Source organism: Pseudomonas sp. 008 (genome assembly GCF_016861935.1).
Taxonomy (GTDB): Bacteria; Pseudomonadota; Gammaproteobacteria; order Pseudomonadales; family Pseudomonadaceae; genus Aquipseudomonas.
This window is the reverse complement of sequence record NZ_BOMA01000014.1, coordinates 57,672-173,014: the sequence shown is the minus strand read 5'-3', so window position 1 is coordinate 173,014 and position 115,343 is coordinate 57,672. Positions and strand designations below refer to the sequence as shown.

General features: G+C 57.8%; 90 protein-coding genes, 3 tRNA genes, 1 other RNA gene and 2 pseudogenes (2 of these 96 cut by a window edge). 66 read left to right on the top strand and 30 right to left on the bottom strand.

The window, feature by feature from the left end; all coding sequences use genetic code 11:
- Together recB and recD are read left to right on the top strand one after the other, a co-directional pair.
- Positions 1 to 3,372, top strand: the 3' portion of a protein-coding gene (gene recB, locus JUI81_RS25195) for an exodeoxyribonuclease V subunit beta (RefSeq protein ID WP_204125271.1). 303 nt of this gene lie to the left of the window's left edge; the window shows 3,372 of its 3,675 coding nt (coding positions 304–3,675); its start codon lies beyond the left edge, outside the window; it ends in the stop codon at positions 3,370 to 3,372.
- Positions 3,369 to 5,462 (top strand): exodeoxyribonuclease V subunit alpha, encoded by a 2,094-nt coding sequence (gene recD / locus JUI81_RS25190; protein ID WP_204125270.1) that lies wholly within the window; start codon positions 3,369 to 3,371, stop codon positions 5,460 to 5,462. The genes recB and recD overlap by 4 nt, the downstream gene beginning before the upstream one ends.
- Here recD and JUI81_RS25185 read toward each other — a convergent pair.
- From JUI81_RS25185 to JUI81_RS25175, 3 genes are all read right to left on the bottom strand, one after another.
- The gene (locus JUI81_RS25185) at positions 5,450 to 5,614 is read right to left on the bottom strand and encodes a hypothetical protein (protein ID WP_175456232.1); all 165 of its coding nucleotides are present in this window, start codon (positions 5,612 to 5,614) and stop codon (positions 5,450 to 5,452) included. The two genes, recD and JUI81_RS25185, sit on opposite strands and share 13 nt — an antisense overlap.
- Before the next feature lie 26 nt (positions 5,615 to 5,640).
- On the bottom strand, positions 5,641 to 6,318 hold the full coding sequence (locus tag JUI81_RS25180; RefSeq protein ID WP_204125269.1) for a hypothetical protein: 678 nt from the start codon (positions 6,316 to 6,318) through the stop codon (positions 5,641 to 5,643).
- A gap of 144 nt (positions 6,319 to 6,462) precedes the next feature.
- Complete coding sequence (locus JUI81_RS25175) at positions 6,463 to 7,338, bottom strand: YafY family protein (RefSeq protein ID WP_204125268.1); 876 nt, start codon at positions 7,336 to 7,338, stop codon at positions 6,463 to 6,465.
- 117 nt (positions 7,339 to 7,455) lie between these two features.
- On the opposite strand from JUI81_RS25175, the gene JUI81_RS25170 reads away from it, so the two are divergent.
- The 5 genes from JUI81_RS25170 (at position 7,456) to JUI81_RS25150 (ending at position 10,627) form a co-directional block, all read left to right on the top strand.
- A complete protein-coding gene (locus JUI81_RS25170; RefSeq protein ID WP_026067334.1) occupies positions 7,456 to 7,716 on the top strand; it encodes a hypothetical protein in 261 nt (86 codons plus the stop codon).
- Positions 7,717 to 7,790: 74 nt separating this feature from the next.
- Positions 7,791 to 8,621, top strand: a complete 831-nt coding sequence (locus JUI81_RS25165; RefSeq protein ID WP_204125267.1) for an HNH endonuclease — start codon at positions 7,791 to 7,793, stop codon at positions 8,619 to 8,621.
- Between the two features lie 170 nt (positions 8,622 to 8,791).
- Positions 8,792 to 9,307 (top strand): hypothetical protein, encoded by a 516-nt coding sequence (locus JUI81_RS25160; protein WP_204125266.1) that lies wholly within the window; start codon positions 8,792 to 8,794, stop codon positions 9,305 to 9,307.
- The gene (locus JUI81_RS25155; protein WP_153425691.1) at positions 9,304 to 9,864 is read left to right on the top strand and encodes a hypothetical protein; all 561 of its coding nucleotides are present in this window, start codon (positions 9,304 to 9,306) and stop codon (positions 9,862 to 9,864) included. The genes JUI81_RS25160 and JUI81_RS25155 overlap by 4 nt, the downstream gene beginning before the upstream one ends.
- Before the next feature lie 553 nt (positions 9,865 to 10,417).
- Positions 10,418 to 10,627, top strand: coding sequence for a hypothetical protein (locus JUI81_RS25150; RefSeq protein ID WP_204125265.1), 210 nt, complete (start codon positions 10,418 to 10,420; stop codon positions 10,625 to 10,627).
- On the opposite strand, the gene JUI81_RS25145 is transcribed toward JUI81_RS25150, so the two are convergent.
- The 3 genes from JUI81_RS25145 to JUI81_RS25135 form a co-directional block, all read right to left on the bottom strand.
- Positions 10,624 to 11,301, bottom strand: a complete 678-nt coding sequence (locus tag JUI81_RS25145) for a hypothetical protein (protein WP_204125264.1) — start codon at positions 11,299 to 11,301, stop codon at positions 10,624 to 10,626. The genes JUI81_RS25150 and JUI81_RS25145 overlap by 4 nt on opposite strands.
- A 90-nt stretch (positions 11,302 to 11,391) precedes the next feature.
- Positions 11,392 to 12,042, bottom strand: coding sequence for a HEPN domain-containing protein (locus JUI81_RS25140; RefSeq protein WP_204125263.1), 651 nt, complete (start codon positions 12,040 to 12,042; stop codon positions 11,392 to 11,394).
- A gap of 36 nt (positions 12,043 to 12,078) precedes the next feature.
- Positions 12,079 to 12,987, bottom strand: coding sequence for a WYL domain-containing protein (locus JUI81_RS25135; protein ID WP_308442607.1), 909 nt, complete (start codon positions 12,985 to 12,987; stop codon positions 12,079 to 12,081).
- Positions 12,988 to 13,668: 681 nt separating this feature from the next.
- Here JUI81_RS25135 and JUI81_RS25130 point away from each other — a divergent pair.
- From JUI81_RS25130 to JUI81_RS25120, 3 genes are read left to right on the top strand one after another with little or no spacing between them, the layout of a single operon-like run.
- On the top strand, positions 13,669 to 16,098 hold the full coding sequence (locus JUI81_RS25130) for a dynamin family protein (protein ID WP_204125261.1): 2,430 nt from the start codon (positions 13,669 to 13,671) through the stop codon (positions 16,096 to 16,098).
- Positions 16,095 to 17,003: a diguanylate cyclase regulator RdcB family protein gene (locus JUI81_RS25125; RefSeq protein WP_204125260.1), complete on the top strand. Its 909-nt coding sequence runs from the start codon at positions 16,095 to 16,097 to the stop codon at positions 17,001 to 17,003. Before JUI81_RS25130 ends, JUI81_RS25125 begins: the two co-directional genes overlap by 4 nt.
- The gene (locus JUI81_RS25120) at positions 17,000 to 18,079 is read left to right on the top strand and encodes a patatin-like phospholipase family protein (protein WP_204125259.1); all 1,080 of its coding nucleotides are present in this window, start codon (positions 17,000 to 17,002) and stop codon (positions 18,077 to 18,079) included. Before JUI81_RS25125 ends, JUI81_RS25120 begins: the two co-directional genes overlap by 4 nt.
- Before the next feature lie 362 nt (positions 18,080 to 18,441).
- Here the strand turns inward: JUI81_RS25120 and JUI81_RS25115 are convergent.
- A pseudogene (locus JUI81_RS25115) lies at positions 18,442 to 18,849 on the bottom strand (tyrosine-type recombinase/integrase); the annotation flags it as partial.
- A 640-nt stretch (positions 18,850 to 19,489) separates the two neighbouring features.
- Here JUI81_RS25115 and JUI81_RS25110 point away from each other — a divergent pair.
- The 5 genes from JUI81_RS25110 to JUI81_RS31885 all read left to right on the top strand — a co-directional run bounded on the left by JUI81_RS25110 (position 19,490) and on the right by JUI81_RS31885 (position 24,055).
- Positions 19,490 to 20,026, top strand: a complete 537-nt coding sequence (locus JUI81_RS25110; RefSeq protein ID WP_204125258.1) for a LasR-specific antiactivator QslA — start codon at positions 19,490 to 19,492, stop codon at positions 20,024 to 20,026.
- A gap of 1,052 nt (positions 20,027 to 21,078) precedes the next feature.
- Positions 21,079 to 22,485: a YfjI family protein gene (locus tag JUI81_RS25105; protein ID WP_204125257.1), complete on the top strand. Its 1,407-nt coding sequence runs from the start codon at positions 21,079 to 21,081 to the stop codon at positions 22,483 to 22,485.
- On the top strand, positions 22,472 to 22,825 hold the full coding sequence (locus JUI81_RS25100; protein ID WP_063323001.1) for a hypothetical protein: 354 nt from the start codon (positions 22,472 to 22,474) through the stop codon (positions 22,823 to 22,825). Before JUI81_RS25105 ends, JUI81_RS25100 begins: the two co-directional genes overlap by 14 nt.
- Positions 22,809 to 23,789: an integrase domain-containing protein gene (locus JUI81_RS25095; RefSeq protein WP_204125256.1), complete on the top strand. Its 981-nt coding sequence runs from the start codon at positions 22,809 to 22,811 to the stop codon at positions 23,787 to 23,789. Before JUI81_RS25100 ends, JUI81_RS25095 begins: the two co-directional genes overlap by 17 nt.
- Entirely contained in the window at positions 23,786 to 24,055 is a 270-nt protein-coding gene (locus tag JUI81_RS31885) for a hypothetical protein (protein WP_008029818.1), read from the top strand. The genes JUI81_RS25095 and JUI81_RS31885 overlap by 4 nt, the downstream gene beginning before the upstream one ends.
- A gap of 161 nt (positions 24,056 to 24,216) precedes the next feature.
- On the opposite strand, the gene JUI81_RS25090 is transcribed toward JUI81_RS31885, so the two are convergent.
- The 8 genes from JUI81_RS25090 to JUI81_RS25055 form a co-directional block, all read right to left on the bottom strand.
- Positions 24,217 to 25,473, bottom strand: coding sequence for an integrase domain-containing protein (locus tag JUI81_RS25090; protein WP_204125255.1), 1,257 nt, complete (start codon positions 25,471 to 25,473; stop codon positions 24,217 to 24,219).
- Positions 25,474 to 25,660: 187 nt separating this feature from the next.
- Positions 25,661 to 26,054: a transfer-messenger RNA gene (ssrA, locus tag JUI81_RS25085) on the bottom strand.
- Between the two features lie 97 nt (positions 26,055 to 26,151).
- Positions 26,152 to 26,427, bottom strand: a complete 276-nt coding sequence (locus tag JUI81_RS25080) for a hypothetical protein (RefSeq protein ID WP_019582464.1) — start codon at positions 26,425 to 26,427, stop codon at positions 26,152 to 26,154.
- 218 nt (positions 26,428 to 26,645) lie between these two features.
- A complete protein-coding gene (locus JUI81_RS25075) occupies positions 26,646 to 29,456 on the bottom strand; it encodes an FAD-binding and (Fe-S)-binding domain-containing protein (RefSeq protein WP_204125254.1) in 2,811 nt (936 codons plus the stop codon).
- A complete protein-coding gene (locus tag JUI81_RS25070) occupies positions 29,453 to 30,124 on the bottom strand; it encodes a lactate utilization protein (protein ID WP_018929465.1) in 672 nt (223 codons plus the stop codon). Before JUI81_RS25070 ends, JUI81_RS25075 begins: the two co-directional genes overlap by 4 nt.
- Positions 30,124 to 31,578, bottom strand: a complete 1,455-nt coding sequence (locus tag JUI81_RS25065; protein ID WP_204125253.1) for a LutB/LldF family L-lactate oxidation iron-sulfur protein — start codon at positions 31,576 to 31,578, stop codon at positions 30,124 to 30,126. The genes JUI81_RS25070 and JUI81_RS25065 overlap by 1 nt, the downstream gene beginning before the upstream one ends.
- Positions 31,575 to 32,399, bottom strand: coding sequence for a (Fe-S)-binding protein (locus JUI81_RS25060; protein WP_018929467.1), 825 nt, complete (start codon positions 32,397 to 32,399; stop codon positions 31,575 to 31,577). The genes JUI81_RS25065 and JUI81_RS25060 overlap by 4 nt, the downstream gene beginning before the upstream one ends.
- Positions 32,400 to 32,550: 151 nt before the next feature.
- Positions 32,551 to 34,242 (bottom strand): lactate permease LctP family transporter, encoded by a 1,692-nt coding sequence (locus JUI81_RS25055; RefSeq protein WP_064616135.1) that lies wholly within the window; start codon positions 34,240 to 34,242, stop codon positions 32,551 to 32,553.
- 262 nt (positions 34,243 to 34,504) lie between these two features.
- On the opposite strand from JUI81_RS25055, the gene JUI81_RS25050 reads away from it, so the two are divergent.
- Positions 34,505 to 35,272 (top strand): FCD domain-containing protein, encoded by a 768-nt coding sequence (locus JUI81_RS25050; protein ID WP_204125252.1) that lies wholly within the window; start codon positions 34,505 to 34,507, stop codon positions 35,270 to 35,272.
- Positions 35,273 to 35,419: 147 nt separating this feature from the next.
- On the opposite strand, the gene smpB is transcribed toward JUI81_RS25050, so the two are convergent.
- Positions 35,420 to 35,902, bottom strand: coding sequence for an SsrA-binding protein SmpB (smpB, locus tag JUI81_RS25045; RefSeq protein ID WP_008029800.1), 483 nt, complete (start codon positions 35,900 to 35,902; stop codon positions 35,420 to 35,422).
- A gap of 118 nt (positions 35,903 to 36,020) precedes the next feature.
- On the opposite strand from smpB, the gene JUI81_RS25040 reads away from it, so the two are divergent.
- From JUI81_RS25040 to JUI81_RS25030, 3 genes are read left to right on the top strand one after another with little or no spacing between them, the layout of a single operon-like run.
- Entirely contained in the window at positions 36,021 to 37,424 is a 1,404-nt protein-coding gene (locus JUI81_RS25040) for a sodium-dependent transporter (RefSeq protein ID WP_019582460.1), read from the top strand.
- 7 nt (positions 37,425 to 37,431) lie between these two features.
- A complete protein-coding gene (locus JUI81_RS25035) occupies positions 37,432 to 37,866 on the top strand; it encodes a type II toxin-antitoxin system RatA family toxin (RefSeq protein ID WP_007933502.1) in 435 nt (144 codons plus the stop codon).
- Entirely contained in the window at positions 37,859 to 38,173 is a 315-nt protein-coding gene (locus JUI81_RS25030; protein WP_019582459.1) for an RnfH family protein, read from the top strand. The genes JUI81_RS25035 and JUI81_RS25030 overlap by 8 nt, the downstream gene beginning before the upstream one ends.
- A gap of 61 nt (positions 38,174 to 38,234) precedes the next feature.
- Here JUI81_RS25030 and JUI81_RS25025 read toward each other — a convergent pair whose 3' ends face one another.
- Positions 38,235 to 38,762, bottom strand: coding sequence for an outer membrane protein assembly factor BamE (locus JUI81_RS25025; protein ID WP_018929473.1), 528 nt, complete (start codon positions 38,760 to 38,762; stop codon positions 38,235 to 38,237).
- A 97-nt stretch (positions 38,763 to 38,859) separates the two neighbouring features.
- Between JUI81_RS25025 and fur the strand changes: the two genes are divergently transcribed.
- The gene (gene fur / locus JUI81_RS25020) at positions 38,860 to 39,264 is read left to right on the top strand and encodes a ferric iron uptake transcriptional regulator (protein ID WP_003197684.1); all 405 of its coding nucleotides are present in this window, start codon (positions 38,860 to 38,862) and stop codon (positions 39,262 to 39,264) included.
- A gap of 75 nt (positions 39,265 to 39,339) precedes the next feature.
- Here the strand turns inward: fur and recN are convergent, their stop codons facing one another.
- On the bottom strand, positions 39,340 to 41,013 hold the full coding sequence (gene recN / locus JUI81_RS25015) for a DNA repair protein RecN (RefSeq protein WP_018929474.1): 1,674 nt from the start codon (positions 41,011 to 41,013) through the stop codon (positions 39,340 to 39,342).
- Between the two features lie 241 nt (positions 41,014 to 41,254).
- Between recN and grpE the strand changes: the two genes are divergently transcribed.
- The 8 genes from grpE (at position 41,255) to JUI81_RS24975 (ending at position 51,719) form a co-directional block, all read left to right on the top strand.
- Positions 41,255 to 41,821 (top strand): nucleotide exchange factor GrpE, encoded by a 567-nt coding sequence (gene grpE / locus JUI81_RS25010; RefSeq protein WP_018929475.1) that lies wholly within the window; start codon positions 41,255 to 41,257, stop codon positions 41,819 to 41,821.
- 102 nt (positions 41,822 to 41,923) lie between these two features.
- Positions 41,924 to 43,840, top strand: coding sequence for a molecular chaperone DnaK (gene dnaK, locus JUI81_RS25005; protein ID WP_204125251.1), 1,917 nt, complete (start codon positions 41,924 to 41,926; stop codon positions 43,838 to 43,840).
- A 297-nt stretch (positions 43,841 to 44,137) separates the two neighbouring features.
- Positions 44,138 to 45,262 carry a molecular chaperone DnaJ gene (dnaJ, locus tag JUI81_RS25000; protein ID WP_018929477.1) on the top strand — a complete coding sequence of 375 codons (1,125 nt, stop codon included), beginning with the start codon at positions 44,138 to 44,140 and terminating at the stop codon, positions 45,260 to 45,262.
- Positions 45,263 to 45,271: 9 nt separating this feature from the next.
- Complete coding sequence (gene dapB / locus JUI81_RS24995; protein WP_028939916.1) at positions 45,272 to 46,078, top strand: 4-hydroxy-tetrahydrodipicolinate reductase; 807 nt, start codon at positions 45,272 to 45,274, stop codon at positions 46,076 to 46,078.
- Between the two features lie 259 nt (positions 46,079 to 46,337).
- The gene (gene carA, locus JUI81_RS24990; protein ID WP_018929479.1) at positions 46,338 to 47,474 is read left to right on the top strand and encodes a glutamine-hydrolyzing carbamoyl-phosphate synthase small subunit; all 1,137 of its coding nucleotides are present in this window, start codon (positions 46,338 to 46,340) and stop codon (positions 47,472 to 47,474) included.
- Positions 47,475 to 47,591: 117 nt separating this feature from the next.
- Positions 47,592 to 50,813 carry a carbamoyl-phosphate synthase large subunit gene (carB, locus tag JUI81_RS24985; RefSeq protein WP_018929480.1) on the top strand — a complete coding sequence of 1,074 codons (3,222 nt, stop codon included), beginning with the start codon at positions 47,592 to 47,594 and terminating at the stop codon, positions 50,811 to 50,813.
- Positions 50,810 to 51,286, top strand: a complete 477-nt coding sequence (greA, locus tag JUI81_RS24980; RefSeq protein ID WP_018929481.1) for a transcription elongation factor GreA — start codon at positions 50,810 to 50,812, stop codon at positions 51,284 to 51,286. Before carB ends, greA begins: the two co-directional genes overlap by 4 nt.
- 28 nt (positions 51,287 to 51,314) lie before the next feature.
- On the top strand, positions 51,315 to 51,719 hold the full coding sequence (locus JUI81_RS24975; RefSeq protein WP_007933533.1) for a hypothetical protein: 405 nt from the start codon (positions 51,315 to 51,317) through the stop codon (positions 51,717 to 51,719).
- A gap of 9 nt (positions 51,720 to 51,728) precedes the next feature.
- Here JUI81_RS24975 and JUI81_RS24970 read toward each other — a convergent pair whose 3' ends face one another.
- On the bottom strand, positions 51,729 to 52,037 hold the full coding sequence (locus tag JUI81_RS24970; RefSeq protein ID WP_007900503.1) for a YhbY family RNA-binding protein: 309 nt from the start codon (positions 52,035 to 52,037) through the stop codon (positions 51,729 to 51,731).
- 101 nt (positions 52,038 to 52,138) lie between these two features.
- Between JUI81_RS24970 and rlmE the strand changes: the two genes are divergently transcribed.
- From rlmE to JUI81_RS24890, 16 genes are all read left to right on the top strand, one after another.
- Entirely contained in the window at positions 52,139 to 52,768 is a 630-nt protein-coding gene (rlmE, locus tag JUI81_RS24965; RefSeq protein ID WP_007933535.1) for a 23S rRNA (uridine(2552)-2'-O)-methyltransferase RlmE, read from the top strand.
- A gap of 202 nt (positions 52,769 to 52,970) precedes the next feature.
- Complete coding sequence (gene ftsH / locus JUI81_RS24960) at positions 52,971 to 54,881, top strand: ATP-dependent zinc metalloprotease FtsH (protein ID WP_018929483.1); 1,911 nt, start codon at positions 52,971 to 52,973, stop codon at positions 54,879 to 54,881.
- Positions 54,882 to 54,889: 8 nt separating this feature from the next.
- Complete coding sequence (gene folP, locus JUI81_RS24955; RefSeq protein ID WP_204125250.1) at positions 54,890 to 55,741, top strand: dihydropteroate synthase; 852 nt, start codon at positions 54,890 to 54,892, stop codon at positions 55,739 to 55,741.
- Positions 55,742 to 55,757: 16 nt separating this feature from the next.
- Positions 55,758 to 57,095, top strand: coding sequence for a phosphoglucosamine mutase (gene glmM, locus JUI81_RS24950; protein ID WP_019582453.1), 1,338 nt, complete (start codon positions 55,758 to 55,760; stop codon positions 57,093 to 57,095).
- Between the two features lie 66 nt (positions 57,096 to 57,161).
- Entirely contained in the window at positions 57,162 to 57,917 is a 756-nt protein-coding gene (gene tpiA, locus JUI81_RS24945) for a triose-phosphate isomerase (RefSeq protein ID WP_007933541.1), read from the top strand.
- Positions 57,918 to 57,921: 4 nt separating this feature from the next.
- Positions 57,922 to 58,305, top strand: coding sequence for a preprotein translocase subunit SecG (gene secG, locus JUI81_RS24940; RefSeq protein WP_018929487.1), 384 nt, complete (start codon positions 57,922 to 57,924; stop codon positions 58,303 to 58,305).
- 22 nt (positions 58,306 to 58,327) lie between these two features.
- Positions 58,328 to 58,413 (top strand) — tRNA-Leu (locus JUI81_RS24935).
- A gap of 96 nt (positions 58,414 to 58,509) precedes the next feature.
- A tRNA-Met gene (locus JUI81_RS24930) sits at positions 58,510 to 58,586 on the top strand.
- Between the two features lie 138 nt (positions 58,587 to 58,724).
- The gene (gene rimP, locus JUI81_RS24925; protein ID WP_007973115.1) at positions 58,725 to 59,183 is read left to right on the top strand and encodes a ribosome maturation factor RimP; all 459 of its coding nucleotides are present in this window, start codon (positions 58,725 to 58,727) and stop codon (positions 59,181 to 59,183) included.
- 47 nt (positions 59,184 to 59,230) lie between these two features.
- Positions 59,231 to 60,712 (top strand): transcription termination factor NusA, encoded by a 1,482-nt coding sequence (nusA, locus tag JUI81_RS24920; RefSeq protein WP_204125249.1) that lies wholly within the window; start codon positions 59,231 to 59,233, stop codon positions 60,710 to 60,712.
- A 27-nt stretch (positions 60,713 to 60,739) separates the two neighbouring features.
- Complete coding sequence (infB, locus tag JUI81_RS24915) at positions 60,740 to 63,259, top strand: translation initiation factor IF-2 (RefSeq protein WP_019582451.1); 2,520 nt, start codon at positions 60,740 to 60,742, stop codon at positions 63,257 to 63,259.
- A 159-nt stretch (positions 63,260 to 63,418) separates the two neighbouring features.
- Entirely contained in the window at positions 63,419 to 63,820 is a 402-nt protein-coding gene (gene rbfA, locus JUI81_RS24910) for a 30S ribosome-binding factor RbfA (RefSeq protein WP_028939914.1), read from the top strand.
- A gap of 3 nt (positions 63,821 to 63,823) precedes the next feature.
- Positions 63,824 to 64,741 carry a tRNA pseudouridine(55) synthase TruB gene (truB, locus tag JUI81_RS24905; protein WP_007933551.1) on the top strand — a complete coding sequence of 306 codons (918 nt, stop codon included), beginning with the start codon at positions 63,824 to 63,826 and terminating at the stop codon, positions 64,739 to 64,741.
- Between the two features lie 117 nt (positions 64,742 to 64,858).
- Positions 64,859 to 65,128 carry a 30S ribosomal protein S15 gene (rpsO, locus tag JUI81_RS24900; protein ID WP_011332409.1) on the top strand — a complete coding sequence of 90 codons (270 nt, stop codon included), beginning with the start codon at positions 64,859 to 64,861 and terminating at the stop codon, positions 65,126 to 65,128.
- Positions 65,129 to 65,326: 198 nt separating this feature from the next.
- On the top strand, positions 65,327 to 67,432 hold the full coding sequence (gene pnp / locus JUI81_RS24895; RefSeq protein ID WP_018929489.1) for a polyribonucleotide nucleotidyltransferase: 2,106 nt from the start codon (positions 65,327 to 65,329) through the stop codon (positions 67,430 to 67,432).
- 144 nt (positions 67,433 to 67,576) lie between these two features.
- Positions 67,577 to 67,652: transfer RNA gene (locus tag JUI81_RS24890), tRNA-Thr, on the top strand.
- A 13-nt stretch (positions 67,653 to 67,665) separates the two neighbouring features.
- Here the strand turns inward: JUI81_RS24890 and JUI81_RS24885 are convergent.
- A complete protein-coding gene (locus JUI81_RS24885) occupies positions 67,666 to 68,211 on the bottom strand; it encodes a hypothetical protein (protein ID WP_204125295.1) in 546 nt (181 codons plus the stop codon).
- A gap of 304 nt (positions 68,212 to 68,515) precedes the next feature.
- Here JUI81_RS24885 and JUI81_RS24880 point away from each other — a divergent pair, with 304 nt between their 5' ends.
- A complete protein-coding gene (locus tag JUI81_RS24880; RefSeq protein ID WP_019582449.1) occupies positions 68,516 to 68,821 on the top strand; it encodes a DUF6388 family protein in 306 nt (101 codons plus the stop codon).
- 51 nt (positions 68,822 to 68,872) lie between these two features.
- Here the strand turns inward: JUI81_RS24880 and nadC are convergent, their stop codons facing one another.
- On the bottom strand, positions 68,873 to 69,721 hold the full coding sequence (nadC, locus tag JUI81_RS24875; RefSeq protein ID WP_019582448.1) for a carboxylating nicotinate-nucleotide diphosphorylase: 849 nt from the start codon (positions 69,719 to 69,721) through the stop codon (positions 68,873 to 68,875).
- 360 nt (positions 69,722 to 70,081) lie between these two features.
- On the opposite strand from nadC, the gene JUI81_RS24870 reads away from it, so the two are divergent.
- The 5 genes and pseudogenes from JUI81_RS24870 to JUI81_RS32295 all read left to right on the top strand — a co-directional run bounded on the left by JUI81_RS24870 (position 70,082) and on the right by JUI81_RS32295 (position 76,112).
- On the top strand, positions 70,082 to 72,289 hold the full coding sequence (locus JUI81_RS24870; RefSeq protein ID WP_204125248.1) for a DUF1631 domain-containing protein: 2,208 nt from the start codon (positions 70,082 to 70,084) through the stop codon (positions 72,287 to 72,289).
- Positions 72,290 to 72,353: 64 nt separating this feature from the next.
- Positions 72,354 to 72,929, top strand: a complete 576-nt coding sequence (ampD, locus tag JUI81_RS24865; protein ID WP_019582446.1) for a 1,6-anhydro-N-acetylmuramyl-L-alanine amidase AmpD — start codon at positions 72,354 to 72,356, stop codon at positions 72,927 to 72,929.
- Positions 72,926 to 73,762 carry a regulatory signaling modulator protein AmpE gene (gene ampE / locus JUI81_RS24860; RefSeq protein ID WP_204125247.1) on the top strand — a complete coding sequence of 279 codons (837 nt, stop codon included), beginning with the start codon at positions 72,926 to 72,928 and terminating at the stop codon, positions 73,760 to 73,762. The genes ampD and ampE overlap by 4 nt, the downstream gene beginning before the upstream one ends.
- A 352-nt stretch (positions 73,763 to 74,114) precedes the next feature.
- Positions 74,115 to 75,206, top strand: a pseudogene (locus JUI81_RS32300) (methyl-accepting chemotaxis protein); the annotation flags it as partial.
- On the top strand, positions 75,183 to 76,112 hold the full coding sequence (locus JUI81_RS32295) for a methyl-accepting chemotaxis protein (RefSeq protein ID WP_374707274.1): 930 nt from the start codon (positions 75,183 to 75,185) through the stop codon (positions 76,110 to 76,112). The pseudogene JUI81_RS32300 and the gene JUI81_RS32295, both read left to right, overlap by 24 nt.
- Positions 76,113 to 76,147: 35 nt before the next feature.
- Here the strand turns inward: JUI81_RS32295 and JUI81_RS24850 are convergent, their stop codons facing one another.
- Entirely contained in the window at positions 76,148 to 76,924 is a 777-nt protein-coding gene (locus tag JUI81_RS24850; RefSeq protein ID WP_204125245.1) for a TatD family hydrolase, read from the bottom strand.
- A 3-nt stretch (positions 76,925 to 76,927) separates the two neighbouring features.
- Positions 76,928 to 77,923 carry a catabolite repressor/activator gene (cra, locus tag JUI81_RS24845; protein WP_064616145.1) on the bottom strand — a complete coding sequence of 332 codons (996 nt, stop codon included), beginning with the start codon at positions 77,921 to 77,923 and terminating at the stop codon, positions 76,928 to 76,930.
- Between the two features lie 301 nt (positions 77,924 to 78,224).
- On the opposite strand from cra, the gene ptsP reads away from it, so the two are divergent.
- The 4 genes from ptsP to JUI81_RS24825 all read left to right on the top strand — a co-directional run bounded on the left by ptsP (position 78,225) and on the right by JUI81_RS24825 (position 85,501).
- The gene (gene ptsP, locus JUI81_RS24840; RefSeq protein WP_204125244.1) at positions 78,225 to 81,092 is read left to right on the top strand and encodes a phosphoenolpyruvate--protein phosphotransferase; all 2,868 of its coding nucleotides are present in this window, start codon (positions 78,225 to 78,227) and stop codon (positions 81,090 to 81,092) included.
- Positions 81,092 to 82,033, top strand: coding sequence for a 1-phosphofructokinase (gene pfkB / locus JUI81_RS24835; protein WP_019582440.1), 942 nt, complete (start codon positions 81,092 to 81,094; stop codon positions 82,031 to 82,033). Before ptsP ends, pfkB begins: the two co-directional genes overlap by 1 nt.
- A gap of 11 nt (positions 82,034 to 82,044) precedes the next feature.
- A complete protein-coding gene (locus JUI81_RS24830) occupies positions 82,045 to 83,784 on the top strand; it encodes a PTS fructose-like transporter subunit IIB (protein WP_019582439.1) in 1,740 nt (579 codons plus the stop codon).
- Positions 83,785 to 83,959: 175 nt separating this feature from the next.
- Positions 83,960 to 85,501: an alkaline phosphatase gene (locus JUI81_RS24825; protein ID WP_019582438.1), complete on the top strand. Its 1,542-nt coding sequence runs from the start codon at positions 83,960 to 83,962 to the stop codon at positions 85,499 to 85,501.
- A 184-nt stretch (positions 85,502 to 85,685) separates the two neighbouring features.
- On the opposite strand, the gene JUI81_RS24820 is transcribed toward JUI81_RS24825, so the two are convergent.
- A complete protein-coding gene (locus JUI81_RS24820; protein ID WP_019582437.1) occupies positions 85,686 to 88,214 on the bottom strand; it encodes a sulfite reductase flavoprotein subunit alpha in 2,529 nt (842 codons plus the stop codon).
- Between the two features lie 149 nt (positions 88,215 to 88,363).
- On the bottom strand, positions 88,364 to 90,622 hold the full coding sequence (locus tag JUI81_RS24815) for a TonB-dependent siderophore receptor (RefSeq protein WP_204125243.1): 2,259 nt from the start codon (positions 90,620 to 90,622) through the stop codon (positions 88,364 to 88,366).
- Between the two features lie 206 nt (positions 90,623 to 90,828).
- Here JUI81_RS24815 and JUI81_RS24810 point away from each other — a divergent pair, with 206 nt between their 5' ends.
- The 4 genes from JUI81_RS24810 (at position 90,829) to JUI81_RS24795 (ending at position 95,830) form a co-directional block, all read left to right on the top strand.
- Positions 90,829 to 91,509 carry a Fe2+-dependent dioxygenase gene (locus tag JUI81_RS24810; protein WP_204125242.1) on the top strand — a complete coding sequence of 227 codons (681 nt, stop codon included), beginning with the start codon at positions 90,829 to 90,831 and terminating at the stop codon, positions 91,507 to 91,509.
- Positions 91,506 to 92,255, top strand: coding sequence for a tetratricopeptide repeat protein (locus tag JUI81_RS24805; protein ID WP_028939902.1), 750 nt, complete (start codon positions 91,506 to 91,508; stop codon positions 92,253 to 92,255). The genes JUI81_RS24810 and JUI81_RS24805 overlap by 4 nt, the downstream gene beginning before the upstream one ends.
- A 280-nt stretch (positions 92,256 to 92,535) precedes the next feature.
- The gene (locus JUI81_RS24800; protein ID WP_204125241.1) at positions 92,536 to 94,815 is read left to right on the top strand and encodes an alpha-xenorhabdolysin family binary toxin subunit A; all 2,280 of its coding nucleotides are present in this window, start codon (positions 92,536 to 92,538) and stop codon (positions 94,813 to 94,815) included.
- A gap of 115 nt (positions 94,816 to 94,930) precedes the next feature.
- Positions 94,931 to 95,830 (top strand): hypothetical protein, encoded by a 900-nt coding sequence (locus JUI81_RS24795; protein WP_019582432.1) that lies wholly within the window; start codon positions 94,931 to 94,933, stop codon positions 95,828 to 95,830.
- Positions 95,831 to 95,897: 67 nt separating this feature from the next.
- Here JUI81_RS24795 and JUI81_RS24790 read toward each other — a convergent pair whose 3' ends face one another.
- The 5 genes from JUI81_RS24790 to JUI81_RS24770 form a co-directional block, all read right to left on the bottom strand.
- Entirely contained in the window at positions 95,898 to 97,061 is a 1,164-nt protein-coding gene (locus JUI81_RS24790) for a type III PLP-dependent enzyme (RefSeq protein WP_019582431.1), read from the bottom strand.
- Positions 97,062 to 97,556: 495 nt separating this feature from the next.
- Positions 97,557 to 98,714, bottom strand: a complete 1,158-nt coding sequence (locus JUI81_RS24785; RefSeq protein ID WP_204125240.1) for a betaine/proline/choline family ABC transporter ATP-binding protein — start codon at positions 98,712 to 98,714, stop codon at positions 97,557 to 97,559.
- A complete protein-coding gene (locus JUI81_RS24780; protein ID WP_018929509.1) occupies positions 98,711 to 99,364 on the bottom strand; it encodes an ABC transporter permease in 654 nt (217 codons plus the stop codon). Before JUI81_RS24780 ends, JUI81_RS24785 begins: the two co-directional genes overlap by 4 nt.
- 18 nt (positions 99,365 to 99,382) lie before the next feature.
- Complete coding sequence (locus JUI81_RS24775; RefSeq protein ID WP_204125239.1) at positions 99,383 to 100,300, bottom strand: glycine betaine ABC transporter substrate-binding protein; 918 nt, start codon at positions 100,298 to 100,300, stop codon at positions 99,383 to 99,385.
- A gap of 18 nt (positions 100,301 to 100,318) precedes the next feature.
- Positions 100,319 to 101,035, bottom strand: a complete 717-nt coding sequence (locus JUI81_RS24770) for an ABC transporter permease (protein ID WP_086946000.1) — start codon at positions 101,033 to 101,035, stop codon at positions 100,319 to 100,321.
- 486 nt (positions 101,036 to 101,521) lie between these two features.
- Between JUI81_RS24770 and JUI81_RS24765 the strand changes: the two genes are divergently transcribed.
- From JUI81_RS24765 to JUI81_RS24730, 8 genes are all read left to right on the top strand, one after another.
- The gene (locus JUI81_RS24765) at positions 101,522 to 103,105 is read left to right on the top strand and encodes a peptide chain release factor 3 (protein WP_018929512.1); all 1,584 of its coding nucleotides are present in this window, start codon (positions 101,522 to 101,524) and stop codon (positions 103,103 to 103,105) included.
- A gap of 293 nt (positions 103,106 to 103,398) precedes the next feature.
- Positions 103,399 to 103,632, top strand: coding sequence for a hypothetical protein (locus JUI81_RS24760; RefSeq protein WP_028939897.1), 234 nt, complete (start codon positions 103,399 to 103,401; stop codon positions 103,630 to 103,632).
- 482 nt (positions 103,633 to 104,114) lie between these two features.
- Positions 104,115 to 105,116 (top strand): ATP-binding cassette domain-containing protein, encoded by a 1,002-nt coding sequence (locus JUI81_RS24755; protein ID WP_231508968.1) that lies wholly within the window; start codon positions 104,115 to 104,117, stop codon positions 105,114 to 105,116.
- Positions 105,113 to 105,904 (top strand): ABC-2 family transporter protein, encoded by a 792-nt coding sequence (locus tag JUI81_RS24750; RefSeq protein ID WP_204125238.1) that lies wholly within the window; start codon positions 105,113 to 105,115, stop codon positions 105,902 to 105,904. The genes JUI81_RS24755 and JUI81_RS24750 overlap by 4 nt, the downstream gene beginning before the upstream one ends.
- Entirely contained in the window at positions 105,904 to 106,686 is a 783-nt protein-coding gene (locus JUI81_RS24745) for an ABC transporter permease (protein WP_204125237.1), read from the top strand. The genes JUI81_RS24750 and JUI81_RS24745 overlap by 1 nt, the downstream gene beginning before the upstream one ends.
- A 42-nt stretch (positions 106,687 to 106,728) precedes the next feature.
- The gene (locus JUI81_RS24740) at positions 106,729 to 112,845 is read left to right on the top strand and encodes a non-ribosomal peptide synthetase (RefSeq protein WP_204125236.1); all 6,117 of its coding nucleotides are present in this window, start codon (positions 106,729 to 106,731) and stop codon (positions 112,843 to 112,845) included.
- Positions 112,811 to 113,764 carry a 2,3-diaminopropionate biosynthesis protein SbnA gene (gene sbnA / locus JUI81_RS24735; RefSeq protein WP_028939892.1) on the top strand — a complete coding sequence of 318 codons (954 nt, stop codon included), beginning with the start codon at positions 112,811 to 112,813 and terminating at the stop codon, positions 113,762 to 113,764. The genes JUI81_RS24740 and sbnA overlap by 35 nt, the downstream gene beginning before the upstream one ends.
- A gap of 51 nt (positions 113,765 to 113,815) precedes the next feature.
- Positions 113,816 to 115,343, top strand: partial view of a non-ribosomal peptide synthetase gene (locus JUI81_RS24730; RefSeq protein ID WP_028939891.1) — the 5' portion only. 236 nt of this gene lie beyond the right edge of the window; only the first 1,528 of its 1,764 coding nucleotides appear in the window; the start codon lies at positions 113,816 to 113,818; its stop codon lies off the right edge, out of view.

Genomic DNA, 115,343 nt, shown 5'->3' with positions numbered 1-115,343 from the left:
GAGTACCCTCCGCAGGAATGGCCCGATTGCGCGCGCCGGCTGCAACTGGCGGGTGAGTGGATGGATGAAGCGGCGGTCTCGACCATCCATGGCTGGTGCTATCGGATGTTGCGTGAGCATGCCTTCGACAGTGGCAGCCTGTTCACCCAGACACTGGAAACCGATCAGAGCGAATTGCTGGCCGAGGTCGTCAGGGATTATTGGCGTCGGCACTTCTATGAATTACCGGTGGAGCAAGCCCGAGCCATCGGTGATTGTTTCAAAAGCCCACAGGACCTGGGGGATGCACTCGGTTCGTTGCTGACGCGCCGGGACGCGACCTATCAATATAAAACCCAGCCCCTTGAAGCACCTGGCTCGTTGCAGGCGTTACTCAAGGAGCCTGGAGAATGGTACGCAACGGTCGGCGACCTGGAGCGTAACGCTCGCAAGCTTTGGCTTGAGCATCAGAAAGAGCTCGAGGAGGTGTTGCGCAGCATTCGTCCTCACATGAATGGCAATACCTACAGAAAAATCGATCAGGATGATGTCTTCAACGATCTGCTGAACAAGTTGGCACAGTGGTCCAGGGGGCAACCTGCGCCGCATAACGTGCACGCCTTCGGCCAGACCGGCATAAAACTCAAGGGCAAGGCCATGGTGCCCAAGCATCAGGCGTTCGAGGCGATCGACCTGTGGGTCGAACAGCGCGACGCCAAAGTGGATATCCGCGCCCAACTGCTGCTGCACGCCTTGCATGAAGTGCGCGAGCGCTTCGATGAAGAAAAGCGCCGCCGTGCCGAAGTCGGTTTTGACGACCTGCTCAATCGTCTTGACCAGGCCTTGCAGGGCCCGTCCGGTCCGCGTCTGGCCGAGACCATTCGCAAGCAGTACCCGGTCGCCTTGATCGATGAATTCCAGGACACCGATCCAGTTCAATACCGGATCTTCGAAACCATTTACCGCATTCCCGACAACCTGGATGACTGTGGCCTGTTCATGATCGGTGACCCGAAACAGGCGATCTATTCCTTCCGTGGCGCGGACATCTACACCTACCTCCAGGCGCGCGAGGCCACGGCTGGCCGTCATTACACACTGGGGACCAACTATCGTTCCACGAAGGCGATGGTCGACGCGGCCAACCACTGCTTCCGGTTCGCTGAAGCCCAGCCTCGCGGCGCGTTTCGGTTCGCCACAGAAGACCAAGGCAACCCGGTGCCGTTCAACACCGTCCAGGCCAATGGGCGCGACGATGTGTTGCAGATCAAGAGTACGAATCAACCTGCCTTGACTTTCTGGCAGCTGGAAACCGAGGGAGTGGTCAATAACGCCACCTACTTGCGTAAAGCCGCTGAAGCCTCCGCATCGGCGATTCAGGCCTGGCTTGATCCCGCTGCAACCGAGCGTTCCGGTTTACTGAAAGGTAATGGTGAATTCGTCGCCTTGCGGCCCGCCGATATCGCCATTCTGGTGCGCAATCGCAAGGAGGCCGAAGCCATCCGCAAAGCCCTGGCGCATCGACAACTGGCCAGCGTCTATCTCTCCGACAGGGACTCAGTCTTCGAAAGCGAAGAGGCCAAAGACCTTCTGTATATCCTGCGGGCGTGCGCTCAACCCACCAGCGATCGGCTGGTGCGTGCGGCAATGGCGACCCGCAGCGTCGGGCTGACATGGCAGACGCTGGAGAAATTGAACCAGGATGAGTTGTTCTGGGAGCAACAGGTTTTGCTGTTCCGCGATTTTCGGGTGTTGTGGCAACAACAAGGCGTGCTGCCGATGCTGAGAAAGCTGCTTGCCACGTTCAAGGTGCCGGCCCGTTTGCTTCTGGAAGATCAGGGTGAGCGGCGCTTGACCAACCTGTTGCATCTGGCCGAATGGTTGCAACGCAGCGCCGCCGAACTCGATGGCGAGCATGCGTTGATCCGCCACCTGGCCGAGCAGGTCCATGGCCAGAGCGAAGAAGAAATTCTGCGCCTGGAAAGCGATTCGGACCTGATCAAGGTCATCACCGTGCACAAGTCCAAGGGCCTGGAATACCCATTGGTGCTGCTGCCGTTTGCCTGTAGCGCCAGGGCGATCGATGGCCGAAGCACAACACCGCCTATGTTCCACGACGACAAGGGTCTGGTGATCGAGCTGATCAAGGGCGATCTGGCCAAACCGGCACAGGCGCTTGCCAACGATGAGCGCATGGGCGAAGAGATGCGCCTGCTCTACGTTGCCCTGACGCGAGCCCGTTATGCCACCTGGATCTGTGTGGCGCCTCAGGGCTCCAGGGCAGGAGGCACATCGACGGATCTGCACAAGGCCGGTTTGGGCTACATGCTGGCGGGTGAGAAGCCGATCGCAGCGGCGCAACTGCCCGGCGTGGTCGAGGCCTTGGCCAACGGCTGCACGGACATTGAGGTGTGCGCAGCGCCGGTGCCGTCCGACGATGTGCATGCGGCGCCAGCGCCACCGTCGGTGGGGCCGGCATTGCGCCCTTTGCACAAGCTCGCGGCGAACTGGTGGATTGCCAGTTACTCCGCCTTGGCCATTGCTGACGGCAATGTCCTGATGGGGGCAGAGCCGGGTGTCAGTCTTGAGCCTGCGACTGCGGTGGAAGCAAATTTGCAGGAGGAAGACGAAGCTGAAACCTTGCCTGCAGGGGCTGGGATTCACGGTTTTCCTCGGGGTGCGGGCCCGGGCACCTTTTTGCACGGGTTGTTCGAATGGGCCGGCCGCGAAGGCTTCGCCAAGACTGCTGGCGAAGCTGAAACCCTGCACAACACCGTTGCCCGACGCTGCAACCTGCGTGATTGGGAGACTTGGATCGAAGCTCTGTCCGCTTGGCTGGGCAGCTATCTGAATGCACCACTGCGATTCAACGGTACCCAGTGCAAACTCTCGACCCTGAGCACCTATCAGGTAGAAATGGAGTTCTGGTTTTCCAGCCGATCCGTAAACGTTCAGCGCCTTGATGCGCTGGTGCGGCAATACACGTTGGGCGGTGCGCCGCGTCCCGTGCTGGCCTCCAACGAATTGAACGGCATGTTCAAAGGTTTCATCGACCTGACGTTTGAACATCAAGGTCGCTACTACGTGGCGGACTACAAATCCAACTGGCTGGGTAGCAACGATCAGGCCTACGACGCCGATGCGATGGTCGCGACGATGCTGGACAAGCGTTACGACCTACAACTGTGTTTGTACCTGCTGGCCTTGCATCGCCAGCTCAAGCTGCGTCTTCCGGGTTATGACTATGAACAGCAAATGGGCGGGGCGTTGTATCTGTTCGTCCGTGGCCACCAGGCACCGACTCAAGGCGTTCATTTCGAAAGGCCACCGCGGCAATTAATTGAACAGCTGGACCAACTATTCATGGGGCAACACGCGGAGGCCAGCGCATGAGGCAGACCCTTAAGCAACTCAGCAACAGCCAGCGCAACGTTGACCACCCGGCGGTGTTCATAGGTGATGCCAGCGGCACGGAGCTGCTGCATCAACTGGACAATTGGGTGAGCCGTGGCTGGTTGCGCACGCTGGATCGCTCGTTCGCCACCTTCATTCTTGAGCAGGACCCCCAGGCCCAAGCCAGTGTGTTGCTGGCCGCCGCGATGACCAGTCACCAACTGGGGCGCGGGCATTCCTGCCTGGATCTGGCCGCCACGTTGCATGCCCCGGACTTTGTGTTGTCGTTGCCACCTGAAGGCGAGGAGGGCAGCCAGTTACCGTCACAGTGGTTGCTGGGCCTGGACATCGCCCAGTGGCGCCAGGCGTTAACCTTGAGCCCGCTAGTGGAGGACCGGGACGGGCTACAGCGCTTCCCGGAACGGCCGCTGGTGTTGACCGGGCAGCGCCTATACCTGCGCCGTTACTGGAACTACGAGCGCAGCATTGCTCAGGCGTTGAGTCGCCGTTTAAGTGTGGAAGCGGTGACGCCGCACAACCTCTCCGTTCGGCTCGATGCCTTGTTCCCGGACGCCTTTGAGGTCAAGGGTGAGCGCGGTAGCGACTGGCAGAAAATTGCCTGCGCACTGGCGGCACGGGGCAATTTCAGTGTCATCACCGGCGGCCCCGGCACCGGCAAGACCACCTCTGTGGTACGCCTGCTGGGACTGCTGCAAACCCCCGCCGTGGAAGAAGGAAAGCCGCTGCGAATTCGTCTCGCCGCACCCACCGGCAAGGCGGCTGCACGCTTGTCCGAATCCATCGGCAAGGCTGTCCGTGAATTGCCTGTGAGCGCCCCGGTGTGCGAGGCGATTCCGACCGATGTTTCTACTTTGCACCGATTGCTAGGCAGCAGACCGGATTCGCGCAACTTCATTCACCACCGGGATAAGCCGCTGGAGCTGGATGTGTTGGTGGTCGACGAGGCGTCGATGATCGACCTGGAAATGATGGCCTGCCTGCTCGATGCTTTGCCCCGTCAGGCCCGCTTGATCCTGCTGGGTGACAAGGATCAGCTGGCGTCGGTGGATGCGGGTTCGGTGTTGGGCGACCTCTGTCGAGATGCGGAAGCCGGTGGCTACAGCGAGGAGACCACGGACTGGTTGAAAGCCCAAACTGACGAGGCGGTCAGCGCTCCGGGGTTGCAAACGGCAGTTGGCCTGGGCGATCCGCTGGCCCAGCAGACCGTTATGTTGCGTTACTCCAGACGCTTCGATGCCCAGCAGGGGATCGGGCGTCTGGCGAAGCTGGTCAATGAGAAAAACGCTGTTGAAGCACGAGGTCTGCTGGATCAGCAATTACCGCAGCTGTTCAACATCAAGTTGCGAGGCGAGCATGATGCCGCGCTCACTGACTTGATTATCAACGGCAGAGGCGATGCTCCTGGTTATCGCCATTACCTTGAGCAGCTACGAGATCAGCGTCCCGCGAGAGACATTGCCTGGGACAGTGACCTATGGGCGGGTTGGGCTGACAAAGTGTTGACCGCGTTCGACGAGTTCCGCCTGCTCTGTGCGTTACGTCGCGGACCTTGGGGGGTTGAGGGGCTGAATCAGCGAGTGGCCGCCGAATTACGCCGCTGTGAACTGTTGTCGGGGGAACAGGGTTGGTACGAAGGGCGTCCGGTACTGGTCACTCGCAATGATTACAGTTTGAACTTGATGAATGGTGACATTGGTATCGCACTATGGGTACCAGGACCCTCCGCAGAGCTGGTTCTACGTGTGGCCTTCCCGCGAAACGATGGTAGTGGTGACGTACGTTTCGTGATGCCGAGTCGGCTGGTGGAAGTAGAGACTGTCTTCGCCATGACGGTGCACAAATCCCAGGGGTCGGAGTTCAACCATACGGCATTGGTACTGCCCGATGCGTTGAACCCTGTGTTGACCAAGGAGTTGTTGTACACCGCCATTACCCGGGCCAAGAGTTGGTTCAGTCTGGTCGAAGCCAGGCCGGGCGTGTTCGAGGGTGCGGTGAGTCGCAATGTGCAGCGTACCAGCGGGCTGGCGCTGCAACTGCAAGACGAACTGGCGAAACTTCAACGCACCTGAGTAGGTGCGTTCAGGCATTTATAGCCTGGGTACTGCGCTTCAGCGGTGACCTTTGCCATGGCGGAGGTCACCGCCTGAACAGTGATGGTGAAGTTGGCTTGGGGGCCGGCGGTAGCGACCACACGTTGCATGAAGGCTCGGTAGGTTTTCATGGCGCTTTCCTTGATGAATGTGAGGTTTAATCTTCTTCGCCGTTACCACGCGTGCGGGTGATCTTTATTGCTCGACCGAGCGCGAAGAGCACCATGTCGATATTCACCACGAATCCCGGTTCCGAATCTTGGCGCTCGTTAAAGTGCTCGTTGAGCCAGAGCTTGTAGCGTTCGATGCATGCGACGTCCTTGTCCCAGTTGATCTTCTTGCGAATGGCCTTAACCTTGGCAGAGTTGGGGGTGTTCATCTGTTCATAGAGTTCAAAGGCACGAAGGACGTGCTGATCGACAATTGATTCCGAGCGATCAGCCAGATGCCGACCGAACTGTCTGAACACCTGGCCGGGGCCGTTAGTCAGCGCAGTTGGTCTGACGTCTGCTGCTCCCTTGATGATGTGCGCCACTTTCTGCAGGTCGCCGTTTTTCCAGGCCAGGGCGTAGAGCAGTTTTTCCAAGGGGGTTTCAAGTCGGGCGCTGAGATCAGCATGCAGACGCAGATCCTCGTCAAGCTTGTCAGCCATGAGCGAACTGATGTCCTTGGCCGTCAATTCAAGCTGCAGTTCCGGATACTTGCTGCGGTCCATTTGCCAATTATTCAGCGTCGGATGGTTGGTCAGCATCTCTTTCAGTGCGGACACGTCGGGGGCGTTTAGGATCTCGGTGAAGGTGTTTTTCACCAGGTTCAAGGCTTCCGGATTATTCAATATCGTGTTCTCTCGTGGGGACTGATGCAGAGCTTAATCACCTGGCGCGACAGATCATGTCGTACAGCGTCAGGACTCGGTCTTATTTGAGATCGACCATCAGTGGCAAGGTTGTCGCGAACGTAGCAGTCGAAGGGGCCTGTATCAGTCATATAGCCAAGGTTTCAACTCCTTCAGGTTCTCCACCACGATCTGTTGCGCCTCTGGTTTCGGGTCCATGTTCTTCGGATCAATTTGATACCGCTGCAGTACATACTTGACCAGCGCTTGGCGACAGGGAATCTGCAGTCGCCCATCGACCATCCCGAAGTCCTCTTGGATTATCGCTTTCTGGGTTAACGTCAGACGTTCATCAGGCTTGATGATGACGTTAACTTCACTATTCCATTGGTCGTCGCCCGAGATGCCATTCTCGGTTTCGCCATCCATCAAATCAGGTAATCCACGCAGTCGACTCAGCACAAAGTCTCGGTACTCGCGGTTTTTTTCGCAGTAAGCACGCACATGCCAGCGCATGCCTGTGTAAACCAGCGTATGCGGCGCAATAGTTCGCCCTTCAGGCTCGGGACTGTTTAGTGAGACGTAGTCGATGTCCAGACGTAGATGCTCCCGGCAAGCCTTGAGCAGTGGTCGCAGTATCTCAGCCTTGATTGAGCGATCAGGCACCTCCAGTACTTTGGTGTGGGCGTAGGCTAACGCCAGCCCCTCAACGTGTGGCGCTCGAGCATTGTTCTGGTAAAGCAGGTGTAGGTAGGCGCTGGCGCTGTCATCGATGAACAGTGGCTTGAATTGTTTGCTCGGCACGTAACCCTTGATCTGTCGATCATATGTAAGGTTTTTAGGCGCATGCTCGGTGATGTAGGTGTTGATGTCCTTGGATGCTTGCTGACGGCTGATGCCGAAGCTCTGCGTCAAGTGCACCGTGGTCAGCCGGCCTTCCCACCACGCGACAGTTTCGATCAGTCGGTAGCGAAGGGCGAGGTCCCAACGGACCTGCTCGATGGTTTGCTTGCGTTTCATGTCGCCTCCATGTGAGTGAATACTTTACCTGTATAAGTCTACATTCTAGACGTGTCGTTTAACACTACATATCGTGACTCTGGCAAGTTTGGAGTTGACGACATGAGGGACATGTTTATGGATGGTTGGGATTGGACGGCGTCGGTAGCGATGCTGATGCTGTTGATGATCCTGCTGATGCTTTTAGTGCAGTATCTGCAGACTAACAAAGCCTGGAGATTGCTCGAGCATTGGCATGCGACCACGAAGGAGCGCCAGCAGCGGCTGAGCTGGCACGCCGAAGAGAATCGCGAGTTGAAATCGGCGCTTCGGGCGGAGAAGGCTCATGTGGAGCAGTTGCAGCGCAAGGTGGAGATTCTGCAGGCTTTGCTGCCCTAGGTGTGAGGCACGAGGGCCTTGGTGCAAGGCCCCGTGATTTGGCTCCGATACGGTGTAGACATTAGGAGGAGTACATGCTCGACTCGCTGGAAATTTGCAGGCTTCTGGAAGGCAACGGTTGCAGCAGGAAGTACGAAAGAGCCTATGCGCGGGGTTATGTTCACCCGGGGCTTGAGCATCCGCTATTCGTCAAGCATTACGCCACCGGCCGAAGCGTTGGGCGCCAGCCATTGGTGCTGCATCCGGCATACCGGAAATCGGCGCATTGGGCGCAAATCAAGGCGCTGACGCGGGGAGTACCCAATGAGACTTACAAAAGTACCAGCCTGGAAGCGTTTCCGTTTGCGCCGGGCTCTACCAGCAAAACCGGAATCGCAGTCAATGTGGCTAATGTAGACGACTTGCTCAGTTTGTTTGGCGTGCTTGGCGGTGAGTTGGTGAGCATCGAGGAGCAGGTGGAAGACGAAGTCAGCTTGATTGAGCTCTTCGAGCGATCGCCTATTGGGCAGCAGATCGGTACGACTGAACGTGAAGCCATCATCCGAGCGCGAGTAGGACAAGGCGTCTATCGCCAGGCGCTGCTCGAGCATTGGCAAGGTTGTGCTGTGAGTGGCTTTGCGCTCTCTTCCATGCTGCGCGCGTCACACATTAAACCATGGCGTGACGCCACGCATCTGGAGCGCCTCGATCCCTTTAACGGATTGCTTCTGACGCCCAACCTGGATCAAGCCTTTGATCTGGGGCTGATCAGCTTCACCGAGAAGGGCGATATTGTAATTGCGCAAGCCCTGACCACTGAACTGCAACTGGCACTGGGCATTAACGCGCAGTGCCGGTTGCGTAGTCTTCATGACCGCCATTTGAACTACTTGGCTTGGCATCGCGAGCACGTATTCCGCAGCTAGCGGCTCGTGTTAATCGTTGTTAGGCCAAAGGATTGAGTACCGAGTACTTTCCGTACCACCAGCCTCATTGCCAGTAGAGCACTTCATCGTCGCAGATCGATGGAGAACCGAAAAAACGATTTCAGCAAGTGCTGAATTGAAATTCACGGAAGGGTAAAAAAGGAAGTGCGATGACAGCAATCCGTTCAAAGGCTCAAGCCGAGTTGGAGCTTGCACTCATGCAAGCCGAGAGTGATTCCATGGCCAGCAGCGATCTCTATCTCTGGTTACGCGAATGCGGTCTGTCGCCCGAAATCGCCGTACGACTTAAAGAGCTGGTTAACGTGACTCAGCATATCGGTAACAAGGTTGTCTCCATCGGCAAGCTGATCGTGATGAAGTTGCGCGACTTCATCATGGCGCATAAGGGCTTGGCCATTGGCACGGTATTGGGCGCGGCTATTGCTTCGCTAGTTGCTGCGATTCCATTGCTCGGTTCGTTGTTGGCTCCCTTGGGGGGACTGCTTGGCTTGGCGATCGCGGTCACCGGTCATCAAAGCGATAAGCATCCGACAGGGGACGGCGGAGGAGTGAGCTTGCTGGATCTTCCGCAGAACCTGATCGAGATCGCCCGGGCGTTCTTCGATCTGTTCATTGAGACGCTCCAGAACATCATGACTGAATTGGCATCGGCGAAAGCATCATGAGTCAGCAACCGAAGGTCAGCAAAAAGCAGCTACTCAAGGTCATCGATGAGCTTGAGCGTTCGCCCCACGACCGTGTACGCATCTTGGGTGAAGTGGGCATCAGCACGCTCGGTATCGGCCTCGGAGCCGCGGCAGCAGGCACTATGGCGAGTATCGCAGGTGTGACCAGTATTCCGGTCCTCACCACGGCCGCCGGTTGGGTAGGTGTCACTGCCGTGGCTGCGACGCCACTTGGCTGGGCGCTAGGTGCTGCGGCCGCCGGTGGTGTTCTGGCCTACGGAGTCTCGCGCTGGATTCGCGGCGGTGCGATGTCAGAGGGTCGCAAGCAGGAGTTGTTGCTGGTCTATCAGGAGCGTTTGGCTGAGATGGAGGCCAAGGAACGCATGGGAGCTGTCACGCTGTTGGATAAGTCCGGATTTATTTCGTCACTTCGAGAGGTTATCGAGAAAGATGTCATCAGCGCAGATAAGGCGCTCCGGCTGATCGAGGCGGTGGAAGGCGGGAAGATGGCATTGCCTGAGGCTTATCGATTGGTGAATGGGCTCTTGCAGGTGTAGTGCGCGCAAGCTGCAGTAGTCAGTAAAACGCCGACGGATCATCCGATCACGACACGTCTTGTCGCGCTGCTCCCTCATGCTCGCCTCATCAGCAGGACAAATGGTTTATACCGATCCGAACCGCTTGAATCAGCCAACCATAAGGGGCCGTAGCATGAAAAATCTGTTCGCAGTTATTGGCGTCATCGTCGTTGTAAAAAAGGGCTATGAGTTCTTCCGTGAATACAACGAGATGAAACAGGAGCTGGAAAAACGCGCCGGTGATTCGGCCTGACACAGTACGGCGTCCACTACTCAATTATGTTTACGACTAACAGGTTATCTCTATGCCCTGGCCGCCCCATCCCTTCACATTCACTTGCCCCCAATGCCATTGGCATAAAACAACGGTGCCACCCAGCGATGCGCTGCGTGAGGGCAAAGATTGGTTTTCGGCTTGCCCTTCATGCCAGCACGTAGACCTGGATGTCCGGCCTGCGACGGGGCTAGAGATCTTCAAGGCCAAGCTGTTGCGACCGTTCAACTGAAGTCCCATTTCGATGCGAGGTTCGCGATGCGTAACGATGAAACTGACAGTCACGCGGATGACCTATCACCCACGGAGGTTGAAGCTGAGGCAGTGGTCGAGTACAGCGAAGAATTCGCCGCCATGATCCTTGATCAGGAGGCGAATGGCCGGTTCCAGGACATTGATGTCGACGACATGCTCGCAATGCTGGACCGCATGATCCTCGAGGCCCAAGGCTTGGGCAGTGTGCATTAGCTCTCCAGGCAGAGCGTCAACAACTGATCCAGCTTGCAGGGCGATACCTGGCCGTCCATGCCCCAATGATCGCAGGAGTAGGTGCCGCCGCGCACTGCTTTTCCTTCTTCGTCATAAACGGCGATGACCGCGTTCCACAGTGATGACTTGGGTGCTTCGCTGAGCGGGTCCAGGCACAGTAGGTGAGTGGGTTGGTAGACACCATTATCCTCATAGCCTTGATGCCCCACGACCATCAACCAATGGCCTTCAAGTTTTGACCAGCTCACGCAGATCAGAGCAACAGCTTCGCGCTTGATTTCTTTCTGTACAGCTTCCACGAGCTCTTTCTTATTGCCATTGACCAGCTCGGGCAGGATGCCTTCACGGCGAAAATGCTCAGCCAGGCCAATCAGGTCCTCTGTGGTCGTTCCCCGGGAAACCAATGCGCCATGCTCTCGTAGTGCGTTACGGAATCGGCCTTCGCGGCTGCGCCCATCCCAGTCACCCATGTAGGCAATATGATCCCGCTTCAGCGCACCCAGAGTGATCAAGCCCATCATCAGGGCGTAGGGTCCGCAGGCGCCGTCGGCATCACCTTGACGCATATGGACTAGGCCCGGCTCATCAAGGGCGCAGGTAATTGGGCCTTCGGGAGAAACCAATAGCCATGGGCTGACAAACATCTTGTTCATTGCAAATTTCCTTGTTGCAACACACGTTAAACGGGAAGCCGTGGCTCCCCCTACAGCTGGAAGTGGCAATCGCGATACTGACTGAGGAAGTCAGAGCTGGACCACCGGGTAGCAGGCATCACCCCAAAGCGTGTCGGGATTATTCAGCATCAACTCAATGATCAACGGGACCAACTTGCCGAGTAGGCTGCCGCAGTCACGCAACTGGGGTCGGTTGATGCTGCTGTTCCAGGTGGCGCCGCCGTGCATGATCTGATTGCGCAGGGTGTAGATTCGATTGAACAGCACGGCGAGCACTTCAGCGGTATCACGTTGCGCCAGAGCCGACTGTGCTCTACGTCGGCCTGCCGCGAAGCGTTCGGTCCATTGCTCTTGGGTGATCTTGCCATTCTGGTAATCCCAGAAGCTCTGAAAAACGTACTGATTGTCCAGCAGCACTCGAATGCTTCCGGAAAATTCAGACCACACCAGATTCTCGATCTGCCGTTCGCGATCCAGATCGCACAACTTGCGCAGGAACGCACGGAAGGTTTCCTGCTCGGACAGCCGATAGTTCTCGTCGATGTCAGTGGCATAGGCCGCGTTGAAGGCGATCCACAGGAAAACGAAACGGCCGTCGGAATCATCTGTTTGCTCGGCGCGCTGCAACCAGCTCAAGGAGCGGTGCACACGCAGAGTCAGGTTGGCGGGGTGATGGTCGCGTTCAAGTCGGTGGCGCGCCTTGAGGGTTTGAAAATGCATGAGGACTGCCTAGTTAGGATGGGGAAGAGTGGTCAGTCAGATTGAGGTGTCATGCAGGGCCAGGCTTTGGCGTTGAGAGTCGATCAAGACCTGGCGCAAAGTCGTCGGCGCATCGACACGAATAGAGCCCGCCTGTGACAGCAACCACCATTTCAGCTCCCAGCTATCGTTGACCGTAGCGGTCAAGCGAGCGCCATCTGATTCAGCAATTAGCGTCATATCCTCCGACAGCGGCGTCTCGTGCAGGCGTTTGGCGAGGGCAGGGTCGACCCAAGCGTGTAATTGGATCGCTTGGGTAGCGCCAAACTGCATAGCACCACTCTGGATGTAATTCCGCAGGTCAAAGCCTGCAGGGCGTCGGCCAGGTTGACCCAGCATTGTGACGGCTTCGAAGCGATGTGCTGCGTAAAGTCGCACGTCGTCGAATGTGTCGGCGCAGGCCACTAAGTAGGTGATTTGCCCGCGTTGCACCATTGCCAGTGGATTGAGCGTTAGCTCATGGACGCGATTTTTGTTCGCCGACTGATACAGGCAGAGCAACTGCAGGTCTTCGAGCAATGCTCGCTGAAGCAGGTCTAGATGCTCAGCCTTGATGTCTGGGGCAATCAGGTTCAACGTCGGTTGTACGCTGGCTACCTTATCGATCCAGCGCGCCGAAGCACTTTCCTCACTCAATGCCTTGAGCTTCTGTCGCGCTTGGCTGAAACGAGGCTCCAGGCTTTTGAGCATCAGTCCGGGTACCAAGGGACGAATGCTGTCTTCCACCAGACGTAGGGTTAATGCCTCGCCCACCGTAATGCCAGGCAGGTCAATGGATCGACCGGGTTGCCAATACCAACCATAGGGTGTGCCTTTATCGTTGCAGTGCAGTGGAAACAGGCTCGATAGCTCGTTGAGGTCTCGCTCAACCGTGCGTTTTGTCGTGCGGTGGCCGGCTTCTTCCAATTGCTGGTGCAGTTCCGCGGCGGTCAGGCCGGGGGCACGATTGGGTAGCAGTTTGAGCAGCTCCCATTGGCGGGAGATGGTTCTGCGGGTCGAGTGCGTGGGCAACGCTTGCTTCCTTACTCTGGCTCACGAAGTGCAGAGCATGGCGTGAAGCTCGGGCAATATCAACTGGCCATAAGTGTTGGGACACAAGGCCATTCTTGCCGTCTGGGTTGTGCTTCGCTTTTTGGCGGGCTTTGTTGCGATTCCTCGCGTCATACCTTGTCGCAGACTAATGAACAATGGATCTATCGCAGAAAGTCATGAATGATGTCTATATGGCATCATTTTTTCAGGCGCACGATTGCTTATGCGTCAGGGCGGGCTCAGATTTTGGTCAAGATATGGATCCATCCGCCGATGGATATGAGGGCGCTTTGATAGACAGCCAGAGGCGAAGGATTCGGCGTGATTGGGGTGATTTTTCTGCTGCAGTATCTTCGGCTGCGCGAGATATAGAGGGACAGGTGTAGGGGCTGGAGCCGTCATGCAATAACGATTGAATAGGATGTAGTTTTTCTGGCTATATGCCACTACGCTGACCGTTTTTTGAACTGCGCAACAGAGCCTGGGCGCCATTAGACCGTCTGGCTTAACCGAACGAATGATCAGAGGCAGGATGGCCTCTTTCAAGGAGATGGAATGCACGAGAATACTATCCAACTGCTGCGCGAAGAGTCTTGCCGGCTGCTACAGGTAGAAATCGAACTGCTACAGAGAATGAAGACTGCCAAAGGAGTAGTTGTCGATGAAAAAGCCGATGAGCATCAGACCTTTTCCTCCGCCAGCATCGACAAGGATCTAAAGATGCTGCAGGGCGAGGCCAGCAAGCTGGAGCGCCTCGAGATGGTTCTGGCAGTGGTGGGTACGATGAAGGCCGGAAAATCTACGACCATCAACGCCATCGTCGGTACGGAAGTCCTGCCCAATCGCAACCGCCCGATGACAGTGCTGCCGACACGTATTCGTCACACACCCGGAAAAAAAGAGCCGGTCCTGAGTCTGGACAACAACCAGTCGATCAACGATCTGATTGTGCAATTAAAGCAGGCCTTGGAGAACACCCCTGCTGGAAATCAAGTCCTCACGGCGACTGATCACGACAAGGACATGAGCGAACTGTTGCGCTTCGTGCAGTCGAAAGAGCGCTTTAAAAAAGAGTATAGGGGGCCGGAATCTATCTTTTGGTTCCTCAAAAGCTTGAATGATCTGGTTCGGCTCAGTTTCGAGCTCGATGTTAAGTTCCCCTTTGACCGCTACGCTGGCATTGATGACATCCCGCTCATCGAGGTTGAGTTCGCCCATCTTGCCAACCTCCCTGACAGCGTCGGTAGCCTGACATTGCTTGATACGCCCGGCCCGAACGAAGCTGGTCAGGAACACCTGCGTCCGATGCTGCGTGAGCAGTTGCAGAATGCTTCGGCGATTCTGGCGATACTGGACTTCACGCAGCTCAAGTCCGATGCGGACCAACAAGTTCGGCAGGAGCTCGAACGCATCGCCGATGTCGCTCACGGTCGTATGTTTGCTTTGGTCAACAAGTTTGATGAGAAGGACCGTAATGGAGACGATGAAGAGCAGACACGAAAACTGGTTGCTCACTCGCTACTGAAAGGTCAGATAGACGTTTCTCACGTTTTTCCGGTGTCGTCGAAGTTCGCTGATCTTGCCAATCGTGCCCTGCGTGAGCTGGAGATCAATGGCTGCCTTCCGGATCCGGTCGATGACTCGACGGCGTGGGTAGAGGACTTTGGCAAGGCGGCGCTGGGCGCCATGTGGAAGATGTTGATTGGAAACCAGGAGGTGGTTCGCCAGGCTGCAAGCGCGTTGTGGGAAAGTTCCAAGTTCGCAGCTCCCCTCACTGACGTCATCCATAAAGCTCATAGCCAGGCCGCGATGCTGGCAATTTCTGCATCTGCAGCCAAGCTGGTAGACGTCGCCACCAAGTTAAACAATTTTCTCGATGTCAGAAAGGTGGCGCTGGGAAAGAACGCAAGCGAGTTGGCCGCACAGATCGACTCGTTGCGCAGTGATATCGAGAGTATTGGCGCACTGGAGACCAGATCACAATCCGATGCGAAAAAGGCGCTGGATGGGATCAACAAGCAGATTTCCAATGCTTTTGCTGAAATTCGCAAAAGCATCCGTGAAGAAGTAGATCAGGGTTTCCAGAAGGCCAAGGAGACGGAGGAAAAGCAGGTCAATGTAGCAAAATCCGCCGCCCCCCAAGTCAAACGCGGTCTATTTGGGTCGCTGTTAAACATCGCCATCGGCCACGCGGCCTCTTCAATAGCAGGAAGCAAATTTGGCCGAGAGTTTGACCCAAAAAACCCGATCATCAAGCTCGATACTCAGAAGGACGCCGAAGAGGTGATCAGCGGTATTGAGAAGGGTGTCCAGCAAATTATTGCGAACAACGAGTCAACGCTTGCCGACCAGACAGATTCGATCCTCAAGGCTTTTCGTGAAAAATTCGAAGATGGAATTTCGGTCCAGGCCAGCACCATCGTCGGTGAACTGAACCAGCGCCTGAAGGGGTGTGGTTTCTCCATTGCGATCAAGATGCCTGCATCACCAGCGCTTTCGTTGAAGCAGGGACGTGGCGAGTTTTTGCGCGGTGTCATCGAAAGCAAACAACGCAGTGTGACCAAGCGTCGTCGTAGCAGCAGCTTATGGGGCGGCTTGTGCGGGTTGTTCAATACTGACGACTGGGGGTGGGAGAGTTACTCGACCACTGAAGGATACTACGAAGTCGATATCAACAAAGTTCGCAAGTCGATCAGCGACTCAATTGATGGCATCTTTGAAGGTTTGGGCAAGGCAGTGGTCGATACTGTCCAGGCGCCATTGCAAGAGAGCGTCAAGCAGTTCTTCGATGAGTTGAAGCTCACGGTAGAGTCTCTGCGCAGTGATTTGGCCCAAAGCATCCGCGATAAAGAAACCACCCATGAGCAGCAAAAGAGCCTGGCCGATACATTGGCTGGTTTCAAGCGTGAAGTTCCCGGTCTTCGCCATGATGCCGAAGCACTTCACCGTGACGTGTGCCCCGCTCCGCATGAGGTGGTCGCATGAATGAAACGGACGCCATTACGGCATCAGCCGAGGTCTGCCAACTTCTGACCTGCGTGCCAGAAAAATTTGTTGTCGACTTCGCCAACGGCATAGATGTGGCGCGTGAGCGGCAGCGCCACTTGGCTACCCGTACCGGTTTTTATTCACGCCTGTATGACGGTTTCACCGGCCAGGGCGCCAGGCATCAGGCTGAAATTAACGCCAGTCTCACTGATGGCGTGGAAGGTGCGCTGAACTGGCTGGTTGATCTGAGCGAATCGTTGGCGCGTAGTAATCGGGCCATTGTCCAGGTGCAGACCCGGATCAACGGGCTAAAGCATGATGTTGCCTTGCTGGTGGACTACTCAGTGCAGACCCGACAGACCCTCAACCTACTCTCGCAGCGGTTGGATGAGCGCTGTGATGCGCTGGACCGCCAGGTCGCCCGCATCGACAGCTTGCAACAAGCCCAACTGCATCTCGATCGTGTTTTCGGCAAGTGGGGAGCAGGACGCTTCAATGGCCTGAGCCTGTCCGGCCGTTGCTACGCGGTGATCGAGGAACTGCGCTGGGGGGCCTTTGGTGATTACTGCCAGGTCTTAAGCGGTCACGAGCGACAGGCGCAGCTCGACGACTTGGCCAACCGGGCCATCATTCAGCTGAGCCGGGATGCCAATGTCGGCCATGGAGAACGCTTAGGCACCCACGAACGCTGGATGGCCAGACCTGTGGCGGGCGCCGCATGGTTTGACGGCGAAGAGGCAGTGCGCTACCTGGGTGACTGGACTGATCCTGGTACAGCCCCGTTCGCATATGCAGTTTCGCAGATGCCCGAGGAACTACCGCTGCAAGTGCCTCGCCTTGGTTCTGCGCACCGCATGGCCGAAGGCCTGATCAGCGAACTTTTTCAGGAGTCCGCGGTATGAACACGACTATGAAGGTCGGCCTAGTCCTATCTGGGGGCGGCGCGAAGGGCGCGTACCACGTCGGCGTGCTCAAGGCGCTGCGTGAGCTGGGCACACGCATTGATGCAGTATCGGGTGCTAGCATTGGCGCGCTCAACGGTGGAATCTTGGCCTCGGCCCCTTCGCTCGATGTCGCTATCGAGCGCCTGGAGTTGCTATGGGGGCGTCTGAGCAAGGAGTCGCCGCTGAGCATGAAGGTGCCAGGCTATCTGTCTTTGTTGGTGGCCGCTGGTCTGCGCTTAAATGGAGCGACGGCGGCATTGGGAGCTGTGCACGCAGCAAGGGCGCTCGCGGACAAGCTGGATATCGAGCTGCCCGAATGGCTAGACGCAATGGGCGAGGGCGTGCTTGATGACCAGCCGTTGCAGCGATACATGGATGAGTTTCTAGTCAGCGATGATCTCAGCCGCGGAGTACCGTTGTACGTCTCGCTTTATCGAAGTGGGGGCGGTCTGCAGGATCTGGTACTAGCGTTGGGCGCCGAACTCGGTTTCACCGACACCCCTGATTCTGAATTCATACATGTTCAGTCCATCTGCGACGATGCGAAGCGCAAGCAGATACTGTTGGCCTCAGCGGCTATCCCATTGCTATTCAGATCCCGCAGCCTCGGTGGTCAACGTTACTCGGACGGAGGGCAGGGTGGCTGGCAGACCATGCAGGGCAATACTCCGATCACCCCGTTGTTGGAGGCAGGCTGCAACCTGGTGATCGTCACGCACTTGAGCGATGGGTCGCTGTGGAGTCGGCAGCGATTTCCTGATGCCACCGTGCTCGAGATCCGTCCCCAGCAAAGCCTAGCGCGGGCGACCGGGCCGCTGGCTGGGGCTCGGGATCTACTCGGTTTTGATCCCGAAAAAATTCCGTCTTGGATTGAGCAAGGCTATCGCGACACTCTGCACTGCGTGGGGCGAGTGATGATGGCGCAGCAATCTCGCAATGAGTTGCGTGCGTCAGAGGATGCTTTGGTTGCCGTTGAGGGGGAGTCTATGCGTGCAGACAAAACGTTGGAGGATGCAATGGCACGCTTGAAGTAGCTGGTTGGCAGGCCGTGTGATTACATGATCGCACGACCTGCACTCAGCTTTGAGGGACGCGGTTCAGTGCTTGTCGGCCATTTCTCTAAATCGGGTACTCCCGTCGATGCGCTGTAAATCTGCTAGGGTCTGTTTCCGTATTACGCTAGCCAATGGATTTAAAATAGAAGGCTCGTATCGTTGGAGCTCTGACCTAACACCGATACGAGCTTGCGATGCGTAAGCGGCTGGCCAAGTTACCTACCTGTCGATGCAAACGCGTGCTTGGACTCGGAAGAAAATGAGTAATAGTTCATTGTGGCCAGCATCATAAGCAGGCTCGATGATCTGGATGTGCGTGCACCTGACTAGACATTGCTCGGTCAGCGCATTGATACAATGTTCAAGCTTCGAGTTGTGTGAAGCGCTGAAACGGACAGGCTGCCTGTAGCTGCTTGCTGAATGTGTTCGCTCCACCAGATCATCATTGGGCGCCTCCGCTCTACGTAATCCGCACGGTTGTAAGCGCTACGCACCTCATCCTTGTCGACGTGTGCAAGTGCAACCTCGATAAGCTCGGGGTCCCAACCCTGCTCATTCAAAATGGTGCTAGCCATGGATCGCATGCCGTGGCTTACCAAGCGCCCTTCAAAGCCCATTCGCTTCAGAGCCATACTTGCTGTTTGGCTATTGCAGTGAGTGCGTGGATCTCTGTCGGCTGGAAAGACGAATTCGCGGTGGCCGCTGTAAGGTTTGATCGTATCCAGTAGAGCGAGAGCTTGCTCCGTCAGGGCATCCGGAACGGTGTCTTGCGCGTGTAAGTCAATTGCCGGGACAGAGGATTCAGACCCACCGAATAGCGCACGGCGTATCTCTTCTTCCGTCAACTCTGTATGCATAGTATTTCTCAGAATGGTCTCATCTATAGCGTTACCGATTCCATCAGTGTGGCCGAAATTTGTAGTAATAGTCGCTGGGTCAGACCCCAAGCAATAGAGCCACCGGATACTGGCGAGCGTCAGCGCCTGGCCGGCAGCTTTCATTCGGATGAGAGCATATTGATGCTGCAAGCTTGTGTTGTTGCGGCTTCACATTTACGCTTTGCTCCGTCGCGGTCAATCCCGTGACCGGGTGTCAGAACCTGAATTGTTCGAGGCGCATGGCGCCATAGCCAGCAATTAAGTGCTTACAGAGGCTTAGCTGCTGCTTTTCTATGGCGGTCCGTGCGGGGCAGGCTTCGGCCTGGCCGGTTCCCTCGGACGCCGGTTTCTGACCCCCGTACGGTCCGCCACCCATTTCGTGTCAGAACGGCTGGGTGGACGGTTCCTTAACTGTCCGAGGAGATAAGGAAAATGTCCTGTCCCCCTTTTAAGCTCGTGCGCCGCCCTAGCCGTTTGTTTCGTATTGCAAACTATCTCGGAGGATTCCGCGATGTTTGATCTCTCGCTTCTAATTAGCCTCCCCAAACCAAGCACCATCGATACTGCATCGCTTACCCCTGAAGATGCCGCGATTAAACTACGGCAGGCTGCCACTCTTCGGCTTAATGGAGCACAGAGTATTCTGCTTCATTTTCCGCAGGACGTTGAACTGGCTGTAGAGCTGCTGGATGACGCTGCAGTGTTGTTCGACAAGGCGTTCCGATATCTGACGGGTATGCCTGCTCAACGAATTCATCAACAGATTGGTGAGTACTTTTCCGTCCCGTCCGCTGACGGCTGTCCGGGTATTCGAACGCCCTGGGGCAATGAATTCGGCCCAATGATAGAGGACGGCGTTCGTTGTGCTGAGACCTGGCTTGATGGCTCATCACTACCGTTATGGTGGGCTCTGGCGCAGAATCGAAAACGTCATCGCCCGGGTGATCCCCAAGAAGCGTTCGAGGCCGGTTTTCTGCTGCGGTTGCAGCAGGCGCTGGTCATGGGGCGTGAAGCCGCCACTTCCCAATCAACCAGCTTTGATGCTTGAGGCTGTATTTGACGTTTGAGATTTTGCTTTTTCCGCCAAACCCTCCGACCCAGCGATCTTTGATCGCGCCGGTCGGAGGGTTCACTCGCTTTTTTCGAAGCCACTTCGTTCCACCATCTCATTTTGAATTTCAATTAGCGTCGCGCCCTCGTTTACCCATCAGAAATTACTTTTCGAGTGCCGCTCCAGTGTAAGAACGGATCTTGCCGTGGTCATGGCTAGAGAAGTGGCGACACCGGCGACATCGGCGACAACCCACGCCTGACTTGGCCTGGAGCGTGGCGACAAAAGCGGCGACAGTCGCCACTTTTTGCACGCTTTGGTCGTGACGCTTGACCGTCTTTTCTAGTGCGTATAAAAATTGGCGCACGGACCGCTGTCGTTGACAGCACCAGCCCAGGTAGCCAAAACCTTTAAGGCTACGCCACTTGCGTGGTGGTTCTCCCGAAGTGCGATTAGCGTCCGGCGGCTCGCACGGTCACTCCGCAAAAGTGATGGATGCCTACTCGACTTATCTGCCCACTGCGGCGGACGATGGACCTTCCTCGCTGCGCTGCAGCAACTTCATCTCTCGGCACACTTAGCTGCGCCAATCCGCGCCCGTCTCTTTCTCCTGGAAAGAGACGGGCGCTCGTACCACTGCTGCAAGCCACGTCGTACAAGGCATTGCCGCAACTCTCCTCGTGACAATCGGCCTGACAAATCCGATTCGTCGCCATCCGCAACGACACAGGCACCGGTGCCGCAGCCCATGGAAAGGCTGCACCTGACTGACAGTCAGGCATGCCCCAGGCGTCGATGTTGTTGCCTTCTCCCACTCAGGATCTCCAGGTGCCGAACTCGTCAGTCGGTACAGCCTCCGCCCGCCCGCATTTTCGGATGCGCTAAGAAGGCCAGATTCATGGGTTCATGCCCTCGCTCCCGGTCGTAAGGAGCCGTACGTTCCGCGTCAGTGAACACCTCACAGGCCGCAGGGGCCTTGATCCCTGATAACACTCAACAGCCGTGGCGGGCGTACGTGAGGACAGCCAGCAATCACTGAGGAAAGGGCCATGCAGCAGTTAGATCCGAAGCTTGAACTCCCACGATCCCCTCGATCGTTAATCGAGTCGAATCCCGTGGCTGAACCTTATCCGGTGCAGGCACTTGGTGGAATTCTTGGGCCCGCGGTTGAGCGCATGGCCGAGGTCATCGGCGTGCCTCAAGCACTGGCAGCACAATCGGTCTTGGCTGCCTCGGCGCTGGCCACCCAAGGTCATGCGGGCTTACTCCTCGACGGTCGAAGCTATCCACTGTCGCTGTACCTAATTACAGTCGCCGCGTCAGGTGATCGCAAGACGGCGGCAGACCGATTTGCATTGCTGCCCGCACGGCAATGGGAGCGTGAACAGTGGCAGCGCTACCGCGAACAGCTCGCCCGGTATCGCGCCGCACAGCGACAGGCGCAGCATATCAACCCAGCCGATCCCGACTCCGCAAACGGCCTGCCGCTCGAAGCGGAGCCCTCGGCACCCCGGCTGATCACCACAGACCCGACTATCGAGGCCCTGATCAAAGGACTCTGTCATGACTTGCCTAGCATGGGCCTGTTCTGTGACGAAGGCGGACAGTTCCTCGGCAGCAGCACCATGAGTCGGGATAACCGTTTGAAAGCGGTCACGACCTTGTCGTCACTCTGGGACGGTAGCCCGATTGATCGCGCACGTTCCATGGTAGGCGAAAGCCTTCGGGCTTATGACCGACGCTTGAGCCTGCACCTCATGCTGCAGCCGTACTTGGCCATGCAGTTACTCAGTGACCCGTTGCTGCAGGGGCAAGGCATCCTCGGTCGTTGCTTGATGACCTGGCCCACCAGCCTGGCCGGACAACGGAGTTATCAGGCTGTCGACTTGTCCAAAGACGCCGCCCTGAAGCGATATCACCGCCGCCTTTCGGCCCTGTTTTATCAGCCCTGGTCGCTTTCCGCTGATGGTGCCTTGCAGCTATCACCGCTTAGCCTCAGTCCGTTGGCCCGCCGTCGCTGGATTGATTTACATGATGCTATCGAAGCCCAGTTGGGTGAATTTGGTGAGCTGGCCAGCGTACGGCCTAGCGGATCGAAGGCCGCCGATAATCTGCTGCGCGTCGCCGGTATCCTGGCAGTCGTAGAGGACAGCGGCGTGGTAGAGGTCGACCATATCCAACGGGCCTCCGCCTTAATCGGTTACTACCTCACGGAGATCCAGCGCCTGACCGAACATGAGCCGGTGTGCCGGGTAAAGGAGGAGGCGGACCGGCTACTGCGCTGGCTGCAGGTCAAGGATTGGAAGCGCTTCAGTATTCGGGAGCTGAACCGCAACGGTCCCCGCTTTGCCCGTAAGAGCAGTCGTCACGCCGCCAAGCTGCTGGTCGAGTTGATTGATCATCACTGGCTGATCACCGACGGCCACACTTTCGAGGTGCGCCATGTTCAATCTTGATGAAGCGCTACGTAACCATCTGGCTCTGCGCAAAAAGGAGCCAAAAACTCGGTTTGTCGCCGCTACTGTCGCCACTTTGTCGCCACGCTCAAAGCCAGGCAAGCCACGGGTTGTCGCCGGTGTCGCCGATGTCGCCACCACCCATAAAACTATCACCTCGACGACAGCCATCATTCAATGGTTGAAAGAGGAGGAGGCGCATCTCTACGTCGCCGACAACACGCTGTGTTTTCGCCCGACTGATTGGGCCCAGTTCGCCATCGTAAGTGCGAACTGGCGAGCCCTTTTGCATGATCTAGTTACAGTCGATCAGGAGCAGAGAAATGGCTCGGGTCGGTAAGCGATCTGGGCGTAATTTCGGCTTCGGTCGCCAGCTCAGCTATGCCGGACCGCAAGCCCTGAAAGCTCTGTTTGGCGATGGCCATTTTGGTACCGTCAAAGCCCATAGCGATCGCTGGCAGGCATTCGTGCAATGGTGTCGATCCGAGGAGGGACCGGGACTCAACGACGCGCGACAGATCGACCGTGAGATCCTCATGCGGTACGCCTTCCATATGCGCGAGCAAGTTGAGCAGGGCAACGTCGGCATCGCCACCGCGCAGAACCGCCTGTCCAGTGTTAACCGAACGCTGGCCGCGCTGCGCGGTGATCAGTACGTCAAAATCCCCAGTCCGAGCAAGGCGCTGGGCTTGCAGCGCTCAAGCGTTCGTAGTGAGGCACCGCAAGGCCAAGACCGTGTGCAGGTCAGACTGATTGCGCAAGCGCTGTTAGATCGTCAGCAGGAGAGGGTGAGTGCCATTGTGCTCCTTGCTCGGGAGACCGGTATGCGCCTGCGTGAAGCGATCTTGGCCGACCTGCCGCGCCTGCAACGAGAGGCTCAGCGACTGGGAAAGATCAATATCCAAGATGGCACCAAAGGTGGTCGATCAGGTGCATCGGCGCCGCGCTGGATTACGGTCACGGTTCACGCCCGAGAGGCCCTGGATAGAGCCAGCGATGCGTCGCCCAGTGGGAGTCGGAATTTGTTGGAGCCCGACGAAAGTTACAAAGACTTCGTACAGACAGTTGTGCGGCCGGCACGGGATATCCTGCATGAGCATGGGTTGAAAGGTTTTCATGACCTACGGGCGGCTTACGCCTGTGAGCGCTATGAGCAAATGACCGGCTTCCCTGCCCCCGTCAATGGCGGTCGTGTTCATCGAGAAGATCGGGAGCTTGATCAGCGTGCACGACAGCAGATCAGCCATGAGTTGGGACATAACCGCATCGATGTGGTGAGTGCCTACATCGGAGGTCGGCGATGAAGTTTGAATTCGACATGGCGTTGTTTCTGAGCCCTGTGCTCAAAGGTGCGCATGCCACGCGGCAAAGGCACATCAGACAGGCAGAAAGGATGCACGAGGTAATTCGTGAGCGCTGGAGTTGCGCAACTCCTTGGTCTTGGAGGGACAAACACGTGAGATGGTTTCTGGAGCACTACCTGCGATGCTCAGCACCAGCGACCGTCTACTACTACGAATTGACAGCAGGGTTGATCCGCCGCAGAAAGGCGCAACTCGTGGTTGCCTGATAGACCTTTTAAGCGTGAGCCCCTGAGTATGGGAATGCGGAGCCTTCCCATACACAGGGGCTTGGCCGAAGAAGCGCAGGCATGCGAGAGATTTAGCGATAGTCGTCATTTCTGTCGCCATGCTCCACGACACGGATGGCATGGATTGTCGCCGGTGATGCTTAGCGTATCGGCACCACGTTACGGTCCCTGGTTTGATTGATGGCAGATGCCGACAGGCTGCCGGTGGCCGCCTTCTGGATATGTTCACTCCACCAGGCCATCATCGGACGCCGGCGTTCGATGTAATCCGTCCGGTTGTAGGCGCTACGAACTTCGTCCTTGTCGACATGCGCCAGCGCGACCTCGATCAGCTCCGGATCCCAGCCATGCTCATTCAGGATGGTGCTCGCCATCGAGCGCAAGCCGTGGCTGACTAGACGGTCCTGAAAGCCCATGCGCTTCAACGCCATGTTGGCGGTTTGGCTATTCGCGTGGGTGCGCGGGTTTCTATCTGACGGGAACACATATTCCCTGTGGCCACTATGGGGCTTAAGCGTCTCCAATAACGAGAGTGCATGTTCGGTCAGCGGGATTGTGTGCGGACGACGCTTTTTCATTCGCTCCGGAGGGATGGTCCAGATGAGTTTGTCGAAGTCGATGTCTGCCCATCGAGTGGTGGCCGCCTCGGCAGGGCGGGTCATGGTATGAAGTTGCCATTCGATCAGGCAGCGGGTCGTCCGCTTGATGCTGGCATTCGCGATTTCCATCATGAGCTCCGGAAGCTCATCAGGTGGTAGCGCTGCCATGTTCTCTTTCTTAGGTTTCTTGAACACCGCTCGAATTCCGCTGAGAGGGTTGGCAAGGATCATTCCGGAATTGACCCCGTAGGTCATGATCTCGTTAAGGCGCTGGCTCACTCGCTTAACTGTCTCGAGGCTGCCTTTGGCCTCAATCGGACGAAGGAGCTTGATGACCATCGGGGCGCTGACTTCCGAGAGAGGCGTTGATTTCATGCTCGGAAAAACATGCAGTTTGAGGGAGCGCCAAATATCTTCGGCATACGCTGGCGTGACGGAATCCTTCTTCAGCTCGAACCAGGCAGTGGCCACGTTCTCGAAGGTGTGTTCCGTTTCCGCTCGTTTGGCTTCCTGCAGCTCATTGCGCTGAGCTTTTGGGTCGATGCCCTGTGCAAGCAGCTGTCTGGCCTCAACGGTTTTCTTCCTCGCTTGCGCAAGAGAAACCTCGGGATAAGAGCCGAATGCCATGTTGATTCGATTCTTGGTGACGGGATGACGGTAGTTGAAATTCCACTGCATCGAGCGATTGACCCTGACTCGCAGCTGGAGCCCGTCGCCATCCGTGAGGACGTAATCCTTGTCTTTCGGTTTGACCGCCTTGAGCTGGCGGTCGGAGAGGCGGGTGGTTTGAGCGCACATGAGAAGTACTCCATGACACCTTTTGGTATTCCCAAGATTAGCGCCGGGTAGCCGGGAATACCATTGGGAATACCAAACGGCCTGGAACTCAAAAAAACTAGAAAGCCCCCCGTAGCCCTGAAACCCCCGTATTTACTGAATTTCAGGCACAAAAAAAGACGTCCGTGGACGTCTTTAGATGATGAAGTGGTGGAGCCGGGGGGAATTGAACCCCCGTCCGCCAGTACTCCGCTGTCGGTACTACATGCGTAGCCGTGTCTATTAAGTTAACCCTCAGCGACCCGACGGGCAGGGTGCTTTGGGCGAGTTGTGTAAGTTTTAGCCGCTTCGTCCACAACGTACTGCACGGCGATTCTGTTCTATATGACAATCACTTTGGGTTTACAGACATCCCCTGATGATTGCTGGACCCGAAGGTACCAGGAGGGAAGGGCTAAGGCTGCTTACGCAGCGAGAGCGTATTCCCCGTAGGTTTCGTCATTGGCAACTATAGGAAGTTGCAACAGTGGATTTACGACTTCTGTTACCAAGTCGGCATGCACCTAAAGTTTCGCAACCGGCGTCGAATCCAAAGCGGCCCCGAACCTGCTGTGTGTAACCAGCAGGTAAGCGAAGTGTACGCCAATACGCGCGGCGAGTCGACCTTCTGTCCTTACCTGCATGTTATCTGGCCTGGCCCTAATGGCTATTCATGTGGCTTTGAATGTCCTGAAGCGCTTGCTGCGCCAGGGAAACACACTCTCTGTCGTTGTTGGAGGCGTGGGCGGCCTTGGCTTGTTCGGCTTTGGTGACGACGACACCTTTGGTGGCGGCGTCCAGCGTGGCTGCGCTGGACAGCTTACTGTTGACCTCCTGGAGCTTCATTACGCATTGATCGCTATCGTTTGAGGCGTATGCGGAGGAGGCCAGCATTGTTGCAGCGATGAGCAGTCCAGCCAGGGCGGAACGCTTCATGGGTATCTCCTGGAACGGGGGTGGGGATTGGGCCACGCTGATTGGGGCTTAACAAATGGACTGTGACGGCGTGCAAGGGTTCTGTTTTCGCTTGCGAGGGAGTGAAAGATTTTCCGGGAGGAGGGTGCGAAACAGGGGCAATGACGCCTAACGCACAATCCCTGTGGGAGCGGGTTTGTGCATTAGGCGTTAATGCCCCTTCTTTTTGTGCTTCGGTGTCAGACCGCTCTAGCCCGGGTCACTCGATCCACCAGATAAACCAGCCCGTGGTAGTCAATTCCACCGTGTCGTGTCAGACCAATCTCACAGGTGCGGCTGGTGGAGATCCCTTCGCTGCATTGTTGTACCGCGTCCTTCAGCGTGCGTAACGAATGGGCGTTCAATTCCGGCGTGGTGAAGCCTTTGTCGCCAGCAAAACCACAGCAGTGAATGCCTTCCGGAATGACCACGTTTTTACTGCATTTGCGCGCCAGATCGATCAACGCCTGGCTCTCGCCTAGATGCTGCGTGCTGCACGTGACGTGCACCGCGATCGGCGCTTCCTGCGGGGTGAAGTCCAGTCGATCCATCAAGTGAGTGCGGATGAAACGCACCGGGTCGTACAGGTCCAGTCGTACGTCGCCCAGGTCCTGAACCAGCCGCAGCGTGCAGGGGCTGGTGTCGCAGTAGATCGGGTCGAGCCCGCCGCGGCTGGCGTGCAGCAGCGCGCCGATCAGTTCCTGACGTTTGTGTTCGGCCTGTTCGGCGTAGCCCTTGGAGGCGAATGGCTGACCGCAGCAGAGGTTGTCCTGATTGTCTGGAAAGACGACCTGGTAACCAGCCTTTTCCAGCAGGCCACGGGTTTTGTCGTACAGCGACATTTGCTCTTTATCACCCGCTGCCGGGCCCATGACCCGCGACACGCAGGCCGCGAGGTACACCACCCGAGGGCGTTTGTCCGACACGCTCGGGCTGAAGCGAATGGCCTTTTCCGGTTGTGGCATGGCGTTGGTCCATTGCGGAACCTGGCCTTTGGACAAGCGGGTCAATGTTGCCGAAAGCTTCGCCAAACGTGGTGCCCCCAGCAGCATTCGTGCTCCGTTGGCGACGTGCAGGGTGAAGCGCGCGCCTTGTAACGCAGTGGCGAAATTGCCTTCAATCCAGTTGGCGGTTTTCGTATGGCTCGCGTTACGGCTACGGAGCTTTTTCACCAGCTCGCCGGTGTTGATGCCTACAGGGCAACGTTGTGCACACAGGCCCGTGGCGGCGCAGGTATCGATGCCCTGATATTCGTAGGCCTGTTCCAGTTCGGCGGTGTCCATGCCGGCGCGTTTCTTCGCCTGGATGTCACGCCAGATCACGATGCGCTGGCGTGGGCTCAGCGTCAGGCCTTTCGACGGGCACACTGGTTCGCAGAAACCGCATTCGATGCACTTATCCACAATCTCATCGGCGGCGGGCAGCGGCTTCAGGTGTTTGAGGTGGATCTGCGGATCGTCGCTGAGCACCACGTCCGGGTTGAGAATGCCGTTGGGGTCGAGCAGGTTTTTAAGCTGCCACATCAACTGGTAGGCATCGCTGCCCCATTCCAGTTCGACGAAGGGCGCCATGTTGCGCCCCGTGCCGTGTTCGGCTTTCAGCGAACCACCGAATTCCACGGCCACCAACTGCGCTACGTCGTCCATGAACGCCTGGTAACGTGCGATTTCTTCCGCGCTGTTGAAGCCTTGGGTGAAGACGAAGTGCAGATTGCCTTCCAGAGCGTGTCCGAAAAGGATCGCTTCGTCGTAGTGATGTGTGTCGAACAGCTCGATCAAGCGGTTCACGCCGATGGCCAGTTGTTCGACCGGGAAGGTCACGTCTTCGATGATCACCGTGGTGCCGGTTTTGCGCACCGCGCCGACGGCGGGGAAGGTGTCCTTGCGGATCGCCCAGAGCCGGGCGTTTTCCACAGGGTCTTCGGTGAAGTCGACTTGTTTCTCTACCGGAAAGCCGGTCAACGACGCCATGATCTGCGCCAGTTGTTCCTGCAGCAACGTGGAAGAGGCGGCGCGGGATTCGATCAGCAGAGCGCAGGCATTAGACGACAGTTGTTGTACGAAAGCCGGCATGCCGGGTTTGTCCTGCACTGAGCGCAGGCTGCGACGGTCCAGCAGTTCCACGGCCGACACCGGTTGGCTTTTCAGGACGGTGACGGCGTTGCAGCAGGTTTCCACGTCCGGGAACACAATCAGCGCCGACGCCTTGTTCGGGTGGTCGATCACCGTGTCGTAGGTCACCGCGCTGATGAACCCCAGTGTACCTTCGGAACCCACCAGCAAGTGGCTCAAGATATCCACAGGCTCGTCGAAGTCCACCAGGGCATTGAGTGACAGCCCGGTGGTATTTTTCAGACGGTATTTGTGGCGAATTTTCGCAGCCAGTTCGGCATTGGCGCGGGTCTCGCGGCCCAGCGTCGCCAGGCGCGCCAGCAATTCGGCGTGACTCTTTCGGAACGCCGCAACACTGCTGGGGTCTTCGGTATCGAGTCGGCTGCCATCGGCCAGCACCAGACGAATGCCGGCCAGGGTGTGATAGGTATTTTGCGCTGTGCCGCAGCACATGCCGCTGGCATTGTTGGCGACGATGCCGCCGATTTTGCATGCATTGATCGACGCCGGATCCGGGCCGATCTTGCGTCCGAACGGTGCCAGCCACGCATTGGCCTGCGCGCCGATTACGCCCGCTTGCAGGCGGATTTGCGTGCCCTGGCCACGGATCTCGCGACCGTTCCAGTTATCCCCCAGCACGATCAGCACCGAGTCACTGATGGCCTGGCCAGACAGGCTGGTGCCGGCGGCACGGAAGGTCACCGGGACGTGGTCCCGTTGCGCCAGTTTGAGCAGCGCCACTACTTCGTCTTCGGACTCGACGCGGATCACCAGTTTTGGAATCAGCCGATAGAAACTGGCGTCGGTGCCGAAGGCCAGGGTCGACAGCGGATCGTCGAAACGTCGTACTTCAGGAATCAGTTGCTGCGCATCGCGCAGAAAAGCCGCCGGTAGACTCATTGGTCCTCCAGGATCAACACCACCAGGTCTTTCGGGCCGTGGGCACCGTAAGCCAGCACTTGCTCGATGTCGGCAGTCTTCGACGGGCCGGACACCAGCAAGGCGTTGGTCGGCATGCCTTGGGCCCATTCGAATTCCTGCTGCACCTGATAGAAGTTGTCGCGGATTTCACTGGCCTTGAGCAGGGCGAAATGCACCGGCGGCACCAGGCTCATCAAGCGCGGTTCTTCCCGCGTCGGCCAGAGAATCAGGCTACCGGTCGCGGCGATCGCACCGAGGGTGGTGGTCAGGCTGGCCGGGGTGTCGTTGAACAACTCGGCTTTCCATTCCTCGACCGGGCGGTTGTAGGCTTTGAGCGCTGGCAGGCCAGGATTTTTCGCCCAATGCTCGGTGATGCGTTGCCCGTGGGGCGTCGTCGGCGCAATCAGCAGGCTCGGCAACTGGCGATCCCGCAGCAGTTGCGCGAGCAATTCGGGCCAGCCTTCTCTGGACGTCAGATGGATTTCGGTGTGCACCGCTTCCATCAGTTTGCGCAGTTGCGAAATGCGTTGTTCCGGCGTGTAGGTGTAAGGCTCGGTCACCAGTTCGACATCGAAGTTGTCAGCCACCGGCGTGGTGCCCGTCAGACTGTTGCGCAATTTGGCGAGGATATTTTGCTTGGCGCTCATCAACGGTCCCCCTGTTTGGCCAGATGCTCGCGGGCCATGTCATGCAGTGAGCGGGCCGCGGGTTTCGGTGCGCTGTGGTTCTGGGTCCATGGGCCGACGTTGTTCGGTGTCAGCGCTCGCAGGCGAGTGGCGAAGAAGCCGAACAGGCGATAAAGCGTTGGCGAACTGTTGAGCCTGGCCCAGGCGTTCCAGATAAATCGTTCTTTGCGCGAATACTTGCTGCCCTGACCGCGCATCACTTGATGTGGGCTGTCCGGCGCTTTGACGTTTTCTTCCCGCAGGCGACGCAGCAATGCAGGGATCGGAATTTTTACCGGACAGACTTCACCGCAGGCGCCGCATAACGACGAGGCACTCGGGTGGTCGGGGACTTTCGCCAGACCGACCATGTGCGGGGTGATGATTTTTCCGATAGGCCCAGGGTAAACCTCGCCGTAGGCATGACCGCCGATTCGGGTGTAGACCGGGCAATGATTCATGCAGGCGCCGCAGCGGATGCAGTTCAGGGTCTGGCGTAATTCGCTGTCGGCAAATGCCTGGCTGCGACCGTTGTCCAGCAGCACCAGGTGCACTTCCTGTGGGCCGTCGAGTTCATGTTCCTTGCGCGGGCCGGAGATCATGTTGACGTAGGTGGTGATCGGGATGCCCAGGGCCGAGCGGGTCAGCAGCGACAGGAGTGGGACCACGTCGCGCAGGTTTTCCACGACTTTTTCGATGCCGGTGACGGCGATGTGCACCGGTGGCACCGCGGTGGTCATCCGCCCGTTGCCTTCGTTTTCCACCAGCAGCAAGGTGCCGGTTTCGGCCACGGCGAAGTTGACACCGGAGACGCCGATGTCGGCTTCGAAGAATTTCTGCCGCAAGACTTTGCGACCGATCTGAATGAGTTGGTCAACGTCCTTGGTGTACTCCACGCCAAGTTTGTCGTGGAACAAGGACGCGACCTGACCGGCATTCTTGTGGATCGCCGGCATAATGATGTGTGAAGGCTTCTCGTGGTCGAGCTGGACGATGTATTCACCCATGTCCGACTCCAGGCATTCAATGCCTTGAGCTTCGAGGACATGGTTCATCTCCATCTCTTCGCTGACCATCGATTTGCCCTTGATCACTTGCCGCCCCTCGTGAGCGCGGATGATCGACAAGACGATGCCATTGGCTTCGTCCACCGTTTCCGCCCAGTGCACTGTCACACCGTTGCGGGTCAGGTTCTGTTCAAGCTGCTCGAGCAGGTCGGGCAGCTTGGATAATGCACGGGCGCGGACCGCATTACCCAGCGCTCGCAAATGTTCTCTTTCATGGGCATCGCTGAAGGACGCTGCCCGTTTGTTCATCAGTGAATCCATCGCGCTGCGAAAGTTGTTTCGCAATTGCGTGTCAGCCAAAGCCTTGTGAGCCCGGCTGCGAAAATCTTCTTCTACGGCGACCGTAGGAATAATCGTGGAGCTGCTCATCGGGCACCTCCGGTTCGCTGCCAAAGGAAGCTGGCCAGATGCTGACCGCGCAACGCCTCCTGCTGTTTCTCCAACGAGCCGTTGATGTTCATCAAGCAGCCGCAGTCGGCGCTGAGTACCTTGTGCGCGCCGGATTCCTTCAACGCACGGGTCTTGTCAGCCACCATCGCACCGGAAATATCCGGCATACGGACGCTGAAAGTCCCACCAAAGCCACAGCATTCACTTTCGTGGCTGTGGTCGACGCGCTCCACGTTGCTCAGCTGCGCCAACAACTCACGGCCATGCAAGTGGGTGTTCATTTCACGACGTGCCGAGCACGACGTGTGCAACGCCACTTTCACCGGTTCGCCGCTGTCCTTGAGCTGCACCTTGCAGACAAACAGCAGGAACTCGGCAAGTTCGTAAGTCCGTGCCGCGAGGGCCTGAACCTGTTTCAGCGTTTGCGGCTCGTCCTTGAACAGGTCGGCATAGTGTTCGCGCAACATGCCCGCGCAAGAACCCGACGGCACCACCACCGGATAATCCCCGGCAAACAACGCCAGTTGCGAGCGCGCCACGGTCCGGGCCTGTTCGGTGTAACCCGAGGTGTAGGCCGGTTGCCCGCAGCAGCTTTGCCCTTGCGGGTATTCGACACGAATACCCTCGCGTTCCAGCAGGTGGATCGCATCCATCCCGGCTTCGGGGTAGAACAGATCCACCACGCAGGTTCCGAACAGGTACACCCGTGACGGTTTTTCGCTGGGGTATTGCCGAGGTTCAGGCAGTGGCGGGGCGACGCGGGTCGCGTTCGGCACAGCGTTGTAAAAAAGCTCGCTCATCAGGCGTGTCTCCGGGTGGTCCCGGTTATCCGTCCGCTGAGGCTGCTGAATATAGAGAGAGAAGCTTTCAGCAGCCTTGCAGACCCGGTTGTGAATAGCTGACGCCGGGGGCGTAACCCAGCGTCGGTTTTTTCCGTGTGGCGTGTAGTGCTTAGTGCACCAGCATGCCGGTGAACCAGTAAGCCTGGGCCAAGGTGATCAGGCCGACGATCGTTGCAAAGAATAGGCTGTGCTTGAGGGTGAAGCGGAACAGATCCGATTCTTTGCCCACCAGCCCGGTCGCGGCGCAGGCCACGGCGATCGATTGCGGCGAGATCATTTTGCCGGTCACACCGCCGCTGGTGTTCGCCGCCACCAACAGGGTGTCGTTGACGCCGATCTGGTGCGCGGTGGTCGCTTGCAGCGAACTGAACAGCGCGTTGGATGAGGTATCGGATCCGGTCAGGAACACGCCGAGCCAGCCGAGGAATGGCGAGAAGAATGGGAACGCCGCACCGGTGGCAGCCAATACCAGAGCCATGGTCGACGACATGCCCGAGTAGTTGGTGACGAAGGCGAAGGCCAGCACCATACCGATGGACAAAATCGGCCAGCGCAGTTCGTAGAACGTCTCTTTTAAAGTGGTCAGACCAGTTTTAATGTTGACCTTGAGCACCAGCATCGAGATCAGCGCGGAGAAGAAAATCGCCGTGCCGGTCGCGGAAACCGGATCGAGTTTGAATACCGCCGGAATCGCTGTCGGGTTGGTTACGATCGGCGCGACCTTGATCACCATTTGATCCAGGTGCGGGATCGCGAAGTTGAACACCCAGCCATACATCGAGCCACCGGCGGCAAACATCGCCTTGAACGGTTTCAGCGTCCAGATGGTGACCAATACGGTGAGGATCAGGAACGGCGACCAGGCTTTGAAAATTTCTCCCAGGCTGTAGGGCGAAGCCACGGTGGTGCGCGGTTGGCCGAAACCACCGGTGCTGGCCACCACGGAAGCCGAGACTGCGCCGACGATGTGCGCGCCCGCAGCGCGTTTTGGTTGCCAGATTTTCAGGAACAGCGTCAGGGAAATCAGGCTGACCAGCGCCGAGGTGATGTCCGGCAGTTCCGGGCCAATGAAGTTCGAGGTGAAGTATTGGGTGATGGCAAAACTCAAGCCGGCCACCAGCGCAGCTGGCCAGGTTTCCCGAACTCCGCGCAGGCCGTCCATCATGAACACCAGCCAGAACGGCACGAACAGCGACAGCAACGGCAGCTGGCGACCGGTCATGGCGCCGATCTTGAAGGCGTCGATGCCGGTGACTTGCCCGGCGACGATGATCGGAATCCCCAGTGCGCCAAAAGCCACCGGCGCGGTATTGGCGATCAGGCACAGGCCGGCGGCGTATAGCGGGTTGAAGCCCAGTCCAACCAGCAATGCGGCGGTAATCGCTACCGGTGCGCCGAAACCGGCGGCACCTTCCAGGAACGCGCCGAAGCAGAAGCCGATCAGCAGCACTTGCAGGCGCTGGTCGTCGGTGATCGACAGCACCGAGCTGCGGATCACTTCGAACTGGCCACTCTTGACCGTCAGTTTGTAGAGGAACACCGCTGCCACGATGATCCACGCAATCGGCCACAGCCCGTAGGCGAAGCCATATCCGGCGGCGGCGAAAGCCATATCGACCGGCATCTGGAAAGCGAAGATTGCCACGGCAATGGACAACGCCAGGGTGATGCTGCCGGCCACATGGCCTTTGAGGCGGAACACGGCCAAGGCCAGGAAGAAAAATACGATGGGAATGACGGCCGCGAGTGCGGACACGCCGAGACTGCCGAGCGGGCTGTAGAGCTGTTGCCAGGTTTGCATATGGGGTGGCCCCTAATTGTTGTTGGTCAGGCACTGGTCAGCGTTCTTGGATAATTGGTAAGACCAATTTACAATCGCTGTTGGCTAGGGTAAAAGCCTTGGAGGCGGTGTGTCAATTTGCCGCCCTAAAACTTTTGTCGAATGAGCGGTGCAGAACGCATCTGATCTGTTCGATCAAGCGTCGTCTGGTAGGTGCTGGCGCAGCGCCGATAGGCCAGAATAGAGAGCCCGGCGAGCCGCCGGGATCGTGGAGAATTGAGTGATGGGGTTTGATCAGATTCGGCAACGCCGTTTGTCTGACGATATTGTCGAGCAACTCGAGGGGATGATTCTCGAGGGCACCTTGAAGGCTGGCGAACGCCTGCCGGCAGAGCGTGCGTTGGCCGAGCAGTTCGGCGTGTCACGCCCTTCGTTGCGTGAGGCGATTCAGAAACTGGTGGCCAAAGGGCTGCTGGTCAGTCGTCAGGGCGGCGGCAACTATGTGGTGGAATCCCTGGGCTCGACGTTCAGCGATCCATTGCTGCACCTGCTGGAGAGCAACCCCGAGGCCCAGCGCGATTTGCTGGAGTTTCGCCATACCCTGGAAGCATCCTGCGCTTACTACGCGGCACTGCGCGCCACCGATGTGGATCGTGAGCGGCTGACGGCGGCGTTTGACGAATTGCAGGACTGCTATTCGCGCCACGATGAAGTGAGTCGGGCGGAAGAGGGTGCGGCGGATGCGAATTTCCACTTGGCGATCGCCGAGGCCAGCCATAACGCAGTGTTGCTGCACACCATTCGCGGGCTGTTCGACCTGCTCAAGCGTAACGTGGTGACCAACATTGGCGGCATGTACAAACAGCGCGTCGAAACCCGTGACATGCTGATTTCGCAGCACCGGGAGTTGTACCAGGCGATTATTGAGGGGCGGGCGGAAGAGGCGCGAGAAGTGTCCAGTCGGCACATTTTGTATGTGCAGGAAGTGCTGGAAGAGGTGCGTCAGGAAGTGCAGCGCATGGCTCGGGCGGAGCGACGCAAGGGGATGTAGTGACAGGTGATTCAGTGTGGCGAGGGAGCTTGCTCCCGTTCGGCTGCACAGCAGTCGCCAGCAGGCTTGATGCCGCCAAACCAGGGGGGGCTTCGCACCCCGGCGGGAGCAAGCGCTCTCGCCACTATGCCGCGGTCTGGCGGAGAACTACTCTTCCTTGCCCTTGTTCCGCACCGCACGCTGCAATTCACGGCCGGCATCGCGTTCGCGTTCGGTATCACGCTTGTCATATTCCTTCTTGCCCTTGCCCAGAGCAATCTCGCACTTGACCATGTGCTTGCTCCAGTACCAGGACAGGCATACGCAGGCGTAACCTTTTTGCTGCACGGCAGCGGCCAGCTTCTCCAGCTCGCGCCGATTGAGCAGCAATTTTCGGGTGCGGGTCGGATCAGCGATAACGTGGGTGCTGGCCGTCGTCAGAGGCGTAATGTGGCTGCCGAGCAGCCAGGCTTCGCCATCTTTGAGCAGTACGTAACTGTCAACCAGTTGCAGCTTGCTTGCCCGCAGACTTTTTACTTCCCAGCCGGCCAGGACCAGACCAGCCTCGAACCGATGTTCGATGAAGTAATCGTGTCGCGCCTTTTTATTTTGCGCGATGGTCCCTGTTGGGTGTTTCTTCTGTTTAGCCATAGGGGCGGCATTATAGGGAGTTGCGCGCGAGTCGGCTACGGTGACGCTACGTGCTTGAGCAGGTTGATTGAATCCCGGACAATGCGGCCTCTTTTTTGAACGCTTGGGCGTGATAACGATGTCGACAGACAAGGTTTCTGTCCACGGCAGTTGGGCTAGCCGCTGGGTCTTCATACTCGCCGCGACCGGTTCGGCCGTGGGTTTGGGGAGTATCTGGAAATTCCCTTATATGGTTGGCGTCTATGGCGGCGGGGCCTTCGTGCTGATGTTCCTGGCCTGTATCGCGCTGATCGGTATGCCCGTCATGCTGGCCGAAACCCTGATCGGCCGGCGCGCGCGGCAGAGCCCGGCCAATGCCTTGAAGGTCCTGGCGCTGGACGCGGGGCATTCGGCGAAGTGGTCCTGGGGCGCCTTTGCCGGGATGATCACGGCGTTGCTGATTCTGTCTTTCTATAGTGTGGTTGGCGGTTGGTCGCTGGATTACATCATCGACATGGGCCGTGGCGACTTTCGGGGCGTGACGGCTGATCAGGTCGGCGCATACTTCGGTAATGTGATCGCCGACCCATGGCGCCTGACACTTTGGCACACGATTTTCATGCTGTTGTCGGCAGTGGTGATCGCCAAGGGTGTGGTCGCCGGGTTGGAGCGCAGCCTGCGGATCATGATGCCGTTGCTGTTCGTGATGGTGATTGTCCTGCTGGGTTACAGCATGACCACCGGCCACTTCATGGAGGGCGTGCATTTCATGTTCGACTTCCACCCGGACAAGGTGCTTGATGGCTTGCTGCCGGCCATGGGGCACGCGTTCTTCTCTCTGAGCGTGGGTGTCGGCTCGATCATGATCTACGGCGCCTACATGCCGAAGCACTCGTCGATTTCCGGAACCGTCGTCGGTGTGGCGTTGCTCGACACCTTCGTTTCGCTGTTGGCCGGTCTGGCATTGTTTCCGATTGTATTCGCTGCCGGCCTGAACCCGAGCGAAGGCCCAGGCCTGATGTTCGTCAGCCTGCCATTCGCCTTCGGTAACGTAGCGTTCGGCCAGTTGATGGGCGTAGTGTTCTTCGTACTGGTGGCGATTGCGGCCTGGAGTTCGGCGATTTCCCTGCTCGAACCGATGGTGGCTTACCTGGTTGAGCGCACGAAAATCAGCCGCGCCTGGGTCACCTTCTGGCTGGCATTCACCTGCTGGTTCGTCGGCCTGGGTACCGTGTTTTCTTTCAATATCTGGAAGGAAGCCAAGTTTTTCGTGAACGAAGGCGGGATGTTCCATCTCTACCAATGGGGGGCGGCCGGTGGCCTGGACTTCTTTGGTGTGATCGACTTCTTCACCTCGCGGATCATGCTGCCACTCGGTGGTTTGTGTTTCGTGGTGTTTGCGGGCTGGGTGATGGGGCGTGAAGCGGTGCGCGACGAGTTGTCGATCCGTAGCCCGGTATTGTTCGCCCTGTCCCTGTTTTTGATGCGCTATGTGGCGCCCATCGGCATTCTTGTAGTGTTTGCCGCCCAGCTGTGGAAGTAACGCTGACATGACGACACACATTCAACGTTCGGCCCTGCTGCCGTATCCGGCGCAAGCGCTTTACGACCTGGTCAACGACGTGGCCCGCTATCCGGAATTCCTGCCGTGGTGCTCATCGACCGAAATTCTGGAAAGCTCTCCTGAGTTCATGCGCGCCAGCGTCGGCGTGGCCAAGGGGGGGCTTAGTCAGCATTTCGTAACGCGTAATACCCTGGTGCCCGGGCGTTCGATCGAAATGAACCTCGAGGAAGGTCCGTTCAGCCAGTTGCACGGCGTCTGGGTGTTCAAACCGTTGGGCGAGAAGGCCTGCAAGATTAGTCTGGACCTGTCGTTCGACTACTCCGGGCCGCTGGTGCGTGCGACGTTGGGGCCTTTGTTTAATCAGGCGGCGAATACGTTGATGGACGCATTCTGCCAGCGCGCGAAGCAAATGCATGGTTGAGGCCGTGATCAAGGTCGAGGTGGTGTATGCCGCCGTTGATCGTCAGGTGCTGCTGAGCGTGACGGTGCCGGTGGGCGCGACGGTGCGGGATGCGTTGTTCAAATCGGGCCTGAATGACGAATTCCCGGAGCTGGATCTGGGCAGTTGTCCGGTCGGGATCTTTGGCAAAGTGATCGCTGATCCGGCCACTCGCCAGGTTCAGGAAGGGGATCGCATCGAGGTTTACCGGCCGTTGCTCGCCGATCCAAAAGAAGTTCGGCGGTTGCGTGCAGCCAAAGCGGCCGAGGCCAAAGCCCGGAATCAGTGATTCGATTAAACGCCAGACAATAAAAACCCCGGACATGCCGGGGTTTTTATTGCGTCGCAAATTATTGCGGCGAGGTTTCCAGCGGTTCTGGAGTCGGGACCGGGACAGTTTCTACGTTGTCCACGTCCTTCTGGATCTGGTCCAGCAACGAGCCTGGCTTGACCGGTTTTTCTGGCTTCGGCTTCTCGGCGTTTCCTGCCGGCGCGGTCACGGTAGTGCCGCTGTCCTTGCCGAGAATGGCCTCGTCGCGGCTCACGCCTGGCATGAAATCGCCAGAGAGGCTGACAAGTTGGTCATTTGGGTTGAAGATAACGCTAATGCGTTCCTGTTGGCGTTCACCGCCACCGGGTTGCAGGCTATACAGGTAATCCCAGCGATCGGCATGGAACGTGTCGGTCAACAGAGGGTTGCCCATGATAAACCGTACTTGCCGACGGGTCATTCCCGGGCGCAACTGGTCTATCATGTCCTGCGTGACGACATTGCCCTGCTGGATGTCGATTTTGTAAACCCCGGGGAATGAACAACCGGCGAGTGCGAGCAGTCCCACAAAGGTGAAACTGGTTAGCAAGAGCTTGGTGTTTTGCATCGGTGGGCGACTTCCACTATCTTGGCTGGGACAACGTAAACGCCGATCATACCCGCATTAAGAGAAGCTGCGAAGCAGCATCGCGAGAAAGCTGACCATGGTTGAAAATAGCGAACTACGCAAAGCCGGCCTCAAAGTGACCCTTCCACGGGTCAAAATTCTGCAAATGCTCGATTCCGCCGAGCAACGCCACATGAGTGCCGAGGACGTCTACAAGGCACTGATGGAGGCTGGTGAGGACGTCGGTCTGGCCACGGTTTACCGTGTTCTGACCCAGTTCGAGGCAGCTGGCCTTGTGGTGCGGCACAACTTCGACGGAGGCCATGCGGTCTTCGAACTGGACGACGGCAAGCATCACGACCATATGGTCAACGTCGAGACCAGTGAAGTGATCGAATTCTTCGACGAAGAAATCGAGCGGCTGCAGAAAGCAATCGTCGACAAGTATGGCTTCGAGATGGTCGATCACAATCTTGTACTGTACGTGCGCAAGAAAAAGTAAGCATGTCGCGCGAACTTCAGGTTCGCGAAACGAACGAAGGCGACCTCAGGGTCGCCTTCGTGCTTTCTGCCCTTCTTAGATTTTCGCGGTAACAACCATTTTCTTCGCGTGAGCCAGGGACTCCTTGGTGAGGTCGATGCCGCCGAGCATCCGTGCCACTTCTTCGACACGATCATTCTTGCTCAGCTTGGAGACGGCCGTGTGCGTGGCATCTTCACCGCGGACCTTGTGCACAAATAGATGTTGATGCCCCTGCGCCGCCACTTGCGGCAAGTGCGTCACGGTCAGAACCTGCCCGCGTTCCCCGAGGCGTCGCAGCAACTGGCCGACAATCTCGGCGGTCGGGCCGCCAATGCCTACGTCCACTTCGTCGAACACCAGCGTCGGTACGCGGGAGGTCTGTGCGGTGATCACCTGAATCGCCAGGCTGATGCGCGATAGCTCGCCCCCCGATGCCACTTTTGCCAAGGCTTTCAACGGTTGCCCCGGGTTGGCGCTCACCAGCAGTTCCACTTGTTCGAGCCCGTTGGGCAGCAGTTCGTCGCTGCTGTTGGGGCGCAGCTCGATGGTGAAGCGGCCACCGGGCATGCCCAGGCGCTGGATTTCCTGTTCCACGGCGCTGGCCAGGCTGCTCGACGCTTGATGGCGCAAGTCGCTCAATTCCCGAGCCTTCTCCTGATAATGACGGGCGTAGGAGGCCAGCTCATCGCCCAGTCGTTCGATGGATTCATCGTTGGCATTCAGGGTTTCGATTTCGTCGAGTAGCTTCTGTTGCATCTCGGCGACCTCGGTCGGCTGGATGCGGTGTTTGCGCGCCAGGGTGTAGATCGCATCGAGGCGTTCTTCCAGGTATTGAAGGCGTGCCGGGTCAGCGTCGAAATTGTCGAGAAAACGGTTCAATTCGCCCACCGCTTCTTCAACCTGAATCTGCGCGCTGGTCAGCAGGTTGCTGGCTTCACCCAGGGCGCCGATCGAATTGTTCACGCTCGATAGGCGATTGAGGCTGGCGGTCAGTGCGTTCAATACATTGCCGGAATCACTTTCGCTGCATTGTTCGACCACTTGCCGACAAATGCCCAGCAGGGTTTCGGCGTTGGTCAGGTTCTTGTGTTCCTGCTCCAGTTGCTCCAGCTCGCTTTCGCCGAGGCCGAGGTTTTCCAGTTCTTCGAGTTGATAGCTGAGCAACTGATGGCGAGCGCGCTGTTCGTCGCCGGAGTTGGAGAGGCGTTCCAGCTCCTGACGGGTCTGGCGCCAGCGTTGGGCGGCCAGTTGCACCTGACGGGCAAGGTCCGTGGCGCCTGCGTACTCGTCGAGCAGACGGCGATGGGTATCGGTTTTGAGCAGGGATTGGTGTTCGTGCTGGCTGTGGATATCGATCAGCAACTCGCCCAGGGCCTTCAGGTCGCCGAGAGGGCAGGGGGTGCCATTGATATAGCCGCGCGAACGCCCTTCAGCGGTGATCACGCGGCGCAGAATGCACGGGCCGTCGTTCTCGAGGTCGCGTTCGGCCAGCCAGGCGCTGGCTTCAGGGATGTCGATCAGGTCGAAGGTGGCCAGGATGTCGGCCTTGTCGGCCCCCGGGCGGACTACGCCGCTGTCGGCGCGATCACCCAGGGTCAGGCCGAGGGCGTCGAGCATGATCGACTTGCCGGCGCCGGTTTCCCCTGTGATCACGCTCATCCCGCGATCGAGTTCGAGATCGAGATGTTCAACGATGGCGTAGTTGTGTACGGACAGGTGCACCAGCATAAAGGCCGCTCCCAGGCTTTAGGTCTGGTTATTTATACAGTGTTTTGTTTCTGGCTGACAATGCCCTCTCTTAGGTCGATTTGCTTGACTGAAAGAAATTCTTAGCGCGCCAGGGAATGACAAAGCAGTTGTTTTTTGTAGGGTTAATCATCAAACAGCCCTTGAAGCTGAATTTTGCGGCCCCATATACCGGGGCAGAAGCGCGAGTTGAGCTCGCGGACGATATTGGAAGGAGAAATCTATGGCTGACGAACAGACAGTGGATACGCAAAATCTAGACGCCAACCAGACCCCCGAGGCTTCGGGTGAAGACCTGGCGGCTCGTGTACAAGTGCTCGAAGAGCAATTGGCTGGTGCGCAGGATCAGGCTTTGCGTGTAGCCGCCGATCTGCAGAACGTCCGCCGTCGTGCCGATCAGGACGTTGAAAAGGCTCACAAGTTCGCCCTGGAAAAATTCGCAGGCGACCTGCTGCCGATCATTGACAGCCTGGAGCGCGGCCTGGAGCTGTCCAGCCCTGACGACGAAAACATTCGTTCGATGCGCGAAGGGATCGAACTGACCCTGAAAATGTTCCAGGACACCCTGAAACGCTATCACCTGGAAGCTATCGATCCTGAAGGTGAACCTTTCAATGCCTCGCATCATCAGGCAATGGCCATGCAGGAAAGCGCCGACGTCGAGCCAAACAGCGTGCTCAAGGTGTTTCAGAAGGGCTATCAGCTCCACGGTCGTCTGCTGCGCCCGGCCATGGTCGTGGTCAGCAAGGCACCTGCACCGGTTTCGCCTTCGATTGACGAGCAGGCTTGAAATTAGCCGCAAGGCCCCCATTTAGAAGTCAAGCGTTTAAGTGCTACCGCAGTCAGCCACCACTACTGCGGCATCCAAATCCAAAGTTTCGGGAGAGTGAACATGGGCAAAATTATCGGTATCGACCTGGGGACTACCAACTCCTGCGTCTCCGTGCTGGAAAACGGCAAGGCCAAAGTTATTGAAAACGCTGAAGGCGCGCGTACCACGCCGTCGATCATCGCTTATGCCAACGATGGCGAAATCCTGGTTGGCCAGTCGGCCAAGCGTCAGGCAGTGACCAATCCGCATAACACCCTGTACGCGGTGAAGCGTCTGATCGGTCGTCGTTTCGACGAAGAAGTCGTACAGAAAGACATCCAGATGGTCCCTTACAAGATCGTCAAGGCTGATAACAGCGACGCCTGGGTTGAAGTGAACGGCCAGAAAATGGCGCCGCCACAAATCTCGGCTGAAATTCTGAAGAAAATGAAGAAGACTGCCGAAGACTACCTCGGCGAGCCTGTGACCGAAGCGGTAATCACCGTTCCGGCCTACTTCAACGACAGCCAGCGTCAAGCCACCAAAGACGCCGGCCGCATCGCGGGCCTGGACGTAAAACGCATCATCAACGAACCAACCGCAGCCGCACTGGCCTACGGTATGGACAAGGCCAAGGGCGATCACACTGTGATCGTTTACGACCTGGGTGGCGGTACTTTCGACGTTTCCGTTATCGAAATCGCTGAAGTCGATGGCGAGCACCAGTTCGAAGTGTTGGCCACCAACGGTGATACCTTCCTGGGCGGTGAAGACTTTGACATTCGTCTGATCGACTACCTCGTCGACGAATTCAAGAAAGAAAGCGGCATGAACCTCAAGGGTGACCCGCTGGCCATGCAGCGCCTGAAAGAAGCCGCTGAGAAAGCCAAGATCGAACTGTCCTCGAGCCAGTCGACCGACGTGAATCTGCCGTACATCACTGCAGACGCTACCGGTCCTAAGCACTTGAACGTGAAAATCTCCCGCGCCAAGCTCGAAGCGCTGGTGGAAGACCTGGTTCAGCGCACCATCGAACCTTGCCGCATCGCGATGAAAGACGCCGGTATCGATGTCAGCAAGATCGACGACGTGATTCTGGTCGGCGGTCAGACCCGTATGCCAATGGTGCAGAAAGCTGTTTCCGACTTCTTCGGTAAAGAAGCTCGTAAAGACGTTAACCCGGACGAAGCTGTTGCCATGGGCGCCGCTATCCAGGGCGCAGTATTGGCCGGCGACGTGAAAGACGTTCTGCTGCTGGACGTCAGCCCGCTGACCCTGGGTATCGAAACCATGGGTGGCGTGATGACCGCGCTGATCGAGAAAAACACCACGATTCCTACCAAGAAATCGCAAGTGTTCTCGACTGCCGATGACAACCAGGGCGCCGTGACCATTCACGTGCTGCAAGGTGAGCGTAAGCAAGCCGCACAGAACAAGTCCTTGGGCAAGTTCGACCTGGCCGAGATTCCACCGGCTCCACGTGGCGTGCCACAAATCGAAGTGACCTTCGACATCGACGCCAACGGCATTCTGCACGTAGGCGCCAAAGACAAGGCTACCGGCAAGACTCAGTCGATCGTGATCAAGGCCAACTCTGGTCTGTCCGAGGACGAAATTCAGCAGATGGTTCGCGACGCTGAACTGAATGCCGAAGAAGACCGCAAGTTCGAAGAGCTGGCTAGCGCTCGTAACCAGGGCGACGCACTGGTTCACTCGACTCGCAAAATGATCGCTGATGCTGGCGACAAAGTGAGCGCTGAAGAGAAGACTGCAATCGAAGCGGCAGTAGTTGCCCTGGAAGCCGCTGTTAAAGGCGACGACAAGGCTGCGATCGAAGCCAAGGTTGAAGAGCTGTCCAAGGTCTCCGCACCAGTGGCTCAGAAAATGTATGCCGAGCAGGCTCAGCCAGCTGAAGGCGCGGCACCGAAAGGCGAAGCGGCTGAAAAAGCTGACGACGTCGTCGACGCTGAGTTCGAAGAAGTCAAAGACCACAAGTAAGTTGTTGGTCGCCCGGTTGACTGCCTTCAGGCGGTGACTGGTAGGATGTCGCCGCGCGGGAGCTTGCTCCCGCGTTGGCGTGTCTGGAGTTAGCGAATTTTTACAGCATGCGACAACGCTCGGATGTTGGTGGTACGGCCGGAAATGCTCCTGCTTTTCGAGCCGAAGGTACCGCATTGAATAAAAGACCAGGATCGTTGAATTGACGTGAGTTGGGTCCGGGCCTGTATTGGGGCTCAACGAGTTTGACGAGGCTCAGGAGAGGTTTGTCGAACGTCCTTAAGAGTGCAAAGACTTATGGCAAAGCGTGACTATTACGAAGTATTGGGTGTTGAGCGTGGCTCAAGCGAAGCAGACCTGAAAAAGGCCTACCGCCGCCTGGCGATGAAGCACCACCCGGACCGTAATCCCGATGACAAAGCGTCGGAAGATATGTTCAAGGAGGCCAACGAGGCCTACGAAGTGCTGTCCGATTCCAGCAAGCGCGCGGCCTATGACCAATACGGTCATGCCGGTGTCGACCCGAGCATGGGTGGCGGCGGCGCCGGTTTTGGCGGCCAGAACTTCTCCGATATCTTTGGCGATGTCTTCAGTGACTTCTTCGGTGGCGGTCGCGGTGGCTCCCGTGGCGGCGCTCAGCGTGGCAGCGACCTGCGTTACACGCTGGAGTTGAACCTGGAAGAAGCGGTACGTGGCACAACCGTGAATATCCGTGTTCCGACACTGGTCAACTGCAAGCCGTGTGACGGCTCGGGTGCCAAGAAAGGCTCCTCGCCGGTCACCTGCCCGACGTGTGGCGGTATCGGTCAGGTACGCATGCAGCAAGGCTTCTTCTCGGTGCAGCAGACCTGCCCGCGATGCCATGGCCAGGGCAAGATCATTTCCGATCCGTGCGATTCCTGCCACGGCGAAGGTCGTGTCGAAGAGTACAAGACGCTTTCCGTCAAAGTGCCGGCCGGTGTCGATACCGGTGACCGTATTCGTCTGTCCGGCGAAGGCGAAGCAGGCGCGCAGGGTGGTCCGACCGGCGATCTGTACGTGGTGATCAATGTGCGTGAGCACGCGATCTTCCAGCGTGATGGCAAACACCTGTTCTGCGAAGTGCCGATCAGCTTCGTCGATGCAGCGTTGGGCGGCGAGCTGGAGATTCCGACCCTTGATGGTCGGGTCAAGCTGAAGATCCCTGAGGGGACTCAGACTGGCAAGCAGTTCCGTGTTCGCGGCAAAGGCGTTGCGCCGGTTCGTGGTGGCGGCGCTGGCGACCTGATGTGCCGTGTGGCGGTCGAAACCCCGGTCAACCTGGGTCGTCGCCAGCGCGAATTGCTGGAAGAGTTCCGCAGCTCCTTGGCCGACGACAACAGTCATTCGCCGAAAACCACCGGTTGGTTCGAAGGCGTGAAGCGCTTCTTCGGCGATTTGTAAGGAGTGAGCATGCGACGTATAGCTGTGATGGGTGCCGCCGGCCGCATGGGCAAGATTTTGATCGAGGCGGTGCAGCAGCGCGCGCCGCTGACCGGTCTGACCGCCGCCATCGTGCGCCCTGGCAGTACGCTGATTGGCGTGGATGCCGGTGAGCTGGCCTCATTGGGGCGTATTGGTGTGCCGCTGTCCGGTAGTCTGGATTCGGTGGCTGATGAGTTCGACGTGCTGATCGACTTCACGCTCCCGGAAGTCATGCTGAAAAACCTGGCTTTCTGCCGTAAGGCGGGCAAGGCCATGGTGATCGGCACGACAGGATTGGATGCCGCGCAGAAGCAGTTGCTGGCCGAGGCGGGCAAGGATATTCCTATCGTGTTCGCGGCCAATTTCAGCGTCGGTGTAAACCTGTCGCTGAAGCTGCTCGACATGGCGGCGCGCGTGCTGGGTGATGATGCGGATATCGAAATCATCGAGGCTCACCATCGGCACAAGATCGATGCGCCTTCGGGCACGGCGCTGCGTATGGGCGAAGTAATCGCCAATGCGCTGGATCGTGATCTGCAGAAGGTTGCGGTCTATGGGCGTGAAGGTCACACCGGTGCGCGCGAGCGTGAAACGATCGGCTTTGCGACTGTTCGCGGTGGTGATGTGGTTGGTGATCATACGGTGCTGTTCGCCTGCGAGGGCGAGCGACTGGAAATCACGCACAAGGCATCGAGTCGCATGACCTTCGCCAAGGGTGCTGTACGTGCGGCTTTGTGGCTGGACGGTCGTGAGCCAGGCCTTTACGACATGCAAGACGTGCTCGACCTGCGTTAAGATGTAGCCGAAACCGGGTTCAAACATAGCCTTTGAGCCCGGTTTTAAACCGCCAAGCGACGTCCTGTCGCATTCTCCGGCCTTTAGGGCTCATTGGCGGTAGACCAAAAATGCCTTTTTCTGTAAGCTACAGCTTTAGTGTGTCCACTAAAAGCGCGCAGAATAATTCGATGAAGAAGCGGGGTGACGTGTCCATACGTCACTCCGCTTTTTTACAACCTGCGATCGCCCTTTCAGGCTTTATTTACGGGAGGTCTTCTTGACTAAGCCAGCCATACTCGCCCTTGCTGATGGCAGCATTTTTCGCGGCGAAGCCATTGGAGCCGACGGTCAAACCGTTGGTGAGGTGGTGTTCAACACCGCAATGACCGGCTATCAGGAAATCCTTACCGATCCTTCCTACGCCCAACAGATCGTTACCCTGACTTACCCGCACATCGGCAACACCGGCACCACGCCGGAAGACGCCGAGTCCGATCGCGTCTGGTCCGCTGGCCTGGTCATCCGTGACCTGCCACTGGTTGCGAGCAACTGGCGCAACACGATGTCTCTGTCCGACTACCTGAAAGCCAACAACGTCGTGGCTATCGCCGGTATCGACACTCGCCGCCTGACACGCATCCTGCGTGAGAAAGGCGCGCAGAACGGCTGCATCATGGCCGGTGACAACATTTCCGAAGAAGCCGCCATCGCCGCTGCCCAGGGCTTCCCTGGCCTCAAAGGCATGGACCTGGCGAAAGTCGTCAGCACCAAAGAGAAGTACGAGTGGCGCTCGACTGTCTGGGACTTGAAGACCGACAGCCACGCGACCATCGACGCTTCCGATCTGCCATACCACGTGGTTGCCTACGACTACGGCGTCAAGCTGAACATCCTGCGCATGCTGGTCGAGCGCGGTTGCCGCGTGACTGTGGTGCCAGCTCAAACGCCGGCGGCTGACGTTCTGGCTCTGAAGCCGGACGGCGTGTTCCTGTCCAACGGCCCGGGTGACCCTGAGCCATGCGACTACGCGATCCAGGCCATTAAAGACGTGCTGGAAACCGAGATCCCGGTATTCGGTATCTGCCTCGGCCACCAACTGCTGGCTCTGGCCTCCGGTGCCAAGACCCTGAAAATGGGCCACGGCCACCACGGTGCAAACCACCCGGTTCAGGATCTGGACAGCGGTGTGGTGATGATCACCAGCCAGAACCACGGTTTCGCGGTAGACGAAGCGACCCTGCCAGGCAACGTTCGGGCGATCCACAAATCGCTGTTCGACGGCACCCTGCAAGGCATCGAGCGTACCGACAAGAGCGCCTTCAGCTTCCAGGGTCACCCTGAAGCCAGCCCTGGCCCGAACGACGTAGCGCCACTGTTTGATCGCTTCATCAACGAAATGGCCAAGCGACGCTAATCGCTCGCCCTGATGTAGCGAAGCCTGGGGGCGGTCCCGAAACCGGCGGCCCCCTCAAGGCTTCAGAGATTGAACAAGACGGCTTGCCGACTGACCTGCGGATTTGAGTGACAACCCATGCCAAAACGTACAGACATTAAAAGCATCCTGATTCTCGGCGCTGGCCCGATCGTGATCGGCCAGGCCTGCGAATTCGACTACTCCGGCGCCCAGGCCTGTAAAGCCCTGCGCGAGGAGGGTTACCGCGTCATCCTGGTGAACTCCAACCCGGCGACCATCATGACCGACCCGGCCATGGCCGACGCCACCTACATCGAACCGATCAAGTGGCAGACCGTTGCCAAGATCATCGAGAAAGAGCGTCCGGACGCGCTGCTGCCGACCATGGGCGGCCAGACCGCCCTGAACTGCGCCCTGGACCTGGAGCGCGAAGGTGTTCTGGAGAAGTTCGGCGTAGAGATGATCGGTGCCAATGCTGACACCATCGACAAGGCTGAAGACCGTTCGCGTTTCGACAAGGCGATGAAATCCATCGGTCTGGACTGCCCGCGTTCGGGTATCGCCCATAGCATGGAAGAGGCCAACGCGGTTCTCGATCGTCTGGGCTTCCCGTGCATCATTCGTCCGTCCTTCACCATGGGCGGCACCGGTGGCGGTATCGCTTACAACCGTGAAGAATTCGAAGAAATCTGCGCCCGCGGTCTGGATCTGTCGCCGACCAAAGAGCTGCTGATCGACGAATCGCTGATTGGCTGGAAAGAATACGAGATGGAAGTTGTCCGCGATAAAAAGGACAACTGCATCATCGTCTGCTCCATCGAAAACTTCGACCCGATGGGCGTGCACACCGGTGACTCGATCACGGTTGCCCCCGCGCAGACCCTGACCGACAAGGAATACCAGATCCTGCGTAACGCCTCCCTGGCGGTACTGCGCGAGATCGGCGTGGAAACCGGCGGCTCCAACGTCCAGTTCGGCATCTGCCCGAACACTGGTCGCATGGTGGTCATCGAGATGAACCCGCGGGTATCCCGTTCCTCGGCCCTGGCATCGAAAGCCACCGGTTTCCCGATCGCCAAGGTCGCGGCGAAACTGGCCGTCGGTTACACCCTCGACGAACTGTCGAACGACATCACCGGCGGCAAGACCCCGGCGTCCTTCGAACCGTCCATCGACTACGTCGTCACCAAGCTGCCACGCTTTGCCTTCGAGAAATTCCCGAAAGCCGACGCACGCCTGACCACTCAAATGAAGTCGGTCGGTGAAGTCATGGCCATCGGCCGGACCTTCCAGGAATCCCTGCAGAAAGCTCTGCGCGGGCTGGAAGTGGGTGTTTGCGGCCTGGACGAGAAGCTCGACCTGAGCAACCCGGAAAGCATGAGCATCCTCAAGCGCGAACTGACCGTGCCGGGTGCCGAGCGTATCTGGTACGTGGCTGACGCGTTCCGCGCGGGCCTGTCGGTCGAAGACATCTTCGGCATGAACATGATCGACCCGTGGTTCCTGGTGCAGATCGAAGATCTGATCAAGGAAGAAGAGAAGGTCAAGACCCTGGGTCTGTCCGCTATCGACCGCGACCTGATGTTCCGCCTCAAGCGTAAAGGCTTCTCCGATCAACGTCTGGCCAAGCTGCTGGGCGTCACCGAGAAGAACCTGCGTACCCATCGTCACAAGCTGGAAGTGTTCCCGGTCTACAAGCGCGTCGACACCTGCGCCGCCGAGTTCGCCACCGACACCGCGTACCTGTACTCGACTTACGAGGAAGAGTGCGAAGCCGCGCCGTCGGGTCGCGACAAGATCATGATCCTGGGTGGCGGTCCAAACCGCATCGGCCAGGGCATCGAGTTCGACTATTGCTGCGTACACGCAGCACTGGCCCTGCGCGATGACGGGTACGAGACCATCATGGTCAACTGCAACCCGGAAACCGTTTCCACCGACTACGACACCTCCGATCGTCTGTACTTCGAGCCGGTGACCCTGGAAGACGTGCTGGAAATCGTCCGCGTCGAGAAGCCAAAAGGCGTGATTGTTCAGTACGGCGGTCAAACCCCGCTGAAACTGGCCCGTGCCCTGGAAGCCGCCGGCGTGCCGATCATCGGCACCAGTCCTGACGCCATCGACCGCGCCGAAGACCGTGAGCGCTTCCAGCAGATGGTTGAGCGTCTGAACCTGCGTCAGCCGCCTAACGCCACCGTGCGCAGCGAAGATGAAGCGATTCGTGCCGCCGCCAAAATCGGTTACCCGTTGGTGGTTCGTCCGTCCTACGTACTGGGCGGCCGTGCGATGGAAATCGTTTACGAAGAAGAAGAACTCAAGCGCTACCTGCGTGAAGCGGTTCAAGTGTCCAACGACAGCCCGGTGCTGCTGGACCACTTCCTCAACTGCGCAATCGAAATGGATGTGGATGCGGTCTGCGACGGCACCGACGTGGTGATCGGCGCGATCATGCAGCACATTGAGCAGGCCGGCGTTCACTCCGGTGACTCCGCGTGCTCCCTGCCGCCGTATTCGCTGCCTGCACATATCCAGGACGAGATGCGCGAACAGGTCAAGAAAATGGCCCTGGAACTGGGCGTGGTCGGCCTGATGAACGTTCAGTTGGCGCTGCAAGGCGAAGACATCTACGTCATCGAAGTCAACCCGCGCGCATCCCGTACCGTACCGTTCGTCTCCAAGTGCATCGGTGTGTCCCTGGCGATGGTCGCGGCTCGCGTGATGGCCGGTAAAACCCTGAAGGAAATCGGCTTCACCAAAGAAATCATTCCGAACTTCTACAGCGTGAAAGAGGCGGTGTTCCCATTCGCCAAATTCCCTGGCGTGGACCCGATCCTGGGCCCAGAGATGAAGTCCACCGGTGAAGTGATGGGCGTGGGCGACACCTTCGGCGAAGCCTTTGCCAAGGCTCAGATGGGCGCCAGTGAAGTGCTGCCAACCGGTGGTACTGCGTTCATCAGCGTGCGCGACGATGACAAGCCGCTGGTTGCAGGCGTGGCCCGTGATCTGATCAACTTGGGCTTCGAAGTGGTCGCCACTGCCGGTACTGCCAAGCTGATCGAAGCTGCAGGCCTGAAAGTGCGTCGTGTGAACAAGGTGACTGAGGGTCGTCCGCACGTGGTCGACATGATCAAGAATGACGAAGTCACTCTGATCATCAACACCACCGAAGGTCGTCAGTCGATCGCTGATTCCTACTCCATTCGTCGTAATGCCTTGCAGCACAAGATCTACTGCACCACTACTATTGCTGCTGGCGAAGCTATCTGCGAAGCGCTGAAGTTCGGTCCTGAGAAGACCGTGCGCCGCTTGCAGGATCTACACGCAGGATTGAAGGCATGATCAAATACCCAATGACCGTCAAGGGCGCTAAAGCCCTGGAAGAAGAACACGCTCATCTGACCAAGGTCGTTCGTCCGAAACTCAGTCAGGACATCGGTACGGCCCGCGAGTTGGGTGACTTGAAGGAAAACGCCGAATACCACGCTGCTCGCGAGCAGCAGGGGATGGTCGAGGCGCGGATTCGTGACATTGAAGGCCGCATGCAAAACGCTGTGGTCATCGACGTAACGACCATCGAGCACACCGGCAAGGTGATTTTCGGCACCACCGTCGAAATCGCCAATGTCGAGACCGATGAAAGCGTGACTTACCAGATCGTTGGTGAGGATGAAGCAGACATCAAACTCGGCAAGATCTCCGTCGGTTCGCCGATCGCCCGTGCCTTGATCGCCAAGGAAGAGGGTGATGTGGTGGCGGTCAAAACGCCGGGTGGCGTTATCGAGTATGAGATTGTCGAAGTTCGCCACATCTGAAAGAAGGCGCCCGCTACGTGCGGGTGCCATGCTTTGGCAGCTGACCCAGATGCTCTGGGTTGGCGGCTTGTGGTTGTTGCACATCGGTCTGCTGCCGGTGCTGGGGCAAATAGGCCTGGCGCCGCTGCTGATCGACGAAATTGCAGGTGCGCTGAATACGCTGATGGTGGGATTCGCCACAGCAAGTGTGATTTTTCAGGCTTTGGTGCTGGTACAGGCCGAGGGCCTTGCCAGTCTATGGCGGGATATTCGCGGGCAACTGCTGCTGATGGCGCTGTATGGGTGCGCGATGTATTTCGCAGTACGCTTCGGTTGGCCGCAGGCGCTGCATTGGCAGTTGTTCAGCTATCTTGTCCTGGGCTTTTCCGGGCTGGTGCTGGTGATGCAGCCGGTGCCTGGATGGAGTGTCAGGGTGCGCGAAGCACACCCTTGACCCTTGCCATCACTTGAAGCGATGGACGTTCGACAACTGCTTGTTGACGCTGAAGTTCTTGCGATAAATCAGTGCCATCTTGCCGATGACCTGAACCAGATCGGCTTTGCCGGCCTTGCAGAGTTCTGCAATGGCTGCCAGGCGCGATTCGCGATCGAGGATGTTGAGCTTGATTTTGATCAGCTCGTGATCCGCCAAAGCGCGTTCAAGTTCGGCTAATACACCTTCAGTCAGGCCGTTGTCAGCCACAATCAAAACTGGTTTCAGATGGTGGCCAATGGACTTGTACTGTTTCTTCTGCTCTTGAGTGAGCGGCATAATCTGACCCTTTCGTCTGGATTCTGTAAAATGGCGGCCATTTTACCCGAGGGCTCGTGGATCCGCCCAATTAATCACGACCCTTATCATCGAGGTGCCCAATGGCGCGTTCCAAGACAAGCCTTGGTTGGCTGAAAAGACATGTCAACGATCCCTATGTGAAGCAGGCGCAGAAGGATGGCTACCGCTCGCGTGCGAGTTACAAACTTCTGGAGGTCCAGGAGAAATACAAGCTGATCCGTCCCGGCATGAGCGTTGTCGACCTGGGTGCAGCGCCCGGGGGGTGGTCGCAGGTGACTAGCCGTCTGATTGGTGGTCAGGGGCGTCTGATCGCCTCGGACATTCTGGAAATGGACAGCATTCCGGACGTGACTTTCATTCAGGGGGACTTCACCGAGGACGAAGTGCTCACGCGGATCCTTGAAGCTGTGGGTAATTCGCAGGTGGACCTTGTGATTTCCGATATGGCCCCCAATATGAGTGGTACGCCTGAAGTGGACATGCCAAAAGCCATGTTTCTTTGCGAGCTGGCGCTTGATTTGGCGGAACGGATACTCAAGCCGGGTGGTAATTTTGTGATCAAGATTTTTCAGGGCGAAGGATTTGATGTTTACCTGAAGGATGCTCGTCGGAAATTCGACAAGATCCAGATGATCAAGCCAGACTCTTCCCGTGACAGTTCCCGCGAGCAATACATGTTGGCTTGGGGTTACCGCGGGCGTAGTGAGTAAAACGAGGTTTTTTGGCGGGGTGATAGGTTTTTCATATTTCGCCCCGCGTGCATTAGCGAATATCGTGTAGAAAGTGTTTCACAAAGGGTTACAGACGGCGCCTGCCAGAGCCGTAGGTAATGTAGTAAGTTAGGCCGGTGAATATCATGCGAAGCGCGCGCCATTAGCGGAGCTTGCTTCAGAGGGTAGTTAATTGAACGATATGGCAAAGAATCTGATCCTGTGGTTGATCATCGCGGCTGTCCTGGTGACGGTGATGAACAACTTCTCCAGCCCTAACGAGCCGCAGACCCTCAACTATTCCGACTTCATCCAGCAGGTCAAGGATGGCAAGGTCGAGCGCGTAGCGGTTGATGGCTACGTGATTACCGGCAAGCGCAACGATGGCGACAGCTTCAAGACCATTCGTCCGGCAATCCAGGACAACGGTCTGATCGGCGACCTCGTGGATAACCACGTTGTGGTCGAAGGCAAGCAGCCTGAGCAGCAAAGCATCTGGACTCAACTCCTGGTCGCAAGCTTCCCGATCCTGGTGATCATCGCCGTCTTCATGTTTTTCATGCGGCAGATGCAGGGCGGTGCCGGTGGCAAGGGTGGGCCGATGAGTTTCGGCAAGAGCAAGGCGCGCCTGCTCTCCGAAGATCAGGTGAAAACCACCCTGGCTGACGTTGCAGGTTGTGACGAAGCCAAGGAAGAGGTCGGCGAGCTGGTCGAGTTCCTGCGTGATCCGGGCAAGTTCCAGCGCCTGGGCGGTCGCATTCCTCGCGGCGTACTGATGGTTGGTCCTCCGGGTACCGGTAAAACCTTGCTGGCCAAGGCGATTGCCGGTGAAGCCAAAGTACCGTTCTTTACTATTTCCGGTTCCGATTTCGTCGAAATGTTCGTCGGCGTCGGTGCCAGCCGTGTCCGTGACATGTTCGAGCAGGCGAAGAAACATGCGCCATGCATCATCTTCATCGATGAAATCGACGCCGTTGGTCGCCACCGTGGTGCCGGCATGGGTGGTGGTCACGATGAGCGCGAGCAGACCCTCAACCAGTTGCTGGTAGAGATGGACGGCTTCGAAATGAATGACGGCATCATCGTCATCGCCGCGACCAACCGTCCGGACGTACTGGACCCTGCGTTGCTGCGTCCGGGCCGCTTCGACCGCCAGGTCGTGGTTGGCCTGCCGGACATCCGCGGTCGCGAGCAGATTCTCAAAGTCCATATGCGCAAAGTGCCAATGGGTGACGATGTCGCTCCGGCCGTGATTGCTCGTGGTACTCCTGGTTTCTCCGGTGCTGACCTGGCCAACCTGGTGAACGAGGCTTCGTTGTTTGCGGCTCGTGCCGGCAAGCGCATCGTCGAGATGAAAGAGTTCGAACTGGCTAAAGACAAGATCATGATGGGTGCCGAGCGCAAATCCATGGTCATGTCCGAGAAAGAAAAGCAGAACACCGCTTATCACGAAGCCGGCCACGCTATCGTCGGTCGCGTCGTGCCTGAGCATGATCCGGTCTACAAGGTGTCGATCATTCCGCGCGGTCGCGCACTTGGTGTGACCATGTTCCTGCCGGAAGAAGATCGTTACAGTCTGTCCAAGCGTGCACTGATCAGCCAGATCTGCTCGCTGTACGGCGGTCGTATCGCTGAAGAAATGACCCTGGGCTTCGATGGCGTCACCACCGGTGCGTCCAACGACATCATGCGTGCCAGCCAGATAGCACGAAACATGGTGACCAAGTGGGGGTTGTCGGAAAAACTCGGTCCATTGATGTACGCCGAAGAAGAGGGCGAAGTGTTCCTCGGTCGTGGCGGCGGTGGTCAGCATGCCAGTTTCTCTGGCGAGACGGCCAAGCTGATCGACTCCGAAGTGCGCAGCATCATTGATCAGTGCTACGGCACGGCCAAGCAGATCCTCACGGATAACCGTGACAAGCTTGATGCGATGGCGGATGCCTTGATGAAGTACGAGACGATCGATGCCGATCAGATCGATGACATCATGGCGGGTCGTACGCCTCGCGAACCTCGCGACTGGTCTGGCGGCAACGACACTTCCGGCACGCCTCCGGTGGTGCAGGATGGGCGTCCGGAAACACCTATCGGTGGCCCGGCTGCTGACGTTTAAGGTTTGAAATGACTTCTGTTCAGTCCTCGACCCGGTTGCCTTGCGGCAACCGGGTTCTTGATTTGGCCCAGACGCATGTCATGGGCATTCTCAATGTCACTCCCGATTCCTTTTCCGATGGCGGCCGATACAGCCAGCTGGACGCGGCCCTGCGCCACGCCGAGGCGATGGTGGCGGCCGGTGCGACGCTGATCGACGTCGGTGGTGAATCGACCCGGCCCGGTGCCAGGGCCGTTTCGCCGCTTGAAGAGCTCGATCGCGTAGCGCCTATCGTTGAGCGCATCAGTCGCGAACTGGATGTGATTATCTCGGTCGATACCTCCACGCCTGCCGTCATGCGTGAAACCGCAAGGCTGGGGGCAGGGTTGATCAATGACGTGCGCTCGTTGCGTCGAGATGGTGCTCTGGATGCAGCGGCGGCCACCGGTTTGCCGGTGTGCCTGATGCATATGCTCGGCGAGCCGGGCGACATGCAGGACAACCCTCAGTACCAGGATGTTACGAAAGAGGTCGGCGAGTTTCTTGCCGAACGCATGGTTCAGTGTGCCTCGGTAGGTATCCCTGCTGAGCGGATCATTCTTGATCCGGGCTTCGGCTTCGCGAAAACCCTGCAGCACAACCTAAGCTTGTTTAAACACATGGAGGCCCTGCATGCCTTGGGGCGGCCCCTGTTGGTCGGGGTGTCGCGAAAAAGCATGATCGGGCAGGCGTTGAATCGTCCAGTGGGTGAGCGTCTGCATGGAGGTCTGGCACTTGCGGCACTGGCTTCGGTCAAAGGTGCGCGTATATTGCGCGTCCATGATGTGGCGGAAACAGTTGACGTGGTGCGGATGATTGCCGCCGTAGAATCAGCCGAATAAGAATGATGGAGTACTTATGAGCAAGAAATACTTTGGCACCGACGGCATCCGTGGTCGGGTCGGTCAATACCCTATCACTCCTGATTTCATGCTCAAGCTCGGCTGGGCGGCGGGCATGGCATTTCGCAGCATGGGCGCCTGCAAGGTGCTCGTGGGCAAGGACACCCGTATCTCCGGTTACATGTTCGAGTCGGCGCTTGAGGCTGGGCTGACCTCGGCCGGTGCTGATGTGATGCTGTTGGGGCCAATGCCGACTCCGGCCATCGCCTATTTGACGCGGACCTTTCATGCCGAAGCCGGCATCGTGATCAGCGCTTCGCATAACCCTCATGACGACAACGGCATCAAGTTTTTCTCTGGTAAGGGCACCAAGCTCCCGGATGAAGTCGAGCTGATGATCGAAGAGCTGCTAGACACCCCGATGACCGTGGTTGAGTCGAGCAAGATCGGCAAAGTGTCGCGAATCAACGATGCCTCGGGCCGTTATATCGAATTCTGCAAGAGCAGCGTTCCCACCGGCACCAGTTTTGCCGGCCTGAAGATCGTGCTCGATTGTGCTCACGGCGCGACTTATAAAGTGGCGCCTAGCGTGTTCCGTGAGTTGGGGGCTGATGTCGTTGTGCTTTCTGCCCATCCCAACGGCCTGAACATCAATGATAATTGCGGTTCGACCCATATGGCGCCGCTGCAAGCGGCCGTACTGGCCGAGCACGCCGATTTGGGTATTGCCTTCGACGGTGATGGTGATCGGGTGCAGATGGTTGATCACACCGGTGCTGTCGTCGATGGTGACGAGCTGCTGTTCATCATCGCTCGCGATCTGCAAGAGCGTGGCAAGTTGCAGGGCGGTGTGGTCGGTACGCTGATGAGTAACCTGGGGCTGGAGTTGGCCCTGGCGGATCTGGCGATTCCTTTTGTGCGGGCCAACGTTGGTGACCGTTACGTCATCTCCGAGTTGCTGGAGCGCGATTGGCTGGTGGGCGGTGAAAACTCGGGGCACATTGTCTGCTTCAGTCACACCACTACCGGTGATGCGATCATTGCTGCATTGCAGGTCTTGATGGCGTTGAAGCGGCGCGCAGAAGGCCTGGCTCAGTCGCGTCAGGCGTTGCGCAAGTGCCCTCAGGTGTTGATCAATGTGCGGTTTGGCGGTGGTGTGAGCCCGCTTGAGCATCCGACTGTCAAGGAGGCCAGTGATCGTGTCACTCAAGCGATGGCGGGTCGCGGGCGCGTGTTGTTGCGCAAGTCCGGGACAGAGCCGCTGGTGCGTGTCATGGTCGAAGGCGAGGACGAAACGCAGGTTCGCGATTACGCCGAAGAGCTGGCAAAACTGGTAACTGAAGTTTCTGCCTGATTTCGGCTTGCCAGCCATGATTGTGTTGGGTAACATCTGCGCCCACTTTGACCGACGAGGTACAGCATGCGTCGCCCTATGGTAGCTGGTAACTGGAAGATGCACGGTACCCGCGCCAGCGTCGCTGAGCTGATCGACGGCCTTCGTCATCTGGCCTTGCCGAGCGGTGTTGATGTCGCGGTGTTCCCGCCTTGCTTGTATATCAATCAAGTGATTGATGGTTTGCAAGGGAAGTCGATTTCGGTCGGCGCGCAGAACTCTGCGATTGAATCCGGGCAGGGTGCGTTGACAGGTGAAATTTCGCCGAGTCAGTTAGTGGATGCAGGTTGTTCCCTGGTGCTTGTCGGGCACTCCGAGCGCCGCCAGATAATGGGCGAGCTCGACGGGACGCTGAATCGCAAATTTGCGGCAGCACAGGCATGTGGCTTGATTCCGGTGTTGTGTGTAGGGGAAACCCTCGAGCAGCGCGAAGCTGGAAAAACTCTTGAGGTTGTCGGGCGTCAGCTGGGCAGCATCATCGAGGAGCTGGGTGTTGGTGCTTTTGCAAAGGCAGTAATTGCTTACGAGCCGGTCTGGGCCATTGGTACCGGGCTGACTGCTTCGCCGCAACAAGCGCAGGATGTGCACGCAGCCATTCGCGCCCAGTTGGCGGCAGAGAATTCTGAAGTCGCACAAGGTGTGCGGCTTCTATACGGCGGCAGCGTGAAGGCGGCCAATGCGGCCGAACTGTTCGGCATGCCGGATATCGATGGGGGGCTCATTGGTGGAGCTTCCCTGAATGCAGATGAGTTCGGTGCGATTTGTCGCGCCGCGGGAAACTGAAAAAATGCTGGAAACAGTCGTAGTCGTTTTTCATCTGCTGGGTGCGTTGGGCGTAGTTGCTCTGGTATTGCTGCAGCAGGGTAAAGGTGCGGACGCTGGTGCATCTTTCGGAGCAGGTGCTTCAAATACTGTGTTCGGAAGCCAAGGTACCTCTACCTTTCTTAGTAAGTTTACTGCTATACTTGCCGCCGGTTTCTTCATGACCAGCTTGGGGTTAGGTTACTTTGCTAAAGAGAAAGCTCACCAGCTGACTCAAGTAGGTTTGCCAAACCCAGCAGTGTTGGAAGTTCCAAAGCAAAAACCGGCTTCTGATGATGTCCCGGTGCTTCAAGAGCAAAAGTCGGCTACTCCAGCGACTGACGTGCCTCCAGCTCAAGAGCAGAAGTAAGAAGAGTTTCAAACGTAGTATTGCCGAGGTGGTGGAATTGGTAGACACGCAACCTTGAGGTGGTTGTGCCCATAGGGTGTAGGGGTTCGAGTCCCCTTCTCGGTACCAATTATCAGGAGAGCCCGCTGTTGCGGGCTTTCTTGTAGGTGGAAGGTTACATTGACCCTGTCAGGGATCGGTCGTATACTTCCGCCCCAGCTTTGTCGCGGGGTGGAGCAGTCTGGTAGCTCGTCGGGCTCATAACCCGAAGGTCGTCGGTTCAAATCCGGCCCCCGCAACCAGTTTAAGGAGCCCCTTTTCAGGGGCTTTTTGTTAGCTGGACACTTTCAACGCCGCTATTCGGCGGCGTTTCAAGGATGGGCGTTTCGCCCATTTTTTTATTTTGCATAGCATGCACATACATGCACGAGGGGGTTCAGGTGTCGAGCAAGCTAGAAGAGTTGCAGGCCTTGCTGGCCCCGGTGGTCGTGGCCCTAGGCTATGAATGCTGGGGTATTGAGTTTTCGGCTCAAGGTCGCCACTCAATGTTGCGCGTTTATATCGATAAAGAAGGCGGCGTGCTGGTGGACGATTGTGCCATCGTCAGTCGCCAGATCAGCGGTGTGCTGGATGTTGAAGATCCAATCTCCGTTGAATACACCCTTGAAGTTTCCTCGCCTGGCATGGAACGCCCACTGTTCACTCTTGAGCAGTTTGCAAAATTTGCCGGTGAACAAGTGAAGATCAAGCTGCGCTCGCCTTTTGAAGGTCGACGCAACTTTCAGGGCCTTCTGCGCGGTGTAGAAGAGCAGGACGTCGTGGTGCAGGTTGAAGACCATGAGTTCCTGTTGCCGATCGATATGATCGACAAGGCCAACATTATTCCCAGTTTTGACTGAGACGCGGATCCCGCGGATCCAATGGCTTGCGAAAGGCGAGGCGTACGATGAGCAAAGAAGTACTGCTGGTTGTTGAGTCGGTATCCAATGAAAAGGGCGTACCGGCAAACGTAATTTTTGAAGCGCTGGAGCTGGCTCTGGCCACTGCTACCAAAAAACGTTTCGAGGACGAAGTCGATCTGCGTGTGGAAATCAATCGCCACACCGGTGCTTACGAGACATTCCGTCGCTGGACGGTCGTCGAAGAAGCAGATCTGGACGATCCGGCTATCGAAACCTGGCCGAGCAAGGTTGCGCAAACGCATCCTGGCGCCAAGGTCGGTGACGTTGTCGAAGAAAAAATCGAATCCATCGAGTTCGGCCGCATTGCTGCACAGACTGCCAAGCAAGTCATCGTGCAGAAAGTTCGCGAAGCCGAGCGTGCTCAAGTCGTTGATGCCTATCGCGAGCGTCTGGGGGAAATCATCTCCGGCACCGTGAAGAAAGTCACCCGCGACAACGTGATCGTCGACCTGGGCAATAACGCGGAAGCGTTGCTGGCCCGTGAAGACATCATCTCTCGCGAAACCTTCCGGGTTGGCGTGCGTCTGCGTGCGCTGCTCAAGGAAATCCGCACCGAGAACCGCGGCCCGCAGCTGATCCTGTCGCGTACCGCGCCGGAAATGCTGATCGAGCTGTTCCGCATCGAAGTGCCGGAAATCGCTGAAGGCCTGATCGAAGTAATGGCTGCATCCCGTGACCCGGGTTCGCGTGCCAAGATCGCGGTCCGCTCCAAAGACAAACGCATCGATCCGCAAGGCGCTTGCATCGGTATGCGCGGTTCGCGCGTCCAGGCAGTGTCCGGCGAGTTGGGCGGTGAGCGTGTGGACATCGTCCTGTGGGACGATAACCCTGCTCAGTTCGTGATCAATGCAATGTCGCCGGCTGAAGTGGCGGCAATTATCGTTGACGAAGATGCCCATGCAATGGACATCGCCGTTGGCGCAGACAATCTGGCTCAGGCCATCGGTCGCGGTGGTCAGAACGTGCGTCTGGCTAGCCAGTTGACTGGCTGGACCCTGAACGTGATGACCGAATCGGACATCCAGGCTAAGCAAGAAGCAGAAACCGGCGACATCCTGCGCAACTTCATCGACGAGCTGGAAGTCGACGAAGACCTGGCACAGGTGCTGGTAGATGAAGGTTTCACCAGCCTGGAAGAGATTGCCTACGTACCGTTGGAAGAAATGCTCAACATCGACGGCTTTGACGAAGAAACCGTCAACGAGCTTCGCGCTCGCGCCAAGGATCGTTTGTTGACCAAAGCCATCGCTACTGAGGAAAAGCTGGCAGACGCCCATCCGGCCGAAGACCTGCTCTCGCTTGAGGGCATGGACAAGGATTTGGCGATGGAACTGGCGGTGCGCGGCGTAATTACCCGCGAAGACCTGGCCGAGCAGTCTATTGACGACCTGCTCGACATCGACGGCATTGACGATGATCGTGCCGGCAAGTTGATCATGGCCGCCCGAGCCCACTGGTTCGAGTAATTAGGCGCGGCCTGAGGAGAGAAGTGCATGACGCAAGTCACGGTGAAACAACTGGCCGATGAGGTCAAAACACCGGTAGAGCGCCTGTTGCAGCAGATGCGTGAGGCAGGTCTGCCGCACACCGCCGCCGAAGAACATGTGACTGACAGTGAGAAGCAATCTTTGCTGACTCACTTGAAAAGCAGCCACAAGGCGAAAGTGGAAGAACCACGCAAGATCACGCTGCAGCGTAAAACCACCAGCACCCTGCGTGTTGCTGGCAGCAAAAGCATCAGCGTTGAAGTACGCAAGAAGAAAGTCTTCGTGCAGCGCAGCCCGGAAGAAATCGAAGCCGAGCGCAAACGCGAACTGGAAGAACGTCGCGCAGTAGAAAATGCTGCACGTCAGAAGGCTGAAGAAGAAGCCAAGCGTCGCGCCGAAGAAGAAGCGCGTCGCCAGCCTGCTGCTGCGCAAACCGCTCCTGTCGAAGCTGTCGCAGCGCCTGTTGCAGTTGCCGAACCTGTGCGTGAAAGCGCCCCGGTCGTGGCCGCTGCACCTGCAGCCGACACTCGCAAGCGCGACGAGCAGCGTCGTCCGGACAAACCACGTGCCGACGATAGCAATCGTCGTGGCAGTGGCGATGGCGAGCGCAAAAACGCTCCGCATCGTGCTTCGGTCAAGGAAAAAGCGCCTGCTCCACGCGTTGCCCCACGTACTACCGACGAAGAAAGCGATGGCTTCCGTCGTGGTGGTCGCGGCAAGGCCAAGCTGAAGAAGCGCAACGCCCACGGTTTCCAGAGCCCAACCGGCCCTGTTGTGCGCGAAGTGAAGATCGGCGAGACCATCACTGTTGGCGATCTTGCCCAGCAGATGTCGGTCAAGGCTGCTGAAATCATCAAGTTCATGTTCAAACTGGGTACCCCAGCGACCATCAACCAGGTACTGGATCAGGAAACTGCCCAACTGGTTGCCGAAGAGCTGGGCCACAAAGTGACCCTGGTCAGCGACACCGCCCTGGAAGACTCCCTGGCCGAGTCCCTGAAGTTTGAAGGTGAGACGTTCTCCCGTGCACCAGTTGTGACCGTAATGGGTCACGTTGACCACGGTAAGACCTCGCTGCTCGACTACATCCGTCGTGCCAAGGTAGCTGCTGGCGAAGCCGGTGGTATTACCCAGCACATCGGTGCGTACCACGTTGAAACTGAACGCGGCATGGTCACCTTCCTCGACACCCCTGGTCACGCCGCGTTTACCGCCATGCGTGCCCGTGGTGCCAAGGCGACCGACATCGTGATCCTGGTGGTTGCAGCGGACGACGGCGTAATGCCGCAGACCGTTGAAGCTGTTCAGCACGCTCAGGCGGCTGGCGTACCTCTGGTTGTTGCAGTGAACAAAATCGACAAGCCGGGCGCCGATCTCGATCGCATCCGTAGCGAATTGTCGGTTCACGGCGTGACTTCGGAAGAGTGGGGCGGCGACACCCCGTTCGTATCGGTTTCGGCGAAAGTCGGTACCGGCGTGGACGAGTTGCTCGAAGCTGTTCTGCTGCAAGCTGAAGTTCTCGAACTGAAAGCAACCCCATCGGCCCCTGGTCGTGGTGTTGTGGTTGAATCGCGTCTCGACAAAGGTCGTGGTCCGGTTGCAACCGTTCTGGTTCAAGACGGTACCTTGCGCCAGGGCGACATGGTGCTGGTCGGTTCGAACTATGGCCGCGTTCGCGCCATGCTCGACGAGAACGGCAAGCCAATCAAGGAAGCCGGTCCTTCCATCCCTGTCGAGATCCTCGGCCTGGACGGTACTCCGGACGCTGGCGACGAGATGAGCGTAGTTGCTGACGAGAAGAAAGCCCGTGAAGTGGCTCTGTTCCGTCAAGGCAAGTTCCGCGAAGTCAAACTGGCCCGTGCTCACGCCGGCAAGCTTGAAAACATCTTCGAGAACATGGGTCAGGAAGAGAAGAAGACGCTCAACATCGTCCTCAAATCCGACGTCCGTGGTTCGCTGGAAGCGTTGAACGGTGCCTTGAATGGCCTGGGTAACGACGAAGTGCAAGTGCGTGTGGTCGGTGGCGGTGTCGGTGGTATCACCGAATCCGACGCCAACCTGGCACTGGCCTCCAACGCTGTACTGTTCGGCTTCAACGTGCGTGCCGATGCCGGCGCTCGCAAGATCGTCGAGCAGGAAGGTCTGGATATGCGTTACTACAACGTGATCTACGACATCATCGAAGACGTCAAGAAAGCCCTTACCGGTATGCTGGGCAGCGATGTTCGCGAGAACATCCTGGGTACCGCTGAAGTGCGTGACGTGTTCCGTTCGCCGAAGTTTGGCGCGATCGCCGGTTGCATGGTTATCGAAGGTGTTGTTCACCGTAACCGTCCAATCCGTGTACTGCGTGAAGACATCGTTATCTTCGAAGGCGAGCTGGAATCCCTGCGCCGCTTCAAGGATGACGCTTCCGAAGTACGTGCCGGCATGGAATGTGGTATCGGCGTGAAGAGCTACAACGACGTCAAGGTCGGTGACAAGATCGAAGTATTCGAGAAGGTCCAGGTTGCTCGCAGCCTCTAACTCGCGCACTTCAAGAGCCGTGATGGCCAGCCGCATGCAATTGCGCGGCGCATCAGTCGGACTCTAAACGCAACGCCCGGTCTGGCTTTTGTCAGGCCGGGCGTTTGCCGCTTTCAGACCCTTCGGGTTTCACCGTGGGGCAGTAACAGGTAACAAGACATGGCAAAAGAATATAGCCGTACCCAACGTATCGGCGATCAGATGCAGCGTGAGCTGGCACAGCTGATCCGTCGTGAAGTCAAAGACCCGCGCGTCGGGCTGGTCACCATTACCGCTGTTGAAGTCAGCCGTGACGTCGGCCACGCCAAGATCTTCATCACCGTGATGGGGCAGGACAGCCGCGACGATATCGCGCAAAGCATCAAGGTGCTCAACTCCGCCGCCGGTTTCCTGCGCATGCAGTTGGCTCGCGAGATGAAATTGCGCAGCGTTCCACAGTTGCACTTCCATTACGACGAAAGTGTCGTGCGTGGTGCGCACCTGTCGGCCCTGATCGAACGCGCGGTGGCTGAAGACAGTCAGCACCCGGTAGCGGCTGAACCCGAAGACGCCAAGGAGTAATCGGTGGCTCAGGTCAAACGTATCCGTCGTAACGTCAGCGGTATCATCCTGCTCGACAAGCCGTTGGGGTTCACTTCCAACGCGGCGTTGCAGAAGGTCCGCTGGTTGCTCAATGCCGAGAAGGCCGGGCACACCGGCAGTCTCGATCCGCTGGCCACCGGCGTGTTGCCGTTGTGCTTCGGCGAGGCCACCAAGTTCTCGCAATACCTGCTCGATTCCGACAAAGGTTATGAAACCCTGGCGCAACTGGGCAAGACCACCACCACGGCGGATGCCGAAGGTGAGGTTTTGCTGGAACGTCCGGTGACCGTTGGTCGTGCCGATATCGAAGCTGTGTTGCCGAAATTTCGTGGGCAAATCAGTCAGATACCGCCGATGTACTCGGCACTCAAGCGCGATGGGCAGCCGCTGTACAAGCTGGCCCGTGCAGGTGAAGTAGTGGAGCGCGAACCGCGTTCTGTTACTATTGCGCGCTTGGAATTACTGGCCTTTGAGGGTGATACTGCGCGGCTTGCGGTGGATTGCAGCAAAGGCACCTATATCCGTACCCTGGTGGAGGATATCGGTGAGCAACTCGGTTGTGGCGCTTACGTGGCTGAATTGCGACGTACCCAGGCCGGGCCTTTCACGCTTGCACAGACCGTCACTCTGGAAGAGCTGGAAGCGGTACATGCCGAAGGCGGCAACGAAGCGGTCGACCGCTTCCTGATGCCATCGGACAGCGGCCTGCTGGATTGGCCACTGTTGCAGTTCTCGGAAGCGAGCGCGTTCTACTGGCTCAACGGCCAGCCGGTACGTGCCCCGGATGCACCGAAATTTGGCATGGTGCGGGTACAGGATCACAATGGTCGCTTCATCGGTATCGGTGAAGTGAGCGAAGACGGGCGCATCGCGCCACGTCGACTGATTCGGTCAGAATGACCGAACGAGGGTGGCTGTTAACAGGCACGGTCACTACTCATTTTTAGATACAGGGATTTGTCCCTGGCCTGTTGAAACTGTTTTTCTGAAACAGTTTCCTGATAAAAGGATTGCCTCATGGCTCTCGACGTTCAAGAAAAAGCTCAAATCGTAGCTGACTACCAGCAAGCTGTTGGTGACACTGGTTCGCCAGAAGTGCAAGTTGCACTGCTGACCGCCAACATCAACAAACTGCAAGGTCACTTCAAGGCCAACGGTAAAGATCACCACTCCCGTCGTGGTCTGATCCGCATGGTTAACCAGCGTCGTAAGCTGCTGGACTACCTGAAAGGCAAGGACGTGAGCCGTTACAGCGCTCTGATCGCTCGCCTGGGTCTGCGTCGCTAATAAGCGATTGCGCTAGAGGTTGGTTGTTTGCTGTGTGCCAGCGGGTTTCCCGCAGGTACATGGCAGGCTCCCAGCCTCAAGTTTTATCTGGACAATAGTTTTACCCTGGACAATGACAGTCGGGCCGATTCCCGGCGTTGCCCACGAATTTCGCAAGAAGACAAGTTCCCCCAAGAGCCACAAAGAAGGTAGGACACCGTGAACCCGGTAATCAAAAAATTCCAGTTCGGTCAGTCGACCGTTACCCTCGAGACTGGCCGTATCGCCCGTCAGGCCTCCGGCGCAGTATTGGTCACCGTTGACGACGACGTCAGCGTATTGGTGACCGTAGTCGGTGCCAAACAAGCCGATCCAGGCAAGGGCTTCTTCCCTCTGTCTGTTCACTACCAGGAAAAGACTTACGCCGCCGGCAAGATCCCTGGCGGTTTCTTCAAGCGTGAAGGCCGTCCTTCCGAGAAAGAAACCCTGACTTCCCGACTGATCGACCGTCCGATCCGTCCACTGTTCCCTGAAGGTTTCATGAACGAAGTGCAGGTTGTCTGCACCGTCGTTTCCACCAGCAAGAAGACCGATCCGGACATCGCTGCGATGATCGGTACCTCGGCTGCGCTGGCTATCTCCGGCATTCCTTTCGATGGCCCGATCGGCGCTGCCCGCGTTGCGTTCCACGAAAGCACCGGCTACCTGCTGAACCCGACTTACGAGCAACTGAAAGCTTCGAGCCTGGACATGGTCGTTGCCGGTACTTCGGAAGCCGTGTTGATGGTTGAATCGGAAGCCAAAGAGCTGACCGAAGACCAGATGCTGGGCGCGGTACTGTTTGCTCACGACGAGTTCCAGGTGGTGATCAACGCCGTTAAAGAACTGGCCGCTGAAGCTGCCAAGCCGACCTGGGCCTGGGCTCCTCAGCCAGAAGCCACTGCTCTGCTGGGTGCTATCCGTGCCGAGTTCGGCGAAGCGATCTCCCAGGCTTATACCATCACCATCAAGGCCGACCGTTACGCTCGCTTGGGCGAACTGAAAGACCAAGTGGTTGCCAAGCTGTCCGGTGAAGAAGGCCAGCCTTCCGCTGCTGACGTCAAAGCTGCTTTCGGCGAAATCGAATACCGCACCGTTCGCGAAAACATCGTTAACGGCAAGCCACGTATCGACGGCCGCGACACCCGCACCGTACGTCCGCTGAACATCGAAGTGGGTGTTCTGCCGAAGACCCACGGTTCGGCACTGTTCACCCGTGGCGAAACCCAGGCTCTGGTCGTCGCGACACTGGGCACCGCCCGTGACGCACAGCTGCTGGACACCCTGGAAGGCGAGAAAAAAGACCCGTTCATGCTGCACTACAACTTCCCTCCGTTCTCGGTAGGCGAGTGTGGTCGCATGGGTGGCGCTGGTCGTCGCGAAATCGGTCACGGCCGTCTGGCCCGTCGTTCGGTTCAGGCCATGCTGCCTGCTGCCGACGTGTTCCCGTACACCATCCGTGTCGTATCGGAAATCACTGAGTCCAACGGTTCGAGCTCCATGGCTTCGGTCTGCGGCGCTTCCCTGGCGCTGATGGACGCCGGTGTACCGATGAAGGCACCGGTTGCCGGTATCGCCATGGGTCTGGTTAAAGAAGGCGAGAAATTCGCCGTCCTGACTGACATCCTGGGTGACGAAGACCACCTGGGCGACATGGACTTCAAAGTAGCCGGTACCGCCAAAGGTGTTACCGCGCTGCAGATGGACATCAAGATCAAGGGCATCACCGAAGAAATCATGGAAATCGCTCTGGGCCAAGCCCTGGAAGCGCGCCTGAACATCCTCGGTCAGATGAACCAGATCATTGGCCAGTCGCGTACCGAACTGTCGGAAAACGCTCCGACCATGATCGCGATGAAAATCGACACCGACAAAATCCGTGATGTCATCGGTAAAGGCGGCGCGACCATTCGTGCGATCTGTGAAGAGACCAAGGCTTCGATCGACATCGAAGACGACGGCTCGATCAAGATCTTCGGCGAAACCAAGGAAGCGGCTGAAGCTGCACGTCAGCGCGTTCTGGGCATCACCGCTGAAGCTGAAATCGGCAAGATCTACGTAGGTAAGGTTGAGCGCATCGTCGACTTCGGCGCATTCGTTAACATCCTGCCAGGCAAGGACGGTCTGGTTCACATCTCGATGCTGAGCGATGCTCGTGTAGAGAAAGTGACCGACATCCTGAAAGAAGGCCAGGAAGTGGAAGTTCTGGTACTGGACGTGGACAACCGCGGCCGTATCAAGCTGTCCATCAAAGACGTAGCAGCGGCCAAGGCTTCGGGCGTTTAATTACCCCCGCGCCAACCGCTTCAACGTTATAAAAAATGCCCCGCCGTGAAAACGGCGGGGCATTTTTTTGTGCAGGAAAGATCTTTCCATTTTGCGGTGTGCGAAGTTGCCGGACCTCGAGACCAGTGCTAGGTTTAGCCCACAGCCCGTGTAGCTCAGCCGGTAGAGCAGCGCACTCGTAACGCGAAGGTCGCAGGTTCGATTCCTGTCTCGGGCACCATTCCCCCCCCCGCTTACTTCACCTTTCTGCTCAGCTCCTCGACGGTGCGCTTGAGCTGATCCATCGCGCGATCCTGATCGCTGATTTCCCGTTTAAGACTGGAGATCTCGCTGTTGTTCGAGCTGGAGCTGGAACCGCTGTTGCGATTGAGCTCTTCCACTTGTTTGGTGAGAGTGTTCAGGTCGCGTTCCTGTTCATTGACCGTGCGCTTGAGATCATCAATCTCCTTGCTGCTGGAGCTGGTGCTGGAACCACTGTTGCGTTTGAGCTCTTCAATCTGACGGGCCTGTTCGCTGATGGTGCGCTTCTGGCTTTCCAGTTCGCTGGCATTGGCCTTCACGGTTTTTTGCAGGTTTTCCAGATCATCGATGCTGACACTGGTTCTGACGAGCGTGTCCTTGCCGTATGAATTGTGCAGGGCGGAGATTTTGTCGGAGTACAGCGAAGGGTCAGAGGCGACTTCGACAGCCGCTTGAGCTGCGCTGGCCAATGCCAGGCTGCCGAGCAGCAGGGTAGCAGCGGCAAGACGGGTAGACGAAAGCTTCGAAAAACTGCGCATCACTGGGGTTCCTTGTGAAGTGCCTATATGGCACATCGCTATGACTTGGGATTTGAATTTATGTTCCCCGAGGTCTCCAGCATCTATTGCACACAGCTTTTTGCGGGATAGATGTAAAGAGCCGTGTAAATCGTCGGCAAAACGTCCTATATTCGTTGCCTGCATGAGCATCGCCCAGCAGTTTTCAGATGATCCCGAATGGTTCTGAAGGCCAGACAAACCGGGTTTCAAACGGTTTTTTTGCGTCAGAGAGATCCTTGATGATCCAGATCCATCTTCCATTCCCCAGATCAGCGAGAACGCCATGACCGTTAAAGAATTGACCCAAGAAGCCAGACACGAAGAAGCCCTGAAAAAGTACGTACTGGATGCACCCCAGTTACTGGAAGAGATCAAGGACTTGCCTGCCGACGATCAGAAGGACCAGATCCAGTGGGCGTTCGAGGATGAGGCAGAAGCCCAGGGTTTGCAGCCTTGGGAACTGACGCTCAAGTACACATCAAGCCCCGAAGAGTTCGAGGCCGCGCGCCTGGCACTGCACAAGGAGGCGGCCGAGGTGTTGGGCGTCGAGTGGGAAGAGTACTGCGAGATGAACAATCTGGTGGTCTGAAAAAAACGCCAGCCTTCATGAGGCTGGCGTTTTTCATTATCAGGGGTGTGATCAGAGACTCAGTCGCATCGACAGGTCTACGGCCTTCACATCCTTGGTCATCGCACCAATCGAAATGTAATCCACCCCGGTTTGCGCAATCGGCAGCAACGTACTTTCGTTGATGCCGCCACTGGCCTCCAGTTTTGCCTTGCCGGCGTTCAGGCGCACGGCTTCGCGCATGTCATCCAGGCTCAGTTCATCGAGCATGATGATGTCGGCTCCCGCTGCCAGGGCTTCTTTGAGCTCCGTCAGGTTCTCCACTTCGATCTCCACTGGTTTGCCCGGAGCGATCTTGTGCGCGGCAGCAATAGCCTCAGGGATGCCACCGCAGGCGGCGATATGGTTTTCCTTGATCAGGAAGGCGTCATACAGGCCAATGCGGTGGTTGTAGCAACCGCCGCAGGTCACGGCGTATTTCTGGGCCAGACGCAGCCCCGGCAGGGTTTTGCGGGTATCGAGCAACTTCACTTGGGTTTGGGCGACGAAATCCGCCAGGTACTGCGCGCGCGTGGCTACACCCGAAAGCAGCTGCAGGAAGTTCAGTGCGCTGCGTTCGCCGGTGAGCAGCGAGCGTGCCGGGCCTTCGAGGTGGAACAGCGCCTGATTGGGTTTCACCCGTTCGCCATCGCTCACCTGCCAGTGCACGGCGACCCGCGGATCCAGCTGCCGAAACACGGCATCGACCCATGCAGTGCCGCTGATGACGGCAGCGTCGCGGGTGATGATGGTGGCTTTGGCCAGACGTTCGGCCGGGATCAGTTGCGCGGTGATGTCGCCGCTGCCGATGTCCTCGAGTAACGCACGGCGCACGTTGGCTTCGATTTCGGCGGTCAAATCGGCGAGACGTAGATTCGGCATAACGGGCTCCACAAACAAAGTGGCCCGATTATAGGGCCATGGCGCGAGGCAACCCAAGGCATCAACAACCATCCCGTCGTTCGCAAACCTGCATTTGGTCGATTCGCGTGAGCAATTGACTCTAAGCAAGGGTCTTTCATAAACGTCTGTTTCTTTGGGAGCGCAGAGTCTGCTGGCACAAGAGAGGTCTTTTGCAGATAATTCTGCCTTGCATTTGACGTCATAGCTTTGACGTACCTTTGGATTCCCGATTATTGAATGACAGCGGGTGTGCGATGTACTCCGCTGAACGCCGGCTGTGTGGCCGGCGTGCTCGATCTTTCTTACCGAACCGAAGAATCACCGTTTCAGGAGGCTTGGATGCACAACGACGGGAATGTAGTGCCTTTGCACAAGGCGACTACCGATCAGGCGACTCATTCGCTGCTCGCCCGCCTGCCCGTGATTCTGCTTCAGGTTCGCGACAAAGCTGCCCAACAGCTCAAGCAGGGTTTGCAGGAGCTGTTCGATAACGCCGACGACACCTTGTTCGAAATGGCCGACCGGGCCCGGAATGATGTCGAGCAAAACATCTTCTTCGAAGCTATGCGCGATTTGCGCCTCAAGCGCAAAAATATCGAGCGCAGTTTTCTCGAGCAGTTCGTCGAGGCTTTCCTCAGGCTCACGCAGTGCGACACCTCACAGGCTGCCTTGCCCCGGGCATTGGCTTTCGATACCTCGGTGTCGCTATCCCATGACGACATGGAGCGTAATGTGGCGGTGGAGGTTATGGTCGGCAAAGTGCTGAACCGCGATGGCTTCGCCCTCGACCAGCTCACCGCCCGACTGAGCACCTTGCTGGGCAAGAAACTGGTCGAACAGCACAACCCCTTGGGGCCGACGCTGCTCTGTGAGTATTTCCTGCAGGCGGGGCGCAACCTGGGGATGGAGATCAAGGTCAAGCTGATCATCCTCAAGCTGTTCGAGCGCTACGTGCTCAGCAACGCCGATCAGCTCTACGCCGAAGCCAATCAACTGCTGATCGCCACCGGTGTGCTGCCGGACCTCAAGCCCGCCCCGGCGCGACGTGCCACCGATCGAGCGGCTGCCAGTGCTCACGCCGACCCTGTCGAGGCAGGGAGTCGCAGCGGCAATCCACAGGTTGACGAGGGCGTTCAGGAAGTCTTCGCCGCCTTGCAGGAGTTGCTGCTCCATGTGCGCGGCAGCGTTGCGCCGACCCTGGAGGTCAGTGCCCGGACCCAGCCCATTTCTACCCGCGATCTGCTGCGACTGCTCTCGCACTTGCAGCAATATGTGCCGGCGCTGGCGGTTCAGGACGACTTCGACCTGCGCAACCAGCTCGAACTGCTGCTGACCCGGGTCAGCGTCAAAAGCGGCAGGTTGCGGGTGGTCGGAGTGGCCGATGAAGACGTGATCAACCTGATCGCCATGCTCTTCGAATGCATTCTCGATGACCGCAACCTGCCGGACTCCCTCAAGGCGCTGATTGGCCGCTTGCAGATTCCGATGCTGAAAGTCGCGGTGCTCGACAAGAGTTTTTTCAGCCGCAGCAGCCATCCCGCCCGGCGCTTGCTCAACGAAATCGCCGCGGCGGCCATGGGCTGGGGCGAGTGCGATGACCATCAGCGCGACAGTCTGTACCTGCGCATTGAGCAGGTGGTGCAACGCTTGTTGAACGACTTTGTCGATGACCCGGCGATCTTTTCCGAACTGCTGGCGGATTTCCTCGCCTTCACCAATGACGAGCGTCGTCGCAGTGAGTTGCTGGAGCAGCGCACCCGAGACGCCGAAGAAGGCCGTGCCAGGACCGAACTGGCCCGTCAGTGCGTCGAGCAGGCGTTGAATCAGGTGTTGGTGGGCAAGGTTTTGCCGCACAGCGTGGTGGTGTTTGTTCAGGAGGCCTGGAGCAAAGTGCTGTTGCTGACCGGCCTCAAGCACGGTGATCAGTCCGCCGAATGGCACGCCGATGTGCAGACCATGGAGCAGTTGATCTGGAGCGTGCAACGCCATGACGAACCCGATGCGAGCCTGCGCTTGTTGGCGCTGGTGCCAGGGTTGCTCAAGTCGTTGCGCGATGGGCTGAACAGCTCGGCATTCGACCCGTTCGCTACCGGCGAGTTTTTCAGCGAGCTGGAAGGCCTGCACGTTCAACTGTTTGAACGTCCGAGCCAGAACAGCACGCCTGTCGAGGGGCCGATGATGGTCGAGGTGCAGGAGGAAATCGTGCTTCGCACTGCTGACGAAGGCCCGGTCGAAACGGCCTCGGTGCGTTTGCCGGAGGATGATGCCGCGCTGCTGCAAGTCGATCAACTGCGCCCGGGGTGCTGGGTCGAGTTTCAGGAAGACGAGGAAAACACCCTGCGTTGTAAATTGACGGCAATCATTGAATCCACCGGCAAGTACATCTTTGTCGACCGTACCGGAATGAAAGTGCTGGAGCACAACCGTACCGGCCTGGCCCTGGAGTTTCGGCGTGGCGCGGTGCGCACGCTGGACGACACCTTGCTGTTCGATCGGGCGCTGGAATCGGTGCTGGGCAACCTGCGGCGTCTCAATCGCGGCAAGTGATCGCGCGCCGAGGGCCTATCGCGGCATACTGGGCGCCAACACAGTCGTCGTTGAAGGAGCCTGTATGCAGTTGGACCCCGCGAGTGGTTGGTGTCAGGGTGTGCGTTTATGCCCTTCGCCCAACTTCAATGCGCGCCCCGAGGGCGAGATTTCCCTGCTGGTGATCCACAACATCAGTCTGCCGCCCGCGCAGTTTCTGACCGGCAAGGTGCAGGAGTTTTTCCAGAATCGTCTGGATGTCACGGAACATCCCTACTTTGCAGGGATCGCCGACCTGCGGGTGTCTGCGCACTTTCTGATTGAACGTGACGGCACCGTCACTCAGTTTGTCTCTTGTCTTGAGCGCGCCTGGCACGCCGGCGTTTCGTGTTTCGAGGGGCGGGAAACCTGTAACGATTTTTCCGTGGGCATCGAGCTTGAAGGCACGGATGATCTACCGTTTACCGATGCGCAATATCAGACGTTGACGACTCTGACCCGACAGCTGCAAAGCGCCTTCACGGGTATCACCGCACAACGTATCTGCGGGCATAGCGACATTGCACCCGGGCGCAAGACTGATCCGGGACCGGCGTTTGACTGGGCACGCTATCGTGCGGCCCTGGCAAAAGCCGCTCAGGAAGAAGAGGAGCAACAATGAGTTTTCTGGTGCTGCTGTTAGCGGTATGGATCGAGAAATTCTCGGCCCTGCGCCATCGGGTTCAACGTGATGCGGGTTGGGTGCGCGAGCTGAACAAGCTTGAAGTGAGCCCACGCATGAGCAACCGTCCGTGGCTGATACTGGTGGTGCTGGTGTTGTTGCCGGTGGCGCTGCTGGGGTTGCTGTTGGTGGTGCTGGACCCGGTGGCCTATGGCTTGCTGGCGTTGCCCGTGCACCTGTTGGTGGTGATTTACAGTCTGGGGCGTGGCGATCTGCTGGCCGGCCTGGGGCCGTTTCGCGATGCCTGGCGCCGGGAAGACCTGCAGGCTGCCGCCCATGTGGCCAAACGCGACCTGGATATCTGCGCCGACAGTGGCGAGCAACTGCTGGAACGGGTGCAAGGGCATTTGCTGTGGGAGGCCTATCAGAGCTTTTTCGCGGTGATCTTCTGGTACTTCCTGCTGGGCCCGGTCGCGGCCCTGAGCTATCGACTGCTGGCGCTGGTCGAAGAGCATGGGCAGAACCCGGCCGTGGTCGAGCGCGCGACACAACTGCGCCACGCGTTCGATTGGGTGCCGGTGCGGTTGCTGGCGGCGAGCTTCGCGCTGGTCGGCAACTTTGTCGCGGTCAGCCGGGTGATGCTGCATGAGCTGCTGAACTGGAACATCAGCGCCGCCCAACTGATCGAGAAGGTCGGACTGGTTGCCGGTGAAATTCCGGCGCCGGTGGTCGGCCCGGACGGCATCAACAGCCTGGACCGGATCTGGGAACTGCTGCTGCGCGCGGCGGTGCTTTGGTATGCCGGTTTTGCGTTGTGGACTGTTTTGTCCTGACTCCACTCTACGGCGAACGCTTTTGTGGCGAGGGGGCTTGCCCCCGTTGGGTCGCGAAGCGTCCCCAGCGTCAGTCCAGACAATCGTGTTGTCTGGATTTACGACTGCTTCGCAGCCGAACGGGGGCAAGCCCCCTCACCACAGGGATATCACTTGCCTGAAAGGGCATCTTCTGTCCGAAGAAAAGGCACCCCACCGTTAACCTTAAGTTACAAAACCTCCCTCCGATTTAGGCTATACAGAGGCAGCGCCAATAGTGGCTATCTGCTGTCTCTGCGCGCCTGCCAATAAAAATAAGAAATCAAAGGGAGACTTCACAGTGAAGAGCTTGCTCTATCCCGCCGTCGCGCTGATGAACCGCTTGAGCTTCGGCATGAAGTTCAGCCTGATCAGCGTGCTGTTCCTCGTCCCGATGCTGGTGACCAACTTCTATCTGGTGCGCGACTCCTATCGCGAATTCCAGGGCACTCGAGTCGAACTGCAGAGCCTCGACCTGCTGGGCAGCGGCCTGAACCTGCGTCGGGACCTGGAGACCCTGAACAACCTGGTGCAGATCAACGTCATCCTCGGCCAGTCCGGCAAGGCCAATCATGTCGAATCGACGATCAGTGCCCTGGAGCAAAGCGTCCTGAGCCGTTTGCAAGGGCTGGCGGCGATGACCACTGACCCGGAACAAATCACGTTTTTCGACGGCAAGCGCGACGAGATGATTGCCGCGTTCAAGGCCCAGCAAGCGGAAAACTCCCTGCAAAGCAAAAGTGCGCTGATCGGCAAGTTGCTCGGTAACGCGCAGATTTTCAGCCAGATCATCGCCAGTCAGGCCGGCCTGAGCCGCGACAGCCAGAGCGACATGCGTCAGCTGAGCGAACTCATTACCAACGTCACGCCGGCCGTCACCCAGACACTCGGCGAGGGCCGGGCGATGGGGTCTTACTCGTTGGGGCAGGGTTTTCTCAATTCGGCCTCGAGTACCCGATTCGATGAGTTGCTGGCGCAGATCGAGAAACTTCAGGCCGAATACGGCCTGAAGTTGAAGGATGCACTGGGCTCCAGTAAAGCCGCGCACGAAACCCTGGCGGCTCAGGCAGAAAGCAGCAAGGCCTCCCTGAAAAAGGCCAGTGAGCTGTTCGAAGAACAGGTGGTGATGGCCGACACCCTCGATGCGCCATGGCAGGCCTTTTTCGATCAGGTCACGGGCCTGATGGACCAGACCTATCAACTCAACGAAGCCACCCTGAAGTTTCTCGGTACCCAGTTGCAGCAGCGGCTGGAGCAGCACCGTACCCACATGGTTCTGCAGGCGGTGGCGCTGGCACTGGTGTTCGTGTTGATTTTTTACCTCTATGGCGGGTTCTACGCCTCGACCCGCACCACCCTCAAGCGTCTGGGCGCAGTGATGGACAAGGTGGCGGCCGGTGACATGACCGTGACCTTCAGCGCCAACAGCCGCGACGAACTGGGCGAGTTGGGTGAGGTGTTCACCGGTACCGTGAAGAAAATCCATGACCTGATCGAGCGAGTGGGGCAGACCGTCAGCGAGGTCGAGCGCCAGGCCGGGCAGGTCGAAAGCGTGTCCGCCCAGAGCAACCAGGCGGTGGCGGGGCAGCGTACACAGATCGAACAGGTCGCCACCGCGATGAACCAGATGTCGGCCACTTCCCTGGAGGTGGCGCGCAGTGCCTCTGCGGCGGTCAGCAGTGCTCACAGCGTCAATGACGAGACCATCAGCGGTCGCGGATTGGTGGAGTCCCAGCAGGGCAGCATCGCGGCACTGGCCAGCGAAATCGATCAGTCGGTGCGGGTGATCAATCAACTGGCCAGCGACAGTCAGTCCATCAGTCGTGTGCTGGAGGTGATCAAAAGCATTGCCGAACAGACCAACCTGCTGGCCCTCAATGCTGCCATCGAAGCCGCGCGAGCGGGTGAGCAGGGCCGTGGTTTTGCGGTGGTGGCGGACGAGGTGCGGACCCTGGCCAAGCGCACCCAGCAATCGACCGAAGAAATCGAGCAGATGATCGCCAAGTTGCACAGCGGTGTCGGTGCGGCGGTCAAGGCAATGGGCATCAGCCATCAGATGGCTAGTGGCACGGTCGGGCAGTCGGAAAAGGTTCAGCAGGCGCTGGAAAACATCCTCGGCGCCGTCGGCATGATCGTCGACCAGAATCAGCAGATCGCCGCTGCGGTAGAGCAGCAGACCGCTGTGGCTCACGACATCGACCAGAACATCGTCGAGATCAACCGCGCCGGGGAGCGGACCGCCGAAGGTGCGCACCAGACCGAGAATGCGAGCCGAGCACTGTCGGCGCAGGTGGTGGAGCTCAAGCAGTTGATCAGTGCGTTCCGGGTTTGATGCCACGAAGCAGTTCAAATGTGGGAATCAACGGATTACCAGTTGAACAGCTCACACGCATTGGCCGTACTGGCAGCGGCCAGACGTTCTGGGCTGATCGCCATCATGGCGGCCAGTGCCTCGCAGATCGCTGGCAAATGGGCCGGGCTGTTGCGTTGGCCGGGGAACATGGCGGGAGCCATGTCCGGTGAGTCGGTTTCCAGTACCACCGACTCAAGGGGCAAACCGGCGATCACCCGGTGCATGCGCAAGGCCTGCGGCCAGGTCGCGGCGCCGCCGAGGCCGAGTTTGAAACCGAGCTTGATGTATTCGCGAGCCTCTTCCTGGCTGCCGGCGAAGGCATGAATGATCCCCGCCCGTTTCAAGCGAAACCGTTTGAGTGTGGCGATCACCGCTGCGTGGCTGCGTCGCACATGAATCAATGCTGGAAGATTGAAGTCCGCCGCCAGTTGCAGTTGGGCGTCGAACAGCGTTTGCTGACGTTCACGATCCAGAGTTTCGATGAAGTAATCCAGACCGATCTCGCCCACCGCGCATAGCTGGCGATGGCCCGCTAACCGCGTCAGCCAGTCACCGAGCTCGGTCAAATCTTCAGGGCGATGCTCATCCAGATACACCGGGTGCAAACCAAACGCCGCGTGCAGATCGGGATCGCTTTGCACCAGCTCCCAGACCCGCTGCCAATTGGCCTGATACACCCCCAGCACCACCATCCGCCGCACGCCGAGCGCGCGGCTCTCGGCCAGCAACGCCTGACGATCCGGGTCGAAATCCGGAAAGTCCAGGTGAGTGTGGGTGTCGATCAGTTCCACGGTTCAGTCCTGAAGAATACGCTGCTTGAACGTCCGCGCGATGGCCTGCACGCCGGGCTGATAATCGGCCTGTTCGATGGCGGCCACTGCCAGTTCCAGGGCTTTGTCGGCGATCAGTTGATGCTGCTGGGCCATGGCGTTGACCGGCAGCGGCAGGAAGTCCAGCAACTGCGTATCACCGAAGGTGCCCAGGCGCAGCGGGCGGCTTTTCAGCGGGAAATCGTGCAAGGCATCGAACACGCCCTGAAGCAGCACGTAGGAGGTGGTCACCAGCGCATCCGGCAAATGGCCCAGGCGTTGGATCAATTCTTCCATCAGTTGTTTGCCGCACTCACGGCTGAACGACTCGCCGTGCTCGATCAGCGCCTCGCCTTTGAAACCGTTCAGCGCCTCCTTGAAGCCCGCTGCCCGCTCCTGGCTGATACTCAATTCAGGGCGTGCGCCGAGCAGCGCGATCTGTTTTGGCAGCGGGGTCAGCAGGCTGCGGGTCAGGTGCAGGCTGGCTTCGCGATCATCGCTGATCACCGAGCAGAAATGTTCGGGCTCCATCACCCGGTCGATGGCGATGATCGGAATGCCTTTGGCCTGCAACTGGCGATAGCTGTCGTCACCGGCTGGCAGGCAACTGGCGACGATCAGCGCATCGCAGCGGCGGGCGCGGAACAGTTGCAGCAATTGCCGTTCGCTGTCCGGCGCATCGTCGGAGCTGGCGATCAGCAGCTGATAGCCGCGCGCCCGGGCGCCTTGTTCCAGCAGTTTGGCGATTCGCGCGTAACTGGGGTTTTCCAGGTCCGGCAGAATGAAGCCCAGGGTGCGGGTGTGCCGACTGCGCAGCCCGGCGGCCTGCGGGTTGGGCGTGAAGCCATGTTGTTCGACCACTGCCCGCACGCGCTCGACAGTGGCGCTGCTGATGCGTTGCTGTTCGGCCTTGCCATTGATGACGTAACTGGCGGTGGTCACGGAGACACCGGCCAATTGTGCAATATCACTGAGTTTCAACCCGGTATTCCTTGTTTTTAGAGCGTGCCCCGACATTTTCGCCAATCCTACCCGATTGAGGCAGGCGACCATTGTCGCAGCACATCCGATAATTGGACTTCAAGGATGAGACATTATCGAGTAACGTGCCTAAGATTCTAGATTAAACGTTTCAGCAGGCGTATTTTCTACGTTATAGGTCGCTTTGGCCGGTTCTGCCGCGAAACCGCCAAAACTGCGTCTGAAAAGGTGTTCTCAAAACGCCTAAGCTGAATCAATCAAAACAATACCTGGCGTCACACGGCGCCAAAAAGGAGAAAGCATGCTCGAGCTCACCATAGAGCAGATATCCATGGGCCAGTCGGCTGTGGATAAAGCCACCGCCTTGCAATTGCTCGCTGACCGACTCGTGACCGATGGCCTGGTGGCCGACGGTTACCTCGCAGGCTTGCAGGCCCGGGAAGCCCAGGGCTCGACCTTTCTCGGCCAAGGTATTGCCATCCCCCATGGCACTCCCGAAACCCGCGATCAGGTATTCGCCACTGGCGTGCGGCTGATGCAGTTTCCTGACGGCGTGGACTGGGGCAATGGCCAGATCGTTTATCTGGCCATCGGTATCGCCGCCAAATCCGATGAACACCTGCGCCTGCTGCAACTGCTGACCCGTGCCCTCGGTGAAACCGACCTGGGCCAGGCCCTGCGCCGCGCCAGTTCCGCCGAAGCCTTGCTGAAATTGCTGCAAGGCGCGCCACAAGAGCTGGCACTGGACGCACAGATGATCGGCCTCGGCGTGTCCGCCGATGACTTCGAAGAGCTGGTTTGGCGCGGTGCCCGTTTGCTGCGTCAGGCCGATTGCGTGAGCAACGGTTTTGCCGGCGTCTTGCAGCAGGTCGAAGCGTTGCCGCTGGGCGATGGCTTGTGGTGGCTGCACAGCGAACAAACAGTGAAGCGTCCCGGCCTGGCGTTCATTACCCCGGACAAACCCATCCGCTACCTCGGTCAGCCACTGAGCGGGCTGTTCTGCCTGGCCAGCCTCGGTGAAGCCCATCAGGCGCTGCTCGAACGTCTTTGCGCGTTGCTGATTGAAGGTCGCGGCCATGAATTGGGCCGTGCCACCAGCAGCCGCGCGGTGCTGGAAGTCCTTGGCGGTGAAGTGCCGGCGGACTGGCCGAGCGCACGCATTGCCCTGGCCAACGCCCACGGTTTGCATGCGCGCCCGGCGAAGATCCTCGCGCAACTGGCGAAAAGTTTTGAAGGCGAGATCCGTATACGCATCGTCGATGGTCACGACAGCGCGGTGTCGGTGAAGAGTTTGAGCAAACTGCTCAGCCTTGGCGCCCGTCGCGGTCAGGTGCTGGAGCTCATCGCCGAACCGGTCATCGCCGCCGACGCCTTGCCGGCCTTGCTGGCGGCCATCGAAGAAGGCCTCGGTGAAGAAGTCGAGCCGCTGCCCGTGGTGAGCCAGCAGCGCGAAGTGCTCGTGGAGGTGGAGGTCGCCGAAACACTGCTCGCGCCAGCGTCCGGCAGCCTGATTCAGGCGATTGCCGCGGCACCGGGGATCGCCATCGGTCCGGCGCATATTCAAGTGCTGCAAGTCATCGATTACCCGCTGCGCGGTGAGTCCGCGGCCATCGAGCGCGAGCGTCTCAAGCAAGCGCTGGCCGATGTGCGTCGTGACATCGAAGGCCTGATCGAGCGCAGCAAGGCCAAAGCGATTCGCGAGATTTTCATCACCCATCAGGAAATGCTCGACGACCCGGAATTGACCGACGAAGTCGAAACCCGCCTCAAGCAAGGTGAAAGCGCCGAAGCGGCGTGGATGACGGTGATCGAAGCCGCTGCCAAACAACAGGAAGCGCTGCAGGACGCGTTGCTCGCCGAGCGTGCCGCCGACTTGCGCGACATTGGCCGTCGGGTGCTGGCGCATTTGTGTGGCGTCGAGACGCCTGCGGAGCCTGCGCAACCGTACATTCTGGTGATGGACGAAGTCGGCCCGTCGGATGTGGCGCGTCTTGATCCGACGCGCGTCGCCGGCATTCTCACCGCTCGCGGTGGTGCCACGGCCCACAGTGCGATTGTCGCCCGGGCCCTGGGTATTCCGGCACTGGTGGGCGCCGGCGCCGCCGTGTTGCTGCTGAAACCGGGCACGCCACTGTTGATCGATGGCCAACGCGGCCGCCTGCACGTGGACGCCGATGCCGCGACCTTGCAGCGCGCCACCGAAGAGCGCGACACCCGCGAACTGCGCCTCAAAGCCGCCGCCGAACAACGCCATCAACCGGCGCTGACCACCGACGGCCACCCTGTGGAAGTGTTCGCCAATATCGGTGAAAGCGCAGGTGTCACCAGCGCGGTGGAGCAGGGCGCCGAAGGCATTGGCCTGTTGCGCACCGAACTGATTTTCATGGCTCATTCACAAGCACCGGACGAGGCTACCCAGGAAGTCGAATACCGTCGTGTACTCGATGGCCTGGCCGGGCGACCGCTGGTGGTGCGCACCCTCGACGTCGGTGGCGACAAACCGCTGCCGTACTGGCCGATCGCCAAAGAAGAGAACCCGTTCCTCGGTGTGCGTGGCATTCGCCTGACCCTGCAACGTCCGCAGGTCATGGAAGCGCAATTGCGCGCCTTGCTGCGTGCGGCGGATAACCGTCCCTTGCGGATCATGTTCCCGATGGTCGGCAGCGTCGATGAGTGGCGCCAGGCTCGGGACATGACCGAACGTCTGCGTCTGGAAATCCCGGTCGCCGATCTGCAACTGGGGATCATGATCGAAGTGCCGTCGGCCGCCTTGCTGGCGCCGGTATTGGCCAAGGAAGTGGACTTCTTCAGCGTCGGCACCAACGACCTGACCCAGTACACCCTGGCCATCGACCGTGGTCACCCGACTTTGTCGGCCCAGGCTGACGGCTTGCACCCGGCGGTGCTGCAACTGATCGACATCACCGTGCGTGCGGCTCATGCTCATGGCAAGTGGGTCGGCGTGTGCGGTGAACTGGCGGCCGATCCGCTGGCGGTGCCGGTGCTGGTGGGCCTGGGTGTGGATGAGTTGAGCGTGTCGGGCCGCAGCATTGCCGAGGTCAAGGCGCGCATTCGCGAACTCAGCCTGACCCAGACTCAAACCCTTGCCCAACAGGCCCTGGCCGTGGGCAGCGCGAACGAAGTCCGCGCATTAGTGGAGGCGCTGTAATGGCCAAGATCTTAACCCTGACCCTCAACCCGGCGCTGGACCTTACCGTTCAATTGCCGATGCTTGTGCCCGGTCAGGTCAATCGCAGCGACGAAATGCACACCCACGCCGCCGGCAAAGGGGTGAACGTGGCGCAGGTGCTGGCCGACCTCGGGCATCAGCTGACCGTCAGCGGATTTCTCGGGGAAGACAACCTTCAGGCGTTCGAAACCCTGTTCGCCAAACGCGGCTTCACCGACGCGTTTATCCGCGTCCCCGGTGAGACCCGCAGCAATATCAAGCTGGCGGAAAACGATGGGCGCATCACCGACATCAACGGCCCGGGGCCGCGGGTCAGTGAAGCGGCGCAGCAGGCTTTGCTCGATCGGCTCGACCAGATTGCACCAGGGCATGACGCCGTCGTGGTGGCCGGTAGTTTGCCCCGTGGCGTGAGTGCCCAATGGTTGCGAGAGTTGATCCAGCGCTTGAAAAAACGCGGCTTGAACGTTGCGCTCGACACCAGCGGTGAAGCCTTGCGCGTCGGCCTGTCGGCTGGCCCGTGGCTGATCAAGCCCAACACCGAAGAGCTGGCTGAAGCACTGGATTGCGAAGTGGTTTCCGTGGGCGCCCAAGCCGAGGCCGCGAGCCGTTTGCATGCTCATGGCATCGAGCACGTGGTGATTTCCCACGGTGCCGACGGGGTGAACTGGTTCAGTGTCGGCTCGGCGATGCATGCCACACCGCCCAAGGTCAGCGTGGTCAGCACCGTCGGTGCGGGGGATTCGTTGCTGGCGGGCATGTTGCACGGCTTGCTCAGTGCCGATACGCCTGAACAGACCTTGCGTACCGCCACCGCGATTGCCGCCATGGCCGTGACTCAGATCGGTTTTGGCATCGGCGACGCCGCGCAACTGGCGCAGCTCGAACAGGGCGTGCGCGTGCGCCCCCTGACAGAACAATAAGAGGGTTTGCAATGAAATTAGCCATTGTTACGGCCTGCCCGAACGGCATGGTCACCAGTGTGCTGTGCGCTCGTCTGCTCGATGCAGCGGCCCAGCGTCAGGGCTGGAGCACCAGTGTCGAAGTCGTGGATGCAGCCCATCCGGAACGTCAATTGTCGGCGGCGATCATCGAGGCTGCCGAGTGGGTGTTGCTGGTCACCAGCGCGCCGGTGGATATGTCGCGCTTTGTCGGTAAACGTGTGTTCCAGAGCACCCCGGCCCAGGCCCTGCAAGATGTCGAAGCGGTGCTGCGCCGTGGGGTAGAGGAAGCCGAGGTTTACGTAGCGCCCGCAGCCACCGCTGAACCTGCCGCGGTTGCTAAACAGGCGCCACGCCTGGTGGCCGTCACCGCGTGCCCGACCGGTGTCGCCCACACCTTCATGGCCGCCGAAGCCTTGCAGCAAGCGGCCAAGCGTCTGGGTTACGACCTGCAAGTGGAAACCCAGGGCTCGGTCGGCGCACGCAATCCGCTTAGTGCAGAGGCGATTGCCGATGCTGATGTGGTGCTGCTGGCGGCAGACATCGAAGTTGCCACCGAGCGTTTCGCCGGCAAGAAAATCTACCGCTGCGGCACAGGCATCGCCCTGAAACAGGCCGAAGCGACGCTGAACAAAGCCCTGGCCGAAGGCAAGCAGGAAAGCGCTGCGACCGGCGCCAAAGGCCCGGCCAAGCAAGAGAAGACCGGTATCTACAAACACCTGCTGACCGGTGTCTCGTACATGTTGCCGATGGTGGTGGCGGGCGGTCTGATGATTGCCTTGTCCTTCGTGTTCGGCATCACCGCGTTCAAGGAGCAAGGCACGCTCGCAGCGGCGCTGATGCAGATCGGCGGCGAGAGCGCGTTCAAACTGATGGTGCCGCTGCTGGCGGGTTACATCGCCTACTCGATCGCTGACCGTCCGGGCCTGGCGCCGGGGATGATCGGTGGTTTGCTGGCGAGCACGCTCGGTGCCGGTTTCATCGGCGGTATCATCGCCGGTTTCATCGCTGGCTATGCGGCCCAGGCGATCAACCGTTATGCGCGCTTGCCGCAAAGTCTCGAGGCGCTGAAACCGATCCTGATCATTCCGTTGCTGGCGAGCCTGTTCACCGGTCTGGTGATGATCTACGTGGTTGGCAAACCGGTGGCCGGGATGCTCGCGGGGCTCACCCACTTCCTCGACAGCATGGGCACCACCAACGCGATACTGCTCGGTGTGCTGCTGGGCGGGATGATGTGCGTCGACCTCGGTGGGCCAATCAACAAGGCGGCTTACGCGTTTTCGGTGGGGTTGCTGGCATCGCAGAGTTATGCACCGATGGCCGCGACCATGGCCGCCGGCATGGTGCCGCCGATTGGCCTGGGCATCGCCACGTTGATTGCCCGGCGCAAGTTCGCCCAGACGGAACGCGAGGCCGGTAAAGCGGCGCTGGTGCTGGGGCTGTGCTTTATCTCCGAAGGGGCGATTCCGTTCGCGGCCAAAGACCCGCTGCGGGTGATTCCGGCGAGCATCGCCGGCGGCGCGCTGACCGGCGCGTTGTCGATGTACTTCGGCTGCAAACTCATGGCGCCGCACGGTGGATTGTTCGTGATGCTGATTCCGAATGCGATCAACCATGCGCTGTTGTATCTGCTGGCGATTGTGGCAGGGAGTCTGCTGACGGCGGTGGTGTATTCGGTGCTCAAGCGACCGGAAACAGTGGAACTGGCGCTGGAGCCGGCTAACGCTTAACAGCCAAAGATCGCAGCCTTTGGCAGCTCCGCTCAGAACAGTGTTCGACCGCGATATGGCGGCGTACATCGAGCCTGGAGCTGCTGGAGGCTCGGGCCGCGTTCGGACGATCTTTTCTGTGTCATACCTGATTCATGCGGCCATGCTTTAGTTTTCCTTTTTCAGGGAGAGCACCATGAGCGAATTCGACCTCGGCCGCCGTCGTGTCATACAAGCTGTCGGAGCCGGGCTGTTGCTGCCCGGTCTGGCGCCGGCGGTGATTGCATCGGTCAAGGATCGGCCGCAACTCACCGATGGTGTGCAGTCCGGCGACCTGTTGGGCGACCGGGCGATGATCTGGAGTCGTAGCGATCGCGCGGCGCGGATGGTGGTGGAATGGGACACGCGCAGCCTGTTCAGCAACCCTCGTCGATTCGTCTCGCCATTGGCCGATGCCGGTACCGATTTCACCGCTCGGGTCGAACTCACCGGCCTGCCTGCCGATCAGGCAATTTTCTACCGCGTGACGTTCGAAGACGCCCAGAGCGGTGTCGCCAGCGAACCGTGGTTCGGCCATCTGCGCAGTGTGCCCAGCGCTCGGCGGAATATTCGTTTCGTCTGGAGTGGCGACACGGTTGGCCAAGGCTTCGGCATCAACCCGGACATCGGCGGCATGCGCATCTACGAAGCCATGCGTTTGCGCCTGCCGGACTTTTTTATCCACAGCGGTGACACCATCTACGCCGACGGCCCGGTGCCGGCGCAACTGACCACCGAAAGCGGCCGGGTGTGGCGCAACATCACCAGCGAAGCCAAGAGCAAAGTCGCCGAAACCCTCGACGAGTATCGCGGCAATTACCGCTACAACCTGATGGACGAAAACGTCCGTCGCTTCAACGCCGAAGTGCCGCAGATCTGGCAGTGGGACGACCACGAAGTGGTGAACAACTGGTCGCCGGGCAAGCAACTGGATGATCGCTACAAGAGCAAAGATATCCACAGCCTGGTGGGCCGCGCACGGCAGGCCTGGCTGGAATATGCGCCGATGCGTTTGCAGAGCGCCGACGGTGGCGGGCGGATTTATCGCAAGCTGAGTTATGGGCCGATGCTCGATGTGTTCGTGCTCGACATGCGCAGCTACCGAGGTGCCAATGACGACAACCTTGGTGCCGCCAAACCGTTCCTCGGTCGAGAGCAATTGGATTGGCTCAAACGTGAATTGAAAGGCTCCCAGGCTCAATGGAAAGTCATCGCCGCCGACATGCCCATCGGCCTCGGCGTCCCGGACGGCGAAGTCAGCCCCGGTGTGGCGCGTTGGGAAGCGGTGGCCAACGGTGATCCGGGCCCGGCTCAAGGCCGTGAGCTGGAGATCGCTGAATTACTGGGTTTTCTGCGGGCGCAGCAGGTGCGCAATTTCGTTTGGCTGACGGCGGATGTGCATTACTGTGCGGCGCACCATTACCATCCTGATCGCGCGGCGTTCCAGGACTTCGAACCGTTCTGGGAATTTGTCGCGGGGCCGCTGAATGCGGGCAGCTTCGGGCCGAATGCGCTGGATAAAACCTTCGGCCCTGAGGTGGTGTTCCAGAAGGCTCCAGCGGCGCAGAACACCTCGCCGTTTGCCGGGTTTCAGTTTTTTGGCGAGGTGAATATCGATGGGCAGTCGGGTGAGTTGAGTGTCGTGCTGCGGGATCTGGATGGGGTGGGGGTGTTCGAGCGTAAGTTGCAGCCGGTTTGAGGGCCTGATCGATACGAAATCCTGTCGATGCGACCTGTGGCGAGGGGGCTTGTCGGAACGCCGCACCGTCCCGTTTGAGTGCGTAGCACTCACAAGATCGTTGATACATCAGAGATTTTGGGGCCGCTTCGCAGCCCAACGGGGGCAAGCCCCCTCGCCACAGGTCCCGCAGGGATCAACGGTGTCAGTAAACGTCGCGGCGGTAGCGGCCTTGTTCGATCAGGCGCTCGACTTCATCCGCGCCGAGGACTTCATTGAGCACTTGGTCCACTCCAGAAGCCATCCCCTGCAAACTGCCGCAGATGTAAATCACGGCGCCATCGGCCAACCATTTCTTCAGCTCGCCGGCAGACTCGCGCAGGCGATCCTGCACATAGATTTTCTCGGCCTGATCTCGGGAAAACGCCAGGTCCAGACGTGCCAGATCACCATTGATCAACCACTCTTCCAACTCAGCACGGCACAGAAAATCGTGCTCGCGATTACGCTCGCCAAACAGCAACCAGTGACGCTGCTGTCCGTCGGCAATCCGTGCCTTGAGCAAGCTGCGCAACCCGGCCAACCCGGTGCCGTTGCCCAGCAAGATCATCGGTACCGCCTCGTTCGGCAGATGGAAACCACTGTTGCGCCGCACCCGCAGGCTGATGTGGCCACCCACAGGGACGTGTTCGGTCAACCAGCCGGAACCGATGCCCAGGCTGCCGTTTGGGTGCAGTTCCTGACGCACGATCAATTCCAGCACGCCGTCGGCGGCGATCGAGGCGATGGAGTATTCACGCAGGGCCAGTGGCACCAACGCATTCACCAGCGCTTGCGCGTGCAGGCCGACCAGATGAGCGCGGTTCTCGGGCAGTTGGCGGCTGGCCAGGGCTTGTTCCAGAGACTGCGCCAGGCCATCGAGTTCAACCGCGGCCCGACCGTCAATTCCCAGGCCATCGAGGAAATGCTCGATCGCCCACGCACCATTGCGCGGCAGCACTTCCACCAGATCACCGGCCAGCCAACTGCTGGTGCTGGGAGCGGTGAGGCCGAGCAAGTACACGGGAGCACCGCTGCTGTCCGGGTTCATCAGCTCACGACGGGTCAGGGTCCAGTTGTCGTAGCTGGGCGCTTGCCAGGTGTCGACCGGCGCCTGACCCGTCAGCAGGCCGAGTTGCTGTTGCCAGTGACGCAGGGCGTAAGGGTCGCCACCGTCGACTTCAACCGGGGCGAACAAGGTCTTGCCGCCGTGCTCGCCCAGCCAGGTGTGCAAGCGACGGGCGAAGCCGCAGAAGTGTTGATACTGGCGGTCACCGAGGCCGAGCACGGCATAGTTCAGGCTTTCGAGGCTCGGTGCACGCCCCAGTACTTTGCGTTCGAAACCGCGGGCGCTGTCCGGCGCTTCGCCGTCGCCGAAGGTGCTGACCACAAACAGTGCGTTGCTGGAATCTCGCAGGTCCTGTTCGCTGACATCGGCCAACGGTTGAACCTTCACCGGTAATCCGGCGGCCTGCAATTGCCCGGCAGTTTGCCAGGCGAGCTGCTCGGCAAACCCGCTCTGGCTGGCGAAGCCGATCAGCCATGCTGGTGCGTCGCTACCCGGTTGCTCAAGGCCTTTACGGGCATCCTTGATCTGACGTTTCTTGCGTCGACGGTCCAGGTATAGCAACCAGCCTGTGACGAAAAACAGCGGCATGCTCAGCGCGGCGATGGTCAGGATGATCCGCCCGAGCAACCCGAAATAACTGCCGACGTGCAGTGCATAAATACTGGTCAGCAACTGCGCCTTGAGGCTCTTGTCGCTGTAACGGTCATGACGGCTGACGGCGCCGGTCACCGGATCGAGGGTGATCTGGTTCCGTGCCTGGTCGTGGGGTGAATCCTTCAGCAGGTAGAACACGGTTGCCGGTTGCCCGGCCACGGGCGGCATTCGAACGTTATAGGACGAAAGACCAGGACCGGCGGCGCTGTAGATGCTGCTCCACATCGCGGCGTAATCGGCGGTGGGGGCCGGGCCGCTTGGCGCAGGGCCGCGACCACTGCGAACCCGCTCGTTTTGCGGCGAGTCGGACAGCAGCCTGGTCAGCCCTTTGTTGTACCACTCGTACGACCAGGACAACCCGGTCAGTGCCGCCAAAAGGTAGAACACCAGGCACCAGGTACCGGCCACCGAGTGCAGGTCCCAGTTGAAGCTGCGACCCTTCTTCTTCCAGTCCAGCGTCAGCCAGGCGCGCCAGCTTTTCCACTGGCGCGGCCAGCGCAGGTACAGGCCGGACAGACAGAAGAACACCAGAATCAGCGTGCAGGCGCCGGTGATCTGCCGGCCGGTATCACCCATGGCGAGGAAGCGGTGCAGTTGCAGCATCAGACCGAAGAAGTCCTGGCCGGTGACGTCGCCCATGAACTCGGCGGTGTACGGGTCGAAATAACGCATCTGCCCGCGACGTTCGCCGGGCGGCGCTGTGAAGATCACCCGCGCAGCATTGCCGCTGTCGGTCTCGACCCAGAGCATCGAGACGATCTTGCCCGAAGCGCTTTCGATTTTCTCCACCAGTTCGGCCGGTGGCAGCACGCCGGCGATCTGCTTCTCGACGTGCAGCACAGAGGGGTTCAGCGTTCGCAGGATTTCATCCTGAAACGAGACTGCCGCCCCGGTAATGCCCATCAGGGCCAGGACCAGTCCGGCGCTGATGCCGAAAAACCAGTGCAACTGGAACAGGGATTTCTTCAACACGTCGCTCGCCTTGTTCGTTCAAAAGTCATCATCACGGCGCGCATTATGCCGTGAGTTGTCGAGAAGCATTCTTTTTTACACGCAAAAGCCCCGTTCACTTTGATGAACGGGGCTTTTACCTGAGCGCTTTGGTCTTCACGCTTCTGTTATCAGAAGTGGAAGTTGGCACTCAGCAGAGCAGTGCGGCCCGGCGCCACGTGGGCGTAGTGCGTCTGGAATACCTGGTCGAAGTAACGCTTGTCGGCCAGGTTTTGTACGTTGAGTTGCAGGTCGACGTTCTTGGTCAGGCGGTAGCTGGCCATCGCGTCGTAACGCCAGTAGGACGGAATCTCCACCGAGTTGGCGACGTTGCCGAACTGGGAATCGACGAAGGTCGCGCCGGCACCGACGGTCAACTTGTCCGGCACCAGGTCGTAGGTCGACCAGAACGTGAAGTTGTTTCGTGGGGTGCTTGGCATGTGGTTGCCTTCATCGGCGGCGAGGGTGGTTTTGACCACTTCGCTGTCCATGTAGGTGTAGCCGCCGAAGACTCGCCAGTTACGGGTCAGCTTGCCGGTGTAGGTCAGCTCCAGGCCATTGACCTGCTGTTCGCCGTCCAGCACTTGGGTGGTGCCGCCGTCCGGATCGTTGATACGCGCGTTGGTTTTCTCGGTGCGGAACAGCGCGGCGGTCAGCGACAGGTCGTCACCGAAGAAGTCCCACTTGGTGCCGATCTCGTAGTTGCGGTTCTTTTCCGGGTCCAGACTGCTGTTGTTCGCCGCCAGTTCCAGGCCACCGTTGCCGCTGGTTTCGCCGGCCGGGTTGCTGGACGTCGAGTAGGCGGCATAGATGCTGCCGTTTGGCAGCGGGTTGTAGACCACGCCGATCTGGTAGTTCACCAGGTCGCTGGTGTTCTGACGGGAGAAACTGCCCGCTGGTGCCGTGCTGCTGGCGTTGGCGAAGCCGCTGGATTCGACCTGGTAGTTGTCATAACGCAGGCCCAGGTTCAGGGACCATTGCTCGTTGAACTTCAGGGTGTCGAACACGTAGGCCGCGGCGGTCTTGGTGTCGGTGTCGGTGAAGGCTTTGCTGTCGGTGATCGTGCCGTTCCAGTTATCCCCAGGCGTCGGGTTATACAGGCTGGTGCAGTCGCCGGAGTTGAACAGGGCACGGTTGCACCGGGTGCCGCTGGCGCTGGAGGTCAGGAGGTACGGGCGGTTGTGGGTGTCCTGATAGGAAAACTCCAGACCGGTTACCAGGCTGTGCTCGATGGCGCCGGTGTTGAATTTGGCACTCAGGTCGGTCTGGTTGATCCAGCCGCTGGACGTCGAGTTACGGCTCTTCGCGCCACGGTAGACACTGCCGTTGGCCACGTTGCCCTTGCTGTCGTCAGGGTTGGTGACGATGTAGTCCAGGGTCGAACGGGACATGCGAAAGCTGTTCGACACGGTCAGGCTATCGTTCAGATCGTGTTCGAGCTTGATCGTGCCGCTGTCGTTGCTGGTCTGGCGATAGTCGCGACCGGTGAGGCCGTAGAAGTTGTCGCGGTTGACGTTGGCCGGCTTGTCGACGTTGTACTTGCTGCGGTTGGGGCTCAAGGTCAGCGGGATACCGTAGTCGGGCATGTCGTCGGTTTCGACGTGGTAGTAGCCGACGGTCAAGCGGGTGTCGGTGCCCAGGCCGAAGGCGAAGGACGGTGCCACGCCCCAGCGACTGACGTCCACGGCATCACGCCCGGCGACGTTGGCTTCGTGCTTCATCAGGTTCAGCCGGAACGCCGAGGTGTCGGTCATTTGCTGGTTCAGGTCGAGGGTGGTGCGCTTGGTCTGGTCCGAGCCCCAGGTGAAGCCGCCGTTGTAGGCATTGCCCAGCTTGGCTGTCTTGCTCACCAGGTTCAGGCTGCCACCGGTGGAACCGGCGCCGGTGAAGGCTGACCCCGGGCCTTTACTGACCTCGATCGACTCAACGTTGAAGATCTCGCGGCTCTGGGACGCCACGTCGCGCATGCCGTCGATGAACACATCGCTTTCGGCGTTGAAGCCGCGAATGATCGGACGATCGCCCGCCGGATTACCGCCCTCACCAGCACCAAAGGTGATGCCCGGGGTGGTGCGCAGGGCATCGACCAGGCTAGTGGCGCCGGTGTCGCGTATCACTTGTTGCGGGATCACGGTGACGCTTTTCGGCGTCTCGCGCAGTGGCGCGGTGTACTTCTTGGAGGCCGAGGTATCGGTCTTGTAGGAGGTGTCATCCTGCTCGCCTACAACGCTGGTGGCGTCCAGGGATATCGCATTGCCGGGTGCTTTTTCGTCGGTCTTCTCGGCCGCGAAAACCATGTGGCCCGCAGAACCGGCGGTGATCGCCACGCCAATTGCAGACGCGAGCAAACGCGGTGAACTGACCGTTGATTGTGGTTGTTGGCGTGACATGTGAATTCCCCTCCCCAAGGATTTGAGGTCGCGGAATGTAGAGTAAATACGTATCTGTATCAATTGCGAAGTATTGCTATTCGCGGCAAATTTACATTCTTTACAATTTGCCTTTACGGTTTTTGCGGGTTCATACGTCTCTTGGATTTTACATGTGTAATAAGAATCAATACTATTAACGCCCCTTTGCTTTCAGGTGTCTTTCCATGTTGTTGCACATTCCCGGCGTGTTCGCGAAAGAAGAAGTGCAGCGCATTCGCGAGGCCCTGGCGCAGGCGGATTGGGCCGATGGCAAAATTACCGCCGGTTATCAGTCGGCGAAGGCCAAGCACAATCTGCAACTGCCTGAAGGACATCCGTTGACCAAGGAAGTCGGTGCGGCGATGCTCGAACGGTTGTGGAAAAATCCGCAGTTCATGTCAGCGGCATTACCGCACAAGGTCTTCCCTCCGTTACTGAACTGTTACACGGCCGGTGGCAGTTTCGACTTCCACATCGACAACGCCGTGCGTCAGCCCAAGGGCAGCATCGAGCGGGTGCGCACCGACCTGTCGGCGACGCTGTTCTTCAGTGAGCCGGAGGATTACGACGGTGGCGAACTGGAAATCCAGGACACCTTCGGCACTCAGCGCGTGAAATTGCCGGCCGGCGATATGGTCCTGTATCCCGGCACCAGCCTGCACAAGGTCAACGCCGTCACGCGTGGAACCCGCTACGCATCGTTTTTCTGGACGCAAAGCCTGGTGCGTGAAGACAGCCAGCGCGCTTTGCTGTTCGAGATGGACGGGGCAATTCAGCTGCTGACCCAGGACTTGCCCGACCATCCTTCATTGATCCGCCTGACCGGTACTTACCACAACCTGTTGCGTCGCTGGGTCGAGGTATGAGTTATCAATTGCGCCGCGAGGAAGTCCTCGACGGTGATCGCCTCAAGGCCATGCTGGAGGAAAGCCCGGCGCGCGCAGCCCAGGCGATTCTGATCGCCGCCCGTGAAGGTGTGCTGGATGCCCAGGCCTTGCTGGGACAGATTTTGCTGGACGGGCGGGGTATCGAGCGGGATCAGCCGCTGGCGCGGCGCTGGTTCGAGATTGCGGCTCAGCGCGGGCACTTGATGGCGCGCAATATGCTCGGTCGTTGTCATGAGCATGGTTGGGGCTGTGTTGCCGATGCCTCGATAGCCGCGCGATATTATTGGATCGCAGCCGAAGCCGGGCTGGATTGGGCGATGTACAACTACGCCAACCTGCTGGCGACGGGGCGTGGGGTGATGGAAGATCAGTTGCAAGCGCTGAGGCTGTATCGGCAGGCGGCCGAACTGGGGCACGCGAAGTCTATGAATTTACTCGGCCGTTATTTGGAAGAAGGGCAGTTTTGTGAGGCCAGCCTTGTCGATGCTTTCGATTGGTATCGTCGTTCCGCAGAAGGTGGCGACTTCCGTGGACAATTCAGCTATGGCACTTGTTTGGTCGAAAGGGGGCAAATCGACCAAGCCTTGGTCTGGTTATATAAGGCGATATTGGCGGGTAATCCGAGCTTTCTACGAGGCGCAGCACAAACGTTGCGACAGTTCGGATTAACTGAACTGGCTGCAGCTTATCTGGACAAGTCCGAGAGTTTGAGCGACGGCTGTTGATCCAGAGTCTTTAAATCAAGGCAGTGTTTTCCGAGTTTGGTTCAACCCTCACGGCGCTTCGGCGTGTGAGGCTTTTGTCGTTTTTTCTAATAAGCTGTTATTGGGTTGTGCTGGATTTGTAAACTCTGATTGGTATTGTTTTTAATTGGTTTGCTGATGTGAATATTTTGACAGTCGTTCGGTAGTTGAATTAGTCTTTTTTCAGGCCATTGGAAGGCCTGATGTCAGGTGCATGTCACGTGTAAGTGAGTGCGTAGCTAGTGATCAAAGGAATGAATTCATGAGTTATGAGAAGTTACGAGATGAAGCGTTAAAAAAAGCCGACTATGAAAAAGTTTCCGAGTTGGCTGTAGCGTTACCGAAAGCGTTCGCACTTGCCTCGAAAGGGGGAGTGGATAATATGACTCGCAGTACCGGTTTGATATTAACCAAAGAGCAAATTATCAGCCTTAAAGAATACGTAGCCATCGGGTTGGCGTTTCCGGAAACCCTGGATGCTGTTATCGATTATCTGAATTATGGGCCTAACGATGATGGGGGGCGTGGGCTGAAGGCACAGGATTTTCTGTTGACGTTCCAGAATATACGCAGGCATGCCAGTTCATGGACACCACTGCGGCATCGAATCATGCTAACAGGCGAAGACCTGAAAAAGTTTGGCTCCAATATGCAGAGCTGGCGCAGCGGCATGGAGGCCGAGTGCAATAATGAGGCCGCCGTAAAATTGATTAAGGAGAACAATGTTAAAACGCTGGAGGATTTGAATAAGTTGAAACTTGGTTGGAAGGGTGTCTTTCCTGGTATTGAATTGGACCCGGGTACTGTCTCGGAGCTGGGTGAGTACCTGAAAGACATTCGTGACAGGATTGACGCTTATAAGAAGACAGCCAATGATATTAAGGCTGATTTGGATACCTTTGGCGATCAGCTTGAAAGTGTAGTGATTCCTGAAGTCAAGCGGAAACTGGTGTTGATCGGAAACAATCAGTACACCGGTGAGGTTGAAGCGCTTAATAAAAAAATTACCGAACGAGCACTGCGCATCGACGAGTTGGACTCCCAATATAAGGCGTTGGTGGTCAAATCCCTGGAGGCTGCGGCCGGCTTGAACATTTTTGGTCTGGGTATGGCCATCTATCACGGTGTGGAAGCTGAGAACATAAGGGCTACAAGACGTGCGGAAAATGAAGCACAAGATGCTGACCTTTTCAGTCTCAATAGCAAGGACAGAACGCTGGCTTCGTTGAAAGAGGTCGAGAAGGATTTACAGAATACCAAGCTGGTTGCTATTGATGCCGAAGTAGCAACAAATAATCTGAGGTATGTGTGGAACGTCATCGATTCGTACGTCAATGATTCCGAAGAAACCATGTCTGGAATAAAAGATGCCTTACGACTTGCGAGATTTATGACGAAGTTTGGACAGGTAGCCGATTCCTGGAAAGAAGTGGAGAGTGTGGCGGGCCAGCTGATTGATGTATTCGATCAAGCGGACAAGGAGTATCAGGCGAAATATGGAGTGAAAGTTATGGCTCGAAGGGTTGAGAGTTTTGCAGGTGTGTTTGAGCGTTATCCGCTCATCGATCTTAAGTTGTTGTCGCAGACCAAGAGCCAAATGCGTGACGATCGTGCGATTGCTGATGCCTTGTTTATTGTTTGGCAGTACCTTCCTAATGTGCACAAAAGTTTCGCGAGTTTGGTCGATAACGTGTTTATCAGTGCGCGTACGTTACAATCATCGGCGTTCAATAGTAAGAATGAACTTGAGAAAGCCCGTAAGACGCTGAGCGAGCTAAAATCCGAGTTAGAAGGCGAAGTCAGTGACGGGGTGGATCAAGAGACGATTAATTCCATCATGGAAGAGATTGACGGAACGATGAAAGAGGCGTCTGAGTCAGTCAAGAAAAACGCCAATAAGAGCAAAGACAGTCTCCGTAATATCTCGATTGTTTTTGATAGGCGCGTGATGCTCGATTTTGTTTCTGGTCTAAATAAGGACATTCAAACTGCCGAGCAGCGCCAGACAGATCTGCAGGCGGAACTGGCCAAGCGACGTGCTGACCTGAAAGTCGTCTCTGACGCTATTAGCGCAATCGAAAAAAACGGACTGGATGATCTGAGTAAAAATATCAATCTGACGATCGATAAACTGAAAGCTCTGGGCATGGCGCCTTCGGAAATTCAATTGGTCATGTTTGCCGTCGAGCAGTTACAAAAGTCTATCGGTGATATTGCTAAAGGCATCAGCTTTTCTTTTATGCTGGCGGAGAGCAAGAAGCTAAGCGCGAAAATTGCGGAGATACTCGGCAAGATTGCTATTGAAGTTACGCTTATTGAAGCGTCGAAAAAGAATGTTGAATTCATCGAAACTGTCAATTTAATTGATGATCAGAACAAGCTGTACTGTGCTGAATATGAGAAGGCGGTGGTGGCGTTTGATAAGTTCAATGCGGCGGTCGATAACAACTCTATTCCTGCTGATGAGCGCGTGTTGCAGTTTTTAGACGAGGTTAAAGCCTTCACGCTATTTCTTGCTCCGCTTTGCGAACCTAATCCTTGAATCAACCGGCCACAATGATAGCGCCAAGCTATCGTTGATTGAAGTTCGGCTGTGTGATGTTGGCAAGCCGCGGCTTGCTGGCATCTTTATTTAATGTATTAAGGATTTTTTTTCGGTGCGCGATTATCTGTTGGAAGAGAGGAACTTTACCGCTCTCAAAGAGTACATAGATTTTTTAGACAATCTCCCGCCAGTGCTAAGGGAAATTCAAGGCTTTACCGAATCTTACAGTCGGCAGCATGCGATATTGACACCGCCCAATTCCAGGATGTTGATACAAACAGCCAAGGGGAATACGAATGCCTGGCAGGGCATTAGAATCGCGATACCGACGATGGGTGAGGTGAGTGGGAAGGCGGTACTCGATACTCGGACGTTTATTGAGGAGTTTCACAGCTTGAGCAAAACCTTCGTGGATCGTCGACTCAAGATCAACTCACTCGATATCAAAGGGTTCAGTCTGACCCGTTCCTCGGGGTGGGGGAATGCACCTCCCAAGGACGTGATTGACCTGATGCGTGAACTCTGGAATCGGCTGAATCAATGTGAAAGCGCAATCATGAGGTTTAGGAGTGCGGTCACAGCAATTGGTGAAACATTGCACAGCATTTTTGTTCGGTTTATCGAGTCCTTGACGTTGGCCTTGTGCAGTTGTGACGCTCCGATACCGAAAATCGAGGCGTATTACACGATTCGAAAGTTAGGGCTGCCAGGCATGCAATACGATCCTGAACTTGGACATTCTGAACAGGCGCGGCTAGAGCAAGCGCGCGACCACGTTACTCGATTGAAGAACATGCGTATCAGAGCTAACAGTGCCGTGGATAATCTCACTGACTTTTGCTATCGACTTCAATATTTTCTCGCCGACGCGCGATCCGAGTTACAGGCTAACCACCCTGCGCGGTCCCTTTCTCGTTCAGGGACGGGGCTGACAATGACTGACAGGTCGCTTGTGGAGGTCAAGGAGATGTCTGGACAGCTAATGAAGATGTCGCGCAAGCTCAACCAATAAAAAAAGCCCATGACTCGTCATGGGCTTTTTAGTTGTCACGCTGGCAGGTTAAATCCAGCAAAGGCCTTTAAACGTAAAACGACTTCAGCGGCGGGAAGCCATTGAACTCAACGGCGCTGTAGCTGGTGGTGTACGCGCCGGTCGACAGCCAGTACAAACGATCACCGATCGCCAGGTTCAGCGGCAAACCGTACTTGTAGTTTTCGTACATGATGTCGGCGCTGTCGCAGGTCGGGCCGGCGATGACCACTTCTTCCATCTCGCCTTTCTTCTCGGTCCAGATCGGGAACTTGATGGCTTCGTCCATGGTTTCGATCAGGCCGGAGAACTTGCCCACATCCGTGTACACCCAACGCTCTACAGCGGTACGGGATTTACGCGCCACCAGTACCACTTCGCTGACCAGAATGCCGGCGTTGGCAATCAGCGAACGGCCCGGCTCCAGGATGATTTCCGGCAGGTCGTCGCCGAAGTCTTCCTTCAGGAAACGGATGATTTCTTCAGCGTAGGTTTCCAGGCTGTTGGTACGGGTGATGTAGTTGGCCGGGAAGCCGCCACCCATGTTGATCAGCTTCAGGTGGATGCCGTCTTCTTCTTTCAGACGTTCGAAGATCACTTTGACCTTGGCGATTGCCGCGTCCCAGACGCTGATGTCGCGCTGCTGCGAACCGACGTGGAACGAGATGCCGTATGGCACCAGGCCCAGGTCACGAGCGAGGATCAGCAGGTCCATGGCCATGTCGGTCTGGCAGCCGAACTTGCGCGACAAAGGCCAGTCGGCAGTGGTCGAGCCTTCAGTCAGGATACGCACGTAGACTTTCGAGCCCGGAGCGGCCTTGGCGATGTTGCGCAGGTCGGCTTCGGAGTCGGTGGCGTACAGGCGAACGCCTTTTTCGTAGAAGTAACGAATGTCTTTGGATTTCTTGATGGTGTTGCCGTAGCTGATCTGGTCGGCGCTGACGCCACGGCTCAGCACTTTGTCCAGCTCATAGATCGAGGCGATGTCGAAGCTCGAGCCTTTCTCTTTGAGCAGGTCGATGATTTCCACGGCCGGGTTGGCCTTGACCGCGTAGTAGACCTTGGCAAATTCGAAACCGGCACGCAGGTCGTCATAAGCCTGGGCGATCATCGCGGTGTCGATCACCACGAACGGGGTTTCTTGTTTGTCGGCGAAGGCCTTCATTTTCTGGAAGGTTTCGCGCGCGAAATAGTCTTCGACGTTGATCGACATGCTGGGAACTCCTACTGGCAAACTGAAATTATCAATGGGTGCAAATGAACGCCCTCCGTATCCCCACTTTGGTTCGCCTACTTCCCAAGGCATGTCGCCGAAAGCAAAAAGGCCATGGGAGGCGGTGCTTCCCTTGGCCTTGCTGTCTCGTCGTCAGTACTTGAGCCGGATGGATCGTTTCCAGCATGGACGTTCGGCGCGAACTTTAGGGCGTGAGGGGCTTGAGATCAACAAAAAATGTCGCGTTTTTGCACGCTTCCGTCGTGCGGTCCCTGACAGCTACTGATGTAACCGACCTGCGTGACAGTGTGATGTTCCCCGAATGAGGAGTTTTGGAGGGATTTGCATTGCCTTTGTGGCGAGGGGGCTTGCCCCCGTTCGGCTGCGTAGCAGTCGTAGAACCAAAGTACTCGGTATATCAGAACAATTATGTTCTCTGGTTTCAGGGCCGCTTCGCGGCCCAACGGGGGCAAGCCCCCTCGCCACAGGGTCAGATCAGGCGACAGCAGTCTCGGCCGGTGAAACAATGCTGGTCTTGCCCCCACGGGACTTGCCGGAGCTCAAATATTCCGCAATCGATTCCTGAGTCACTTCCCCCAGAAACACCCGCTCCGCATCCATTACCGGCAGCCACGAGCGGTTGAACTCGTACATACGCGACAGCAGGATGCGCAAATGTTCGTCATACGCCGCGGTGGCGTTGAACTCGCGCCGGTATTGCGCGCAGGTGCCGGTCTGGCGATGCAGGTCGCGCCGACGCACATAGCCCAAGGCCTTGTTCTCGGCGCAGGTCACCACCACGTAGCGGCGGTCCAGTTCGTCCATCAAATCCAGCGCCTCGGCCACCGGGGTTTCCGGGCTCACCGATGGCGCGTTGTCCGCCGCATCTTCAGCCTTCACCAGCAGCAAGCGTTTGAGCGTGCTGTCCTGGCCGACGAAGTTGCTGACAAAATCGTCCGCCGGATGCGCGAGCAGGGTGTCCGGGTGGTCGATCTGCAACAGCTTGCCGGCGCGGAAGATCGCGATCTTGTCACCGAGCTTGATGGCTTCGTCGATGTCATGGCTGACCATGATCACGGTCTTGTTCAGCGCCCGTTGCATTTCGAAGAACTCGTTCTGGATCATCTCGCGGTTGATCGGGTCGACCGCGCCGAACGGTTCGTCCATCAACAACAGCGGCGCATCCGCCGCCAACGCACGAATCACACCGATCCGCTGTTGTTGGCCGCCGGACAATTCACGGGGGTAGCGAGTCAGGTATTGCTTGGGCTCAAGCTTGATCATGCTCATCAACTCGCGGGCGCGGTCGTGGCATTTCTGTTTGTCCCAGCCGAGCAGGCGCGGAACGATGGTGATGTTTTCCTCGATGGTCATGTTCGGAAACAGGCCGATTTGCTGGATCACATAACCGATGTTGCGGCGCAGGGTCACTTCGTCGAGGTCGGTGGTGTCTTCGCCGTTGATCAGGATCTTGCCCGAAGTCGGTTTGATCAACCGGTTGATCATTTTCAGCGTGGTGCTCTTGCCGCAGCCCGATGGCCCGAGGAACACACAGATCTCGCCTTCATTGACGGTCAGGCTTACCGAGTCCACGGCTTTCACATCTTTGCCGTTGCTTTGGAAGGTCTTGCTGAGGTTTTGAAGTTCGATCATTTCAAGAGTCCTTTTGGGGTCAGCGTGCGTTGCAGCCATTGCAGAAGCAGGTCGGCGAAGATGGCCAGGAGGCTGACCAGCACCGCGCCGACGATCAGCATCGACATGTCGCTGCGGCTGATGGAAGCGAGGATGAGTACACCGAGGCCACCGGCGCCGATGGTGGCGGCGATGGTCATCACGCCGATGTTCATCACTACGGCGGTGCGTACACCGGCGAGGATCACCGGCACGGCAATGGGCAGTTCGACCATGCGCAGGCGCTGGCCGAAGGTCATGCCGATACCGCGGGCAGCTTCGCGAATGCCGGGTTCCACGCCGGTCAGCGCCAGGTAGGTGTTACGCATGATCGGCAGCAGCGAATAGAGAAACACGGCGGTGATTGCCGGCATCGGGCCCAGGCCCTGGCCGAACCTGGAATAAAACGGCAGCAGCAGGCCGAACAGCGCAATCGACGGCACGGTCAGCAAAACCGTGGCGCTGGCTTGCAACGGGCCGGCCAATGTCGGGAAGCGGGTCATCAGGATGCCCAGCGGCACGCCGACCAGAATCGCCAGCGTTACCGCGATGCCAACCAGAGTGATGTGCTGCCAGGTCAGGTGCAGCACTAGCGGCCAATCGAGATGGGAAAAGGCGTTGAGAAATTCCATGTCTTTTTCTCCTCTGCCTTATTGAACAGACAGCAGTGGATGCTGGCGCAGGAAATCGGCGGCAACGGATGAAGGGCTTTCGTGATCGACATCGACCCGTGCGTTGAGCTGGCGCATGGTGGCGTCGTCGAACAGTTCGGCCAGTGGCTTGAGCTCTTCGGCGAGTTTCGGGTGGGCATCGAGGTAGGCCTGGCGTACCACTGGCGCGGCGGTGTAGTCGGGGAAGTAATGCTTGTCGTCTTCGAGCAACTTGAGTTTGAAGGCGTTCAAGCGACCGTCGGTGGTGTAGACCAGGCCGGCGAACACCTGGCCGTTGCGCAGGGCGGTGTAGACCAGTCCGGCATCCATCTGGCGAATGTTGTTGCGGGTCAGGTTCATGCCGTAGAGATCAACCATGCCGCCCAAACCGTCGGAACGATTGGCGAATTCGGTGTCCAGCGCGACGAGGTGATTAGTCTTCGCCTCGGCTTGCAACACCTCGTTCAACTGGCTGATGGTGTTGATCTGCGGGTAAGCCTTCGCGGTTTTTTCCGGCAGGGCCAAGGCGTAGGTGTTGCTGAATTTCGACGGAGTCAGCCAGACCAGGCCTTTTTTTCCGTCGAGTTCTTTCACCCGGGCGTAGGACTGCGCGCTGTCGAGTTTTTCAGTGACGTGGTTGTAAGCCACCAGCGAGACGCCGGTGTATTCCCAGAGCATGTCCAGTTGGCCGCTTTCGTGAGCACTGCGGGCCAGATTGCTGCCCAGGCCGCCGGTCACCTGGGTGTCGTAACCCTTGGTGCGCAGGTATTGGGAGGTGATTTCCGCGAGCAGGGTTTGTTCGGTGAACACCCGGGCGCCGATGCGGATCAGTGGTTTTTCAGTGGCTTGGGCGATTCCTGCGAACAGCAGAACGCAGCCTAGTAAAAAGCTACTGCCTTTTGTAAAAAGAGCTTTCATGAGAATTCCTTTGCAGGCTTAAGACGGGCGCAGGCCGCGTTCGAGCCAGAGGCGGCTGGCGAGTGTCACCAGACCGTCGAGCAGCAGGGCCAGCAGGGCGGTGCAGGCCGCGCCGAGCAGCAGTTGCGGCTGATTGTTCAGGGCGATACCGGGGAAAATCAGGCTGCCCAGACTGTTGGCGCCGATCAGGAACGCCAGCGGCGCGGTCCCGACGTTGATCGCCAGCGCCACGCGCACGCCACCGATGATGATTGGCACGGCATTCGGCAATTCGACCCGACACAGCACCTGAGTCGGGGTCATGCCGATGCCGACGGCGGCTTCCTTGAGCGAACCCTGGACGTTTTTCAGCCCTTCATAGGTGTTGCGCACGATCGGCAACAGCGAAGCCAGGAACAGAGCGAAGATCGCCGGGCCGCTGCCGATGCCGAGGATGCCCAGGGCGATGGCCAGTACGGCGAGCGGCGGCACGGTGTTGCCGATGTTGAAGATCTGCATGAAGCGTTCGGCGCGTCCCACCAGGGGCGGGCGGCTTAAAACGATGCCAGCGGGGATGCCCACAACGAGGGCGGCCAGCATGGAAGCGAGGACAAGAATCAGATGAGCTTGCAGGTAAAACAGCAAATCGTCGCGGTACTGTTCGATGGTGTTGATGCCAATCCAGTGGACCAGCAGGGCCAGAAGGGCGACGACAACCGCACCTCCTGTCAGCCCTTTGCCATAGCGGATAGCCACAGGCGGACTCCTTTTTTCAGTCGGCGAACGCAGTCCCGTGTGGCATGCCATTCCTGGCTGCCGGGAAAACAACGTTCGCGAGAAGCAGCTCTACATGCTGATAAAACCGCATGAAATCGAGCCATAAGCGCAGCCTCGTCAGGCTAACTTGCTGATTTTTCAGCCCCTGACGATGGGTCGTAACAGGGGAGTGGACGTCTCCAGCTTTTAAAAGGTTCCATAATCAGCAGCATTTAGCCACCCCGCATCTCGGTTTGCCCCTGTAGCAGCTGCCGAGCCTGCGAGGCTGCGTCCGGCGGCGCAGCCGTCGTCGAGTCGACGCACAGGGGCAGTCTGATGGACCGCAGAGGCTGGTTTTACGACGGCTTTGCCGCCGGACGCAGCCTCGCAGGTTCGGCAGCTGCCACACGGGTGAACGGTGGTCCGTAGATCACTTTTTAAGCTATACTCGCCGCCCTTTTTTGAATCACCGCCAGGCGATTTCCCATGACCAAACAGGCCGCCGAAGTCGCGAAACGCCGCACTTTCGCCATTATTTCCCACCCCGATGCCGGTAAGACCACCATCACCGAGAAGCTCTTGCTGATGGGCAAGGCGATTGCGGTTGCCGGCACGGTGAAATCTCGCAAGTCCGACCGCCATGCCACCTCCGACTGGATGGAAATGGAAAAACAACGGGGTATTTCCATTACCACGTCGGTCATGCAGTTCCCGTATCGCGACCACATGATCAACCTGCTCGACACCCCGGGCCACGAAGACTTCTCCGAAGATACTTACCGCACCCTGACTGCGGTGGACTCGGCATTGATGGTCCTCGACGGCGGTAAGGGTGTAGAACCACGGACCATCGCCCTGATGGACGTCTGCCGTCTGCGTGACACGCCGATCGTCAGCTTCATCAACAAACTTGACCGTGACATCCGCGACCCGATCGAACTGCTCGACGAAATCGAAGCGGTCCTGAAGATCAAGGCTGCGCCGATCACCTGGCCGATCGGTTGCTACCGCGACTTCAAGGGTGTTTATCACCTCGCCGACGACTACATCATCGTCTACACCGCCGGCCACGGTCATGAGCGCACCGAAACCAAAATCATCGAGAAGCTCGATTCCGATGAAGCGCGCGCGCATTTGGGTGACGAGTACGAGCGTTTCATCGAGCAGCTGGAACTGGTGCAGGGCGCCTGCCACGAATTCAATCAACAGGAATTCCTCGACGGCCAACTGACCCCGGTGTTCTTCGGTACCGCGCTGGGCAACTTCGGTGTCGATCACGTGCTCGACGCTGTGGTCGACTGGGCACCGCAACCACTGGCCCGTGTCGCCAACGAGCGCACCGTCGAGCCGGTGGAAGAGAAGTTCAGTGGTTTCGTGTTCAAGATCCAGGCGAACATGGACCCCAAACACCGCGACCGCATCGCCTTCATGCGCATTTGCTCCGGCAAGTACGAAAAAGGCATGAAGATGCGCCATGTGCGCACCGGCAAGGACGTGCGGATCGGCGACGCGCTGACCTTCTTCTCGTCCGAGCGTGAGCAACTGGAAGAAGCGTTCGCCGGCGACATCATCGGCCTGCACAACCACGGCACCATCCAGATCGGCGACACCTTCACCGAAGGCGAAGCCCTGGGTTTCACCGGCATCCCGCACTTCGCCCCGGAACTGTTCCGTCGCGTACGCCTGCGCGATCCACTGAAATCCAAGCAACTGCGTCAGGGCTTGCAGCAACTGGCCGAAGAAGGCGCCACCCAGGTGTTCTTCCCCGAGCGCAGCAACGACATCATTCTCGGCGCCGTCGGTGTGCTGCAGTTCGATGTGGTCGCCAGCCGCTTGAAAGAGGAATACAAGGTCGAGTGCTCCTACGAGCCGATCACCGTGTATTCCGCGCGCTGGATCGAGTCCGGCGACAAGAAGAAGCTTGAGGAATTCACCAACAAGGCCGTGGAAAACCTCGCCCTCGACGGCGGCGGTCACCTGACCTACCTGGCCCCGACCCGGGTCAACCTGGCGCTGATGGAAGAGCGTTGGCCGGACGTGAAATTCCGTGCGACGCGTGAGCATCACTAAGCGCTGAGTTACAAACCCCAAAGCCCCGATGCGCGAGTCTCGGGGCTTTTTATTGGCCGGGCTGTGTGCTGCACCGAAGCGACTCGGTTGTCCGGGCGCAACAGGGATCTTCCTTCCGGGCTCGGCGAGCCCGCATCACTTAGTTGATCTGGTTATAGGCATTATTCGAAACCAATCTCCCTTCTCACGGCATTTCCCGACCTTCGTTAGCGTCCTGTCTGGAGAATCGCGCTAAATTTCTCTCTGCGCCATTCCGGCACCCATGCTTCACCCAAGAAAGGATGGAATCGGCTATGAGCATTATTCAACGCATAGTGTTGCTGCTGAAGGTTTTGGTGATGCTATCCCTCGGCACGTCAGCGGCGTGGGCGGAGTGCACGAACCATGATGAGCAGGCCTGGAGCGGGCAAGGTGTGCACAGCGAGCTGATGCTCGCCGCATCGGAGTCGGGTAGCTCGGAGGATGACGACTCTACCACCGACGACCCAGACACTGATAATCCGGATGATGGCGACAGTCAGACGTAAGGCGTAAAGAGTAAAGAGTCTCCCTTCTTCCGCGCCTAAGGTTCAATCGAAGGAGGGGGACGACCACGTACTCAAATGAAAGGGCTTATGGCCCATCAGCACTGGCAAAATCCTTCGTTGCCAGAAATTCCTGTAAGCTTTTTTTCCTTGGATCGTAGTTCCAGTCCTCTTCTGTTTTTCTCGTTCTTTTTGCCCTCGACAATGAAAGCGCGTGCGACTAGTTTTAGGGGGGTGAGTCGCAAATAATGAGAGCAGTCGTACATTGCGTATTGATGCGAATTAGACTTGCGAAACCTTCAAAATCACCTGGCAATAGCAATGAATAGCCAGTGGGGCGAATTGAAAAATTAAATGTGCAGTGGTGTTTCTTGACGGCATAGAGCGGTGCGTGATATCAAAGCGCACGTTGAGACGATATGCGCAATGGATAGCTCATTTTTTTCAGGGTCTGATAAGCAATGGATTGCATAAGTGTTAAGAGTTTGTCGAAGACTTACCGAATCAAAGAGCGCTCTGAGGGGGCTTTCGGTTGGCTGACAAATCTTGTTTCTCCCCGGTCTTCCGAGAAGACTGCCGTTGACGATGTTTCATTTACCGTCGGTCAAGGTGAAGTAGTAGGATTTCTTGGTCCCAATGGTGCGGGGAAAACAACTACCCTGAAAATGCTTTCGGGCTTGCTCTATCCGACGGCTGGACAAATATCGGTATTGGGCTATACGCCTCAACTGCGTAATAAAGAATTCCTCAAATCAATTTCGCTGATCATGGGGCAGCGTCAGCAATTGATTTGGGATCTGCCGGCAATGGAAACATTTCGGCTGAATCAGAAGATATTTGAAATCCCCGATGAGCAGTTCAAACAGGTCTATGGCTATCTGGATGAATTGTTGCAAGTCTCCAAGCTGGTCAAGGCACCAGTGCGTACGCTCTCCCTTGGCGAGAAGATGAAGTGCGAGCTGGTTGCCTCGTTGCTTCATGACCCGAAAGTTTTATTTCTGGATGAGCCAACTATCGGGCTTGATGTGGGGGTCCAGAAAATAGTCCGCTCCTTCATTAAAGACTACAGTCGCGAGAGAAATGTAAGCGTACTTCTGACGTCGCATTACATGCAGGACATCGAAGCGTTATGTGAGCGGGTCATTGTCGTATCGGACGGCAGGGTTTCGTTTGACAATACCCTGGAGTCTTTGCGCAAACGTATGTCCAATCACCGCATTATCACGGTGGAACTGTCCGAAGCAGCCATGGCTTCGGCGCTCGGCAAATACGGGCTGGTCCGTTCCGGCGACGGCTTTGTGCATGAGCTCATGGTCCCGGCGTCGGACGTGGTTTCCGTCTGCTCGCGGGTGCTGGCGGAGCAGTCTGTGTTAGACATTTCCATCAGTGATCCGCCTATCGAAGAGGCCCTTCTGAAGCTGTTCATGGACTCACAGGCAGAAGCCGCTATGCGGGCTGAGGGTGCGTCCGGGAAGTGCGTCGCATGAGCCGGTTCGTAATGAAAGTCGCGGGCGTTGCCCGTACAGCCATTCGCCGTAAAGTTGCACATCGCGCGGAGCTGTTCGTACTGGTGCTGGCCTCGTTAGTACCGTTATTTATGATGATTATCTGGATGGGTATCGCGAAGGATGCCGCGCTGGATGGTTTTACTCCCGCCAAGTTTGCTGCTTACTTTGCACTTGTTTTCCTGGTCGGTGAAATAGTGTCAAGCACGGCGGCAGAAGAGGTCGAGAGTGATATTCACTCGGGTGATATCGGAAGCTTTCTTTTAAAACCATTCAATATTGGTCTCTACTACTTTTTGAGTGAGCTCGCTTCCGCGCTTGTCAGAGTGATTCCAATATTTTTCCTGGTGGCCGGGGTCTTCGTTTTTTCGGAGGCGGGTTCCTATTTGAATATGGCTTACCTGCTTCCTGCCTTACTGGGAGTTATCCTGGGTTTTGCAATCAACTATTTACTCTATTTCATTGGCGGGCTTGCGGCATTCTGGTCGGATCAGGCAAGTGCGTTCGATTTGGTGTTGACCTATATGCTGACTTTGTTTGGCGGAGTTCTGGCGCCGTTGTCACTTTATCCCGGGTGGATGCAATCGATTCTGGAGTGGTCACCGTTTCCCTATATTATTAACTTTCCTATTCGAATCATTATGGGTGAGCTGAATGCCGAACAATTAATGAGCGGGCTATTGTTTCAGATTGTTCTGGTGGTCGCTCTGTCCCTGTTGGCCCGTTTTATTTGGGCTGCGGGTATCAAGCGCTATTCGGTATTCGGCTAATGAAAACGGTAAGCGCTGTTAGAGCGCTCTTGTTAGCCAGGCTGAAAGCAAACTTGAAAGATCGCGTGCCGGTATTTGTAAGTCTGTTGAATACAGCTCTTCTTGGTTTGTCTGTCTATGTAGTGGTCGAGATATTTTTTGGTAATGTCGACAAAATTGGCGGGTGGAACAAAGAACAGTCAATCGTACTGTACGGCGCGTTCATCTTGATTCGATCTTTTGTACAAATGGTTGTCTTGCCCAACTGTGAGGCCGCCTCACGGTTAATTATCAGTAAGTCCATCGATACCTATTTATCAAAGCCAATTGATATCCAAACCATTCTGGCCTTTGGGCAGTTGCGTCTTTGGCATGTTTTCGGCGTGTTGCTGGGATTGGGGTTGATGCTTGGCGGCAGTTATGCACAAGGACAACTGACTGCGAAGACGCTGGGGGCTTTCTGCATTTTCATAACGCTGGCCTGTGCGTTGGTCTATGCGGTCTGGTTCAGCATCGCGAGCCTGGCATTCTGGACGAAGAAAACCAGCAACGTTTCTCATCTGCTGTTCATGTTCCTGACCACCGGACGTTTTCCATCCGGTGCTTACCCGGAGTGGATTCAGGTGGTGATCATGACGGTGGTGCCTGTCTTTTTCATCATGGAAGTGCCCGCGCAATCCGCGATGGGGATGACCACGGGCGGTTCCTTGCTGGGGGCGTTGCTGGCGACTGTCGGATTCGCGTTGTTGTCTCGATTACTTTGGCATTTGGGGGTGAAGAAATACCTTCGGGAAGGATCCTGAAAGACACAAACACCGAAATTTAAACCATAAGACATGGATGATATGGAAAATTTTCTGGATTTATTCACCGATCAAGTTCGGCGGTTTCCCCACGCCACCGCAGCCTCCGATGGCCATGACCGCCTGAGCTATCGCGAACTTGATCAGATCTCTGACAGCTTTGCCCGCAAGCTCAATGCGGCCTCGGTGGCACGCGGCGATATCGTAGCCATTGGGCTGGAACGTGGGCTGGGGTTCCTGGTATCGATGATCGGCCTTTTCAAGGTCGGGGCTGCCTATCTGCCACTCGATCGCACACTTCCGCGGGACCGACGCGCTTACATGCTCGAGCAATGCGGTTGCAAGTGGTTGATCGCCGAGGAAGACACGCAGACGCTGTTCGACGGCGTTGGTCTGTTGGTGATGCCGGAGCGGTTTGAGGGTATGACGGGCGGTACAACCTTTGAACGGTGCGCCCTGACAGACGATAGCCTCGCTTATGTCATCTTCACCTCGGGTTCGACCGGGATGCCCAAGGGCGCGATGGTCCATCATGGGGGCATGGTCAATCATCTGCTGGCCAAAGTTGATGATCTGGGGATGTACAAGGCGCCCAATGTCGCGCAAACGGCGCCACAGAGTTTCGATATTTCTGTATGGCAATTTCTCGCTCCGCTGATCTGCGCAGGGCGGACAGCTATCCTGACTCGATCAGAGTTTCTGGACCTGGATCGTCTGGGTGCGCGAATCGTGCAGGACGAGATTGATATCTTGCAGGTAGTGCCCAGCCATCTGTTGGCCATTCTCGATGCAATCATCGTGGACGCGGACAATGCACGTTTTGATCGGTTGACCTGCCTGGTCGCCACGGGCGAAGTGCTTCCGGTTTCCCTGGCTCGCCGATGGTTGTCGACAAAACCCCATGTTCCCTTGATCAACGCCTATGGCCCGACCGAGTGCAGTGACGATGTCACACATCAAGTCATAACCGAGATGCCCTCAGCCGATCAGGCCATTCCCATTGGTCGCGCTGTTCGTGGGGTTAACCTGACCGTGCGCGATACCGATCTGGTGGAGCTGCCCGTCGGTGAAGTGGGGGAGCTTTACGTCGAAGGGGTTGCGGTGGGGCTGGGTTACATCGGTCGCCCGGACCTGACTCTCAAGGCATTTGTCACTGTCGACGGGCGGCGAGCATACAAAACCGGCGATCTGGTTAGTTGTGACAGTGAGGGTGTTTATCACTACCACGGTCGGACCGATGATCAAGTCAAGGTACGTGGTCACCGTATCGAGTTGAGTGAGGTCGAGTTCGGCATCCTGCGGCTTGTACAGATCAAACAGGCTGCGGTCGTACTCAACACGTCCAACACGCGCGCCTTTCTCACGGCGTTCATAGTGGAGCAGGAGGGCGCCGAGACTGACCTCGAAAGCCTGCGACTCCAACTGCGTGATCACTTGCCGGAGCATATGATCCCGTCCGAGTTTCGTATTCAGTCGTCTCTGCCTGAGACACCCAACGGCAAGATTGACAAGAAAAAACTCACGGCCATCGCCAATGAAACGTCACTGTCTGCCGGTACGCCAGGCGCTGGCGCGGGGACAGCAAAGGGCGGTCAGGATTTTCTTGAGATGTGGCGTGATCTACTCCGCAATCCGGCTTTGCAACCCACGGATGATTTTTTCAGGCAGGGTGCCGATTCCATTCTCGCTTTGCAGTTTATTGCGCGGGCAAAGACCTTGGGGCATGCCTTCACTCTCGGGGATGTTTTTCGTAACCCGACCACGTTGGGACTGCTCAAGGTCTCCCGCACAAAAAGTGCCGTGGCAAATACGCAGAGCACCACAAGCGCAAAAGACCAGTCGCTGCCAGGACGTGAACCGCTGGCGGACGACTCGTTATCTTTTTTGCCGATGTCACCCGCTCAAAGGGGAATTTTTGTTCAGTCCCTACGCTCGCGGCATCGCAACACTTACATCCTTCAGTATTCGTTCCGCATGACGATGCCGGATGATGGTGTGGCGTTCGAAGCGGGTTGGCGCAAGGCGCATGAGCGCCACGAACTGTTGCGCAGTGCATTCATTCTCGACTCGTCAAGCCAGCCGGTCCGGGTAGTTGCCGAAAATGCTCCGTTGAGGTGGATGAGAACCGATCTTTCGCACCTGAACGACGGGCAGCAACGAACTTTTCTGGAAACGTTTCTTCACGAGGATAAGCAGGCGGGTTTCGTTCTGGAGCAGTCAGCACTCTATCGATTGCACCTGTTCCACCTGGGACGCTCCGATTATCAGTTCGTCTTGAGTGCACACCATCTGATTGTTGATGGCGCGTCGATCTTTCCACTGATGACCGAAGTTTTCGGAGGACGGCCTGCTCCGCACGATGTGTATTCAACCTACATCGCCGGCCAGGAAAAATTTCGCCTGGAGACGCCAGACCAATTGCTCTGGGCCGAGCTCCTCGAGCCTTTTGAGTTTCCAGTCTGTGTATCCGACAGTTCGGGTGAGCCCACCCTGTCTTCGGTGCAGCATGCGTGTCTGCAGAAGCGCCTTCCCGCTGACCTCGAACAAGCTATCGGGGGTATTTGCGTTCGCGCCGGGATCACGATCTCCGCTGTCGCGGCCACGGCCTGGGCCATGGCGCTGAATGCCGTATGCGGTGGGCAACATCAGTTGTTCGGCATGATCGTATCGGGGAGGGCGGAGACAGGCGTCGGGCTGGATGATTTCGGCATGTATGCCAATACGCTGCCGATTCCCGTTGCGCTATATCCGTCTGAGCGACCTGATGTCAGCCTGCAGGAAGTCAGCCGACGCATTGCCGAGTTGTTGCGATTCGAATCGGTATCGATGAATGAGGCGCTTGTCAGCACCCGTTCGCGTTTTGCCAACGAGGCTTTTGATACGGTTCTGAACGTCGAGACACTCGCGGATTGGGCTTCGCTTGAAAGCGCCGGTAACAGCGTAGAGCTCACTCACGTGACGGACCTCACCGAGTTTCCGTTTGCCGTCGAGGTACTCAGCAGTAGCGATGCTATCACCGTGGATTTCATCTGGGATCCTGAGCGCGTCTCCCAAGAGCGAGCAGCCGGGTTGTCCGAGCAGTTCCTGAGCGCGCTGGCCTACATCTGCGATGCCAATGGCCCGCTGCAAGCGTGGCAAAGCTGGAACGGTGTGCCGACGGGCGTGAGCGGAACAGACATTACGAAAAATCCGCCAGTGTTGCCTTCGATGCATTCATCCTTTGACACCGTTGTTCTTGCTGTCGCGCGCGAGATCTTGGGTGATGACACGTTGGCGCTGCACCATAACTTCTTTTCCTCGGGTGGGGATTCGATCAGCGCGCTTCAATTGATCGCGCGCCTGAGACGGGACGCCATGGAGATTGACCTTGATCGCATCTTTGCCAGTCGATCAATCTCTGAAATTGCCCTCGCTGTGCGGTATCTGGACAGCACCGTCTGCGGAAAAAGCTATCCGCCAATCGGCCCGACTTCTCTGGTGCCTGTGCAGCGATGGTTCGCGCAACAGTCACTGGTGAATGCGGACCATTGGTGCCTGGGGACGGCCATCGAGATCCACCGGCCTGTCCCGGCGGATGCCCTGGTCCTGGCGACTAAAAAAATACTCGAGCACTATCCGGTACTGAGTGCACAGTTCAAAGTCGGCGCCGAAGGCTATTCCCAGACCATTCCTGCTCGGCCTGTCGATGGGCAGATGAGCTGCAGGATCGTGCAGTTGAACGGTCCGATCGATCAAGCACTGGATGACATCCGGGACATGCTGAGCGGCTTCCAGGAAAGCCTGGATCTGGCCGGGGGCGATCTGTTTCGCGTGGTGCTCTTCCGTACCCCGGATACCGACGCCGATCTCTTGGTGATGCTGGCCCACCACCTCGTGGTGGATGCTGTGTCCCTGCGTGTTCTGGTCGAGGATTTTCTGCGCTTGTGTGCAGGTACCACCATTGCTGCGGAAGTCACACCGTTTCGCAGTTGGGCACAGCAGCTTACGAGCGATGGGCACGCCTTCAAGAGCGATGTTCTATCGCAGACGGCTTACTGGTCAAAGGTGGTCGACAGGATTCCCGCATCGGTGCCTTTTGGCCCGGACAGGCAACCGTCAAGGCGCGCCAGAATAGTCTCCAGGGGGTTGAGTGTTGCCCAGACCACCGCGTTGGTGCGTGATGTACCGGCGGCCTATAACACTCGCATCAACGACATCCTGATTTCAGCGCTGGTACGGGCTTTTTCTGGCTGGCGGGGGAAAAACGAGATCGCCATCAACCTCGAAGGGCATGGGCGTGAGAACGTCCTGGATGGCGTTGATATATCCCGTACGGTGGGTTGGTTTACTTCAGTATTCCCTGTCTGTCTTCAGGATCCTCAGGGTGGCTTGGCCAATTTGATCCAGCAGACAAAGCGTACGCTGGCGGATATCCCGCAACGGGGTATTGGCTATGGATTGCTGCGTTATCTGTTCAATGTGTCCGCGGTTATTCCGGACGCCGAACCGATGGTGCAGTTCAACTATCTGGGGCAATGGGACAACGTGTCATTTGATGACCCGGATGTGTCGATGCCATCTGCCCAGATCCTGAGTCTTGTCGACCAGGTGTCGGTTGATCCGCGTAATGGACGTCAGCACGCGCTTGAAATTGAAGCGCGCATTGCCCAAGGACGTTTCGAGATCGACTGGTACTTCGACGACGCCATCCTGTCTTCACGGGAGGCGGAGGATATTGCGACACGCTACTGCGCAGCACTGGGCGAGATCATTGCTCACTGTTCCTGCGCAACCCTGGTGCGCGTGCCATCCGACTACCCGGACGCCGATCTGACCGACGATGAGCTGCGGGCTCTGATCAACAAGGCGGGAGCCGTACCCGCGGATATCTACCCTTTGTCCCCGACACAAAAGGGAATCCTGTTTCAGCACTTGATGAGCGATGACGATACTTACATCCTGCAATATGTCCTGGACATCAATGGCGAGATCGACATCAGTGTGCTGGAGGACGCATGGCGTTTGATGGCTGAACGTCACCCTGTCCTGCGCAGCGGATTCTACTGGGACGCGGTGGCCGGGCCGGTGCAGTATGTTTCGCAAGAGCAACGATGCACCTGGTCGGTCGTGGCGGGCGGTGATGATCCGATGTTGTTCGAGCGCGTGATGGAAAACGACCGCTCCCACGGATTCGATCTTGAAACACCTGCGCTGACACGCTTCACGTTGCTGTCCCATGGCCCGCATGTACACAAGCTGATCTGGACGTACCATCACATTCTGCTGGATGGCTGGTGCGTGGCCAGAGTCATCAGAGAACTCTTTGACCTCTATGATCATCTGATCCGCGGAGATCAGCCAGCCCCGGCATTCGGCCGGGTCTATCGCGACTACATCGAGTGGCTGGCTCATCAGGAGGCGCGAGAAAACCGTCCGTTCTGGGGCAACTATCTGTCGGGCATCAGCCCCTGTGTCTTCACCAGCCCGGTTGCTTACGAGCCCGTCTCACACGCAGATCATAGTGTCTATCGTTTTACGCTGGGTCATGACCTGTCGCGCTCCATCGAGAAGTTCTGTGTGGACCATGGCGTGACCGTTGCCGTTGTCTTTCAACGCATGTGGGCTCAGATCCTTGCGCAAAACACAGGCAACGACACACCTGTTTTCGGCTGGGCAATATCGGGAAGGCCTGCCGACCTTGATGGAGCTGAAGACATCATTGGTCTGATGACTTCAATCGTGCCTTGCAAGGTTGACGTGGCTGGCGCATCGACTGTGTCGGGCGTTCGGGAGTTACAGCGTCGCAACGCAGTTCTTCAGGACGAAGGACATGTCTCCATGAGCCATTTCAAGAGTGTCTCGGGATTAGGTCAGGAAGAGGAGCTTTTCAACACCGTTCTGGTGATCGAGAACTTCGAACTTCAGGACAACCTGCCGGCCGGCGATCGCTACCGTCTCAGCAATCTGCAATGGATCGAGCGTTCGGAGTTTCCTCTGGTTCTCGGTCTGGTTCCGGCAGAAGATTTTTTGATCGAACTCAACTTTAACCGCGAAAAGTTCTGCATAGCGCAAATGGCCGATCTTCAAGAAAGGATTGTTCTTGAACTGGCTCAACTGTCCTCTCTTGGAAATGGAAACCTTGAGCATGATGCAAGTTTACAGTGCGAATCAATTTCATAAGCTGGATAACTTTATTGGTGATGTGCCGGTATACCTGAAGATCGAAGGATTGAATCCTGCCGGCTCCATAAAGCTCAAGACAGCCATCTCGTTGATCGATGAAAGTGAAAGGTTGGGGCATCTTTCTCCCGGGCGTAAAGTCATCGAGTCCAGCTCGGGGAACCTAGGTGTTGCGCTGTCGATAATCTGTGCGCAACGAGGCTATCCGTTCACCTGCGTAACTGACCCTAATGTCAATCAGGTCAGCATCAACCTGATGAAAGCGTATGGCGCGGAGGTGATTGTCTGTGACACCCGTGACGGCAATGGTGGTTTCCTCGGGGCGCGTATTGCTTTGATTCAGGAAATGATTCGTAAGGACCCGAGATATTTCTGGACCAACCAGTATGCGAATCCGGCCAACCCCCTGGCGCATTACAACCGCACCGCGCCCGAAATACTTCAGCAGCACCCGAACTGCAAATGGCTGTTTGTCGGTGCTGGTACGACCGGAACCCTCATAGGTTGTGCGCGTTATCTGCGAGACAAGGCTCCAGGCGTGAAACTGATCGCCGTCGATACCGTTGGCTCGATCAACTTTCAGGAAGTGGCAAAGAAACGGCTGATTCCTGGTCTGGGGACGAGCCGGCGCCCCGAGATTCTCGACCGTGACTTGATCGAGCATATTGAGTTTATCGACGAAGTCGAGACGATCCGCATGTGCCGCAGCATTGCGCTGGACTATGGCCTGCTTGTCGGTGGCTCCACGGGGACCGTGCTGGCCGCAGTAAAACGCTTGCGGAATCAAATTCCAGCGGGTGACGAAGTGGTCGTGATCAGCCCCGATATGGGGGAGCGCTATCTCGAGACGATCTATTCGGACAAATGGTGTGATGCCAACTTTGGCAGCCAGTTGTACCAGCACGCTCTGGTTGGCTGATGTGTATTGGCTGTGCCAGACGCTCTTCTCTTTGATTGGAAGGAACCTATCTTGTCAGAACTTCTATTCCCTCCCGACAGTACTACCGAGACGCAGGTCTTTCTCGATCTGTGGCGCCAATCCAGTCATGACTACAGGAATGCACCTGCGATAGACAGTGGCGGAATCCTTTATAGCTATGTGGACATTGACGCGCAAAGCAACCAGGTTGCGGCTTACCTGGTTCAAAACGGCATCGGTGCCGGCGCAATTGTTGCTGTGGGCTGTCCGCGGGGCAAAGACCTTCTCGTTGCCATGCTGGGGGTCATGAAGAGTGGTGCGACCTTTTTCCTGTTTGAGCTGGATGCCGCCCCCGCTCGGCTGTCTGTGCAGTTTGAAATGGCCAGGCCAGTCCGGGTTCTGGTATCGGACGCAGATGCTTTGACGGCTAACGCCGTGTTCGCCGGTGTGGATGTGGTCACGCTTGGCAAGGTTCTGGGATCTGCGCAACCTTTGCACTTCTCAGCGCCCGGAGTATCCCCTGACGATCTTGCCTATATCATCTTTACCTCCGGCTCGACCGGGCAACCCAAAGGGGTTCTGGTGCCCCACCGGGGCATTCCGAATCTGGCGCGTCATGCGCTGACCTACGGAATCTCGAAAGGCAGTCGGGTACTGATGTTTTCCCCAGTCTGCTTTGACGCGATTATCGCCGAAATCGCGATGACTCTGTTTGCGGGCGGTTGCCTGGTGGCTGTGGCGGATCATGAACTTCGGGATTTTGACAGTCTTCAGAACCTGCTGTGCCACCGTCAAATTGACGTAGTCACACTGCCTCCTTCATTGGTGTCGCTGTTGCCGATCGATCTTCCAATCAGCCTGTCGACGTTGGTGGTTGCGGGTGAACGATGCAGCAAGGAAGTGATTGCCAACTGGGCAAGCAAAACCCGGTTGCTCAATGCTTACGGCCCTTCCGAGGCAACGGTCGCGACAACCGTGAAATTGTGTTGCGCCGAGACCTCGCCGGCCAATATTGGTCGGGCACTCTCCAATGTGACAGTGCATATCCTGAACGAGCAGATGGAGGAAGCTGGCGACGGGGAAGTGGGTGAAATCTATATTTCGGGGGGGAGTGTTGCTCGCGGCTATCTGGGGCTTGCGGACTTGAGCGAAGCTCGTTTTGTCGGGGGGCTGGAGGGTGTGCCCGGGCGTGCTTTTCGAACGGGTGATTTCGCCAGGCGCAATGCCGATGGAGACATCCTGTTCGAAGGACGCAAGGACGACCTGGTCAAGATAAACGGTAACCGGGTCGAGCTTGCCGAAATTGAAGCTTGTGCCATGGCTTCATCGCTTGTTCAAAGTTGCCATGCCTGCAGCGCCGACGCTGGTGCATCGGGGGTGAGAATCGCGCTTTTTGTCGTGCCTTCAATCGAGACAGAGGCCGTCGCGATTGAATCTGCCCTGAGAGAAAAGATCGCCCGTGACCTTCCCAATTACTTCATGCCTGCCCGCATCCTTGTGCTTGATGAGCTGCCTCGAAATCCGGCGGGCAAGATCGATAGAACCGCGCTGGTGGCCCAATTGGATGCCCGGCAGGAAA

Coding starts and splice junctions, on each gene's coding strand:
- recD (WP_204125270.1), top strand. CDS start 3,369: ATGAGGCAGACCCTTAAGCAACTCAGCAACAGCCAGCGCAACGTTGAC.
- JUI81_RS25185 (WP_175456232.1), bottom strand. CDS start 5,614: ATGAAAACCTACCGAGCCTTCATGCAACGTGTGGTCGCTACCGCCGGC.
- JUI81_RS25175 (WP_204125268.1), bottom strand. CDS start 7,338: ATGAAACGCAAGCAAACCATCGAGCAGGTCCGTTGGGACCTCGCCCTT.
- JUI81_RS25170 (WP_026067334.1), top strand. CDS start 7,456: ATGGATGGTTGGGATTGGACGGCGTCGGTAGCGATGCTGATGCTGTTG.
- JUI81_RS25165 (WP_204125267.1), top strand. CDS start 7,791: ATGCTCGACTCGCTGGAAATTTGCAGGCTTCTGGAAGGCAACGGTTGC.
- JUI81_RS25160 (WP_204125266.1), top strand. CDS start 8,792: ATGACAGCAATCCGTTCAAAGGCTCAAGCCGAGTTGGAGCTTGCACTC.
- JUI81_RS25155 (WP_153425691.1), top strand. CDS start 9,304: ATGAGTCAGCAACCGAAGGTCAGCAAAAAGCAGCTACTCAAGGTCATC.
- JUI81_RS25150 (WP_204125265.1), top strand. CDS start 10,418: ATGCGTAACGATGAAACTGACAGTCACGCGGATGACCTATCACCCACG.
- JUI81_RS25145 (WP_204125264.1), bottom strand. CDS start 11,301: ATGAACAAGATGTTTGTCAGCCCATGGCTATTGGTTTCTCCCGAAGGC.
- JUI81_RS25140 (WP_204125263.1), bottom strand. CDS start 12,042: ATGCATTTTCAAACCCTCAAGGCGCGCCACCGACTTGAACGCGACCAT.
- JUI81_RS25130 (WP_204125261.1), top strand. CDS start 13,669: ATGCACGAGAATACTATCCAACTGCTGCGCGAAGAGTCTTGCCGGCTG.
- JUI81_RS25125 (WP_204125260.1), top strand. CDS start 16,095: ATGAATGAAACGGACGCCATTACGGCATCAGCCGAGGTCTGCCAACTT.
- JUI81_RS25120 (WP_204125259.1), top strand. CDS start 17,000: ATGAACACGACTATGAAGGTCGGCCTAGTCCTATCTGGGGGCGGCGCG.
- JUI81_RS25110 (WP_204125258.1), top strand. CDS start 19,490: ATGTTTGATCTCTCGCTTCTAATTAGCCTCCCCAAACCAAGCACCATC.
- JUI81_RS25105 (WP_204125257.1), top strand. CDS start 21,079: ATGCAGCAGTTAGATCCGAAGCTTGAACTCCCACGATCCCCTCGATCG.
- JUI81_RS25100 (WP_063323001.1), top strand. CDS start 22,472: ATGTTCAATCTTGATGAAGCGCTACGTAACCATCTGGCTCTGCGCAAA.
- JUI81_RS25095 (WP_204125256.1), top strand. CDS start 22,809: ATGGCTCGGGTCGGTAAGCGATCTGGGCGTAATTTCGGCTTCGGTCGC.
- JUI81_RS31885 (WP_008029818.1), top strand. CDS start 23,786: ATGAAGTTTGAATTCGACATGGCGTTGTTTCTGAGCCCTGTGCTCAAA.
- JUI81_RS25090 (WP_204125255.1), bottom strand. CDS start 25,473: ATGTGCGCTCAAACCACCCGCCTCTCCGACCGCCAGCTCAAGGCGGTC.
- JUI81_RS25080 (WP_019582464.1), bottom strand. CDS start 26,427: ATGAAGCGTTCCGCCCTGGCTGGACTGCTCATCGCTGCAACAATGCTG.
- JUI81_RS25075 (WP_204125254.1), bottom strand. CDS start 29,456: ATGAGTCTACCGGCGGCTTTTCTGCGCGATGCGCAGCAACTGATTCCT.
- JUI81_RS25070 (WP_018929465.1), bottom strand. CDS start 30,124: ATGAGCGCCAAGCAAAATATCCTCGCCAAATTGCGCAACAGTCTGACG.
- JUI81_RS25065 (WP_204125253.1), bottom strand. CDS start 31,578: ATGAGCAGCTCCACGATTATTCCTACGGTCGCCGTAGAAGAAGATTTT.
- JUI81_RS25060 (WP_018929467.1), bottom strand. CDS start 32,399: ATGAGCGAGCTTTTTTACAACGCTGTGCCGAACGCGACCCGCGTCGCC.
- JUI81_RS25055 (WP_064616135.1), bottom strand. CDS start 34,242: ATGCAAACCTGGCAACAGCTCTACAGCCCGCTCGGCAGTCTCGGCGTG.
- JUI81_RS25050 (WP_204125252.1), top strand. CDS start 34,505: ATGGGGTTTGATCAGATTCGGCAACGCCGTTTGTCTGACGATATTGTC.
- smpB (WP_008029800.1), bottom strand. CDS start 35,902: ATGGCTAAACAGAAGAAACACCCAACAGGGACCATCGCGCAAAATAAA.
- JUI81_RS25040 (WP_019582460.1), top strand. CDS start 36,021: ATGTCGACAGACAAGGTTTCTGTCCACGGCAGTTGGGCTAGCCGCTGG.
- JUI81_RS25035 (WP_007933502.1), top strand. CDS start 37,432: ATGACGACACACATTCAACGTTCGGCCCTGCTGCCGTATCCGGCGCAA.
- JUI81_RS25030 (WP_019582459.1), top strand. CDS start 37,859: ATGGTTGAGGCCGTGATCAAGGTCGAGGTGGTGTATGCCGCCGTTGAT.
- JUI81_RS25025 (WP_018929473.1), bottom strand. CDS start 38,762: ATGCAAAACACCAAGCTCTTGCTAACCAGTTTCACCTTTGTGGGACTG.
- fur (WP_003197684.1), top strand. CDS start 38,860: ATGGTTGAAAATAGCGAACTACGCAAAGCCGGCCTCAAAGTGACCCTT.
- recN (WP_018929474.1), bottom strand. CDS start 41,013: ATGCTGGTGCACCTGTCCGTACACAACTACGCCATCGTTGAACATCTC.
- grpE (WP_018929475.1), top strand. CDS start 41,255: ATGGCTGACGAACAGACAGTGGATACGCAAAATCTAGACGCCAACCAG.
- dnaK (WP_204125251.1), top strand. CDS start 41,924: ATGGGCAAAATTATCGGTATCGACCTGGGGACTACCAACTCCTGCGTC.
- dnaJ (WP_018929477.1), top strand. CDS start 44,138: ATGGCAAAGCGTGACTATTACGAAGTATTGGGTGTTGAGCGTGGCTCA.
- dapB (WP_028939916.1), top strand. CDS start 45,272: ATGCGACGTATAGCTGTGATGGGTGCCGCCGGCCGCATGGGCAAGATT.
- carB (WP_018929480.1), top strand. CDS start 47,592: ATGCCAAAACGTACAGACATTAAAAGCATCCTGATTCTCGGCGCTGGC.
- greA (WP_018929481.1), top strand. CDS start 50,810: ATGATCAAATACCCAATGACCGTCAAGGGCGCTAAAGCCCTGGAAGAA.
- JUI81_RS24975 (WP_007933533.1), top strand. CDS start 51,315: ATGCTTTGGCAGCTGACCCAGATGCTCTGGGTTGGCGGCTTGTGGTTG.
- JUI81_RS24970 (WP_007900503.1), bottom strand. CDS start 52,037: ATGCCGCTCACTCAAGAGCAGAAGAAACAGTACAAGTCCATTGGCCAC.
- rlmE (WP_007933535.1), top strand. CDS start 52,139: ATGGCGCGTTCCAAGACAAGCCTTGGTTGGCTGAAAAGACATGTCAAC.
- ftsH (WP_018929483.1), top strand. CDS start 52,971: ATGGCAAAGAATCTGATCCTGTGGTTGATCATCGCGGCTGTCCTGGTG.
- folP (WP_204125250.1), top strand. CDS start 54,890: ATGACTTCTGTTCAGTCCTCGACCCGGTTGCCTTGCGGCAACCGGGTT.
- glmM (WP_019582453.1), top strand. CDS start 55,758: ATGAGCAAGAAATACTTTGGCACCGACGGCATCCGTGGTCGGGTCGGT.
- tpiA (WP_007933541.1), top strand. CDS start 57,162: ATGCGTCGCCCTATGGTAGCTGGTAACTGGAAGATGCACGGTACCCGC.
- secG (WP_018929487.1), top strand. CDS start 57,922: ATGCTGGAAACAGTCGTAGTCGTTTTTCATCTGCTGGGTGCGTTGGGC.
- nusA (WP_204125249.1), top strand. CDS start 59,231: ATGAGCAAAGAAGTACTGCTGGTTGTTGAGTCGGTATCCAATGAAAAG.
- infB (WP_019582451.1), top strand. CDS start 60,740: ATGACGCAAGTCACGGTGAAACAACTGGCCGATGAGGTCAAAACACCG.
- rbfA (WP_028939914.1), top strand. CDS start 63,419: ATGGCAAAAGAATATAGCCGTACCCAACGTATCGGCGATCAGATGCAG.
- rpsO (WP_011332409.1), top strand. CDS start 64,859: ATGGCTCTCGACGTTCAAGAAAAAGCTCAAATCGTAGCTGACTACCAG.
- JUI81_RS24885 (WP_204125295.1), bottom strand. CDS start 68,211: ATGCGCAGTTTTTCGAAGCTTTCGTCTACCCGTCTTGCCGCTGCTACC.
- JUI81_RS24880 (WP_019582449.1), top strand. CDS start 68,516: ATGACCGTTAAAGAATTGACCCAAGAAGCCAGACACGAAGAAGCCCTG.
- nadC (WP_019582448.1), bottom strand. CDS start 69,721: ATGCCGAATCTACGTCTCGCCGATTTGACCGCCGAAATCGAAGCCAAC.
- JUI81_RS24870 (WP_204125248.1), top strand. CDS start 70,082: ATGCACAACGACGGGAATGTAGTGCCTTTGCACAAGGCGACTACCGAT.
- ampD (WP_019582446.1), top strand. CDS start 72,354: ATGCAGTTGGACCCCGCGAGTGGTTGGTGTCAGGGTGTGCGTTTATGC.
- ampE (WP_204125247.1), top strand. CDS start 72,926: ATGAGTTTTCTGGTGCTGCTGTTAGCGGTATGGATCGAGAAATTCTCG.
- JUI81_RS32295 (WP_374707274.1), top strand. CDS start 75,183: ATGACCGTGACCTTCAGCGCCAACAGCCGCGACGAACTGGGCGAGTTG.
- ptsP (WP_204125244.1), top strand. CDS start 78,225: ATGCTCGAGCTCACCATAGAGCAGATATCCATGGGCCAGTCGGCTGTG.
- pfkB (WP_019582440.1), top strand. CDS start 81,092: ATGGCCAAGATCTTAACCCTGACCCTCAACCCGGCGCTGGACCTTACC.
- JUI81_RS24830 (WP_019582439.1), top strand. CDS start 82,045: ATGAAATTAGCCATTGTTACGGCCTGCCCGAACGGCATGGTCACCAGT.
- JUI81_RS24825 (WP_019582438.1), top strand. CDS start 83,960: ATGAGCGAATTCGACCTCGGCCGCCGTCGTGTCATACAAGCTGTCGGA.
- JUI81_RS24815 (WP_204125243.1), bottom strand. CDS start 90,622: ATGTCACGCCAACAACCACAATCAACGGTCAGTTCACCGCGTTTGCTC.
- JUI81_RS24810 (WP_204125242.1), top strand. CDS start 90,829: ATGTTGTTGCACATTCCCGGCGTGTTCGCGAAAGAAGAAGTGCAGCGC.
- JUI81_RS24805 (WP_028939902.1), top strand. CDS start 91,506: ATGAGTTATCAATTGCGCCGCGAGGAAGTCCTCGACGGTGATCGCCTC.
- JUI81_RS24800 (WP_204125241.1), top strand. CDS start 92,536: ATGAGTTATGAGAAGTTACGAGATGAAGCGTTAAAAAAAGCCGACTAT.
- JUI81_RS24790 (WP_019582431.1), bottom strand. CDS start 97,061: ATGTCGATCAACGTCGAAGACTATTTCGCGCGCGAAACCTTCCAGAAA.
- JUI81_RS24785 (WP_204125240.1), bottom strand. CDS start 98,714: ATGATCGAACTTCAAAACCTCAGCAAGACCTTCCAAAGCAACGGCAAA.
- JUI81_RS24780 (WP_018929509.1), bottom strand. CDS start 99,364: ATGGAATTTCTCAACGCCTTTTCCCATCTCGATTGGCCGCTAGTGCTG.
- JUI81_RS24775 (WP_204125239.1), bottom strand. CDS start 100,300: ATGAAAGCTCTTTTTACAAAAGGCAGTAGCTTTTTACTAGGCTGCGTT.
- JUI81_RS24765 (WP_018929512.1), top strand. CDS start 101,522: ATGACCAAACAGGCCGCCGAAGTCGCGAAACGCCGCACTTTCGCCATT.
- JUI81_RS24760 (WP_028939897.1), top strand. CDS start 103,399: ATGAGCATTATTCAACGCATAGTGTTGCTGCTGAAGGTTTTGGTGATG.
- JUI81_RS24750 (WP_204125238.1), top strand. CDS start 105,113: ATGAGCCGGTTCGTAATGAAAGTCGCGGGCGTTGCCCGTACAGCCATT.
- JUI81_RS24745 (WP_204125237.1), top strand. CDS start 105,904: ATGAAAACGGTAAGCGCTGTTAGAGCGCTCTTGTTAGCCAGGCTGAAA.
- JUI81_RS24740 (WP_204125236.1), top strand. CDS start 106,729: ATGGAAAATTTTCTGGATTTATTCACCGATCAAGTTCGGCGGTTTCCC.
- sbnA (WP_028939892.1), top strand. CDS start 112,811: ATGATGCAAGTTTACAGTGCGAATCAATTTCATAAGCTGGATAACTTT.